This is a genomic window from Caulobacter sp. LjRoot300, from assembly GCF_964253875.1.
Taxonomy (GTDB): Bacteria; Pseudomonadota; Alphaproteobacteria; order Caulobacterales; family Caulobacteraceae; genus Caulobacter.
In genome coordinates, this window is the sequence record NZ_CAXUSA020000004.1 from 168,676 (window position 1) to 275,395 (window position 106,720).

A 106,720-nucleotide genomic window follows, 5' to 3' on the forward strand; every position below is an offset into this window, starting at 1 on the left:
CGAACTGCTCTGTGAGCCAATCGACAGTTGGGGAAGCGCCTTCGCCAGTATCTAGGGGGATTTGGAAGGGCGCGGCCGTGCGTTCAGACCGAAACAGAAGAAAGCCGCTCCCCATCACCTGGTCGAGGTAATGGCGCTCGCCGCCGAGTTCCCAGAGTTCGCCGACGTTGAGTTGGATGTTGGTCATTGCGCAGCCTCCAGCTGGCCGCGGTTCGGGGCGACCAGTTCGACATGGGTTTCGGGGGTGAGTGGTTTGGAGAGGTCCAGACGTACGATCCGTCCGACCATCATCGCCTTGAGCTTGGCCATGCCCGGCAACTGCCCGCCGAGTAATTCAGCAAGCTGGCCAAGGGCACCTGGACCGCGGCGGTCCAACCAGTCCACCGCGCGGAATACGTCCTTTGCGCCGTAGTCCGTCAGGGCCGTTCGCCTCTTCTCGTCAGCCAGATCGCAAAGGGTGACAAGGCGGAGCAGCGACGCTTCGCTCAGGTGATCGCTCCTCAGAGCTTGCACATCCAACTCAACCACAACGCCTCGCCGCCGGTGCCATCGGAACGATCACAACGAGCGCGTTCGCTGGTGTTCTTCGGCCTTGGTGTCCTGGCAGCGACTTGTTTGAATGGCTATGGGAAGGGAGCGCCTGTCGAGCTAATCGTCCCCGAAAACGGCTTTATCAGCCTCAACGTCCCACTTAAGGTTTGGGACTGCGATCTTGGAAGCGTGGCACCGCAGATCGACAAAAATCTTCGCTCGCTGCTCGACGCGCAGGCGGTTCGAGTGTGATAGGGTAGATCGGACACAGGTCATTCATTTTGCTGGCTGTTCACGGTTCTGAAGGTCGTGTTTCTGGAGCGACTTGAGGATCTGTAGGTGGCGCTATGCCCGACATAGCGCTCACGACCTGCGCCACTCTTAACTGGGATTGCGCCAGTTCTAAGTGGTTTCGACAACCGCATGGCGGCCCGGAAGGGACTCGAACCCCTGACCTTCGCTTTAGGAAAGCGCTGCTCTATCCTGCTGAGCTACCGGGCCGCTTTGCGCGCGCCAGGGGTCCATAGCGCAAGTTTCCAGGCATGCGAACCCCGGGCGGACAAAGCGCTGCGGAGGGGATGACGATGGCCTTGCCGCGCGCGCCGAAGACGCTCTAGGTCGTGGTGACGATTTAGGATTCGCAAGGGCGCGCGGTTCTGATTCAACGCTGCTTTTTGGAGGCGGTGTTGGAAGGCGAGGTTCTTCGAGACGATCAGTGGGCGCGGATCGAGCCGTTCGTGCCGGGCGGCCGCAAGGGCAAGCGTGGACCGCGCAGCAATGGCCGGCTGTTTGTGGATGCGCTGTTGTGGATGGCGCGCTCGGGCGGTCGGTGGCGTGATCTGCCGCAACGGTTTGGACCCTACCAGACAGCCAAGCGGCGCTACTACCGCTGGATCGAGATGGGGGTGCTGGCCCGGCTGTTCGAGGCGGTCGCGGCCGAGCCCGACCTGGAATGGGTCATGCTGGACGCCACCGTGATCCGCGCCCACGCCCAAGCCGCCGGCGCGCGGCGAAAAAGGGGGACTGGACGCCCAGGCGCTTGGCCGGTCTCGCGGCGGCTTCGGAACCAAGATCCACGTCTGCGTAGACGCTCGCGGCTTGCCGGTTCGCATCATCCTGGGGCCAGGCCAGCAGAACGACCCAGCAGAACGACATGGCGCCCGCCTGCGACCTGATCGATGGACTGGCCGCCGAATATGTCTTGGCCGACAAGGCCTATGACGCCGATCGGCTCTATCTGAAGATCATCCAACAGGGCGGCGACCCCGTCGTGCCGCCCCGCCGTCATCGAAAGCGACAGCACGCCTACGACACGGCTCTCTACAAGGAGCGCAATCGCGTCGAACGCTTCTTCAGCCGCATCAAGCACTTCCGCCGTATCGCAACCCGATACGACAAGCTGGCGGCCACCTTCATGGGTTTCGTCACTCTGGCAGCCATCATGCTTTGGCTCAAATAGCTAAATCGTCACCGCAGCCTAGAGCATCGCGCCGATCGGCATCGCCGTGGGCGGGCTGGTCGGAGCGCTGTAGCCCGAGGTCGGGGCGGGTCCCCGACATCCCCATCGCCGGCCCGGCGGTGCGGGTCGGGGCGACCGGTTCATGAGCGAGCGCCGGGCCCCGGCCAACCTTCACCGTCGACGGCGTGGCCACCTTGCTGGTGGGCCGCTGGGAGGGCGCGCTGGATCGCGGCCGATTGTCGCGGGAGTTGAACCAGGGTCCCAAGGCCGCGCGCCTTGAAGTCGTTGAGGATCCCCGCGCCGACGGCCCCAGGGACGCGTCCGCGGCGTCGCATGTGACGAGCATTAAGCATAGGCTCCACCTTGCCGCGACCCTGACGGCTGCTAGGGTCGCCCGGGGACATGCGCATGCGGGACAACCAAAAGTGCTAAACGTCGCGAACGCCGAGCGTTCCGAACAGGCGGACCACGCCGCCCTGATCACGCTGGTCGAGACCATCGAGGCGCTGTCGGCCACGCGCACGATCGAGGAGGTCGCCGCGGTGGTGCGTTCGGCCGCTCGGCGGATGTCCGGGGCCGACGGAGTCTGCTTCGTGCTGCGCGACGGCGACCAGTGCTGGTACCTGGACGAGGACGCCATCGGCCCGATGTGGAAGGGCCAGCGCTTCCCGATGACCGCCTGCGTCTCCGGCTGGGCCATGCTGCACGGCCAGACCGTGGTGATCCCCGACATCTACGCCGACGACCGCGTCCCGCACGACTCCTACCGCCCGACCTTCGTCAAGAGCCTGGTGATGACCCCGGTGCGCCCCAAGGACCCGATCGCCGCGATCGGGGCCTACTGGGCGACCGGCCAGACCCCATCGCCGGACACCGTGATCCGGCTGGAGGCGATGGCCCGGGCCACGGCGGCGGCCATCGAGAACGCCCGGCTCTACGCCTCGCTGAACGAGGCGCTGGAGCGGCGCGCCTTCCTGCTGCGCGAGCTGGACCATCGGGTGAAGAACACCCTGGCCTCGGTGCAGTCGATCGCCCGCCAGACCCTGCGCGCCGCCCCCTCGCCGGCCGACTTCACCGAGTCGTTCGAGTCGCGGCTAATGGGCCTGTCGCGGGCCCACGAGCTGCTGACCCGCCAGGCCTGGGGCCGCACCGACCTGCGCGACGTGCTGGAGGCGGCGCTGCAGCCGTTCGGCGGCCTGGCCGACCCGCGCTTCACCGCTCGCGGTCCCGCCATCGCCCTGACGGCCGAGACGGCGGTGGCCCTGCACATGAGCCTGCACGAACTGATGGTCAACGCCGCCAAGCACGGGGCGCTGACCTCGGCCAGCGGCCAGGTCACCGTGGCCTGGCGGGTCGAGGACATCGACGGCGAGGGCGGCCGCGTGCCCAGCCTGGTCCTGGAATGGGTCGAGCGCGGCGGTCCGCCGGTCTTCGTGCCCAAGCGCCAGGGATTCGGCACCAAGCTGCTGGAACGCGGCGTGGCCCGCGACCTGGGCGGCGAGGCCAGGCTGACCTACCAGCCCAAGGGCCTGAGCTACGCCCTGCGCGCGCCGCTGTCGGACCGGATCGCGGCGCAGGCGGCCCCGAGGGCGCCGGCATGACCGCGCCCGCCAACGCTCCGCGCATCATGATCGTCGAGGACGAGGCCCTGGTGGCGCTGATGGTCGAGGACCTGCTGACCGACTTCGGCTGCCAGATCTCGGGCTCGTTCGGGGCGGTCGAGGAGGCCCTGGCCTATCTGAGCGACGCGGCGACGCCGCCGGCCCTGGACGGGGCGGTGCTGGACGTCAATATCGGCGGCACGATGGTCTTCCCGGTCGCCGAGCGCCTGCGGGCGGCCGGCATCCCCTTCGTGTTCGCCACCGGCTACGGCGCCCTGCCCCGCAAGGGGTTCGAGGACGTGGTGGTGCTGAACAAGCCGATCGATCCGGTCCTGCTGGAGGACGCGGTGAAGGGGTTCGGCAAGGCGGCGTGAGCCATGGCCCGCGCACCGGCGTGGGAGGGACCGTCAGTCCCCGCTCGCAGGCACGAACGGATTGAAGAACAGCCGCTCGACCGGCAGCTCGAACAGGGCCGCCAGGCGGTAGGCCAGCGGCAGCGACGGGTCGTACTTGTCGGCCTCGATGGCGTTGATGGTCTGGCGGGACGCGTCCGCCCGCTCGGCCAGGTCGCCCTGGCTCCAGCCGCGCGCCAGGCGCTCCTCGCGCAGCCGGTTCTTCACGCGGCCTTCGACCGGCGCATCGCCCACCAGCCCAGCCAGCAGACGCCGTAGGCCGCGACCTGGGCCAGGAAGACCAGGGCCGCGCCCTGGAACAAGGGGGCTCGGACGCCGCTCGCGGCGATGGTCGCCAGCAGCGCCACGCCGCCGCCGAACGACGCGCCCCAGTACCAGGCGGTCAGGTGGGCGTCGCGCGCCATGTGGTCCAGCCGTCGCCACCAGGGGATCGTGGCCAGCAGGGCCGCCCCTGTCAGGGCGGCGCAGGCCAGCACGATCACGGCCAGGGGCACGCGGCCCTGGCCGGCGACGATGACCACGCCGCTGACCAGCCCCACAGCCAGCGCAGCCAACAGCGCCGCGCCCCCGGCCATCCAGATTCTCTTCTGACGTCGTTCGACAGCCATGCCGGCCTCCTCGCTACCTGTAAAAGAGTTTTGACACACCGTGCCGGGCTGTCAAATTCTTTTTACAGCCTAGGGAAGCCTCGGCCGGCTCCGGCGACTGCCCCTAATAGGCCTTGCCGTCGGTCTTGCGCACCGGCAGTTGGTCCCAGGCGAAATCCACCAGCAGCCGGGCGTTGATGCTGATGCGCGGGTCGTCGAAGTCCGGCTGGCCGCTGTCGAAGCTGGGGAATTCCGAATAGGTCGGGCAGCCGCAGATGGCGCAGTGATGGTGCTGGCCCAGATAGTGGCCCCACTGGTAGGTCGAGACCCGGTCGCGGGCCGTGGTCAGCCGGAACTGGGCCGGCCGGTAATAGGCGTACAGCGCGCCGCGCCGCGAACAGAACGAGCAGTTGCAGTCGGTCAGTTCGGTCGGCGCCCGCGCCACCTCGAACTGGGTGGCGCCGCAGTGGCAGCGAGCCTTCAGGGGCAGGTCGGTCATGGCGCTCTCCATCCTTGGAACAACGCCGGCATCGTGACGCATCGCTGCTGACAGCCTGCTGTCAACAGGGCGACCTCGGGCCGTCGCGCGAGGTCACCCGGCGTCTCCAGTGTGCGAGGGGGCCGATGCTTTCAGCCGCCCTTCGCATATTTCCAGAACCGGCCCTTGCCTTCGGCGATCCAGGCGAGCGCCTCGTCAATCCGCTTGTCGCGCGTGGCTTCGGTCTTCGCCTCAGCGATCCAGACATTGTATTCTTTCTGGAACGACGCCGACTTGCTCTCGAACATGGCCCTGACGGATGGGGAAGCTGCAAGGCGCTCGACGAAGGCAGGGGGCGCAACGACAATCTTGGGCGCGGCGGATGCCTTGCGAGGCGCGACCTTCGCGCCTTGCTCGTTGAGCAGCATGGCCTCGCGGATCCAGGCGATCAGCTCGGCGTCGGCAGGGAGATCCGCGAGACTCGTCAACTTGCCCATGAAGCGTTTTGACGCCGGCAGGTCGATGCTCGCCTTGAGCCGTGGGTCGCTCATCAGCGCGCCTTTCCAGAAGGAAAAGGCGCAATGCGACTTGTAGGCGGCGAAAATGCACATCATCTCGCCCCGGTAGTCAAAATGGGGGATTCCCCATTTTAGGGTTTCGACAGCCTCCGGGCAGGTCGCGCGGATGAGGCCGCGTAGATGCGCCAGAATCGGCTTGGCGAACGCTTCGACGCCTTCGGCGTAGGCGTCGAGCTTGGGTTCTGAACTCGGCAATCTGACTTCGCCTCTCGATCGCGTGGTCTATGGGTGGGTTCAAGGGTCGCGCCTGCACGCCTCGGCGCACTGGCCGCTACTGCGTGGCGGAGGGGTCCATCCACAGAACCTCCCAAACGTTCCCATCGGGGTCTTCGATATGGCGATTGAACATGAAACCAAGATCCTGGGCCGGATTCGGATCGGCGCGGCCGCCCGCGGCCACACCCTTTTCGATCGTGGCGTCCACCGCGTCCCTGCTGTCGGCGGTGAGCGCGATGAGCATCTGACTCTCGCGCCTAGGGTCTCCGATCGGCCGCGCGGTGAACTGTCGATAGTGCTCGTGCGTCAGCAGCATGACCCCAATCGAGTCCGAGAACATCACCGAACTGGCGTCATCGTTCGAGAACTGCGGATTCAACGCGCCCCCGATCGCGACGTAGAAGCGCGTCGCCGCCGGCAGATCGCGCACTGGCAGATTTACGAAAATCATCCTAGCCATTAGCTGATATCGCTCCTCAGGCACGGTACTAGTCGGTCTAGTACCGTGCCTCGGCATATCACGCACGGAACGGAACCGTCTAGTACCGGATTGGGAATGATATGAAGGTTGGTGTCGAGACCCGATCGGCGCGCAAGGAGCGTGACATCGTTCACGCCGCCACCGTGGCGTTCGTCAGCCAGGGCTATGACGGAACGAGCATGGAGGAGATCGCCACCAAGGCCGGCGTCTCCAAACAGACCGTCTACAAACATTTCGTCGACAAGGAGACGCTCTTTGGCGAGGTCATCCGCGCGTCGGCCGCGCAGGCCACCGACGCCTTCGACGCGGTCGCGGCGTTGCTTACCGAGGCGGAATTCAAGACGGGCGGCCTGCGCAAGGTCGCTCGACGCTTCATGACGACGCTGATGGATGAGGACCGGCTGAAACTCCGACGCCTGATCATCGCCAATGCCGATCGAATGCCTCAGCTCGGCCGTGACTGGTACGAAAAAGGCTTCGAACGCATGCTGACCTCGATGGCGACCTGCTTCCAGCAGTTGACCGCCCGACGGCTTCTTCGGACACCGGACCCCTATTTGGCCGCGAGCCACTTCTTTGGAATGTTGCTCTGGATCCCCATGAACGAGGCGATGTTCACGGGTAACAAGACTCCGCGTTCCCAAGCCGAACTGGAACGCCACGCGGACGCGACGGTCGAAACATTCCTCGTCGCGTATGGCGAGCTGGCGAAGCCATCTGCGTGATCGCCCGTGAGCAGGCCGTCGGCGTGCGCCCCGGTCCCGGATCTTCGCGCTGCGCGCTCGTCCGGGATGACAGCCGTTCCGCGGCCGAAAACCTCGTCCTTCGACAAGCTCAGGATGAGGTTTTCTTGCTGCCGGGTCTGTAAATGGTCCTCATCCTGAGCTTGTCGAAGGACGAGGACCACGCACCAGCTTGGAGGCCGCCCCTACGGCGCGGTCACCACCGTTTCCTGGCCGGTGTAGCACACAGTCCGGGCCGGCGGCGTCACGGCCAGGCCCAGGCCGCTCTGGTCGCCGACCCAGACGATGTTGAAGGTCCGCTCGCGCGGCATGCCCGGATAGCTTCCCTTCCGCGCGCCGATCGTCAGCGTCTTTCGCGCCTCGTCCCAGCGCAGGTCGATGGTCGCCCGCCGCCCCTGCCGGTAGCCCTGGCCATCACCCTCGTCGTCATAGAGGGTGAAGGCCCCGTCGGCCCCGCGGTAGACCCGCAGCTCCAGCGGCGCATCGGCGCCCGCCGCCGCGTGCGGGACCACCGGGCCCAGCGGCAGGATCGCGCCGGCCCGCACGTGGAGCGGCAGGACGTCCAGCGGCGTCGCCACCGTCACCGTCGAGCCGCCGGCGTGGCGGCGGCCGGTCCAGAAGTCGTACCAGTCGGCCTTGCCGGGCAGGTAGACGGTCCGGGTCTCGGCCTTGGGCTGGACCACCGGGCTGACCAGCAGGTTCTGTCCGAACAGGTACTGGTCGGGAATCCCGTGGGCCAGCGGGTCGGCGGCGAAGTCCATCTCCAGCGGCCGCATCATCGTGTAGCCCTGGTCGGTGACCCGCCAGGACGTGGCGTAGATGTAGGGCAGCAGGCGGTAGCGCAGCTCGACATAGCGCCGCAGGATCGCTTGCGCCGGTTCGTCGAAGCGCCAGATCTCCTTGGACGGCCCGGTGCCATGCACCCGGAACATCGGGGTGAAGGCGCCGTACTGGAACCAGCGCACGAACAGGTCGCGATAGTTGGCGTCGCCCGGCTCGCCGCCGAAGAAGCCGCCGATGTCGGTGTTCCAGTAGGGGATGCCGCTGGCCACGAAGTTCAGCCCGGCCGGGATCTGCTTGCGGAACACCTCCCAGTCGCCGTGGATGTCGCCCGACCAGGTCACCGCGGCGTTGCGCTGCTGGCCCAGCCACGCCGAGCGGGTCAGCACGAACGGCCGCTTGCCGGGCGCGTCCCTCAGCTGGCCGTCATAGACGCCGGTCGTGTGCATCAGCGGATAGGCGTTGTAGACCTCGGCGCCCGGACCGGCGGCGGTGGTCAGGGCGCGCATCTCGCCCCAGTTTCCGCCCAGCTCGGCCTCGCTGGCGTCCAGCCAGTAGCCGTCGAAGCCGATCGGGGTCATCGATTTGGAGATCTGCGACCAGTAGAGGTCGCGGCCGGCCTTGCCGTAGGGGTCGTACCAGCGGCCGGAGCCTTCCGGATAGACATTGCGGTAGGTCGGCGGGAACAGCACGCCGGCCGCGTCCAGCGCCTTGGTGTTGGCCAGGTCGGCGTCCAGCCGCGGCCAGACCGAGACGATGGCGTGCACGTCCATGGCCCGCAGGTCGGCCAGCATCTTCTTGGGGTCGGGATAGCGGGCGGGGTCGAACTGGTGCGAGCCCCACTGGCCCGGCGCCCAGTACTGCCAGTCCTGGATCACCGCATCGATCGGGATGTTCATCTGGCGATAGCGGCGGGCGATCCCGACCAGCTCGTCCTGCGAGGCGTAGCGCTCGCGCGATTGCCAGAAGCCCCAGGTCCAGCGGGCCATCATCGGCGCCGCGCCGGTCAGGCGGCGATAGCCGGCGATCACCGCGTCGGGCTCCGGACCGGCGATGAAATAGTAGTCGATGTCGCGCGCGGCCTCGGACTGGAACGTCAGGCGGCTCGAGGCCTGGGGCACGCCGACCTCGACCGCCGTCACAGAGGCGTTGTCCCACAGGATCCCGTAGCCCTTGGTCGACCAGATCATGGGCACGGCGACGTCGGTGTTGACCTGCTGCAGCAGCACGCGCCGGCCGTTGCGGCCTATGCCGCCGTCCGAATGCTGGCCCAGGCCGAGGAATTCCTGCGAACCGGCGATCTCGAACGCCTGGTTGGCCGAGAACAGGCCGGCCCCGCCGCTGGCGGACGGCGCCAGGCTGTCGTCGCCGGGCTTGAGGACCTCCTGGGTGTAGAGGGTTCCGGCCGCGTCGCTGAACGAGACCGCGCCGCTGTCGCGGGCGATGGCGACCTTCAGCGCGGGCGTGGTGATCTCGACGCCGGTCGGGGTGTTGGCGACGCTGAACCGCTGGGCCGGCCGGGGCAGGACCACCGCCAGGCTGGTCCGGTCCGGCGCTATCGCGCCGCGGTAGCGCCGGACCCGGACGATGCTGTCGCCCCAGACCTGGACATTGACCGCGCCCTGGGCCGTGCGGACGGTCAGGCCGTCCTCGCCAGGCTGGACGGCGGACGCGGGCGCCTGAGCTTGCGCCGCCTCGGCCATGGGCCATACGGCCAGGGCCAGGCCCACGAGCAGGAGCCGCCAAGGCCGCCTCGCGCCGAACTGTACAGGGGTCATCGGGATCCTTCTCGCGCTTCCTCGCCAACCCGGATCTTCGTCCAGGCCGCTCTTATTAGTCAGACTAATTCAGCAAGGTAGCGGTATCAATCGGCCTCGTGCTGGGCGCGCCCATTCTGTTGCGGAAGCGTTTCCGAGAATTCAAAACGCAAAACGCCCCCGGACCGAAATCCGGGGGCGCTTGGCTTAACTCTGACTATTGCTGTCGGATCGCCTTAGGCGGCGTTCTTGATCAGCGACTTGGTCAGGATGCCGATGGCGGCTTCGCGGTCGATCCGCTCGATGGCGGCGACTTCGCGGGCCATGCGATCCAGGGCCGATTCATAGAGCTGGCGCTCCGAATAGGACTGTTCCGGCTGGTTCTCGGCGCGGTGCAGGTCGCGGACCACCTCGGCGATCGAGATCAGGTCGCCCGAGTTGATCTTGGCTTCGTATTCCTGGGCGCGGCGCGACCACATGGTGCGCTTGACGCGGGCGCGGCCCTTCAGGGTGGTCAGGGCCTGGCTGACGACATTGCCTTCGGCCAGCGGGCGCAGGCCCGCGGTCTTGGCCTTCTTGGTCGGCACGCGCAGGGTCATCTTCTCGTGGTCGAAGGTGATGATGTAGACCTCGAGCGACATCCCGGCCACTTCCTGGGTTTCGACGCCCTGGATGCTGCCCACGCCGTGCGCGGGATAAACGACGTGATCGCCGACCGAGAATTCCAGACCGCTCTTGCTCATTCGTTCGTCCTCAATAAGTTCGGGCCAAGCCCAAAACACCGCGTCTCGAAACCATCCAAAGGGCGTCCCAAACGGCGACAAGGACCCGTCCGCGAAACGTTGCGGGGCCAGTACCGGTCAGGATTTGGAATAGTGCTTAAGTCACCCTTCGCCTTCGATCGGGCGCGCCGGTTTCCCGGCTGACATCGTCCACATGACGGCAGGCGCAAGCAATCGCGACCGTTACGTCGAGAGCGACAATATCATAAAATTCAGCTTGATGAAAGGCTTGCGACCTGTTTAGCCGCCCGGCCAAGCCGATTTGACCGATCTTTCCGGCCATTTCCGGCGAAATTCCGGGATTTCGATCGCCGTCTGGCCCGGGGCGGCGGCATCGCCAGCCATACGCCGGCCGGCGTTCCCTGAGCCGAAGCCCGGGCCGGCCGACTCAGCTGCCCTTGCCGGGCTTTTCGCTGAAATATTTCTCGAACTTGCCGGTTTCGCGTTCGAATTCTTCGCGGTCGGCGGGGGGCGTGCCCTTGACCGTGATGTTCGGCCAGATCTTGGCGTATTCGGAATTGATCCGCAGCCACTTGCCGTCCGGCTCGTCCTCGGTGTCGGGCTTGATGGCGTCGATCGGGCACTCGGGCTCGCAGACGCCGCAGTCGATGCATTCGTCCGGATTGATGGCCAGGAAGTTCTCGCCCTCATAGAAGCAGTCGACCGGGCACACTTCGACGCAGTCCATGAACTTACATTTGATGCAGGCGTCGGTAACGATGTAGGTCATCGAAGGCTCGGTGTCTTCCGGGACTAGCGCGAGAGAGGCCGCGTTTTCGAAGCCAAGGGGCCGCTTGTCAATGCGGCTTGGCTGCGCGGAGGCCCAGGATTTCTCACACCGGCCTCGCCTTGTGGGCCGGACGCCACCTTAAATAGGCGCGGATCCTCGGATACCGCCGTTACGTTACCCTTTCTTATCGAAGCTCGGTCACAACCAAGCCGAGGAAAACAAACAAGAAGTCGACAACCCGACCCATGACGAGAGCCGCCGTGCGCACCCAGGTCTCGATCACGCCGCAGGAGACCAAGGCCCCAGGGGCCCAGATGGACGCCTTCGAGACGTTCGTGCGCCACGCCCCGTTCGCGGCGGCGCTGGTCGACGCCGGCTTCCGCCTGACCGCCGTCAGCCCCGACTGGGCCAGCCACGGCCTGTCGCCCGGCGTCTCGGTCGGCGACGACTTCCGCCGCGCCCTGGTCAGCCCCGAGGACATCGACAGCCTGGAGCGCTGCGTGGCGTTCGGCGAGCCGTTCTCGCGCTACCGCTCGATCTCGGTGGGCGGCGCCGAGCCGCGTATCTGGCGCACCGAATTCGCCGCCACCCTCACAGAGACAGGCCGCACCCTGGCGGTCATCGTCACCGCCCGCGACGTCAGCGGCTACGCCGAGACCGCCCTGAAGGCCGAGCGCGACCAGCAGCGGCTGAGAATGGCCCTGGAGCTCGACGAGCTGATGGTCCGCGAATACGACCTGCGGACCGGCGAGATCTACTGCTCGGGCACCTCGCCCGAACTGGAGAAGTGGTGCCTGTTCAAGAACGACCCGATGGAGATCGTCCACCCCGACGACCATGAGCGGATCGCCGACATGGTCCGGGCCCGCAAGGACGGCGAGGCCCAGGTCTTCGAGTTCCGCCTCAACCGCGACGACGGGGTCGAGACCTGGGTGCGCTCGGTCGGGAAGAAGTTCCTGGGCGCCGACGGCAAGCCAGAACGGCTGGTCAACCTGTTCAAGGACATCACCGACCGCCGCCGGCAGACCGAGGCCGTCGAGAACCTGGCCTTCAAGGACAGCCTGACCGGCCTGCCGAACAGAGCGTATTTCAATCGCAAGTTCCAGGAGGCCGTCGACGCTTCCGAGATCATGGGCGAGTTGTTCGGCCTGATCATGATCGACGTCGATCACTTCAAGGACATCAACGACACCCTGGGCCACGACGCCGGCGACGCCCTGCTCAAGCGGCTGGCCGAGATGCTGCATGCGGCGTTCCGCGCCGGCGACACCGTGGCGCGGCTGGGCGGCGACGAGTTCGCGGTGATCCTGCGCGGTCTGCATTCCGAGGCCGACATGATGCGGCCGGTCAACGCCCTGCAGGACCTGCTGCGCCGGCCGATCGAGCACGGCGGCCGCAGCTTCTCGGTCAGCGCCAGCATCGGGGCGGCCCTGCACGGCGATCCGGACGCCGATCCCAGCCACATGATCAAGAACGCCGACATCGCGCTCTATCGGGCCAAGGACGAGGGCCGCAACCGCAGCGTGGTGTTCGACCCGTCGATGCGCTCGGCCCTGGAACGGCGGATCGAGCTGCTGCGCGACGTGCGCGCGGCGATCACCGCCAAGGAGTTCGTGCTCTACTACCAGCCCGTCGTCGAGATCTCGCGTGATGGGGCGTCCAACAGCGTCAGCGGCTTCGAGGCCCTGATGCGCTGGGACCATCCCGAGCAGGGCGTGCTGACCCCCGACCGCTTCATGGCCGCCTTCGAGGATCAGGACCTGTCGCTGAAGCTGGGCGACCTGGCTTTCGAGACCGCGTTGAAGCAGATGCGCGACTGGCTCGACGCCGGCGTCGAGTTCGGCCGCGTGGCCGTCAACATCTCGGCCGCCCAGTTCCGCAGCGGACGCCTGGCCGAAGAGGTCCAGGATCGGCTCAAGCGCTGGAACGTGCCGTGCGATCGGCTGACCATCGAGGTCACCGAGAACGTCTATATGGGCTGGGGCTCGGACATGGTCAGCGACACCGTCCGCCAGTTGCACCAGGCCGGGGTGATGATCGCGCTCGACGACTTCGGCACCGGCTACGCCAGCCTGGCCAACCTGCGCCAGTTCCCCATCGACCGGCTGAAGATCGACAAGTCCTTCGTCCAGAACGCCGAGGACGCGGCCATCGTCAAGGCGGTGGTCACCCTGGGCTCGTCGATGGGCATGAAGGTCATCGCCGAGGGCGTCGAAGACCAGGCCCAGTTGGACGCCCTGGCCGACTACGGCTGCGACCAGATCCAGGGCTACCACTTCAGCCGGCCGATGCCGGCGGCGCTGGTGCCGGGGTATTTGAAAGGGTTTGGGGTCTAAAAATCCTCCCCCCTTGGGGGAGGTGTCGGCGAAGCCGACGGAGGGGGGAGTGATCGGCAGACGGCCACAACCCGGATCGAGCGTCCTAAAACTCCCCCCACCGATCGCTACGCGATCGCCTCCCCCACAGGGGGAGGACCTCTTTGGCGCCCCCGGCCAGCTGCACGTGATCGCTATTTCATCCGCGAGATCTTGCCGCCCTCGACGATCCACAGCGTGTCCTTGCCGGTCCCGACCACGATCGGCAGGCGGTACATCAGCCCCAGGAAGACATGGGTCTCGAGCGGCGTCGGCGACACGATATGGTTGACGTAGAGCATCGGCGACTTGGCGCCGGGCGGCAGGTCCGGCTTGGCGTTCATTGTCAGGCAACTGGCGGACAGAGCATCGACCCGGTTGACCGTCTGGCCGTCGGCGCTGACCGAGAAGCGATAATGGCCGCCCATCGGGATCACGTCGCGCGCCGGACTGGGGGCCAGCAGCCAGACCAGCCAGCCGTCGCCCTCGACATCCCTGATCACGACGCTGTTGTAGCCTTGGCGGCAGACGCCCGGCAGCTTCTTGATCGCCGTCTGGCGGGCAGCGAAGGCCGCGCGCTCTTCGGCGGTCAGCGACCGGTCGGCCGGCTGGACCACCGCCCCCGCGCCCTTGCGGCCGACCACCACGTCGTAGCCCGCTTCCAGGCCTGAACCGGTGTCGCGCAGGAACCGCACCTTCTCCTCGTCGCCCTGGCCTTCGACGATCCAGCCCTTGAAGCCCGCTCCGTTCAGATCGGGAACCTTGGCCGTCAGGGCGTCGGTGGCCAACCAGGCGGCGCGGTCCTGGCGGTAGATCGCCCCGCCCAGGCGCTCCAGCGTCGGGATGTCGAAGACGCGGATCGGCGGCGGCTTGTCAGCGGCGAAAGCCGGCCCGGTCAGGGCAAGAGCCAAACCCAAGGCCAAGACAAAACGACGGATCATGCGAAGCCCTCCCATTCCGGCGTCCAAGCTAGGGCGTTCATGGGGAACGTCCACCCGAAATGCTCGCGGAAGTGGTGGCCAAGATTCAAAGATCCTCCCCCTTTGGGGGAGGACCGTCACCCCTCCACCGCCTCGTACAACTCCCGCGCTTCCGTCGCCGGGCCGCGCCGTTCGCCGAAGCCCAGCACGCGCACCGAGACGATGCGGCCGCCGATGGCGAACATCAGGGCGTCGCCGACCCGCAGGCCGCGCGAGGGCTTGTCGACGCGGCTCTCGACGCCCGTCCGGGTCAGGCGGATGCGGCCTTCCTCGACGAAGCGGCCGGCCAGGGAGCGGGTCTTGAAGAACCGCGCGCGCCACAGCCAGACGTCGGCGCGGCAGTGGCCGGGGTCCTCGTCGCTCATGAGGCGACCTTGGCGGCCGCGGCCGGCTTGCGGCGGCGCGGCTTTTTCCGTCTCGGCGGCGGCTCGGTCAACCGGGCCAAGGCCGCGAACGGCGAGTCCGGACGCGCCGTGACCTTGGGCTCGGGCCGCTGGGCGCCGCGCCGCTTCCACAGGATCGGGTCGCCCTCCTTGGGGCGGATCGCCGGGGTGTAGTCCAGGGCCCGCAGCACGGCGGCGGCCTCGGCCGGCGTCCAGCCCAGGGTGTCGCGGGCGGCGTCGGTCAGCACCACCCCGCCGGGCCGCTGGCCCTCGCGCAGCAGGGCGTCCAGCCGCTCCAGCATCTCGACCGGGGCCACCGCCTTGCCGACCAGGCGCAGGCCGTTGGCGGCCAGGGCGCGAGCGTCGGGCGGCGGGCTGGGCGCGGCGGCCAGGCGCTCGCTCTCGCCGCGCCAGCCGCCGGGGGTCAGGGCGCGGGCGGTGGCCAGCGCCTCGGGCCGCAGCACCGACGGCAGGAACAGGCTGAACGCCCCGATCCGCACGCCCAGGGCCTTCAGGTTGCGCCGCTCGGCCTGGCTCATGGCCTTCAGGTCGGTGTCGACCGCGCGCTTGTCCAGCACACCGCCGGCCTCGAGCAGCCGGTGGGCCAGGCCGCGCGGCAGGCCCTTCAGCTCGCCGCCGGACAGGGCCCGCTCCAGCTTGCGCAGGCCAGGCAGCTTGCGGTCGACCTCGCCGGCCAGGAAGGCGTCCAGCCGCCGCTCGGCCCGCTCCCGCGCCGCCGCGTCGCCCAGGTCGCCCTGCAGCCGGGCGCGCGGCGCCAGCAGGTTCACGCCCCCTCCTGCAGAGGAGGCGCGCACCGCCCCGGCCGCCTCGCCGTTCCACAGCACCACGCCGTCCGGCGTCAGGGTGAAGGCGCCGTCGGGCTCGGCCGCCAGCTTGCCCAGGCGACGAGCGATCTCGGGGGTGACGGCCCGCTGGGCGGTGTTGCGCAGCGCCTTCTCCTCCAGCGCGCTGCCGCCCTTCTCCTGGACGAAGGTGACGCCGGTCAGCCGGCCGACCACATGGCCCTCGACCGTCACCGCCCCGTCGGCCCCCACCCCGGCCAGCATCGTCTCGCGGTCGCCCAGCTGGCGCATCAGCACGCTGGTGCGCCGGTCGATAAACCGGGCCATCAGCTTCTCGTGCAGGGTGTCGGACAGCCGGTCCTCCAGCGACCGCGTCATGCCCTGCCACTGAACCGGGTTGTGCAGCCAGTCGCCGCGGTTGGCGATGTAGCTGAGGGTACGCACCCCCGACAGCCGGGCGGCCAGGCTGTCGATCTCGCCGTCGGTGCGGTCCAGGGCCTTGAACTGGCCGGCGATCCAGTCTTCCGGCAGGCGCTTGCGGCCGGTGGTCAGGTCGTCGAACAGGGTGCGGACCATGCGCTGGTGGTCGTCGTCGGTGGTCTTGCGGAAGTCCGGCGTCTGGCACACGTCCCACAGCCGGATCAGGGCCGAGCGGTCGGCCTTGCAGCGGGCGACCACGTCCTCCTGCTGGGCCAGCTTGCGCAGGGTGCGCTCGTCCAGCGCCTCTTCCGACAGCGACAGGCCCACGCGATGCGGCGGCTCGGCCAGCGAGCGCAGCAGGCCCTGCAAGGAGCCGAAGTCCAGCCGGGCGTTGCGCCATTCCGCGCCCATCACCGGCTCGAACCGGTGCTCGACCACGCTCTCGACCAGGTCCTCGTCCATCTCCTCGCAGTCGCCGGTCACCCCGAAGGTGCCGTCGCGGGTGTAGCGTCCGGCGCGGCCGGCGATCTGGCCCACCTCCTGCGGATGCAGCCAGCGGGTGCGCTTGCCGTCGAACTTGCGCAGGCCGGCGAACGCCACGTGGTCGACATCCATGTTCAGGCCCATGCCGATGGCGTCGGTGGCCACCAGGAAGTCGACCTCGCCGCTCTGGTAGAGCGCCACCTGGGCGTTGCGGGTGCGGGGGCTCAAGCTGCCCATCACCACCGCCGCCCCACCGCGTTGGCGACGGATCAGCTCGGCGATGGCGTAGACGGCGTCGGTCGAGAAGGCCACCACCGCCGAGCGGCGCGGCAGGCGGGTCAGCTTCTTGGAACCGGAATAGGTCAGGTTGGAAAACCGCTCCCGCGTCACGATCTCGGCGTCGGGCAGCAGGCGGCGCACCAGCGGGGCCATGGTCCCCGCGCCCAGCAGCATGGTCTCGAACCGGCCCCTGGCGTGCAGCAGCCGATGGGTGAAGATGTGACCGCGCTCGGGATCGGCGCACAGCTGGATCTCGTCGACGGCCACGAAATCGACCTCCCGGCCCAGCGGCATGGCCTCGACCGTGCAGACGAAATAGGCCGCGCGCGGCGGGACGATCTTTTCCTCGCCGGTGATCAGGGCCACCGAAGCCTTGCCGCGCAGCTTGACGATCCGGTCGTAGATCTCGCGGGCCAGCAGCCGCAGCGGCAGGCCGATCATCCCCGAGGCGTGGCCCAGCATCCGCTCGACGGCCAGGTGGGTCTTGCCGGTGTTGGTGGGGCCGAGAACCGCCGTGAGCTTGGAAGGGGCCAGGCCTGTCGAACGGTCGCTCATGACTCAAAGGTGGGATGGGAATCGCGGCGGGGCAAGCGGGGTGTGACCGTATAGCCCTCCGATGAGAGAGGACTCTTGAAGGCCCGAAGCGTAGCGTCGACCCACGCGGAGGACGCCATGGACGACAGCCCCTCGATGGCCGTCCTGGGATTTCGGCCCCACACCTACTGGACCGCCGCGGTCGCGCTCGCGGGCCATCCGGATGCGCCGCGAGTCGTCGCGCGACGCCGGATCGTCTTCGCCGCCGGCCTGGAACGCTTCGTCTATCATCAGGCCGCCGCCCTGGAGCCGGCCAAGGCCCACGCCCTGATCGCCGAGGTTCGCGCGGCGACGCAAGCCAACGCGGCGCGTGAGGTCGTCCGCTTCATCGCCGATCTGCGGCGCGACGGTGTCGAGGTCCGCGTGGCCGTCGTCCCGGGCGGGCCGGCGCGGCCTTCGCGAAGCCTTGAGGATATCCTCCGGGCGCATGCCCGAATCCACGCCGCGGAAGGCGACTTCTATCGCGACGTCGTCGCCTCGGCCTGCGCCGGACTGGAGCTGGAGGTTCGCCGCGTGGGCGAGCACGACCTTCCGGGCCTGCTGGGCGAGGCGCTGCGGATCGACGGCCCAACGCTGGAGGCGCGCCTGAAGGCCATGGGCGCCGCGCTCGGCCCGCCCTGGAACGAAGACCACAGGTTGGCGACCCAAGCCGCATGGATCCAGCTCGCCACGACCAGGCCATGACTTGGCCGCCGACGCCTATCGCGCGATCGTCGAGGCCGCCGGTTACTCGCGCCGCAAGATTCTGGACCGCATGATCGCCGCCCAGGCCCTGGCGCCCCGCGCCGCCCTGGTCACCCGCAACGCGGCCGACTTCCAGGACATTCCGGGACTGGTCCTGGTCGCGTGGTGAACTGACGCATCGGGCCGGGACGGCTTGCCGTCGCCCCGGCGAGGCCTATGCTTCCCAGGCTGTCCTTACGTCACCGAACGGAGGCTCGAGCCGTGCAGAATTCCCGATGGAAGGCCGCCAATCCCGAGGTCCAGGCGGCGGTGCTCGACGACAGGATCGCCGCCGTGATGCACGCGATCGAGAAGGTGGACGCTGCCCTGGTCGCCGACGAATATGCGGTGTTCGCCGCCGCCCTGGCGCCCGAGCTGGTGGTCAACAATCCGGTCAACATCGTCGCCTCCAGCGCCGTGGTCCGCCAGCTGAACGCCGACGGCAAGATCAGCTACAGCCAGTACGAACGCCTGATCGAGCACGCCGCCCTGCGCGGCGACATGGTGCTGCTGATGGGCGAGGAGACCGTCGTGCCCAAGGGCCAGAACCCGCTGGCCGGTCAAACCGTCCGCCGCCGCTTCACCGAGCTGTGGCGCCCCGAGGGCGAGCGCTGGCTGCTGACGGCCCGGCAGGCGACGATCGTGCGGTAGGGAGCCGCCGGGCTTTTACCGCGCGCCATGATCAGACCCCATTCGCGCTTTCCTCTCTCCCTGAAAACGGGGGCGAGCATGAAGCATCTTGTCGGGTCGGCGGTTCTGGCGGCTTGGGCTGTGTCCAGCGTGGCGACGGCCCAGGTCCCCGAGGCCATTCCTTCGGCCGTCTACACCGCCCCGGCCCGACTGGTCGAAATCGGCGGCGGTCGCAAGCTGAACCTGTTCTGCCAAGGCCACGGGCCCGTCGTGCTGATGGAGACCGGCTTCAGCGACACCACCATGACCTGGCGCAAGGTCCAGGCCCGAATCGCCGCCTTCGCCACCGCCTGTTCCTACGACCGGGCCGGCCTAGGCTTCAGCGACCCCAGCGACCATCCGTCCGACTTGGTCCACAACGCCGCCGACCTGGAATGGCTGATCAAGGCCGCCGGGCTCGGAAAACCCGTCCTGGTCGGCCATTCGCTGGGCGGGCGCTATGTCAGCTACTACGCGCGCACCCATCCCGGGCAGGTGGCCGGCCTGGTGCTGGTCGATCCCTCGACTTTCGGTCAGCGCGAGAGTTATCTGAAGTTCCTGGGTCCGGACGCCGTCGCCAAGCTGGACGCGAACCGCCTGGAGCAGGTCGCGCGCTACCGGCGTTGCCTGGACCTGGCCAGGGCCGGCCAGCTGGTTCCGGGACGGCCTGGCGACGCCGCCTGCCTGGATGACCCGCCGTTGGAGGATCCCGTCCTGCACGCCGAGACGGACCGCCAGCTGGCCCGCGCCCAGACCCAGGCGGCCACGCTCTCGGAATATCTCGCCTTCCACGGCGAAACGCCGAGCGGCCCAACGTCGGACCAGGCCCAATGGAGCGTCGCGCCATCCTTGGCCGACGCCCCGCCGGTGATCCTGCTCAGGCGCGTCTACGGCAAGCCGGCTTCGGTCAGTCAGGCGGCCTATGACGGGATCGTGACCGACGCGGTCGCCGAGTTCGCCGAACTGGCGCCGGCGCCGAGCGGCCAAGTCCTGACCGTCGCCAACACCGGCCACCAGATCCAGCTCGACCAGCCCCAGGCCGTCATCGACGCGGTGCGCGAGGTGGTGGAGCGGTCGCGGAAGTAGGGCCCGCTCCCAAATCGTTGTCATCCCGGAAGCCTCGCAGAGGCTGTCCGGGACCCCAGGGGACTGGGCTGGGCGCCTTGCGGTTCACCTGGGTCTTGGACAAGCGCTCCGCGCTTTCCGGGATGACAACGGAGAGGGAGAGTAGACAGAAAAAGACAGGACTGGCCCTGCCCTACTTCTCGAACACCACCTTGCCGTCGACCACCGTCAGGACCGTCTCGGCTTTCAGGATCTCGGCCGGGGCCACGGTCATCAGGTCCTTGCTGAACACCGTGACGTCGGCCTTCTTGCCGGCCTCCAGCGTGCCGCGATCCGCCTCCGCGAAGGCGGCGTAGGCCGGGGCCCAGGTCAGCATGCGCAGGGCCTGGTCGCGGCTGACCGCCTCGTCCAGATGCCAGTCGGCGTTGGCGAAGCCGCCCAGGCTGTGGCGATAGACGGCGGCGTAGAACTCGATGCGCGGGTCGCCGACCTCGACCGGCGCGTCCGAGCCGGCGGCGATCACCGCCCCGCTGTCCAGGAAGTCCTTCCAGCGATAGCCCTCGTGCAGCCGGTCCTTGCCCAGGCGCGCGGGGGCGAAATAGAGGTCGCCGATGGCGTGGCTGGGCTGCATCGAGGCGACGACGCCCAGCTTGGCGAAGCGCGGCAGGTCGGTGTCGGCGACGATCTGGGCGTGCTCGATGCGCCAGCGGGCCTTGGTGTCGCCGGCAAGGGCCTCCTCGAACCAGTCCAGCGCCATGCGGTTGCCGCGGTCGCCGATGGCGTGCATGGCCACCTGGGCGCCGACGGCCTTGGCCTGCTTCATCAGCGCCAGGCCCTTGTCGCGCGGGGTCAGCTGCAGGCCCAGCCCCTCGGCGTCGCTGTAGGGCTCCAGCAAGGCCGCGCCGCGCGAGCCCAAGGCGCCGTCCATGTAGAGCTTGATCCCGCGCACCCGGATCAGGCCGGTGGCGTCGGTCGACGGCCCCTTGGCCAGCACCTGGGCCGCGCCGCTGGGATCCATGTAGTTGTCGACGCGCAGGCCGAACCTCTTCTCCGCCGCCAGACTGGTCAGGATCGCCAGGTCGGGGGCCTCGACGCTCATGTTTCCCAGGCCCGTCCAGCCGCGCGAGGCGTAGAGGGCGCCGGCCTTTTCCAGGGCCTGGCGCTTGAGGGCCTCGGACGGCGGCGGGATCACGCCGGCGACCAGGCCCTGGGCGTGGTCGACCAGCAGGCCGTCGGGCGCGCCGTCGGGGCCCTTGAGGATCTGGCCGCCGGCCGGGGCAGGCGTGTCCCCGGTGACCTTGGCCGCCGCCAGGGCGGCGCTGGAGGCGACCACCGCGTGGCCGTCGGCCCGCTCCAGCACGACGATCCGGCCGGGCGCGGCGCGGTCGAGGTCGGCGCGGTTGGGGAAGCGCTTCTCGGGCCAGTGGGTCTCGATCCAGCCCCGTCCGAAGATCGGCCCGTCGGGATGAGCGGCGGCGTAGACCTTTACGGCGGCGACCAGGCTCTCGACCGAGTCGGTGCGGTCCAGGTTGAGGGTCAGCTCGCGCAGGCCGACGCCGGTCAGGTGGGCGTGGGCGTCGACGAAGCCGGGGAAGGCCGCCGCGCCCTTCAGGTCGATGTCGCGCGCGTCCTTGGCCGCCTTGGCCCGAGCCGCGGCCAGGTCGCCGACGAAGGCGATGCGGTCGTCGCGGACCAGCACGGCCTGGGCCGTCGGGGCGGCGGCGACGCCGGTATGGATCGGACCGCCGTGGATCAGCAGGTCGCCGGCGAAGGCAGGCGCCAGGCTGGCGCTGGCCATCAAGGCGGCGAGGGTGAGGATGCGGCGCACAAGGCTCTCCGGGACAGCAAGAAACGGAAATCGTAGGGAGGAACGGCGCAGTTGGAAACAACCCGCGCGTCAACGGTTGTCATCCCGGAAGCCTCGCAGAGGCTGTCCGGGACCCAGGGGACTGGGCTGATGCGGTGCGGTTCACCTGGATCCCGGACAAGCGCTGCGCGCTTTCCGGGATGACAACGGGAGAGAGAAGCACCGATCGGCGACTCCACTCCCCCTCGCCCGCTGCTATATTCCTCGCATGACCCAAGGCTTCGCCCTCTTCGAGACGCCGATCGGACTGTGCGGCCTGGCCTGGGGCGAGCAGGGGCTGGTGGGCGCGCAGCTGCCCGAGGCCGCGCCGGGCGCCGCCTGGGCCCGGCTGCGCCGGCGCTATCCGGACGCGGTCGAGACATCTCCGCCACCGCCCGTCGTCCAGCGGACGATCGAGCGGATCAACGACCTGCTGGCCGGCGGCCGCGACGACCTGACGGACGTCGAACTGGACTTCAGCATCGTCGCCCCGTTCAACCGCCGGGTCTACGAGATCGCCCGCGCCATCCCGCCCGGCGAGACCTCGACCTACGGCCAGATCGCCAAGGTCATGAACGAGCCGGGCGCGGCCCGGGCCATCGGCAAGGCCCTGGGCGAGAACCCCTGGCCGATCATCGTCCCCTGCCACCGCGTTCTGGGCGCCGACGGCAAGAGCGGCGGTTTCTCGGCTCCCGGCGGAGTGGAGACCAAGGCGCGGATGCTGACCATCGAGCGGGCCCGGACCAGCGCCGCGCCGACGCTGTTCGACCTGGAGTTCTCGGTGGCGCCGCAGCGGGGGCGGTAGGCCCCCTCCCAGAGTGGGCTCTCGCATATGAATCTGCTCTGAAAAATCTGAAAAAGAAGCTGTCATCCCGGACAAGCTCGGCGGAGCCGAGCGCCGATCCGGGACCGCCACAAACACAGAGTTCACGCGTCGGTCCCGGATCTTCGCGCTGCGCGCTCGTCCGGGATGACAACCGCTTTTGGCCATATGCGATAGCCCTGCCCAGAGGGGGAGGATCTGCGCGGCGCCGAGATGCTCCCCCTCTGGGGGAGCTGTCGCGGAGCGACTGAGGGGGTTTTTACAGCGCCCTGCCCACCCGCAGCACCAGCTCGCGGATCCACACCGAGCCCGGATCTCTGTGCGCCACCACCGGATGGAACAGGTACTGGCGGTCCTCGCCCGGATCGATCGGCGGCTCGACCCGGACCAGGTCCAGGGGCCCGGTCAGGGCCGCGATCAGCCGGCCCGGCACGAAGGCCACCAGGTCGGAGCGGGCGGTCATCCTCAGAGCCTGCAGGTAGCTGGGCACGGCCAGGGCGATGCCGCGTTCCACGCCGTTCTGGCGCAGGAAGGGCTCGATGGCGTCGTCGCGCTCGCCGGCCCCGACCACGGCCACGTGGCGGGCGGCGGTGAAGCCTTCGACGGTCGAGAGCCTGTCGATGTCCGGATGACCGCGCCGCACGGCCAGGGCGTCGCGATCCGTATAGAGCGTCTGGCGATGGAAGCCGGGATAGGCCTCGCCGGTCCAGGCGACCACCAGGTCGATGGTGCGGGCGAAGTCCGGGGTCAGCACGGCCGGGCCGCGCCAGGGCACGACGTCCAGGCGTAGGCCGGGCGCGGCGGCGGCGACCTGGGCCAGCACCGCCGGCATCAGCAGGTCGACGCACAGGTCGGGCATCATCAGGCGGAAGCGCCGCGTACTGGTCGCCGGGTCGAAGCCCTGGGCCTGAAACAGGCCGCGCACCTGGTCCAGGGCCTGGGCCAGGGGCGCGCGCAGGGCCTGGGCGTGCGGCGTCAGCTCCATCCGCGGCCCCACCCGCACCAGCAACGGGTCGCCGGTCGCCTCGCGCAGGCGGCGCAGGGCATGGCTGACCGCCGGCTGCGACAGGTTCAGGCGTTGCGCCGCCCGCCCGACGCCGGCCTCGGCCAGCAGGGCGTCCAGGGCCAGCAGCAGGTTCAGGTCGAGCCGGGCGAGGTTCATTTGGCGAATATAGATCATCAGCAGCATCGATTGGATGAATGATCATCATCGCCCGATCATCAGGCTCCATCCCCAGCCCGGAGAGCCGCCATGAGCGCGACCGACGACAACAAGCAATTGATGCAGGCGATCTTCGAGGGCCTGGCGCGCGGCGACGCCCGCCTGTTCCTCGACAGCCTGGACGAAGCCACCGTCTGGCGGATGATCGGAACCACGCCCTGGTCGGGCGTCTATGCCGGCAAGGCCGCCATCCGCCGCGACCTGCTGACCCCGCTGTTCGCCCAGTTCGCCGACCAATATCTGAACGTCGCCGACGCGATCATCGCCGAGGGCGACACGGTGGTCGTCGAATGCCGGGGCAAGGTCGCCACCAAGACCGGCCAGCGCTACGACAACACCTATTGCTGGGTCTGCCGGCTGGCGGACGGCAAGATCGTCTCGCTGACCGAATATATGGACACCCAGCTGGTCGCGACGGCCCTGCGGCCGCCCGTCCGATGATGTCGCCAGGCCTGGGAAGCTCGACCGGTTAACGCCGGCTAACCTTCGCCCGAACACGAGCGAAACGAATCATGACCGAATCAGCGACTTGGCCCGATTCAGTGTTTGTTCCCTACCACCTATTGTAGCTTAATTCGCATTAACCACAAACAGGCTTGAGCCCGACCCGTCAGCCCGCCTTGCACTCGGCGCTGACGCGCTTGGCGTCCATCACCCCGGCCAGGGGGAGGCCATTGATCGTTTTCATGCGGACGTTCAGGCGGAAGCTTTCGGGGGTGTAGGTCCCGTTGGCGGTCACCGGGGCGACCCTGCCCTTCTTGTCGGTCCAGGTTCCCTTCAAGGCCACCTTGCCGTCCTGCACCACGCGAGTCTCGTAGTCGCAGGTATATTTGCGGGTGCAGATGCCCTTGGAGAACTGCTCGACGTCGGCCGGCTTGAGGCAGCGGTCCTCGCCGCCGGCCGGGATCGGGCCGATGCGGTAGCTGTACTCCCACTGGCCGGGCAGGATCGTCGCGTGCGCGCCGGCCGCGTCAGCCATCTGGGGGGCCGCGATGGCCGCCACGACGCCCAGGACCAGGGTTCCGGCGATCATGGCGGGGGCGAGCAGGCGCATGCATCAATCTCCTCGTGGACGACACTCTATATAGAGAGCGGCAGATGAACCGCGCTTGAAGGCGATGTTGGGGCACGGATCGTCAGGCGCGGCTTGACTCGGCGAGCCCCCTTCGCCTATATCGCCCGCTCTCGCGCGGCGGTCCGCCCTTCGCGCGCCGAATTCATGTTGCGGAGCCGTCGGCTTCGCCCAAGCCCAAGGTATCCGCCATGTCGCGCCGTTGCGAACTCACCGGGATCGGTCCGATGGTCGGCCACAATGTGAGCCACTCGAACATCAAGACCAAGCGCCGCTTCCTGCCGGCCCTGTCGCCCGCGTCGCTGCAGTCGGACTCGCTGGGTCAGACCTTCAAGCTGCGCATCAGCAACGCGGCCCTGCGCACCCTGGACTTCCGGGGCGGCCTGGACGTGTTCCTGCTGAGCGCCAAGGACGAGCAGCTGTCGCCGCGCGCCTTGAAGATCAAGCGCCAGGTCAAGGCCAAGGCCGCCGCGACCGCCGTCGCCGCCTAAGCATCTTCGGTTTCGACCGACGAAGGCCCGCGAGGTTCGCCTCGCGGGCCTTTTCGCGTTTGGACCCAGGCCGTCGGCCGGCCTTGCCCGCCGCCGGCGAGACGGGTGTTGACACCCATATATATGCATATAAATGTATATGCATGGAAACGCAGATAAATATCTTCCACGCGCTCGGCGACCCCACTCGGCTCCGCATCGTCGAGGCGATGAAGTCGGGCGAATGCGCGGTCGGCGACATCGTCGAGCGCATGGACATCCATCAGTCCGGCGTCTCCCGCCACCTCCGCATCCTGACGGAAGCCGGGGTCGTGCGCATGCGCCCGGACGGCCAGAAACGGCTCTATTCGCTCCGCCAGGAGGCCTTCGACCAGCTCGAGGCCTGGGTGGCCGACTACCGCCGCCATTGGGAGGCCCGCCTGGACCGGTTCGGCGCCGCCCTCGAACGCAACCGGGCGGCGGAAAAGACCGCCGACAAGGAGGACGCCCAGTGAACGACACCACCGCCACCCGCGCCGCGCGCGCCCAGTTCTCGATCCAGCGCACCTACGCCGCCTCGCTCGACGAGGCCTGGGCCCTGTGGACCACCAAGGCCGGCATCGAGTCGTGGTGGGGCCCCGAAGGCTTCGAGGTGACCGTCACCGCTCTGGACCTGCGCCCCGGCGGCGAGCTGACCTATCTGATGACCGCCGTCGCCCCCGAGATGGTGGCGTTCATGGAGCGGTCGGGCATGCCGCTCTCCACCCTGTGCAAGGTCACCTATACCGAGGTTTCCGCCCCGAACCGGCTGGCCTACAAGACCCTGACCGACTTCGTGCCGGGGGTCGAACCCTACGAGGTCGCCACCGTGGTCGAGCTGGCGGCGGCCGGCGGCCGGACCACCCTGACCATCACCTTCGACGCCATGCACGACGACGCCTGGACCGAACGGGCCCGCGCCGGCCACGAGAGCCAGATGCGCAAGCTGGACGCCCTACTGGCGACCCGGGGCAAGGGGGCGGCGTCGTGAGGGCCCCGCTCGCCAGCCTCGGCGCGATCGTGGCGGGGGTCGCCGTCACGGCGCTGACCGCCACCCTCGTGGACATGGCGATGCGCGCCGCCGGCGTCTTCCCCAGCCCGCCCCAGGCGATGTCCGGCCCGCTGTTCGTCCTGGCCGCGGCCTATCGCGCGGTCTTCACCGTCGCCGGCGGCTACGTCACCGCCCGTCTGGCCCCCGACCGGCCCATGCGCCACGCGTGGATCCTGGCCGGGATCGGCCTGGCGGCTGGTCTGGCCGGCATGGCCGCCTACTACGCCGCGGGCGGTGGCCGGCTGGGTCCGGCCTGGTACGCGCTGGCCATCCCGCTGGAAGCGCTCCCCTGCGTCTGGCTGGGGGCCCGGCTCGCCGTCTCGCGGCGCACGCCGGATGCGCGCCTCGCCTAGCGACGTCGCGGTCCACCCCCAAGAAAAAGCCCTCCCCGTCGCCGGGGAGGGCTCTTCGACGCCACTGAAAAGGGGCCGATACGCCGCCCCGTACAAACTTCCTTGAACGCAGAACCCTAGAACAAACCGCGCGATATAGAGATCGCACGGTCTGCTCTAGACTTTTGTTTTCGCATCGCTTTGCGGAAAACCGGCGTCCACTTTTCCGCGCGATGCTCTAGCGGGCGCGGATGGCCGGGTTAGCTTCGTTGTAGGACAGCAGTTCCGGGTTGTTCAGCTTGCTGACGGCGTCGTTGACCGAGGCGCGCACGCACGAGGGATAGAGGTAGGTGGCCAGGCTTTCGCCGCGCACGCTCTGCCAGCAGACGTTCGAGGCGGCCTTGACGATCTCGGCGCGCAGCTCGGCGGGAGCCTTGCCGGCGGTCTTGACGCGGATTTCGGCGGCGCCGGCGGGCGCGGCGGCGAACAGGGCGACGGCCGAGGCGGCCAGGACGATGGAGCGGATCATGGGACGGATTCCAGGACAGCGTTGACTTTCAACCCGTCCGAAATGCGTTTCCCCGCGGCGGCTGGTCCAGGATCTCGCCCGCTCTGTCGCCTTGGCCAAGCTATAACTTGCCCATCGTTACTTATCAACGGTTATATTGCAGCGCGGTCACAAAGCCCCATTGACACGGGGCGTGGCGGAAACCGGGGTGGACCCCGGCCCCGCACCGCCGAAGGCGCGCGGGACCGGGGTCCAAGACGGAGTCTAGTAGCTGGCCTTCAGCAGGCCGCCGGCGCGGAACGCCTGGCGGTCGTAGGCCTTCAGGTTGGGGCTGCCCACCTTCTCGACGGCGTCGCGGGTCACTTCGCGGACGCAGTAGGCGTAGAGATCGTTGGGACGGTCGCCCACGTCCTCCCGGCAGATCGACGAGGCGGCGGCGACGATGTCGGCATGGATGGCGGAGACGGTGCGACCGCGGACCTTGACGTGCTGGTCGGCGGCGACAGCCGACGAAGCGGTGGTCAGGGCCATGGCGCAAGCGGCCAGAACAAACAGAGTCTTCATGATGTTTACTTCCGAAAGGGGGTTGGGGTTCAACCACCTCCCGACGCGTTCCTCTGATGGCCGTCGGGATCTCGCCCGCTCAATCCATCGAAGGTAGCGGTAACATGACAACGTTGTCTATTGAAGTAGAATGTTGAGTTTCAAAAGAAACTACCCCGAGGCGCCAGTTCCTTGGGCATCCGCCGCCCCGTCTGCCCGAACCCCTCTTCGACATCGTCGGCTCGCCCCATTGTACGAAAATCCGCACAGCCCGTGCCGATTGCATCGGGTTATCGAAGCTCGCGGCGGTCGCTAGCTTGCAGCCATCGAACAAGGAAGACGACCATGCACACGATCGATCAGGCGGGAACCTACACGCTCGGTGGCCAGACGGTCAGGCGGCTGGGCTATGGCGCCATGCAGCTGGCTGGACCCGGCGTCTTCGGCCCGCCGCGCGACCGCGACGCGGCGCTGGCGGTCCTGCGCGAGGCGGTGGCGGCCGGGGTCAACCACATCGACACCAGCGACTTCTACGGCCCCCACGTCACCAACCAGATCATCCACGAGGCGCTGGCGCCCTATCCCGACGACCTGGTGATCGTCACCAAGATCGGCGCGGTGCGCGGCGACGACGCCTCCTGGAACCCGGCCTACGGCGCCGACCAGCTGGAGCGCGCCGTGCACGACAACCTGCGCAATCTGGGCCTGGAGGCGCTGGACGTCGTCAATCTGCGGATCATGTTCGACGTCCACGGCCCGGCTGAGGGCTCGATCGCCGCGCCGCTCCAGGTGCTGGCCGGCCTCCAGCGCCAGGGCCTGGTGCGCCACATCGGCCTCAGCAACGTGACCGCGACCCAGGTGGCCGAGGGCCGCGGGATCGCGCAGATCGTCTGCGTGCAGAACCAGTACAACCTCGCGCATCGCGACGACGACGCGCTGATCGACGCCCTGGCGAAGGACGGGATCGCCTATGTGCCGTTCTTCCCGCTGGGCGGCTTCAGTCCGCTGCAGTCGACCGCCTTGTCCGACGTCGCCGCGCGGCTGGACGCCACCCCGATGCAGGTCGCCCTGGCCTGGCTGCTGCGGCGCGCGCCCAACATCCTGCTGATCCCCGGCACCTCGTCGGTCGCCCACCTGCGCGAGAACCTGGCGGCGGCGACGCTGGTCCTGCCGGACGAGGTCATGGCGGACCTGGAAGGGATCGGGCGGGCTTAACTCAACATCACCGTCATCCCGGGCCTTGTGCCCGGGACCCCTGGTTCAGCTGACGGTGAAGCAACCTGGCGCGCCAGCGCGCCACCCTCCCGCACTTGCGGTGGATAGAGGGGTCCCGGGCACAAGGCCCGGGATGACGGTGTTTAGGGCTGTCCCTACCGCCGCCGCACCGGCTTGGCCGGCTTCGGCGGCGCGGGCGGCGGTGGCGGCGGGGCGGTCCAGTCGAAGGCCATCAGCAGGGTTCGCTCCTGCGGGGCGTCGTTGTCGTCCGACAGGATGTAGATCCGCGTCGCGCCGGACGGGCTCCTGCTGAGCGCGATCCCCTCGAAATTGTCGCGGGTGACCGCCCCGTCCAGGGTCAGGGTGGCGGCCAGGTACTGCCGGGCGGCCGGGGCGCGGGGGTCGATCACGAACCGCACCTGGCCGCGCCAGCCGCGGATCGGGTCATAGGCCCGGAACAGGGCGGCGACCGACTGGCCCTCGAAGGCCGCGAAGCTGGTCAGGCCCCAGGTGAAGTCGGGCGGCGACTGCGGCGTCTGGCCGACGCAAGGGGCCGACAGCCGGCACAGCCACACCTCGCCCTCCTCGCCGCCCACCAGATAGGCGTCGGGGCCGGCGATCGGATAGGCGGTCAGGGCCTCCATGCCCTCGTTGTCGGGGAAGGTGGTGCTGGGCTTGTTGACGGCCCGCGGCAGGCCGTAAGTCCCGTCCGGCTGGCGCGGATAGAGCCAGATCCGATGGTCGCGCTCGAAGCTGACCAGGCGATCGCCGTTGGGCAGGATCGCCAGGCCCTCGGCGTCGGCCTTCTCCTTGCCCTGCAGCGGCTGGCCGTCCAGGCCCTTCAGCGGCGACAGCTTGCCGTCGGTCAGGCCGACCAGGCGGCCGGCCTCGTCCAGCTTCAGCCGGGCCTCGAACAGGTCGCCCTCGTCGCCGATCGCCACCAGGCCGCCGTCGGGGCCGAACTTCAGGTCCGACAGGCCGTGCAGGCGCTGGGTGTCGGGACTGCTGATCGCGATCCCGCCGGCATAGACGAAGCGACCGACGGACACGGGAGGCGGATTGGCCGCGCTCAGCGGCACGGGCGTGGCGACCACGCCAATCTCCGGCCCGGCCTTGACCGGGGCCACCGGCAGCACGGCTGGCTGCGGCGGCGCCTTGGCGCACTGACCCAGCGCCACCGAGGCCAGGCCCAGGACGAGAAAGCCGCGCAGTCCGATCACGCGGGAACCTTGCGGGAGGGCTTGGGCGGCCCCTTGGAGATTGGGGGCTGCACGGTCGGCGGGGCGGCCAGAAGGCCCCTGGCCCGCTTGACCGCCTTGGGCTCCTCGTCGAACAGCCCGGCCAACTGGTCGACCAGGGCGCCGCCCAGCTGCTCGACGTCGACGATGGTCACCGCCCGGCGGTAGTAGCGCGTCACGTCGTGGCCGATGCCGACGGCGATCAGCTCGACGGGGCTCCTGGTCTCGATCTCGGCGATCACCTGCCGCAAGTGGCGCTCCAGATAGTGGCCCGAATTGACGCTGAGGGTGGAGTCGTCCACCGGCGCGCCGTCGGAGATCACCATCAGAATGCGGCGGGCTTCGGGCCGGCCGATCAGCCGCTGGTGGGCCCACATCAGGGCCTCGCCGTCGATGTTTTCCTTCAGCAGGCCCTCGCGCATCATCAGGCCCAGGTTCTTGCGGGCCCGGCGCCAGGGCGCGTCGGCGCTCTTGTAGATGATGTGGCGCAGATCGTTCAGCCGGCCGGGCGCGGGCGGCTTGCCGGCCTTGATCCACTCGTCGCGGGCGCTGCCGCCCTTCCAGGCCCGGGTGGTGAAGCCCAGCACCTCGACCTTGACCGCGCAGCGCTCCAGGGTGCGGGCCAGGATGTCGGCGCAGACGGCGGCCACCATGATCGGCCGGCCGCGCATCGAGCCGGAATTGTCGATCAGCAGGGTCACGACGGTGTCGCGGAACTCGACGTCCTCTTCCTGTTTGAATGACAGGGGAGCGGTGGGGTCGATGATCACCCGGGTCAGGCGGGCGACGTCCAGCATCCCCTCCTCCAGGTCGAAGGTCCAGGCGCGATTCTGCTGGGCCAGCAGGCGGCGCTGCAGCTTGTTGGCCAGGCGCGAGACGACGCTGGAGAAGGCCGCCAGCTGCTGGTCCAGATAGGCGCGCAGGCGGGTCAGCTCGTCGGCGTCGCACAGGTCCTCGGCCGGCACCACCTCGTCATAGGCCGTGGTGAACACCTTGTAGGCCGGCTCGCCCGCGCCGCCCTGGCCCTGGTCCGGACGCGCCGGCTTGGCGCCGTCGCCCATCTCCGGGGCTTCCTCGGTGTCCTCCGGGTCGCCGTCTTGCTCGGACTGGACCATCTCCTCGTCGCCGGCCTCGGACTCGCGGTCGGAGGTCTCGGCCTGCTCGGGCTGGGCGCCGTCGGACTGCTCGCCCTCGCCTTCGCCGGAATCGTCCTCGGAGGCCTCGGTGTTCTGGTCCTCGTCGCCCTCGTCCTCGTCGGACTGTTCGGTGGCGTCGGACATCTCCTCGCCCAGGTCCAGGTCGCGCAGAATCTCGCGGGTCACCCGGGCGAAGGCGGCCTGGTCGTCGATGGCGGCGGCCAGGCGGTCAAGATCCTTGCCGGCCCGGGCCTCGATGTCGGCGCGCAGGATGTCGACCAGGGCCTTGGCGCCATCGGGCGGCGCGTCGCCGGTCAGGCGCTCGCGGACCATCAGCGACAGGATCTCGGCCATCGGCGCGGACTGGCGGTCGGTGGCGATGTTGCGGGTCAGGCCCTGCTTTTCCAGGCGGGCCTCGAGGGCGGCGGTCAGGTTGGCGCGCACCCCGCCCAGGGCGTTCGAACCGATGGCTTCCAGCCGCGCCTGCTCGATGGCCTCGAAGGCCGCCTGGCCGTCGGGCGAGCCGGGACGGGCCCGGGCGTGGGCGACGGCGTCGTGGTGGGCCAGGCGCAGGGCCATCTGGTCGGCCAGGCCGCGGATGCGGGAGGCTTCCTTGGGATTCAGGTCGCGCGGCGGATGCGGCAGCACCGCCCGGTTGCCGACCAGGCTGGGGCCCTCGCCGGAGAACACCACCTCCAGGTCGGGGGTCTCGGCGAGCGATCGCGCCGCGTGGGCCAGGGCGCGCTTGAACGGTTCGGTCGGGCTTTCGGGCTTGGAGGCCATGGGGGATGGGTTACCGAGCCAGCGCCCTTAACACAAGACGCCGAAGGGGCGCGGACGGGAACGGGGCGCGCCAAGGCCGCGTTGCCTTCAGCAAGCCCGCGCGCGGACGGGCGCAGCCGTCGAGGAAACCACCATGCTGAAATGGGCCGTCATCCTGGCGATCGTCGCCCTGGTCGCCGGCGCCCTGGGCTTCACCGGTATCGCCGGCGCGGCGGCGGGGATCGCCAAGATCCTGTTCTTCCTGTTCCTGATCGGCTTCATCGTCGTCGCCGTCCTGGGGGTGACGGTGTTCAAGAGCGTGACGAAGTAGCTCACTGCGTCCTTCGAGGCCCGCTGCGCGGGCGCCTCAGGATGAGGAGCTTGGTGCTGAATTCCTCATCCTGAGGTGCTCGGCGCAGCCGAGCCTCGAAGGACGCACCGCGCCTCAACGGCCTACTTCGCCGCCCCATAAGCCTTCGACTGCTCCCCCACCACCGCCACTAGGTCGCCCATGGTCAGGTTGACGTCCACCAGGTGCAGCCCCCAGTCCTTCAGCGGCTGGCCCAGCACCAGCAGGTCGCCGGGGATGTTATCGGCGCGGGGGTCGGCCTTGTCGGGGTGGACCGTGACGGCCAGGTAGTCGAAGCCGCCCTGGCTGACGCACTCGGCCGAGACCAGGCCCGGCAGTTCGACGAACGGCGTCGAGACCGTCGCGTCCTTGGTCCAGACCGTGGCCGGGCGCATGGCCGTGCCCATGATCGTGTGGTCGGCGAAATAGCTGCGCAGCGGCGCCGAGCCGCCGGCCAGGGCCGCGGGGTTGACGCAGGCGGCCTTCATCCCCGGCTCGGCGACCTTGCCGAAGAACTTGCTGCTGGCCGGCGGCGGGCTGTCGGCGCGGAACGAGACATAGGAGATCACGCAGCCGGTCTGGCCGGCCTTGCGACACAAGGGCAGTGAGCCATAGGCGTCCATGGCGGGATCGACGGGCGTGTTCATGCCCAGGATCAGGGCCGAGACCAGCTGCTTCTGCACAGGCTTGCCGTCGATCTCCTCCTTGATCAGCCGCAGCAGGATGCGCGAGCCCTGCGAATGGCCGACCAGCACCACACCGCGACCGTGGTTGTCGCGGGCCAGGTAGTCCCTCCAGGCGGCCAGCACATCGGCATAGGCCAGCTCGCCGTCGCCGTTCGAGGCCTGGCCCATCATCACCTTGCGCAGGGCGGCGATGGTCACCTGGCGGTAGCTGGGGGCGTACAGCCTGCAGACCTGGCCGAAGCGCGCGAACTGCTGGTCAGCCACGGCCTTTTCCGGCAGGTCCGGCGTCATGTCGCTGTTGCCGCCGGGATCGCTGGACACCGTGGGATAGACGTAGAAGCAGTCGATCGGGGCCTCGGGATCGGCCTTGAACGGCTCGATCCGGGTCGAGCCGTCCGCCTGGACCACCGTGGCGGTCTGGTCGGCGGCGCAGGCGTCGGCCCGGCCGGGCCGGCACAGCCAGTTTTCGTCCTGGGCGTAGTCGTTCGGCGTCACCGGACCGGCCGGCGCCGGCTGGGCGCAGGCGGTCGCACCCAGGCCCAGCATGGAGACCAGGCCCAGCGCGACCCACAGCTTGCGTGACATTCCACCCCTCCAACGCGTGTTCGGGCGGAGGATGGCTTGGGACGCGTTGGAAGGGAAGGGCTCGCGGGTGCAGGCGGCTGCGCTGGACGCCCCCTCCGTCACGCTGCGTATCCGCAGCGCGCCACCTCCCCCGCGATGCGGGTGAGGAGCGGCGGTCCTCTCCTCCCCCGTGAAACGGGGGAGGTGGCGGCGAAGTCGACGGAGGGGGCGTCCCGCGGCTAAGCCGGCAGCCACCGGCGCGGGAACTTGTCGCCCAGGGCCCGGGCCTCGCCGGGTCTCAGGCCCAGTTCGCGCATCTTGAAGGCGACGACCTCGCGCAGGGCCTCGACGGGCTCGCGGCCGCCGGACGGGCTGGAGGCGACGGGGCCGGCCTGCATGGCCAGGTCGACCGCCGCCCATTCGGCCTGGGCGCGGTCGGGCTTGCCGACGGCGAAGTAGTGGCGGACGGGCAGCCGCTCGCCGGCCACCTCGACCATCACGCCGACGACCCAGCCTTGAACGATCAGATCGGCGTCGGGGCGCTGGCGGAACATGGGACGGGTGTAGCGATTTCCCGCGACGGCTCAAGCGTCGCCGCAATTGACCATAGCGTCGCCGCAAATCGGCCCGGCGCACCGACGCAACCTTCGGGCGTGGGGCGGGCGGAGACGGATCCATGGTCGTGCGGGGGCGATGGCGAGCGCGGCTGGCGGCCGGCGGGGCGGGCCTGGCGATCAACGTCGGCCTGCTGGCCCTGCTGACCCTGGAGCGCCGGCCGCCGGCGATGGTCGAACCGCCGACGGTGGTGATCGCCCTGGAGCCGCGCCAGGCCCGACCCGAGCCCAAGCCAGAGCGGCGGACCACGCCGACCCCGCGCGCGGGGGCGCCCTCCCCCGCCCGTCCACGACTGCAAACGCCGCCGCCCGGCGTCTCGCCCCTGGTGCTGCCGGCGACTCCGGCCGGACCGGACCTGTCGCGGACCGTGGAGCCCAGGTGGCGGGTAGGCGGGGGCGAGTATCTGGACCCGGCCACCGCCCGCCGAGCCCGCAAGATGTGGGAGGCCGCCGAGGACCGCCGCTACAAGCGCGCGTGTCTGGGCCAATCCAGCGAGCACATGACCGAGGAAGAGAAGTTCGCCTGCTGGGACGCCTGGAGCGGCGGCGGGCCGATGACCGGCCCGGGCGGCCGACGCCCCGGCCGGCCCTCGCCCGGCTTGCCCGTCGATCCGCCGCGGGCCCGCCCTGGAAGTCCTAGCCCAGCACCTGGAACGCCGCCTGGCTGACCAGGCCCAGGGTCAGCCACAGGGCCAGACCCAGAACGATGTAGACGGCCTTGGGGGTACGCCGGTTACGGAAATGGTGGATCTCGTGTCTCGCCATGACCAGCCTCCTGGACGCCTCCTGCGTCCGCGGAGTCAGAAACGAGCTTCGCCGCGCTTTCGCTGCACGGGTTAACGCGACCGTGATCGGTTATCCACAAGCGGGGCGGGAACCGGTGAGCAGGCTCGCCTCGCCAGGACCGAGGCTCAGGCGCGGGGGTCCATCGCCCGCAGCGCCATGGCGCTGTCCACCACCTGCTCCATGCGGACGATCTGGCCGTCCTTGAACGTATAAAGGTGGGCGAAGGTCGCGGTCATGGCCTTGCCGGTGGCGCGGTAGGTGCCCGAATAGACCCCGAAGGCGGCGACGTGCTCGCCGTCCTCGAGATAGGTGTGCGGCTCGGCGCGGTAGTCGATCCATTCGGCAGCCAGGCGCTGGAAGACGTTGGCGGCTATGGCGTCGAAGCCGACATAGGTCCCGGCATAGGGAAAGCCGGCCGCTTCGGTCCAGGACGCGTCGGGCGCGAGCACCGCCCGCAGTCGCTCGCCCTTCTGGGCCGGCGAGGCCTCGTAGGTGCCGCGTATGACGTCCTTGTTGGAGGTCATCTCAGCCCCACTTCATTTCGCCGGTGGCGACCTTGGCGCCGATCTGCAGGGCCACGCCCATGCCGGCGTCCGGATAGCGGGCGGTCATCGCCGCGATCAGGGCGGCGGAGTCCTTGGCCTTGGCCAGTTCCTGCTCGAAGGCCAGCAGATAGTCGCGGGTGTAGGTCAGCGCCGCCGGGCCGGTCGGCGCCGCGAGCGTCATGTGGCCGGGCACGACCACGGCCGGCTTGCGGGCCAGCATGGCGTCCAGCTGCCGGACCCAGGCCGCGCGGGCCTCGGCGCCCGCCGTGTCGGCGGTCCAGACATGGACGCCGGAAAACACCAGCACGCCGCCGAAGATCGCCGAAAGCGACGGCGCCCAGAGGTAGCGGCGATTGGCCAGGCCCTGGACCGGGACGATCTGAATGACCTGGCCGTCGACCGTCAGGTGATCGCCGTCGAAGGCGGTCGGCATGACGATGTCGGCCAGGGTCTTGGGGCCGTTGTCGCCCAGCTGCGGACCCCAGGTGGCCAGCTTCTTCTCGACGCTGGCCTGGATCGCCGCGATGGTGTCCGAGGCGGCCAGCACCTTGGCGTCCGGGAAGGCGGCCTTGATCGGTCCCAGGCTGAAATAGTAGTCCGGGTCGCTCTGGCTGACATAGACGGTCGTCAGCTGGCGGCCCGTGGCCTTGACGGCGTCGGCCAGCGCCCGGCCGTCGGGCAGGGTGAAGCCGCCGTCGATCAGCACGGCCTCCTTGGGGCCCCAGACCAGGACCGGCGCGCGGAAGAAGCCGGTCTCCCCGGCGGGGAAGGCCTTCCAGTCGAGCGTGACGCCGGCGGCCAGGGCGTCGCCTTGGCCGGCGAGGGTTGCGGCGGCGCCGCCTGCGATCATCGTCATCATCAGTCTCCGGGTGGGCATGAGGGGGCTCCTGATCCGCCCGCAGGATGCGCCCGGCCGATTGCGCTGCGAAGGTCGGGAAAATACACTGATCGTATGTCACAGACATACAATCACCGGGACGGCGCCGATCGCGGCCTCAACAATCTCAAGCGCATGGCCTATTTCGCCGAGGTGGTCGAAACCGGCTCGTTCACGGCGGCGGCCGATCGGCTGGGCATCACCAAGGCGGTGGTCAGCCAGCAGGTCGCCAAGCTCGAGCGCGCGTTCGAGACCACCCTGCTGGTCCGCACCACCCGCAGCGTGCGGCCGACCGAGGAGGGCCGCGCCTTCTACGAACGTTGCGCCCGCGTGCTGTCCGAGGCCCAGGAGGCCTTCGACGGTCTCGAGGCCGACGACCGCGCGCCGACCGGCATGCTGCGGCTGACCGCGCCGTTCGACTATGGCGTCGCCGTCGTCGTCCCGGCGATCGCCGAGTTCCACCGGCGGTTTCCCGCCTGCACCGCCGACCTGGTGATCAGCGACCGGACCCTGGATCCGGTCGAAAAGGACATGGAGCTGGCGATCCGGGTCGGCTGGCTGACCGACAGCGCCTTGCGGGCGCGGCGGATCGGATCCTTCCAGCAGATCCTGGTCGCCAGCCCGGCCCTGGCGGCCCGCCTCGGCGACGACGCCGAGCCCGGCCAGGTCGCCGGCCTGCCCTTCGTCGCCAACAGCGTCCTGCGCGACCCGCTGGGCTGGACCTTTTCCAACGGCGAAGGCCAGCAGCGGTCGGTGCGGGTGTCGGCGGCGCTGGCGATCGACGCCACCCTGGGGGTTCTGGAGGCGGTGCGGGCCGGCGTGGGCCTCTCGGTCCTGCCGGACTATGCGGTGCAAGCCGACCTGGCCAGCGGCCGCCTGGCGCGCGTGCTGCCCGCCTGGAGCCTCGAGAGCGGCGGGATCTACGCCGTCACGCCCGCCACCCGCTTTCGGCGCGCCCGGGTCACGGCCTTTCTCGACATCCTGGCCGCGTGGGAGCGGCGTCGGACGCAAGCGCAATAGCCAAAAGAAAAAGGGCGGGACCTTTCGGCCCCGCCCTCCTCATTTCGTTCAGCTTGAGCTGACCGGACTTCTTAGAAGTCCATGTCGCCCATGCCGCCCATGCCGCCGCCGGGAGGACCGCCGGCGCCGCCGCCCTTCTTGGGCGCCTCGACGATGGCGGCTTCGGTGGTGATCAGCAGGCCGGCCACCGAGGCGGCGTCCTGCAGGGCGGTGCGGACCACCTTGGCGGGGTCGATGACGCCGTCGGTGATCAGGTCGACATACTGCTCGGTCTGGGCGTTGAAGCCGAAGGTGGCCGAGTCGCTTTCGAGGACCTTGCCGACCACGATCGAGCCTTCGACGCCGGCGTTCTCGGCGATCTGGCGGATCGGAGCCTGCAGGGCGCGACGGACGATGGCGATGCCGGCGGTCTGGTCGTCATTGTCGCCGACCAGGGTCGCCAGGGCCTTGGAAGCCTTCAGCAGAGCCACGCCGCCGCCGGGGACGATGCCTTCTTCCACGGCCGCGCGGGTCGCGTTCAGGGCGTCGTCGACGCGGTCCTTCTTTTCCTTCACCTCGACTTCGGTCGAGCCGCCGACGCGGATGACCGCCACGCCGCCGGCCAGCTTGGCCAGACGCTCTTGCAGCTTTTCCTTGTCGTAGTCCGAGGTGGTGTCCTCGATCTGCTTCTTGATCTGCGAGATGCGGGCCTCGATGGCCGACTTCTCACCGACGCCGTCCACGATGGTGGTGTCGTCCTTGGTGATCGAGACCTTCTTGGCCTTGCCCAGCATGTCGAGCGAGACGTTCTCGAGCTTGATGCCGAGGTCTTCGCTGACGACCTGGGCGCCGGTCAGGATGGCGATGTCTTCCAGCATGGCCTTGCGGCGATCGCCGAAGCCCGGAGCCTTGACGGCGGCGACGCGCAGGCCGCCACGCAGCTTGTTGACCACCAGGGTGGCCAGGGCTTCGCCCTCGACGTCCTCGGCGATGATCACCAGCGGACGGCCCGACTGGACGACGGCTTCCAGCACCGGCAGCAGCGGCTGCAGCGACGACAGCTTCTTTTCGAACAGCAGGATGAGCGGCTCTTCGAGCTGGACTTCCATCTTGTCGGCGTTGGTGATGAAGTACGGCGACAGGTAGCCGCGGTCGAACTGCATGCCTTCGACGACGTCGAGTTCGGTCTCGGCGGTCTTGGCTTCCTCGACGGTGATGACGCCTTCGTTGCCGACCTTGTCCATGGCCTTGGCGATCATCTCGCCGACGTCCTTGTCACCGTTGGCCGAGATGGTGCCGACCTGGGCGATCTCGTTGTTGGTGGTGACCTTCTTCGACGACGCCTTGATGGAGTCGACGACGACGTGGACGGCCTTGTCGATGCCGCGCTTCAGGTCCATCGGGTTCATGCCGGCGGCGACCGACTTGAGGCCTTCCTGGACGATGGCCTGGGCCAGCACGGTGGCGGTGGTGGTGCCGTCGCCGGCCTTGTCGTTGGTCTTGGACGCGACTTCGCGGATCATCTGCGCGCCGAGGTTCTCGAACTTGTCAGCCAGTTCGATTTCCTTGGCGACCGAGACGCCGTCCTTGGTCGAGCGCGGGGCGCCGAACGACTTTTCGATCACGACGTTGCGGCCCTTGGGGCCCAGGGTCACCTTCACCGCGTTGGCGAGGATGTTGACGCCGCGCAGCATCTTGTCGCGCGCGTCGGAGGAGAAATAGACGTCTTTAGCGGCCATTTGAGAGCCCTTCTAAAAGAGAAACTTGGAGTCGAAAGCGGAGGACAGGTCGGGCTTACGCCTCGACGATGCCCAGGACGTCGCTTTCCTTCATGATCAGCAGATCCTGGCCGTCCACCTTCACTTCGGTGCCGGACCACTTGCCGAACAGGATGCGGTCGCCGGCCTTCACGTCCAGGGCGACGATGTCGCCCTTGTCGTTGCGGGCGCCGGGGCCGACGGCGACGACTTCGCCTTCCTGCGGCTTTTCCTTGGCGGTGTCGGGGATGATGATCCCGCCCTTGGTCTTGGTTTCTTCTTCGACACGCTTCACCAGGACGCGGTCGCCGAGAGGGCGAAATTTCATGACTCGTTCTCCGTCGGGACGGTTTCATTTAAGGTCCGTCGGCAAGCGGGGAGCGTCGCTGTTAGCAGTCGCTCCCATCGAGTGCCAACGCCGGGCAGGAGTTAGGACCGGCGGCGGGGTGAGTCAAGGACGACGGTCGCCGATTTCCTGTGGGCGAACCCGCCCCGGGACCGGCGCCGGTCCGGCGACGGACATAGATAGGGAGGAAGACGGCGGCATGAAGACGATGAACGCCTCGAACCTGGCCCCGGCCCTGGCCCTGATCGGCCTTCTGACCCTTTCGGCCGGGCTGGCCGCCTGCGCCACCGCCGCGCCGCCCGCGCCGCGGGTGGTCACCGAGGCCGACGCCGGCCCGGTCGCGCTGGCGCGCGGCCAGCGCCTGGAGGTGCGGCTGTCGTCGAACGCCGGGACCGGCTACGCGTGGCGGCTGGACCGCGAGGCCTCGCCCCTGGTGCTGGGCGGCGGCTCCAGCCAGGACGTCGCCGCCTCTCCCGGCCTGCCCGGCGGGCGGCTGACCACCGCCTACAGCTACCAGGGGGCCGGTCGCGGCCGGACCGACCTGGTCTTCACCTTCAAGCGCCCCTGGGAGCCGGACAAGCCCGGCGACCGCAAGGCGGTGTTCAAGGTCAGGGTGCGCTGATGATCGACCATGTCAGCCTGACCGTTCGCGACGTCGCCGCGTGCAAGGCGTTCTACGACGCGGTCTTCGCGCCGCTGGACATCGAGATCGTGCACCATGTCAGCGCCGAGGAGAGCGGCACGGTCGCCTATATGGGCTACGGCCCGCGGGCCGACGGCCGAAGCCACCAGGCCGGCAAGCCCAGCTTCTGGATCGCCGGCGCCGAGACGCCGCAGGCGCCGATCAGCGCGGCCCCCATGCACATCGCCTTCGTCGCCGCGACGCGGGCCCAAGTGGACGCCTTCCACGCCGCGGCCCTGGCGGCCGGCGGCGCGGACAACGGGCCTCCCGGGGTTCGGCCGCATTATCACCCCAACTACTATGGAGCCTTCGTGCTCGACCCGGACGGCCGCAATGTCGAGGCCGTCTGCCATGCGCCCGCCTAGAGCATCGCGCGGAAAAGTGGATGCCGGTTTTCCGCGAAAGCGATGCGAAAACAAAAATCTAGAGCAAGCCGTGCGATTCCTGTATCGCGCGGCTTGCTCTAGGGCCCCCGAAAAGCGGTTGGAGACCAGATCGGCGTGACGATTTCGAGCTACGGCCTTGCCCTCGTCCTGGCGATGATCGCCTGCGTGATCGGCGGGGTGCTGGGCGGCCTGACCCTGGTCCGGCCCGGCGCGGTTCTCGGCCTGACCGCCCTGGACGACGACGCCGGCGACGGCGACGAGGCCACGCCCGCCGCGAGCGCCCGGATCGCGGGCAAGACCGAGGGCCGGGCCCTGGGCGGCCTGCTGATCCTGTCGCACGCCGCCGCGGCCCTGTTCCTGGGCTACCAGTCGCATGTCGGGGCGGCCATGGCCTTCGCCCTGGCCATGGCCTGGGCCGGCGCGGCCCTGGGCCGCGCGGTCTCGGCCCTGGTCGACCGGGCGCGCGGCCGCTTCAACCTGGGCAGCCTGGTCTTCGAGGTGATGATCGCCGTCACCCTGTCCCTGCCGTTCTTCAACCCCGGCCGGCTGGTGGTGCTGCGCGGGCACGGGATGCTGGTCTGAGACCTGCCCCGCGAAGGTCCTCCCCCTGTGGGGGAGGCGATCGCGCAGCGATCGGTGGGGGGAGTTCTGGGACCGCCGATTACGATCCTGCTGGCCACAGGCCAATCCCCCCTCCGTCGGCTGCGCCGACACCTCCCCCATGGGGGGAGGACCTGTTAGGCTTCCCCCCATGACCCAACGCCCCCTCCTCCGCCGCGAGATCCTGGTCGGCGCCGGCCTGCTGGCCGCCTTCCCGGCCGCCGCCCAGACGACCCCGGCTCCGGCGCCCAAGCCGCCGGTCTATGTCGCCCTCGACACCCCGCAGGGTCGGATCGTCATCGAGCTGGCCGTGGCCCAGGCGCCGATCACCACCGCCAACTTCCTGCGCTATGTCGACAGGAAGCTCTACGACAAGGCGACCTTCTTCCGGGCCTCGCGGGCGCCGGGAGCGGTGGACTACGGCCTGATCCAGGGCGGGCTGCAGAACGTCGGCGCCCTGCCGCCGGTCGCCCACGAGCCCACCAGCCAGACCGGGCTGAAGCATGTCGACGGAACGGTCTCGATCGCCCGCACCGCGCCGGGCACGGCCACCTCGGACTTCTTCATCTGCATCGGCGACGCGCCCTATTTGGACGCCAATCCGGCCGGAACCGGCGACAACCTCGGCTTCGCCGCCTTCGGCCGCGTGGTCCAGGGGATGGACGTGGCCAAGAAGATCCTGGCCCTGCCGACGCCCGGCAAGGCGATCAATCCGGTGATGAAGGGCCAGATCCTCGACCCGCCGGTGCCGATCACCTCGGCCCGCCGCGTCGCGGCCCCGACGGGACCGGACGTGACGGCCCCGCCGAAGCTCTGAAGCGAGCCCCCACCGGATTGGCGCCCCCCTCCACCGGCCACAGGGCTATCGCCTATAGATTTGCTCTGAAAAAAGCTGTCATCCCGGACAAGCTCGGCGAAGCCGAGCGCCGATCCGGGACCGCCGCAAGCGCCGCGTTCACGCCCCGGTCCCGGATCTTCGCGCTGCGCGCTCGTCCGGGATGACAAACGTTTTTGGCCATATGCGATAGCCCCCCACCGGCCGCGCCGAGCGGACTTTTCGAAGGCCCAGGATGGGGTGAGCGAGGTGTCTCACCTCAACGGCAAATGCAGCTCCGCCGCCGTGCCTTGTTCCGGCGTGTCCAGGAAGAAGCGTTGGCAGTAGATCGGGAAATCGCGCATGTCCTCGCCGCTGGCCGGCAGCCAGTCACGGTAGAGATAGAGGGCGGCGGGCTCCAGATTGTGGGTGTCGCCCGTCACCCGCAGCACCGCGCAGCGCCCGCCGGGGATTTCGCCTTCCCGGACCCCCTCGCCGTCGATTTTCTGGTCGGCGGAGACGCCGACGCACAGGTCCATCCGATAGTCGGCTGGATTGGCGGGCCGCCGCTCGGTGTACCAGATGTTGAAGGTCGAACTGGTCTTGGGCGTCAGTCCAGCCGCCTTGCGCCAGGCGATGAACCGCTCGCGGGTGACGTCGAAGGTCTCCGGGTCGCCCCGGTGCTCGAACATCGCCACGCGGGTCGGCCCCACCTGGCGGATCGTGACCTGGTCGGGGGTGAAGGTCTCTTGCATGATCTTGCTCCTGGCTGCGTTGAGCGGCGAAATGGCCGCAAGCCACGGCTCCCATTCGGGAGATTTCCGGAAACGCGACGGCGACTGCGCGAACCTCTGCCGAAAGGCGCGGGCGAAGGCGTCGGGCGACTCGAAGCCCGCGTCCATGGCGATTTCGGTGACGCTCACCCCCTGCCCGTCGGCCAACTGTTTCGAGGCTCGCTTCATGCGGGCCAGCTGGACATAGTGGTGCAGCGAGATTCCGAAGGTCGCCTTGAACTGCCGATGGAAATGGAATTTCGAGAACGCCGCGACGCCGCTCACCGCCTCCAGATCCAGATCGCCGTCCAGATGCCGGTCGATGTGGTCCAGCACCCTCTGCATCCGGGCATGGTAGTGGTCGAGCGTCGCCGTCATCATTCTCATCCGCTGTGACGATCCTAGCTTGCCGCGCGCGGCCGTCGTGCGCTCGACCGATCTTGCGGTTTGGCGGGCGACGGCGCGACGCTGGTGAGATTGGCCCACCAAGGGGTCGGAAGCGGACGCCGGCTCACCGGTAGCGGTAGAGCTTCACCCGCTGGATCTGGAACGGGTCGGGAGCGAGGCGGATGTGGCGGCCCTGGTGGGTCTGGTCGCCGTTCAGGGTCCGGCCGGGAACCCAGCGACCCTGGGCGTCGAACACGCCCTCGACCGCGCGGTCGATGCCGGCCAGGGCGGGGCCGTTCCCGGCGCCCGCGAAGGTGACGACCAGGCCTCGGCCGGCGATCAGGTACTCTTCCGGACCGATCTGGATGATCAGCCCGCCGTGGGCGGCGGTCTTCTGGTCGGCCTTGGGCGTCCACGGATCCAGGAAACCGACGGTGAACACGTAGTCGCCCAGCGTCTGGACGACCGGCTGGTCCTGCACCGTGCCGTCCTCCAGCACGCGCGGCTTGAAGCCCGCCATTCTCCCCTTGCCCTGGGCCGCCAGGATCGCCGGGGTCAGTTGCCGCAACACGTCATAGGCCTGGGTCATGGCGGCCTCGGCCTTGGGATCGGCGTTCTCCACCTGGAACGGCGAGAAGCCCAACGCGTCCAGCTCGCCGATCGCGTAGAAGGCGTTGGCCGGCGTCTCGGGCGCGCCGACATTGTTGGCCTCGGGGATGAACAGCGCGTTGTCCGGGCGCTTGTAGCGGCCGGCCAGGTCGCTGAAGTTGGGGAAATAGATGTCGGGCGAGATCAGGTCGACGCTGGGCGCGCCGGTCTTCCAGACGTCGATCAGGTGCGGCAGCGGCCCGCCGCTGGGATACTCGCCCGGCGCCTTGCCCGTGCGGTTCAGGGCGACATTGACGTACATCGGCAGCGGATAGGCGGCCTTGCCGGCCCGGGTCACGGCCTCGGCGTAGCGGGCGTAGAACCAGGCGGTGAACACCTCCTGGCCGGCGTCGCCGTCGCCGAACACCTGCGCCCAGGTTCCGGAGGTCTTCGCCCCATGGGCCCGCCACAGGGCGCGCAGCTCGGGCTCGATCGCCTCGCCGCCGGCCGCCAGGCGCCTGAGCAGTTCGGGCGGGACGGGCGCGGCCCAGGCGGCGTTGGCTGCAGGGCCCCATTCGCGGGCCACCGGCAACATGCCGATCTCGTTCTCGACCTGGACCATCAGCACCGTGCCCTGGACGTCGACCGCCTTCAGGTGAGCCAGCAGGGCGGCGTAGGCCCGGGCGTCGGCGTCGCGGGTCTCGGCCGAGAAGGCCGACAGGATCTCCCGGCTGACGCCATTCGCCGCCTTGGCGCGCGGGAAGCGGACGTCGTCGCGCTTCACCCACGACGGGACATAGGTCGACATGCTGTTCTTCCAGGCCCCGAACCACAGCAGCACCAGGCGCATGTCCTGGGCGCGGGCGTCCTTCAGCAGGCCGTCGACGCTGGCGAAGTCGTAGGCCCCCTCCTTCGGCTCGATCAGCTCCCACGAGACCGGCGCCAGCACGGTGTTGAGGTTCATGGCCTTCAGCTTGGGCCAGTACTTGGCCATGTAGGCCGGGCTGGAGGCGCTGGAATTGCCCAGCTCGCCGCCCAGCACCAGCATCGACTTGCCGTCGACCACCAGCCGCCGGGCCGAACCCTGGGCCTCCAGGCGGGGCATGTCGGCGAAGGCGGTTTGGGCGAGCAGCAGCCAAGCCGCCAGAGCCAGTCCGAGAGCCGCGGCGCCCTTCGAGCGCGGCCGGCGCGCTCGGTTCTGGAGACGTCCCTGATCCATACGCTTCCCCGTCTCGGCTCGGCGTCCTGTCGCGCCGTGACCGATGATAGCGCTAACACATCTTACAGGCGGCCTGAAGAGGTCAGACCTCTAGTGTCGTCAGACCGTCAGCGTCCTGAGCAGGACAAGGCCGGTCTCGGTTTCCAGCCGCAGGCGATAGGCGCCGGGCCGCAAGAACAGGACGGCCGAGGCGGCCTCCGGCGCCAGCACCAGCTGGTCGGCCGGGACGGCCTGGTCGGAATCGACCGCATGGACGGCCTGGAGAAGCACCGTCGCCGCTCGCGGTCCGGGCGCGGCCACCTCCACCCGGCGGCGCTCGCGGTCGGCGGCCAGCCAGCCCGGGCGGCCGGCGACGTCGGCCAGGGGCGGATGGAACACGGCCAGGTCGGCCCCCGCCGACACCGCCCCGAACCACCCGTCCGATCCTCGCACCACGATCGAATCGGCGGGCTTGAAACGCTCCAGCACCGCGATCGTCGGCGGCGGGTCGGCGCCATGAGGCCCGAACGAACCGGTGTAGGCCTGGGAGACACATAGGGGGTCGATCCCCGACTTTTCCTTCAGCCGAGCGGCGAACCACGACAGGCCTCGATGGTCGGGGGTCTTGCGCAGGTGGGCGTAGCCGCAATGGACCACCACCCGCGACCCGGGGTTCGGCGCCAGCACGTCGGCGATGAAGTTGTCGGCTTCGGCCGTATCGCGGCGCACCATGGCGGCCAGCTTCTCCTCGCCGCTCACCCGCTGGTCCGCCCGCTGCTCGTACGACGCCAACCGGTAGCCCAGGCCGGCCGCCTCGCGGACCGCCTCGGCATAGACCGGGTCGTGCAGGTAGAAGCCCAGGCTCGGATCCAGGGCGGCGCCGGCCTTGTAGGTCCGCACGGTGGGCGCGCCGGGTTCTCGGCTATTGAGGAAGTCCTCGGCGGCCAGGACGTCGAAGCCCAGCGGCCGCAGGGCCCGCAGCACCCGCGCCAGGAACCCGCGGTGGCGCGAGGCGACATGGGCCTCGTTGAGCATGACGACGCGGCGGTCGCGCGCCGCCTCGACGATGGCGGCCAGCGCGTCCTGGGCCGTCGCGTCGGCCGGCAGGGGCGCTGCGTCCTTGGGTCCGAGGCCGGCCGAGGCCAGGGCCGTGGCCTCATCGCCGATGAAGGAGGCCATCTGCTGCAGGCCCGGATTCTTCGGCGCGGCCTGGATGGCTCGCCAGACGGGCAGGTAGCGGCACTCCAGGAACAGACGGGTCTGGGGGCTCGGCTCCGCCGGGGCCGGCGGAGCCTGCGCCCTGGCCAGGCTGGGAGCCATGCTCGCCGCCGCCAGACCCGTCGCCACGCCCCTGCGCGTCATGTCCATCGCACCGCCCTCCCCGACTGGAGCGACAGCTTCGCCTCAAGATTGCAGACTTACAAGCGTCCTGCGGACCCCTACCGCACCGGGCAGGTCACCCACTGATAGGCTTGGGCCATCACCCCGCCGTCGGCGCGGATCAGCGTCACGCCGCTGGCCTCGCCGCCCGCGTCGCTGACCTCGGCGCAGCCGCCGGAGCGGATCTGGGCCGAATAGCCGTGCTTGCGGTCGGCCTTGTAGGTCCCGTCCGGATTGACCCAGACCGAGGCGTAGGAAAACCGGATCGGGCCGCCGCCATGGACCCGCTCGCCGGGGCGGTAGAACCCGTCCAGCACCAGGGCCTCGGCCTTGGGGATCTTGCGGGCCCGCATCCAGCCGATCACCTCGGTGAAGCAGGCGTCGCCCAGCAGCTGCTCGCCGCGCTCGGCGCAGCCCGGGCGGTTGCCCATGACCACCGGCAGGACCGCGCCATAGGCCTCGTAGGTGGCGACGGGCGGCGGGGCGGGCGGCGCGCCGCAGCCGGCCAGGGCCCGCTCGTGCACCCGATCGCCGGCCTCGACCTCGAAGTCGACCGGGCTGGCCAGGCCGCAGCCGGCCGGGGCGGCGAGGCTGGACTTGTCGAACCAGCGCTTGTCGGCCTTGAAGCCCCCCTTGCCCTTGCGCTTGAGCACATATTGCTCGGTCTCCCTCGCCGCCAGCACCACGCCCGGCGCGACCGGCCGCTTGGCGCCGATCACGTCCAGCTCCTTCAGCTCGGGCCGGAAGGCCAGTTCGGCGATCCCGGCCGCGAAGCAGACGCCGTCGCGCAAGATCGCGTCGGGCGGGCAGTCCGGACGCGGGGCGGCCAGCTGCCGGGGCGCGCCCAGCACCTCGACCGTGGCGGTGGCCGGCCAGCGCTCGCCAGGCTCGTTCTGCCCGATTGGCGGCCGGCGCGGGCCGCCATAGCCGATCGGCGGGACCGGCCCGCCGCAGCTGACGGCCTGGACCTCGCGGGCGACCAGCTGGCCGTCGCGGATGTCGAGCCGGTAGTCGACGCCCCGGCCGATCGCGTAGCAGTCGCGCGGGACCCGCACGGAGGAGCTGGGCAGGGTCACCGGAACGACCCGCGGCCCGCCGCCGGCCAGCGTCACGTCGTACAGGCGGTAGGCCTCGCCGATCGGGCCGGAGATCACCGTCCCGGCCCCGCCGCCGGCGGCCGGGGCGGTCAGGACCCGGCCGGCGGTCGCGCCCCGCGCCTTCATACCCGCCAGCACCGCCTCCAGGCAGGCGCCGTCCGGCAGTTGGGCGGACCGGGCGCAGCGGGCGCTGGGCGTGGCGACCGGCAGGACCGCGCCCAGCACGTCGCGCAGCTCGCCATAGGCCGGCTCGCGGATCAGCCGCATGTCCGAGGTCTGGGCCGAGGCCGCGCCCGCCCCTGCTCCGATCAGGCCGATCGCCAGGAGGAGGCCCAGGCCCCCGTGCTTGATGTCCGCCATCGCCACCCCCGTGGTTGTCCCGGCCAGGATCGCAACCTTGAGCGTGAAAGGCAATGCCGCCACCTGCCGCCATTCTGCTGACATCCGCTGTCAGCAGGCCCCCTAGCCTTCCCGCCCGCGCGGACCTACCTTCCCGGCATGGCCCGATCCTCCGAGACCCCTGCCGGCGGCGTTTCCGACGTCTCCGCCAAGTTCATCCATGATGTCGCCCTGGACGCCGAGGTCGACGCCGCCTCGACGCCCATGCTGTGGACCCCGCACCGCCCCGCGCGGCCGGCGAAGTCCGAGGGCGGCAAGCGGTTCAAGCTGGTCAGCGACTACGAACCGGCCGGCGACCAGCCGACCGCTATCGCCGAGCTCGTCGCGGGCCTGGAAGGCCAGGAAAACGACCAGGTGCTGCTGGGCGTCACCGGCTCGGGCAAGACCTTCACCATGGCCAAGGTCATCGAGGCCACCCAGCGCCCGGCCCTGATCCTGGCCCCCAACAAGACCCTGGCCGCCCAGCTCTACAGCGAGATGAAGAGCTTCTTCCCCGACAACGCGGTCGAGTACTTCGTCAGCTACTACGACTACTACCAGCCGGAAGCCTACGTCCCGCGCACCGACACCTATATCGAGAAGGACAGCTCCATCAACGAGCAGATCGACCGCATGCGCCACTCGGCGACCCGGGCGATCCTGGAGCGCGACGACGTCATCGTGGTGGCCAGCGTCAGCTGCATCTACGGCATCGGCTCGGTCGAGACCTACACGGCCATGACCTTCACCCTGGAGGTCGGCCAGACCATCAACGAAAAGCAGATGATGGCCGACCTGGTCGCCCAGCAGTACAAGCGCAACGACGCCGCCTTCGAGCGCGGCACGTTCCGCCGCCGCGGCGACACCATCGAGATCTTCCCCGCCCACTACGAGGACCGCGCCTGGCGTATCAGCCTGTTCGGCGACGAGGTCGAGGCGATCAGCGAGTTCGACCCGCTGACCGGCAAGAAGACCGGCGACCTGGACAGCATCAAGGTCTACGCCAACAGCCACCACGTCACCCCGCGCCCCACCCTGCGCCAGGCGATCATCTCCATCCGCGCCGAGCTCAAGGAGCGCCTGGCCTGGCTGGAGGCCAACGGCAAGCTGCTGGAGGCCCAGCGCCTGGAGCAGCGGACCAATTTCGACCTGGAGATGATCGAGACCACCGGCTCCTGCGCCGGCATCGAGAACTACAGCCGCTACCTGTCGGGCCGCCGGCCGGGCGAGCCGCCGCCGACCTTCTTCGAATACATCCCCGACAACGCCCTGCTGTTCACCGACGAGAGCCACCAGACGGTCCCGCAGATCGGCGCCATGTACAAGGGCGACCGCAACCGCAAATGGACCCTGGCCGAGTACGGCTTCCGCCTGCCCAGCGCCCTGGACAACCGCCCCCTCAAGTTCGAGGAGTGGGACGCTATGCGGCCGCAGTCGATCCACGTCAGCGCCACACCGGCCAAGTGGGAGCTGGAGCGGGCCGGCGGCGTCTTCGCCGAACAGGTGATCCGCCCCACCGGCCTGATCGACCCGCCGGTCGAGGTCCGCCCGGTCTCCAAGGACGGGGCCAGCCAGGTCGACGACGTGGTCGACGAGATCCGCCAGACCAAGGCCAAGGGCTACCGCACCCTGGTCACCGTCCTGACCAAGAAGATGGCCGAGGACCTGACCGAATACCTGAACGAGCAGGGCATCGCCGTGCGCTACATGCACAGCGACGTCGACACCATGGAGCGGATCGAGATCATCCGCGACCTGCGCCTGGGCCAGTTCGACGTGCTGGTCGGCATCAACCTGCTGCGCGAGGGCCTGGACATCCCCGAATGCGGCCTGGTCGCCATCCTCGACGCCGACAAGGAAGGCTTCCTGCGCTCGGAGACCAGCCTGATCCAGACGATAGGCAGGGCAGCGCGCAACATCGACGGCAAGGTCATCCTCTATGCCGACCGGGTGACCGGCAGCATGGAGCGGGCCATGGACGAGACCGCCCGCCGCCGCGAGAAGCAGCACGCCTACAACCTCGAGCACGGCATCACGCCCGAGAGCGTCAAGCGCGACATCAAGGACATCCTCAACAGCCCCTACGAGCGCGGCGACCGGGTGCTGGTGCCGATCGGCGGCATCGGCGAGGGCAAGGACGCCAAGCCGTTCAGCGGCGACAACTTCAAGGCCGCGCTCAAGGACCTGGAGGCCCGCATGCGCGAGGCCGCCGCCAATCTGGAGTTCGAAACCGCGGCCCGCCTGCGCGACGAGATCAAGCGCATGAAGCTGATGGACCTGGAATTCGCCAACGAGGCCCTGACCGCCCCGGGCGAGGCGGTGGACAAGGCGATGCCCAAGCGGGTGCGGGCGGAGCTAAGGGCGGAGCAGGCGGAGGCGTTTCGGAAGGGGCGGTTGTAGAGGCAGCCCAAAAAAAGAAGAAAAACAAATCATGAACAACTAGCGCTTGCAATGGCGCCGCTTCCCCTCAAGCTAAGCGTGCGAGGGGGACAACGGTCATGCCTAGAAGGCTCTTCCGGCCCCGAAAATCCTAATGTGCTCGCTGGAAAGGCTAGGTGTTTCAGGTCATGTTGCTCAGGATGAATCGCCTCCCCCATCCCATTCCCTACCAAGGCTCAAAGCGTAGCCTGGCGCCACTTATCGCCCCTTATATTCCGCAGGACATCGACACTTGGTATGAGCCATTCGCGGGCTCTGCCGCGATGACCCTATGGGCCGCACACCATGGGATCGCCCGTCGTTATGTCATCAGCGATGTTTTGGCTCCAATTTCTGAGCTATGGCGCACAATCATCACCGATCCCGAAAATACCGCGAAGCAATATCATGATATATGGAGCGGCCAAGCGACTGCAGGAACGGAATATTTCAACAATATTCGTAGCCGATACAATCGGCATAGAGATCCAATAGATCTTCTATATCTCATCTGCCGTTGCGTTAAAAATGCTGTCCGCTTCAGTAAGAAAGGCGACTTCACCCAATCACACGACAAGCGTCGCCTGGGCATGAGGCCCGAAAGAATGCGAGAAGCCATATTTGGAGCAGCCCACATTCTTCAAAATAAGGTCGAAGTCAGATGTGGCGATTGGCTGGACACCACAACGGATAGCAGGATCATCGACTTTGTCTATATGGACCCACCCTATTTAGGGACGACTGTGGGGCGAGACAAGCGATATGCTGAGCAACTTCAGCTGGATCGACTGACAGCAGGCCTGTCCTTACTGAGAGCAAGAGGCGTTCGGTTTGCTTTATCGTATGATGGCATGACGGGCGGTAAAGTCTACGGAGAGGCCTTGCCAGAGCATCTCTCACTAACGCGACTTTTGCTACATGCTGGGAGATCGAGCCAAGCAACGCTTGCTGGTCGCCACGAAGAAACCATTGAAAGCCTATATTTGTCTCCAGGCCTAGCGTCACCATTCGATGGAGTTTTAACGCGGGAGAACCCTCAAGGAATCTTCACCTTCGCTCGAGCGAGCTGAAGCAGATACTCCCCTACAGATAGACCAGAAATACCGGCCAAGCCACGCAAGCGATCATAAACATCCACATCATCACCTTGCCAGACTAGATCTGTGCGGCGAATTTGCTCCGTAGCAATATGTTCATAGTTTTCGGGGAAGGACCAAAAACAAGATTTACAAGTTGACACTACTCGCGCTTCGGGCTGCATATTTGGACAGCTCTCACATGACCACGATTTTGCCCGCTGACTAGATCCGTCGAGGAGCATGAACGCTTCGACGTCATGATCAGATAAACCAGCATCACCACCAATGCGATAAGGTATGCGGTGGTCAATTTGGAGCACTCGCTCGTCAAGCTTCGCGCCGGTTATACAATCAATTGAACCGTAGCGACGGATAAGTTCAGCTTTGAACTTTTTTGGAAACGCGGAGCGACCACCAACTCGTCCTTCCTGGATATCGGCTGCGACACCTAAGGCGTAGACCGCCATGCGCCTGCCAGTACGGGAGGTACCCTTGCCTGTGATGACCGGAATTCCAGCATCCCTTACGTCACCAACAGCACGCGGTGGGTGATTGTAACCGAGGTCGTTGATATCATCGGTGCTGATCCAACCTTTTTCGAGCATGACTCTCAGCACGTCTGCTCCGCGCCTAGACCAACCACTCGCTATGAGCTTTTGCGCCAGATCACGGATCGCGCGGTCTACCTGATTAGCCATGGTTAGCCTTTTCGGAACTGTGAACGTAATTCTCATGCTCAAGGTTAATCCGCGCTTTACACCCGTGCTTCAGCCTCCTTTGAGGACCTTCGGCTACCAGCCTCCGGTAAGGGAGATGCCTCCGCGAGTTGAAGTAGGCTATCTTGCAGGAGGCATCAGGCGCCGGCGGTAAGGCACGGTTGACGGCGCCCTGTCCCTGGAATGTTCTAGGACCGTGAGGAATCGCATGACCACCAATCCGCCGAACGCGAATCTACTAACGGCCGCGGAAGAAGTATTGAGACGGACTAATCGGCCAATGACGTGCCGAGAATTGGCCACAGAATCACTTAAGCTTGGCCTCATCAGAAAACATGGCACCACTCCGGAGAAAACACTATCCACATCCCTCAACAGAAGCATTACCAACAGAGGAATTTCTTCGCCATTTATTAAGGTGCATCGAGGGCTGTATGGGATAAATCCTCTTCACAAGTAAGTACTGATGGAAACAGGGTGGAAACAGAGACATGCACTCTTTTCGCCCTCTCATCCTTTCCCCGCCTCCTTCGCCGCCGCGAACCCCATGTCGATCGTCGCCGCCAGCGTGTTCTTCAGATAGGCCCGCGTGACACCGCCATAGGTGAAGCCCATGCGCCAGACGACGTACTCGTCGCCGAGGGCGGCGTCGGCTGGGAACAGGACGTCGCGCGAGGTGGCGAGGGCCTGGGCGGCCTGCGGGCTGGCGGTCTTCAGCGCGACGTCGATCTCGTACTCGGTGCAGGCCCGATCGGGTCCGTCGCCCTTGCACTGCATGCCCTTCCAGGTGACGGGCAGGCCGTCGGGGACCTCGGCGGTGATCAGCCAGCCGTGCTCTGGGGTCTGCTCTTCGGCCCTGATCCGGGAGCCGGCCTCGATCAGCAGCGTCCTGGCGTCGGCCTAGCGCAGGGCGATCCACACCGTCGGGACCGGGTCGTTGACCATCGGCGTGGACTCCGGCCTCGGCGCGCAGCCCGCCAAGGCCAGGGCCAGCAGCGCCCCGCTTCCGATCCGAACCATCCAACCCCCTCGAAGGGCAGGCGTCTCGCGCCCTGCCCCGCCTTACATCTCTCGTAGGCAGCAGCGTGCCGGTCTGGACAGGTCAGTCAAGGACGGCGCTCCGCGCCGCCGCGTCGCGGCCGGCCTCCGGCCGGTCCTTGAGCAGCCTGCCCAGACCGGCGATCGTCTCGCCGTGAAATGAAAGGCTGGCTCCTCTTCGCGAGGAAGGGCAAACATCGGCGTCATGACGACCAGCCCCGTGCGCCGCTTTCTCGACCGCCTGACCGGGCGCCGCCCCGCGCCAGCGGCGCCCAAGGGCTGGATCTGCGCTGCCTGCGGCCAGACGCATGACAAGCTTCCCGCTGTCGCGTTCTCCGCTCCGCTTGCCTGGGCCCAGGCCACCGAGCAGGAACAGGCCGACGACTTCGACCTGACCACCGACACCTGCATCTGGCGGAACGACGAGGGCGAGCACTACTTCGTGCGCGGCGTGCTGGAGCTACCGCTGACGGATCGCGAGGGCGTGCTGAGCTTTGGCGTGTGGACGAGCCTGAGCCGCGACAGCTTCTTCCGCTACCTGCCGACCTTCGAGGACGAGAACGAGGCCGACCGCGTCGACCTGCCGCCGATGTTCGGCTGGTTCTCCAACAGCCTGCCCGGCTATCCCGAGACCTTGAGCCTGAGGTGCAGCGTTCACGCCCGGACCGGCGCGCTCCGGCCGCTGATCGAGCTCGAGGAGACCGATCACCCGCTGTCGGTCGGCCGACGCCAGGGAATCCCCTTCCGCGAGGCGGTCGCGTACGTCCACGCCCACCTGGACCTCTGACCCCATGATCACCCTCGCCCACACCGACGCCGAGATCTTGGCCACCTTCGACGTTATGGCCCAGCTGCGGCCCCACCTCATCCGCGAGACCTATGTCGCCCGCATCCGCCAGCTGATGGCCAGCGACGGGTTCCGGCTGGCCTATGTGGCGCAGGACGGCGTGGCGCGGGCCGTGGCCGGGTATCGGGTGCTGGACATGCTGTATTGCGGCCGGTTCCTCAGCGTCGACGACCTGGTCGCCGACGCGCGGGTCCGCTCGCAGGGCCACGGCAAGGCGCTGCTGGACTGGCTGAAGGCCGAGGCCCGGCGCGAGGGCTGCGGCCACCTGGAGCTGATCTCCAACGTCGTCCGCGAGGCCGCCCACCGGTTCTATTTCCGCGAGGGCCTGGCCGTGGACGCGTTCCATTTCCGGGTGAAGCTGTAGGGGGCGTGGGCACGCTCTCACGGCGGGACCTTGGCCAGGTTCGCGGGGCGCTCGGCGTGAGTGCGCGTCCCTTTCCATACCCTCAGCGGCCAATCATGTGAGGCGGCGAAGCCGTGGCTATCAGATCCTCCCCCCGTGGGGGAGGTGTCGGCGCAGCCGACGGAGGGGGGAGTGATCGGCAGGCGGCCGCACCCCGGATCGCCGATCCCAAAACTCCCCCCACCGATCGCTGCGCGATCGCCTCCCCCACAGGGGGAGGACCATCGAAAGGCGGTCCGTAGGGGGCGGGCGGCGGCCGCTCGGCCGATGTCCGACAGGACTTCCCGCGCGATCCATGCTAAGCGCGCGCCAACGAAATTCACCGAGAGTTCCATGGCCCTTAAAGTCGCCATCGTCGGCCTGCCCAATGTCGGCAAGTCCACCCTGTTCAACGCCCTGACCCAGACGGCCGCGGCCCAGGCGGCCAACTATCCGTTCTGCACCATCGAGCCCAACACCGGCGACGTGGCCGTGCCCGAGCCGCGCCTGGACGCCCTGGCCAAGGTCGCCGGCTCCAAGGAGATCATCCCGGCCCGGATCACCTTCGTCGACATCGCCGGCCTGGTGCGCGGCGCGTCCAAGGGCGAGGGCCTGGGCAACCAGTTCCTGGCCAATATCCGCGACTGCGACGCGGTGGCCTTCGTCGCCCGCTGCTTCGAGGACGACGACATCACCCACGTCGAGGGCCGCATCGACCCGCTCAGCGACCTCGAGATCATCGAGATGGAGCTGATGCTGGCCGACCTGGAGAGCCTGGAAAAGCGCGTCCCGGCCATCGAGAAGAAGGCCAAGACCGGCGGCGACAAGGAAGCGGCCAACACCCTGCGCCTGATCAACCTGGCCCTGGCCCAGCTGCGCGAAGGCCGCCCGGCCCGCGCCGCCAAGGTCGACCCGGACGACGAGAAGGCCTGGCACATGCTGCAGCTGCTGACCTCGCTGCCGGCCCTCTATGTCTGCAACGTCGAGGAAGCCAGCGCCGACAAGGGCAACAGGTACAGCGACCTGGTGGCCGAACGCGCCGCCAGGGACAACGCCAAGGCCGTGGTCATCTCGGCCCAGATCGAGAGCGAGATCGCGTTGCTCGACGCCGACGAACGCGCCGAGTTCCTCGAGACCCTGGGCCTGGAGGAGCCGGGCCTGAACCGCCTGATCCGCGAGGCCTACAGCCTGCTGGGCCTGCAGACCTATTTCACGGTCGGCCCCAAGGAGGCCCGCGCCTGGACCATCCATGTCGGCGACACCGGCCCGCAGGCGGCCGGCGTGATCCACACCGACTTCGAGAAGGGCTACATCCGCGCCGAGACCATCGCCTTCGACGACTTCGTCAAGCTGGGCGGCGAAAGCGGCGCCAAGGAAGCCGGCAAGATGCGGGCCGAGGGCAAGGACTACATCGTCAAGGACGGCGACGTGATGCACTTCCGGTTCAACGTGTAGAACCACAAGCGGCCGGGCTCATCCCCGGCCGTTTTCGTATCTGGTCTTCCGTTCGAGCGCTTTCCATGACCGACACCGCCACCCTGACCTCCGCCCTCGACGGTTTCGAATTCACCGCCCTCCACGCCCTGCCCGGGGGCGAGCGCAAGGGCGGGATCGTGGTGGTGCAGGAGATCTTCGGGCTGGACTCGTACGTCCAGGCCGACGTGGCCCGCTGGTCGGCCCTGGGCTTCGAGGTGCTGGCGCCGTCGATCTTCGATCGCCGCGTTCCGGGCTACGTGGCCGAGCACGAGCCGGCGGCCTTCGCGGTCGGCGTGGGCCACGTGCAGGCGATCGGGCTGGAGCCGATGCTGTCGGACATCCAGGCCTGCATCGACCATCTGGCCCCGCGCGGGCCGGTGTTCGCGGTCGGCTACTGCCTGGGCGGCTCGCTGGTCTGGCTGGCGGCCAGCAAGCTGAAGGGCCTGGCGGCGGGCGCGGCCTATTACGGCAGCATGATCGCGGCCAACGCCGAGCTTGCGCTGAACGCGCCGGTGCTCGTCCACCTTGGCCGCAAGGACCCCCACATCCCCGCCGACACGGTGAAGGCCAGGCTGGCCAAGACCCACCCGGAAGTTCCGGTCCACGTCTACGAGAACAGCGGCCACGGCTTCAATAACGACGGCCGTCCCGACTCCGACCTCGACGACGCCAGGCTGGCGCGGGAGCGGACGCTGGCGCTGTTCCAGGCGCACGGCGCGGCTTAGGGCTTGCGAAGCGGCCAGGCTCGATACAACCTTGAGCCTAGACAAAGACCTTGGGGGTCCCATGAAGAAGCTCGGCCACCTGTTCATCCTGGCCGCCGCCCTGGCGGCGGTCGCGGGCTCGGCGCAGGCCCAGACGGGGCCGCCCCCGCCAACCCGGCTTTACGGCACCCAGCAGTACAACATGACGGAGTACAGCCTGGTCAACCGGCCGACCGCCCGGCTCGTGCCGCGCGAGCCCGGCAATCCGATGGTAGTCCGGACGGCCGCCAAGGTCGCCGCCGAGCTGCATGCGCCGTGCGAGGTGATCGAGGCCGCGCCGCTCTCGCCCCGTCCCAGCAGCAAACCGGAATACGAGATCGTCTGCAAGGACGCCCTGGGCTGGATCATCAGCATGGGTCCGGACGGCAAGTCGCAGCTGAACGACTGTCTGGCGCTGGACACCGCGGCCCTGGCCGCCGGCAAGGCCTGGCCCAAGGGCATGGTCTGCTCGCTGCCCGGCAACGCCGCCCCCGTCGCGGGGCTCAAGCCGCTGGCCGCCAAGGCCTCGCCAGCCTGCACGGTGGCCAACGGCGCCTATCTGGGCGGCGGCGGCGACCCGCCGATCCGGCGCTACGAGATCGCCTGCAAGGGCGGCGGCGGCTACATCGTCGACGCCCCGGCGCCGGGCTCGACCGCGACCCCGTCGTCGCTGTCCTGCGACGAAGCCAAGGCGGCCGGCGTGGCCTGCACCCTGACCGACAAGAAGCATGGCTGAGGCCGGCGACCGCATCGTCCTGGCCACCGCCGGCGGCGAGGCGGTCTCCGCCTACCACGCTCCGCCCGGCGAGGCGCGGCGGGGCGGGCTGGTGATCCTGCACGCCATCTGGGGCGTCACGCCGCACATCCGCCAGCTCTCCGACACCCTGGCCGAACAGGGCTACGAGGTGATCGCGCCCAGCCTGCTGGACGACGCCGACGCGCCCTTCCCCGCCGCCGACCTCGACCCGCCCAACCTGGACGCCCGCATGACCCTGGGCCTAGCCACCGGGTGGGGCGCGACGATCCTGCCCCGGGTCCAGGCGGCGATCGACAGGCTGTCGGGCGGCGGCAAGGTCTTCGCCATGGGCTTCTGCTTCGGCGGCACCGCCGCCTGGCTGGCCGCGGCCCGCTGCACCGGTCTGACGGCCGTGTCGTGCTTCTACGGCGGCGACATCGCCGCCTATGCCGACGAGCAGCCGAAGGTCCCGACCATCCTGCATTTCGGCCGGACCGACCCGCTGATCCCGATGAGCGACGTCGAGCGGATCGCCGACGCCCATCCCGACCTGCCGGTCTGGCTGTACGACGCCGGCCACGCCTTCGTCGCTCCCAGCGGCCATCACCCCGACAGCGCCGCCTTGGCCATGCTGCGGACGCTGCAACTGTTCCAGCGGGCGGGCGGTTCGCGGGGCGAGGCTTAGGCGATCGCTCTAGGCGGTCGCCCGCCGGCGAAACCTTGGCTAGGATCGCGCCATGCGCCGCCTCGCCCCCCTGCTGTCCCTGAGCCTGCTGGCGGCGCACGGCGGCTCCGCCGTGGCGGGCGAGACCGCCTGCTGGTTCGAGAACGGCGCGGTCGTCGCCCCGGCGGCGATCGGCGGGATCGCCGGCGACTATGTGATCGACCTGTCGGCGCCGCGCACCCTGCTGCACCTGGATGTCGCCCAGGGCGCCGGCTTCACCGCCACGGCCCTGTCCCTGCCCGTGCGCCTGGCGGGCCAAGCCGTCGAGGCCGCGCCGATCGCCGTCCAGAGCCTGGACTATCGCGCCGTCGGCTTCTCGACCCCGATCGTCGGGATGATCGGGGCCGACATCCTGGACCGCTACACCCTGACCCTGGACTTCTCGCCCTGCCGCCTGCGGCTGGAGCCTCCCGGAACGTCGCTGGGCGGCCGGGAGGGCGGCCTGCCCGTGACGATGGTCGGCGGCACGCCGACGATCCTCGCGGCGGCCTCGAATGGCCTCAGGGGCGTCTCCGGGCCGTTCGCCCTGGACACCGCCTCGGCCGGCGGCGTGCGGGCCCGCGGCGCCGCCGACGGACCGCGCCAGAAGCCGGCCGGAACCCTGAGCGGCCTGTCGCTGGCCGGGACCCTGCGCCAGGACCTGCCGGCCGTGGTGGCCGGCGACCTGCCCGAAGGCGTGGTCGGGGCGATCGGCGTCCAGGTGCTGGCCGCCTATCGCCTGCGGCTGGATCCCAAGGCCCTGCGCCTGTGGCTGACGCCCGTGCCGGCCGCTCGCTAGGCAGGCAAAGAAAAAGGGCCCGGCGTCGCCGCCGGGCCCTCGATCTTTACGGATCCGCGTGTCGCGATCAGTGCGACTCGTTCTTCCAGACCTTGCGGTAGCTGGCGTAGAGCAGGCCCGCGAACAGCACCAGATAGAGCAGCACGGCGAAGCCGGTCTGCTTGCGCTCTTCCAGCTTGGGCTCGGCGGCCCACATCAGGAAGGCCGAGACGTCCTTGGCTTCCTGGTCCAGCGTCGACGGCGTGCCGTCGTCGAAGGTCACCTGGCCGGCCTTCAGCGGCGGGGCCATGGCGATGAAGCCGCCCGGGGGCACGTGCTTGTGGTCGCCCGACCAATAGGAGGTCAGGTCGCCCGTCATGTACTGGTTGTAGTGCTGGGTGGCGTCCATCTTCAGGCCGGGCGGCGGGGCCGCGTAGCCGGTGACGATGGAGTAGACGTGGGCCGGCCCCTCTTCGCGGGCCTTGGCCAGCAGCGACATGTCCGGCGGCAGGGCGCCGCCGTTGCTGGCGCGGGCAGCCGCCTCGTTCGGGAACGGCGCGGGGAAGCGGTCGGCCGGGGTGGCCGGACGCTTGATCGTGTCGCCGGTCTCGTTGTCGATGTCGGCGACCTCGTAGTCCTTGGCGATCGCCTTGACGTACGGGTTGTCGTTCGAGTTCGGGTACTTCTTGTCGTAGAACGGGGCGCCCTTGTCGCCGAGATTGCGGAAGCTGACCAGGCTCATCGAGTGGCAGGCCGAGCAGACCTCGCGATAGACCTTGTAGCCGCGCTGCAGCTGGGCCTGGTCGAACCGGCCGAACGGACCTTCGAACGACCAGTGGACGTCCTTGGCCGGCAGGGCGCCGTGGGCCGCCAGGGCCGGGCCGGCGACGCCGGCCGTCAGGAGACCCGCGACCGCTGCGATGACGGAGAGTTTGCGCAGCATCGGGATCAGCCCTTCATTTCAGGCGCGGCGGTCGCTTCGGCCGGCGCGGCGGCCGGGTGCGACAGGGCGGGAGAGGCGATGGAGTCCGGCACCGGCAGGGTCTTTTCCGACAGCGGCAGGAACGGCATCACGAACACAAAGAACGCGAAATAGTAGACGGCGGCCACACGGCTGAGCCACACGAAGCTGTTCAGATCCGAGCCACCCAGGGGGAACGTGGTCAGGCCCGGGATCACCGGATCGTCCGGCAGCTTGGCGCCGCAGACGCCCAGGATGCAGCACGCCGCGACGAAGATGAAGAAGTGGATCCTCGCCGTCGGGCGATAGCGCATGGAGCGCACCTTCGAGCGGTCCAGCCACGGCAGGGCGAACAGGCAGGCGATGGCGCCGAACATGGCCAGCACGCCCATCAGCTTGTCCGGCACGGCGCGCAGGATCGCGTAGAACGGCAGGAAGTACCATTCCGGCACGATGTGCGACGGCGTCACCAGCGGGTTGGCCGGGATGTAGTTGTCGGCGTGGCCCAGGGCGTTGGGCATGAAGAACACGAAGAAGGCGAACAGGATCAGGAAGACGCTGACCGCGAACGCGTCCTTCACCGTCGCGTACGGGGTGAAGGGCAGGACGTCGGCCTTCGACTTGGGCTCGACGCCGGTCGGGTTGTTCTGGCCCACCACGTGCAGCGCCCAGATGTGCAGGATCACCACGCCGGCGATCATGAAGGGCAGCAGGTAGTGCAGCGAGAAGAAGCGGTTCAGGGTGGGGTTGTCGACCGCGAAGCCGCCCCACAGCCAGGTGGTGATGCTCTCGCCGACCAGCGGCAGGGCCCCGAACAGGTTGGTGATCACGACCGCGCCGTGGAACGACATCTGGCCCCAGGGCAGGACGTAGCCCATGAAGGCGGTGGCCATCATCAGCAGGTAGATCACGCAGCCCAGCAGCCACAGCACTTCGCGCGGCGCCTTGTAGGAGCCGTAGTAGAGGCCGCGGAGCATGTGGATGTAGACGGCGATGAAGAACATCGACGCGCCGTTGGCGTGCATGTAGCGGATCAGCCAGCCGTAGTTCACGTCGCGCATGATGTGCTCGACGCTGGCGAAGGCGTGGTCGGCGCTCGGGGTGTAGTGCATCACCAGGATGATGCCGGTGATCAGCTGCGAGGCCAGGCACAGCGACAGGATGGCCCCGAAGGTCCACCAGTAGTTCAGGTTACGCGGCGTGGGGTAATCGACGAAGCTGTCGTAGCCCAGGCGCACGATCGGCAGACGGGCGTCGAGCCAGCGCTCGATACCGGTCTTGGGTTCGTAGGTCGAATGTCCGCTCATCTCGCTTAACCGATCTTGACCTTGGTGTCGGACAGGAAGGCGTATTCCGGAACCACCAGGTTCTTGGGCGCGGGGCCCTTACGGATACGGCCCGAGGTGTCGTAGACCGAGCCGTGGCACGGGCAGAACCAGCCGCCGTACTCGCCGCCGCCGAAGGTCGGGACGCAGCCGAGGTGGGTGCAGTTGCCGCCGACGATCAGCCACTGGGACTTGCCCGGCTTCACCCGCGCCGAATCCTTTTCGGGATCCTTCATCGAGGCGCTGTCGTCCGCGACCGCCTTGGCGATCTCGGCCTTGGTGCGGTTGCGCACGAACAGCGGCTTGCCGCGCCACTTGACGACGACCTGCTGGCCCTCGGGCACCTTGGTCACGTCGAACTCGATCGACGCCAGGGCCCGCGTGTCGGCGGCGGGGTTCATCTGGTCGATGAAAGGCCACGCGATCGCGGCTGCGCCGCCGGCGGCGACCGCCATCGTTGCGATGTAGATGAAATCCCGGCGGCTGGGGTCTTCCCCATGCGCCGGATCAGTTTTTGCGCCCACGGCGGTGTCGGCCACCCAAGTCACCCTTCGATGCCGCCGCGCCGCCAAAGACGGCCCGGCCTGGAGAAACGCCTGTCGGCGCATACTGTCTGGACCCGCGAACGGGTCTTCGCCACAACAGGCAAAAGCGGATCGTCCTATCGGACGCGCGGACGAAGTCCGCAAGCCCTTTCGATTCGCAGCAAATGCCCCTGTTGGCTCTATGGTGGTTCGCTTAGAATGCGGCTCGCGCTTTTTCAACCCGGCATTCCTCAGAACGTGGGCGCGGCCATTCGCCTGGGCGCCTGCCTGGGCGTGGGGCTGGACGTCATCGAGCCCTGCAGTTTCCCTTTGGACGACAAGAGCTTGAAGCGCGCGGCCCTCGACTACGGGCCGTTGACCCACATGGTCCGCCACGCCTCGTGGGAGGCGTTCCTGGCCGCGCCGGAGCGCCGCGAAGGCCGGCTGCTGCTGTTCACCACCAAGGCGACCGCGCCGTTCCACAAGTTCGACTTTCAGGCAGGCGACACCCTGTTGTTCGGCAACGAGAGCCACGGGGCGCCACCGGAGGTTCACGCGGCGGCCTTCACGCGCCTGACGATCCCGCTGCGCCCGGAAGCGCGGTCGATGAACCTGGCGACGACGGCGGCCATGGCCCTGGGCGAAGCGCTGCGGCAGACGGACGGGTTTCCCGGGGGATAAATCCTCCCTTCCCTCCCCCTTGTGGGGAGGGTGGCCCGCGCAGCGGGTCGGGTGGGGCTTGATGAGCCAAACGCCCTGCACCGATCCCCCACCCGTCGGCTTCGCCGCCACCCTCCCCGCAAGGGGGAGGGACAACGCGCCCGACCTTACGCGCTCCTGCGTATTTGCGCCGAACCCGCCAAACGCCTAATCGGCTTGCCATGACGAACGCCCTCGACCTCGACCAGAAGAAAGCCGCCGCCCGCGCCTGGTTCGAAAGCCTGCGTGACCAGATCTGCGCGGAATTCGAGCGCCTGGAGGACGAGGCCCCCGCCGCGCTCTACGCCGGAGAGCCCGGGCGGTTCGTCCGCAAGCCCTGGGACCGCGAGGCCGGCGGCGGCGGCGTCATGTCGATGATGCACGGCCGGCTGTTCGAGAAGGTCGGCGTCCACGTCTCGACCGTGTTCGGGACCTTCACGCCTGAGATGGCCAAGTCCATGCCCGGCGCCGACGAGGACCCGCGGTTCTTCGCCACCGGCGTCAGCCTGATCGCCCACATGCGCAGCCCACGCGTGCCGGCCGTGCACATGAACACCCGCTTCATCGCCACCACCAAGAGCTGGTTCGGCGGCGGCGGCGACCTGACGCCCCTGCTCGGCTACCAGCGCCGGCAGGACTTTCCCGACGCCATCGACTTCCACGCCGCCTACCAGCGCGCCTGCGACGCCCACGATCCGGCCTGGCACGCTAAGTACAAGGCCTGGTGCGACGAGTATTTCTTCCTGCCCCACCGTAACGAGCCGCGCGGGATTGGCGGCATCTTTTACGACCACCACGACAGCGGCGACTGGGCCCGCGACTTCGCGTTCACGCAGGACGTCGGCAAGGCGTTCCTGGACATCTACCCCACCCTTGTCCGCCGCCGGATGGGCGAGGCCTGGACGGCCGAGGAGCGCGAGCAGCAGTTGGTGCAGCGCGGCCGCTATGTGGAGTTCAACCTGCTCTACGACCGCGGCACGATGTTCGGCCTGAAGACCGGGGGCAATGTCGAGTCGATCCTCAGCTCGATGCCGCCCGAGGTGAAATGGCCGTAGGGTCGGACTGGGGACAGGCGCATGCGCCTGTCCCCGACCGCGATCAGGCCTTCGGGCACTTCGCCCCGGTGTCGATCCAGGCCTTCACCAGTTCCCCGAACTGGGCCTGTGTCCCCGGCGCGGGGACCCGGCCGTCGCCCGGGCTCCAGGCCCAGCCGACCAGGTGATCCTCCGCCATGTGGTGGTGCAGTTCGGCCAGCGAACGCCCGCCGTTGCGGGCCGGGTCCTTGATCTGGGCGCAGATCGCCCCCAGCGACTTGCCCTGCCAGGCCATTTCGGCGGGCGCCAGGGCCCATTTCGGATCGCCGGGGATCGACTCGATGTCCTGGCCCCAGGTCTGGACGTTGGCCGGGCCGTGGCAGGCGGCGCACGGCAGGCCGACCGGTCCGTGACCGCTCTGGCCGCCGACCATCGGCGGATCGTGCGGGTGGCGGTCGTCGCCCTGGGTGGGGGCGCGCTGGACCGGGTGGCAGTTCATGCAGCGCGGACTTTCGATCACCTTGCCGGCCTCGGTGAACAGGGCGACCGAGCGGACGGCCGGGTCCTTGATCGAGGCGAAATCGGCCGGACTCTTGAGCGTCTCAGTCGGGGCCGGGGCGGCGGGCCCCGGCGCGGCCGCCCAGACGGACGGCATCAGGCCGGCGACGGTCGCCACGCAGCCGGCGGTCAGCAGGACGGTGACGACTCTCATCTGTCGGGCCTCCGCGTTTCAGGCGAAACGGCCGGGTCGCGGCGAAGGTTGCCGGATTTCAGGCGTGCTGGGCCAGAAAGTCCGCGATCCAGGCGCCCACCCTCGCCCGGTCGTTGGCCTGGTCCAGGCTGGCGACGGCCGCGTCGGCCTGGGCGTCGGTGAAGCGGCCGCCGCGCCGGGCCTCGATCAGGGCCCGCGCATAGGCCGGGTCGAACTCGGGGTGGAATTGCATCGAGATGGCCGGCCGGTCGTCATAGACCAGGATCCCGGCCGGGGTGAAGGCGCTGCCGGCCACGGCGCGGGCGCCCGGCGGCAGGGCGACCACCTGGTCCTGGTGCGACGCCGGGACGGCGACCGTTCCGTCGGTATCCATCCAGGACTGCGGTTCGGCCACCTCATAGCTGTGCAGGCCCAGGCCCCAGCCCTTGTCGGACTTCACCACCTTGCCGCCAAAGGCCTCGGCCATGACCTGATGGCCGAAACAGACGCCGACCAGCGGCTGGCCGCGAACCTCCACGAGAAAGGCCTTCAGCGGCGCGATCCACGGCAGGTCGTCATAGACCCCGGCCGACGAGCCGGTGACGACATAGGCGTCGCACTCGGCCGGATCGGCGGGCAACGCGCCGGCCTGGACGTCGTAGACGACGTAGTCGTGGCCGGGGCCGAGCAAGTCCTGGAACATGGTGGTGTAGCGGCCGAATTCGGGCAGCAACGCCTCGGGCGGTTCGCCGGTCTCGAGCAGGCCGATCTTCATGGACGGGTCTCTGGGCGTATTGGACGATGACCGCATTTGTGAGCGGGCGCGACCGAGTTCAAGGTGAAGTCGCGCACCCAAATCCCTCTCTCTTTGAGAGAGGGAGGGGCCCGCCGCCGCAGGCGGTGGGAGGGTGAGAGGTTTCACCGTCAACCGGCAAATCCAGAGCCCTCAAGCATCTCAAAAGCGCCCCAAACCTACACTCTCGACACCGCCGCCGAGGCGCTGCCTTCGTCAAAGTTTCGTTCTGAGAGATTGTAACCTCTCACCCTCCCACCGCTTCGCGGCGGGCCCCTCCCTCTCTCTATGAGAGAGGGAAATCCTAGAACACCATCCCCTGGACCACCGCCTTCAGCCGTTCGATGATCGAGAACCGGTCCTCGATAAAGTCCTGGTCGATCCACCAGAGTTCGACCTCGCGCATCACCTGGCCGACCAGCGGGCCCTTGGGGACGCCGGCCTTGAGGACATCTTCGCCGGTCAGGGGGAAGGCGGGCGGCGTCCAGCTCTCGCCCAGGGCCAGCAGGCCGCGCCATTGCGGGGTGGCGGCCGACCGGTCCGAGGCGGCCCAGGCCAGCTTGACCCGGTCGCTGAAGGCCTTCAGGCCCAGGGCGTAGACGACCCGGCGGGTCTCGCGCGGGCTCATCCAGCTGACCAGGCGCGGCGACTGGGCGACCGCCTGGACCAGCCGCTCCTTCTGGGCGTTGGACAGCCGCAGGTCGTCGGCCACCTGCTCGGCGACCTGGGGATCCTCGGGGATCAGGGCGGCCAGGCGCAGCTCGGGATCGTTCTCGAACAGCTGCTCGCTCTCGATCGTGATCAGTCCCTCGAGCCGGGCCAGGGATTTCACGACCGGCAGGATCGCGGACAGCACGCCGGTGGCCGCCATCAGCCGCAGGGCGGGCCGCGGATCGTCGGCCGCCAGCAGCTTCAACAGCTCCTTCTGGATGCGCTCGGCGGCCAGGGTCTCGATCCCGTCCTTCAGCGCCTGGCAGGCGGCCAGCGCCTCGTGGTCGGCCTCGCCTCGGCCGTACCAGGCGTGGAAGCGGAAGAACCGCGGGATGCGCAGATAGTCCTCGCGGATCCGGGTCATCGCGTCGCCGACGAACACCACCCGCCCCTGGCGCGCGTCGTTCAGGCCCTCGCCGGTCGGGTCGTAGAGCCGGCCCAGCAGGTCGGCATAGAGGGCGTTGAAGCGGAAGTCGCGGCGCTGGGCGTCCTCGCTCCAGTCCTGGGTGAACGCCACCACCGCCCGGCGGCCGTCGGTCGAGACGTCGCGGCGCAGGGTGGTGATCTCGTAGGGACGGCCGCCCGACAGGGCCGTGACCGTGCCGTGGTCGACGCCGGTGGGGATGGACCGCAGGCGCGCCGCCGCCAGCGCCTCGATCACCTCCTCCGGGGTCAGAATGGTGGCGATGTCGATGTCGTCGATGGGCTTGCCCATCAGGGTGTTGCGCACGCAGCCGCCCACGAACCGCGCGCAGCCGGAGCCGCCCCGCGCCTCGAGCGCGGCGATCACGGCCTGGGTCTCCGGCAGCGCCATCCAGGGCGCCGCGCCCATCGTCTCGGTGTTCACCCAACGCCCCCAAGTCACGACACGCCCCACACGCGGGGGCCGGCATTTCAAACGATTATTTCAAACCGGCAAGTCCGGATGGCCGGTGACGGAACGTCACGCGGCGGCCTCCTCGCCGTGCAGCCGCTCGTACAACGCCCGCAGCATGCCCGCCGTCGCGCCCCAGATGAACCGCTCGTTCCACGGCATGGCGTAGAAGAACCGCCGCTCGCCGTCCGGCAGGTCGCGGTGCTGGCGCTGGTGGTTGCCCGGGTTCATCAGGAAGGCGAACGGCGTCTCGAACACGTCGGCCACCTCGTCCGGGCTGGCCTCGAAGGTGGCGGCCGGATCGATGAAACCGACCACCGGCGTGACATGGAAGCCGGTCACCGTGCGGTAGCCGTGCAGCAGGCCGGCCAGGGTGACGAAGGCCGGGTCGAGGTTCACCTCTTCCTGGGCCTCGCGCAGGGCGGTCTCCCACGGGGTCTCGCCGGGATCGCAGCGGCCGCCGGGAAAGGCGATCTGGCCGGTGTGGCTGCGCAGGGTGTCGGACCGGCGCGTCAGCAGCACGGTCATGCCCTCGTCGTGCTCGACCAGGCCGACCAGCACCGCGGCCGGCCGCAGGGCGTGGGGATTGTCGGGCAGGACGTGGGGGTTGAGATCGAAGTCCGAGCGGGCCGCGTCCAGGCTGGGATCATAGGCGCTGATCGGATCCAGCTTGCTGGCGATCCAGACCCGGCGCTCGTCGCGGGTCAGGGTCACGGCCGGTGCGCCCCCGCTGGGGCGATCGGGAACCAGGCGCCGTTCGAGGCCACGCCCAGGCGCGGCCCTTCCGGCGTGTCGCGCTCGACGGCCAGTTCGGCCAGTTCGTAGAACACCGGCCGGGCGATCAGCGCCTCCAGGCCGCGGCGCACGTGCAGATAGGGCCGGGGCTCGCCGGTCGCTGCGTCGGTCTCGACCCGGACGGCGTTGTCCGGCCCGGCCTCGACCACGTCGCCGACATTGGTCTCGAAGCGCAAGATACCGCCCACCTGGTCCACGCGAGTGGCGATAAAAGGCGCGTCCTCGACCTCGATCTTCAGCTTCTCGACCGGCGTGACCAGGTGATAGCCGTCCGGATCCAGCCGCAGCACGGTCGAGAACAGCCGCACCAGCGCCTCGCGACCGATCGGCGTGCCCTCGTGGAACCAGACCCCGTCCTTGCGGATGCGGATGTCGATCTCGCCGCAATGCTCCGGATGCCACAGGTGGACGGGCGGCAGGCCGCGTTGACCCGTGCTCTTGGCCGCGGCGGTGACGCCGGCCAGGCCAGAAGGTGTGGGATCCGCAGTCATGGGGTTCAGGTAGGGCAAGCCGGCCCTGGGCTCAAGGCTCGCCAGCCCTCCCCCTGTGGGGGAGGCGATCGCGCAGCGATCGGTGGGGGGCGTTTTACGATCCTCGATCCGGGTTGTGGCCGCCTGCCGATCACTCCCCCCACCGTCGATCTTCGATCGACACCTCCCCCACAGGGGGAGGATCTTCAGGGAATCCCGATCGGCCCCACCAACCCGGCGTCCCCGCCCTCGACCAGGGCCTTGACCAGCACCCGGCGCTGGTCGGCCGGGCCGGGCATGGTCGCCCGGGCGGCGGGCTCGGCCGCGAAGCCGATGCGGCCGAAATAGGGGGCGTCGCCGACCAGCAGCACGGCCGGCCAGCCGGCTTTGGCGGCCGCCGCGCAGGCGGCCTCGACCAGGGCCTGGCCCAGGCCGTGCTTGCGCTCGTCGGCGTCGACGGCCAGGGGGCCGAGGAAGGCGACGGCCTTGTCGCCCACCCTCACCGGCCACAGCCGCACGCTGCCGATCACCCTTCCATCATGCAGGGCCACGAACGAGCAGTCGTCCAGCTTGCGGTTGCCCTCGCGCAGGCGCTCGGACGACTTGGCGAACCGGCCGGGGCCGAAGGCGCGGTCGACCAGCACCTCGACGGCGCGGGCGTGCTCGGGCCGCTCGATCAGGATGGACGGCGGGACAGGCGAAGGGACGACGGCGGAAGACGACATGGGCGCTAAACGATCCGGAACACGAAAAGGGGACATAGCCCCGGATCGTGACGCGGCCGAGACGGCCGCCTCCGGGGCGTTAGATGCGGACTCCGGTCCGCGCGGCGCAGGTTCGTCGCAGGCGTCGCATGGCGGCGCGTCCTTCCGTTGGAGGGCGCGAAATAGGGCCTGGGGCGCATGGCGTCAATGAAATCAACGGTCGCATCAAACAAACGCGATTGCGGCGACGCTCGCCCGGAGACATGGTCCGCCGCGATGACCGACCTCCCCCCCGACCTCGACTCCGTCCCTTCGGCCCTCGAAGCGCCAAAGCAGGAGGGGGACACCTCCATGCGCGCCCTGCTGCGCCAGACCGACTTCCTGTTCTTCTGGACCGCCCGCTTCGTCGCCACCCTGGCCGTGCAGATCCAGGCGGTGACAATCGGCTGGCAGGTCTACACCCTGGCCCGCGAAACCGGCCATGACGAGGGCCAGGGCGCCTTCCTGCTGGGCATGGTGGGCCTGGCCCAGTTCATTCCGCTGTTCTTCCTGGCCCTGACCGCGGGCGAAACCGCCGACCGGCATGACCGCAAGGCGATCATGACCGCCGCGATCGGCGTCGACATCCTGTGCGCCGGCGGCCTGGGTCTGCTGGCCTGGTCGGGACACACGGCCCTGTGGCCGATCTTCGCCATCGCCGTGCTGTTCGGGGCCGGGCGCGCCTTCCTGTCGCCGGCCTCCAGCGCCATGGGCCCGATGCTGGTGCCGCGCCCGCTGCTGCCGCGCGCCATCGCCTGGAATTCGCTGTCCTGGCAGAGCGCCTCGATCATCGGCCCCGCCCTCGGCGGCCTGCTGTGCGCGATCTCGCCGGCCACGGCGTTCGGGGCCTCGGCCGGCCTGTTCCTGCTGGGTGGCCTGTGCCTGCTGGGCATCCGCCAGTCGACCAAGCCGGTGGTGCAGCCCGGCTCGCGCTGGACGCTGATCAAGGAGGGCCTGGTCTATACCTGGCGCAACAAGATCGTCTTCGGCTCGATCTCGCTGGACCTGTTCGCGGTGCTGCTGGGCGGGGCCACGGCCCTGCTGCCGGTGTTCGCCCGCGACGTGCTGCATGTCGGGGCCGAGGGCTTCGGCGTCCTGCGCGCCGCCCCGGCCGTGGGCGCGACCCTGGTGGCGGTCGTCCTGGCCAGCCATCAGATCCGCCGCCGCGCGGGCCTGCTGATGTTCGGCGCCGTGGCGGTGTTCGGCGCCGCGACGGTGGTGTTCGGCCTGTCGCAGTGGATGTGGCTGTCGGTGGCCGCCCTGGCGGTGCTGGGCGGGGCCGACATGGTCTCGGTCTATATCCGCCAGACCCTGGTGCAGCTGGTCACCCCCGACCCGATGCGCGGCCGGGTCGCCGCCGTCTCGGGCCTGTTCATCAGCGCCTCCAACGAGCTGGGCGAGTTCGAGAGCGGCGTCGCGGCCCGGTTCCTGGGCCCGGTCGGCGCGGCGATCTTCGGCGGCGTCGGGGCGCTGGTGGTGACCGGGGCCTGGGCGAAGATGTTCCCGGACCTGCGAAAGGCGGACCGGCTGGAATAGGGGCCGTGCGCTGGACGGGGACAGGCACATGTGCCTGTCCCCAGCCGCAGTCTCGACTATAGCCCCGCCAGTTTCCGCAACGCCTCGCCGGTCATCCGGCGCACGATCCACTCGTCCATCGCCGCCGCGCCCAGGCTGTCGTAGAAGGCGATCGACGGGGCGTTCCAGTCGAGCACGGCCCATTCCAGCCGGCCCAGCTTCTCGTCGACGCAACGCCTGGCCAGGTTGGCCAGCAGCGCCTTGCCCGCGCCCGAGCCCCGCGCCTCGGGCCGCACGAACAGGTCCTCCAGATAGATCCCGTGCCGGCCGACGAAGGTCGAGAAGTTGTAGAACCACAGGGCGAACCCCACCGGCCGGCCGTCGATCTCGGCGATGTCGCAGAAGGCCTTGGGATTATCGCCGAACAGCGCCACCGTGATGTCGTCCCGCGTCGCCCGCACGTCGTCCAGCAGCTTCTCGTAGGCGGCCAGGTCGCGGATGAACCGCAGGATCAGATCACCGTCGGCGGCGACGGCGGGACGAACCGAGACTTGGGTGGTGACGGGCATATGGCGGTCTCTTCGGACTATCTGGACTTCGTGCTGGAACAGCTGGCGCCGGTCGGGCCGCTGACCTCGCGCCGGATGTTCGGCGGAGTCGGGCTCTACGCCCAAGGCCTGTTCTTCGCCCTGGTCGACGACGACACCCTTTACCTGAAGGGCGACGAGACCCTGCGCGCCGATTTCGAGGCGGCCGGCAGCACCCAGTTCGCCCCGTTCGGCATGAGCCCGATGGCCTACTGGACCGCCCCGGCCGAGGCCCTGGACGATCCCGACCTGATGGTGGACTGGGCGCGCCGCTCGATCGCCGTGGCGGCGGCGCGGAAGGCGCGCGGGTAGGCTGGCTATCGCGCGCCCTTCGCATCGGACATCCGCAGCAGAAGCTCAACCAGCGGCTTGTTGACGTAATAGTTGTTGCGGCCTTGGCTGTGTTTTTCCAGCAACCCGGCGGCCGCCAGTTCGTCCAGGTAGCTGGCGGCCGTCTGCCGGACGACGCCCAGTTCCTTCAGGACGAAATCAATGCGCGTGTACGGGTGGCGGAAAAGGTTGTTGAGCAGGTCTTGCGAATAGATTCGCGTGTGGTTGGTTCGAAGGAGCCGTTTGTATTCGGCCATGAGCTCGCCCACGCCCTGGACCAGTTCCAGGGTCTGCCGAGCAGTCTCCGCCACGGCCCGCAGCATGTAGAGCAGCCATTCCTCCCACTGACCGCTATCTCGCACGGTCTGCAGCAGGCGATAGTATTCGGCCTTGTGCGCGTTGATGTAGCGGCTGAGGTACAGGATCGGGATATCGAGCAAACCGACCTTGGTCAGGTAGAGGACGTTCAGAATGCGCCCGATCCGGCCATTGCCGTCCGGAAACGGGTGGATGCTCTCGAACTGATGATGGATCAGAGCCATCTTGATCAGCGGGTCCAGGTCGCTGGCGACTTCATCGTTGAGGAAGCGCTCCAACGCCGTCATGTGCGTGATGATCGCGGCGCGATCCTGCGGCGGCACATAGACGATCTCGCCCGAGACGTCGTTGCGCAGCGCCGTTCCCGGCGTCGCCCGGAACTCGCCCGTGGTGCGCTTGAGCACCTGAAACATTTCGATGATCGTATTGTTGGTGAGCAGGCCCTGGTTTTCGGCGAGCCTATCGTAGCCGCGCTTCAACGCGTCGCGATAAAGCGCGACTTCCTTGGCCGGCCCGCCATCAGGGCCGTCCGGAAACAGCGTCGCCTGGAACATTTCGTCCTGGGTCGTGACGATGTTCTCGATTTCGGAACTCGCCCGCGCCTCCTGGAGCGACAGCGTGTCGATCAAGATGCCCTGGTTTGGGATGGCCGTGGCCCGCCCCTTCAACTCCGCCAAGTAACGGTGAGCCCGCGCGGCTTCACGAAGCACCGCCACGGTTTCGAGATCCGCCGCCGGCGGCAGGGCGGGAATGGCGTAGGCCGGCTTTAACATGCCGCCCCCTCATGTTAAAGGATCGCGTTTTCTTTAACATGAGAAGCGAGACATGTAAAAAAGTTCGCTGTTTGCGAACTTGAGCCTATCCGATCACCACTCCCGGCGGCGGGACGCTGTCCTCGGGCACGAAGAAGTCCGGCATCAGGGTGGCGGTGGGGTCGACGCGGTACCGGTCGAAGTCGCGCACGCCCTCGGCGTAGAGGAACGTGTCGTCGATCACGAACTGGCCGGTGAACTCGCGCGCGGGCTTGAGGAACATGGCGTGGGCCGCGTCGGCCATGATCTCGACCGTGCGGCAGTGCTTGAGGCCCTCCTCGCCGGTCAGGGCGAACTGGATGGCGGCGGTGGCGACGGCGGTGCGCGGCCACAGGGCGTTGCAGGCCACGCCGTCGGACCGGAACTCCTCGGCCAGGCCCAGCATGCACAGGCTCATATTGTACTTGGCCATGGAGTAGGCCACGTGCGGCGCGAACCAGCGGGGTTTGATGTCCAGCGGCGGCGACAGCGCCAGGATGTGCGGGTTGGCCGCCTTCTTCAGGTGCGGCAGACAGATCTTCGAGGTCAGGAACGTGCCGCGTCCGTTGATCTGGTGCATCAGGTCGTAGCGCTTCATGTCGGTCGACAGGGTGCCGGTCAGCGAGATCGCCGAGGCGTTGTTCACGCAGATATCGATGCCGCCGAAGGTCTCGACCGCCTTGTCGACAGCGGCCTGGACGCTGGCTTCCTCGCGCACGTCGACCACCAGCGGCAGGGCCTTGCCGCCGGCCGCCTCGATCTCTTCAGCGGCGGTGTAGATGGTGCCGGGCAGCTTGGGATGCGGGTCGGCGGTCTTGGCGGCGATGACGATGTTGGCGCCGTCGCGGGCCGCGCGCAGGGCGATGGCCAGGCCGATGCCGCGCGAGGCGCCGGTGATGAACAGGGTCTTGCCAGCTAGGGACATCGATCAGGCTCCTGGAATTCCACCCACACTATAGGCCCGCCAAGTTCAGGAGACCTTCGAGAAATCCGGCGCGCGACGCTCGGCGAAGGCCATGAAGGCTTCGCGCGCCTCGGCGGTCTGCAGGCGCTGGCCGAACAGCTCGCCCTCCTTGTCCATCAGGGCCGAGATCGCCTCGGCGTCGCGCATCAGCGATTTGGTCGTCGTCAGGGCGCCCAGCGGACGCTTGGCCAGCTGGTCGGCGGCGGCGCGGGCCTTGGCGCGCAGGTCTTCCACCGGCACGCAGGCGTTGGCGATGCCCCAGGCCGCGGCCGTCTCGCCGCTGACCGCCTCGCCCAGGGCGAACATGGCGTAGGCGCGGGCGTGGCCGATGCGGGCCGGCAGCAACAGGCTGGAGGCGGCCTCCGGCACCAGCGCCAGGTTGACGAACGGCACGGTGAGCCTGGCGTCGGGACTGGTGAACACCAGGTCGCAATGCAGCAGCATGGTCGTGCCCACGCCCACGGCCTGGCCCTGGACGGCGGCGACCAGCGGCCGGGTCGCCTTGGCCAGGGTCTTGAGGAACCGCATCACGTGGCGCTCGCCGGTGAAGGCGCCGGTGGCCTGGGCGGCGAAGTCCTGCAGGTCGTTGCCGGCGCTGAAGCTGTCGCCGTCGGCCTGGAACACCACCACCCGCACGGCCGGGTCGTTCTCGGCCTTTTCCAGGCTGTCGGCCAACACGCCGTACATGGCGTTGGAGAGGGCGTTCTTCTTGTCCGGCCGCGCCAGGGTGATGGTCATCACGCCGGCGTCGATCTCGACCTTAACCTGGTCGCTCATGCGGGGTCTCCTTTGGGGAACTTGGTTTGCAGGCTGGCCAGCCAGCGCGACACCACGGCGATCTCGTCGTCCGTGAAGCCGGCGGTCAGGTGGGCGTTGAGGCCTTCGACGCCGGCCTTGGCGTCCTCGCGGGCCTCGCGCCCCTTGTCGGTGAGATAGAGGCGCAGGGCGCGGCCGTCCTTGGGGTCGGGCCGGCGCTCGACCAGCTCGGCGCGGACCATGCGGTCGACCAGGCCGGTCATGGCCGAGGGCGCCAGGTCCAGGGCCTCGGCGGCCTCGCCGATCAGGGCGCCGTCCTTCTGGCCCAGCACGAACAGGGCCCCGGACTGGGCGGCGGTCAGTCCGCCCTTGGCCGCCATCTTGGCCTCGACATAGCGCTGCACCCGGCGGTGGGCGACATTGAGCAGGAACACCAGGCGGCGGTCGGGAGGCGTGGTCATGGCGTGAGATTATAGTTCGCGCGCGAAACATCAAACGAATGTTTCGACCGTTCGGAGAAATCATTCAACCAATTGGTTGACTCTCGGCGGGCAGCATCGCACATTCAACCACATGGTTGAATTATTCACCCCCCAGCTGGACAGCGTCTTCCACGCCCTCGGCGACGCCACCCGCCGCCGGATGCTGCGCGAACTGGCCAACGGCGAGCGAACGGTGGGCCAGCTGGCCGAGCCGTTCTCGATCTCGCTGGCCGCGGCCTCCAAGCACATCAAGGCCCTGGAAAGCGCCGGCCTGATCCAGCGCGAGGTCCGCGGCCGCACGCACCTGTGCCGCCTCGACCCGGGCCCGCTGGCCACGGCTCACGAGTGGCTGAACTTCTACGAACACTTCTGGACCAGTCGTCTGGACGTGCTCGACCGGCTCCTTCGCGAGGAGGACGCCCGCAACACCCCGCCCCCGAAACAAGGAGACGACCAATGAGCGACCTCGCGACCCTTTCCGCCTATGGCGAAGTGATCGAGCCCCTGACCCTGAAGATCCAGCGCCTGCTGCCCGGTCCCGTCGACCGCGTCTGGGCCTATCTCACCCAGAGCGATCTGCGCCGCCAGTGGCTGGCGGCCGGCCAGATGGAGATGAAATCCGGCGCGCCGTTCGAGCTGGTCTGGCGCAACGACGAACTGAGCGACCCGCCCGGCACGCGGCCGGACGGCTTCGGCGCCGAGCACCGTCTGGAAAGCCGGATCCTGGCGCTGGAGCCCAACCGCAGGCTGGCCTTCACCTGGAACCAGGGCGAGGTCTCGTTCGAGCTGGAGCCGGCCGGCGACAAGGTGCTGCTGACGGTCATCCACCGCCGCCTGCCCGACCAGGCCCAGCTGCTGAACGTCAGCGCCGGCTGGCACGCCCACCTCGACGTGCTGGTCACCAGGATCAGCGGCAAGCCGCAGACGGCGTCGTTCTGGGACGGCTGGAGCAAGCTCAAGGCCGAGTACGAAAAGCGGCTGTCGGCTTGAGATCGGCCGGGGACAGGCGCTTGCGCCTGTCCCCGATCTAGTCCGCCGCCCGATACCAGCTCACCCCCTCGGCGTCCGCCTCGCGCGTCGCCAGGCCGCGGCCGATCAGGCAGTTGAGATGGGCCAGGGCCTCGCCCGTGGCCATGCCCAGCAGGTCCGGGCCGATCGGCCGGGCGAACAGCGCCCCGAACACGTCGACCGCCCGCTTGGGCTCGGCCAGCTTTCCGGCCAACCGCCCCAGCCCGCGCTCGTGGCCCGAGATCAGGCCGTCGATGCGGGCGTGCAGCCCCCGGAACGGATCGTTGTGGGCCGGCAGCACCAGCACAGTGTCAGGCACGACAGCCTTCACCTTGGCCAGCGAGGTCAGCCAGTCGCTCAGCGGATCGGCGTCCGGCTCGGTCGGGAACACCGAGACGTTGGACGAGATCCTGGGCAGCACCTGGTCGCCGGAGATCAGCACGCCCAGCGCCTCGCACCACAGGCAGGCGTGGTCGGGCGAGTGGCCCTGGCCCGTCACCACCCGCCAGTCGTGGTCGCCGATGCGGAACACCTCGCCGTCGGTCATGCGGCGATAGCTGTCGGGCAGCTGGTAGATCGCCTTGCCGAAGCCGCCGAACCGGGCCTTGTAGTTCTCGATCGCCTCCTCGTCCCAGCCGGCGGCGCGGAAGAACCGCACCCCGTCCTCGGGGGCCTCGCGGCCGGTGTCGGCCACCAGCATCCGGCACTGGAAATATTCCAGCCGGGTCATCCACAGGCGGACGTCGAACTTGCGGGCGATCCAGCCGGCCAGGCCCACATGATCCGGATGCAGATGGGTGACGATCACCCGGGTGACGGGCCGCCCGCCCAGGGCTCCGGCGAAGGCCGCGCGCCAGGCCTGCGAGGTCTCCTTGGTCTGCAGGCCGGTGTCGACCACCGCCCAGCCCTCGCCGTCGGCGATCGCCCAGACATTGATGAAGCCCAGCGAGCCGCCCAGCGGCTGGCGCAGCCACAGCACCCCCGGCGCGACCTCGACGGCCTGGCCCGACCCCGTCTCCGGCGCCGTCTCGAACGGATAGACCAGCCGCGGCCTGTGCGTCCTTTCGGCCGGTTGGGGCGCGTCTTCCTCGATCCCGTCGCGCATCTACGTCCTCCGGTCGCGACCATCGTCATGATTGCGCCCCCGTCGGACGACATCTTGACCCTCGATGCAAGCGGGCCTTAAGTCCGCCGCGAGGAATTTACCCCAGGAGACGTACCCCATGAGGCCCATCGCGATCGGCTTGACGGCCGCCCTCGCGCTCGCCGCGCTCGTTCCCGCCACCGTGATCTCGGCGGCCAAGGACAAGGACAAGCCGGCCGCCGTCGACGCCAAGGCCCGTGAAGCGGGGATGAAGGGCGCGCCCGATGTCGCTAAGGCCGCCGGGATCTCGTGCACGGTCACCGACGCCCGCCTGATCGGCAACGACAAGAAGACCAGCACCGACTATTACGAAGTCGCCTGCCAGCAGGGCCTGGGTTTCGCGCTGCTGGCCAAGAAGGACGCCGCGCCCCAGGCCTACAGCTGCCTGGAGACCGCCCAGCCGGGCGCCGACGGCAAGCCCAGCGCCCTGGCCTGCGTGCTGCCCGCCAACGCCGACCCCAAGACCGGCCTGGCGCCGTACCTGGCCAAGGCCAACACGCCCTGCGACATCCAGAACGCCCGCGCCATCGGGGCCGGCGCCAAGAACGCCTATTTCGAAGTCGCCTGTAAGGGCGGCGCCGGCTACATCGTCCAGACCTCGGCCCCGATCAATGTCGACCAGGACGTCACGGTCAACAGCTGCCTGCTCTACGAGGAAGGCGGCAATGTCAGCTGCAAGCTGACCGACAAGGCCACCCAGCTGGCCGTGGTCGACCAGCTGAACGCCGCCTCGGGCAAGAACTGCGCGATCAAGGACAAGCGCTACATTCTCAGCACCAAGACCGACAACTATTTCGAAGTCGCCTGCCAGGACGGCAAGGGCTACGTGCTGCAGCAGGCCGCGGCCGGCGGCGCGCTGGTCAAGGCCATCGACTGCGCCCAGGCCGGCTTCGTCGGCGGCGGCTGCACCCTGAGCGACGCCGTGGCCGCCCAGACCGAGCAGGCCGGCCTCTACAGCAAGCTGGCGGCCAAGGCCGGCTTCGACTGCAAGGTCGAGAAATACGGCATGCTGCCCAGCAACGATCCCCGCAAGGAGATCGTCGAGATGAAGTGCTCCAACCGTCCGGACGGCGGGATCGGCATCTTCACCGGGACCAGCAACACCGTCTACGATTGCGTGACCTCGGAAATGAACGGCTACCGCTGCAGCTTCACCAAGCCGGACGCCGCCTTCCCCCGCCTGACGGCCGACCTGAAGGGCCTGGGCAAGGGCAGCTGCACCGTCTCCGGTTCGCGCATCATCGGCCAGACCGCGACCCAGGGCTTCGTCGAGGTCGCCTGTTCGGACGGCCTGCCGGGCTGGGTGATGGCCTATCCGCTGAACCAGACCACGCCGAAGCCGGCCGAACTGCTCTCGTGCCTGCAGGCCAAGGGCGTGGGCGGCGGCTGCAAGCTGCCGACCAACCAGACCAAGAGCTGATCGGCTCTCAAGCCTGAAACAGCAAGCCCGCCGGGAGCGATCCCGGCGGGCTTTTTTGTTGCTGTTGAAGCCAAGGGCCTCAAATCCGTTGTCATCCCGGAAAGCGCGGAGCGCTTGTCCGGGACCCAGGTGAACCGCAACGCGTCAGCCCAGTCCCTGGGTCCCGGACAGCCTCTGCGAGGCTTCCGGGATGACAACGGTGGAGGTTCGAACGCCCTGGCCGAAAGCCTCTAAAAGCCAGCCCCGACCTTCTCCAGGCCCGTGGCCATCTGCTTCAGGCGCTTGTCCAGCTCGGCCATCGTGCGGTTCAGGGCGCCTTCGTCATCGCGCCAGACCTGCAGGGTGCGGCCCCAGACCGCCGACATCGCGGCCAGCCGGGCCGGTGTGGCGTCGAGGCCGGCGGCTTCCAGGATGGCCCGGGCGGTCCTGGGAAAGCGCAGGGCCGAGACCACCACGCTCTCGGACCGGCTGATGGCGATCAGGGCGGCGCGGTGCGGCTCCATCGCCTCGGTCCGGGCCATGGCCGCGTCGAACAGGCGGTCGTGCGGCGTGGCGTCGTCGGCCGAGGCCGTCGCCAGGGCGGCGCGGTCGAAGCGGGCGGCCAGGTGGTCCAGCACCGCGCCCTTGCCGTCGGCGCGGGCGTAGAGCTCGGCGAACGGGATCTCGGCCTTCAGGGCGATGTCGCGCAGGCTGATCTGCGTCCACGGCCGGTCGGCCGCCAGGGCGAGCGCGGCGGCGGCAGCGCGGTCGAGGATGTCTTCGGCGACGGTCATGATTGTTGAGATGGCTTCTTCGCAAGGTCCTGACAAGAACCCTCTCCCAAGGGGAGAGGGAGGGGCCCGCCGCGAAGCGGTGGGAGGGTGAGGGGGTAAACCGCCAGACGGCGTGCCGGCAGGGCGTTCGGGCAAAACGGCGAAGGTGTAATCCCTCACCCTCCCAAGCTTCGCTTGGGCCCCTCCCTCTCCCGCTGGGAGAGGGTTCTTTCTACCCCCCCAGTTCCACCGACCGCTTCACCGCCGCCTCCAGCGCGCGCGGCAGCAGGTCCCCGAAGCCGCCCTCGCCCATCAGCACGGCCAGGGCCGCCGCCGTGGTGCCGCCGGGCGAGGTGACCTGCCGCCGCAGCTCGGCGGGGTCCTCGCCGCCCTGGCCCAGCAGGGCCGCGGCCCCGACGATGGTGGCCCGCGCCAGTTGGGCCGAGGCGGCCGGATCCAGGCCCTGGCCGGCGCCCGCCGCCTCCAGCGCCTCGATGAAGGCGTAGAGATAGGCCGGGGCCGAGCCGGACACGGCGGTGGCGGCGTGCATCTGCTCCTCGTCGTCGAGGTCCACCGTGGTGGCGACCGGGTCGAGCAGGGCGTGGGCCCGCGCCCTGGCCTGGTCGGTGTCGGCATGGATGGAGGCCGTGCCCAGGCCGATGGCGACGGCGGTGGTCGGCATCACCCGGGCCACCGCGCGACCGCCGAACGCGGCGGCGATATCGGCGGCGCGCACCCCGGCGGCGATCGAGACGATCACCGCGTCGGACGCCAGGTGCGGGACGACGTCGGCCACGGCCTCGCGCCAGATCTGCGGTTTGACGGCCAGCAGCACGGTCTTGGCGGCGGCCAGCGCTTCCAGCGGCGGATTGACGCTCGCGCCCGGGAAGGCGGCGGGGTCGGCGTTGGGGTCGCGGATGATCAGGTCGCCGGCGGCGAACGCCCCGGCCTTGGCCCAGCCCGCGACCAGGGCCCCGCCCATGCGCCCGGCGCCGAGAAGAAGGATGGGGGTCATCATGGTCAGCTCCGCTAAACTGGAGCGGCCTGCCTAGCAGGTCAGGCTCCAGGGAGCGAGCCGGGGACATGCCCTCGCGGCGTGTCCCCAGTCCAGATCGGTGCGTCGGTTGGGGACACGCCGCAAGGGCATGTCCCCAGTCCTAAGCCTGGCCGACGGTTTCGAACATGCAGGCGGCCATGGCCTCGTCCGGGGTCTTGGCGCCGTGCAGCAGGAAGTCGAAGGCGGGGTAGAAGCGATCGGCGGCCTCGACGGCGGCGTCGATCATCGAGGCGGCCTGGGCCATGGTCGGGCGCTCGCCGGCCGGCAGGGCCAGAGCGTGGCGGAACACCACCTCGCCGTCCTCGGTCCAGACCTCGAAATGGCCCAGCCAGACGCGCTGGTTGATCATCGACAGCAGTTCGTAGGCGCTGGGGCGCTTGGTCTTGGCGGCGCGCAGGTCCAGCGACAGGCACAGCTGCAGGCAGTCGGCCTCGGGCCGCCAGGCGAACCACAGCTCGTAGTCCTTCCAATCGCCGGTCAGGGCGAAGGCCAGGTCGCCGTCCTCGGTGCGGTCGAACGTCAGGTTCTCCGCCGCCAGCACGTGCTCCACCACCTCCAGCGGATCCATCGCCAGCAGGACGTCGTCTTCTTCCGGTTGGGTGTCCATTAGACCCTTTGACCCCCGGGGAGAGACGGGTCGTGGGACCCGACCAAATCACCCACTGCGAGGACTCTAATCTGCTTCGCGGGCGGCGTCACAACCGCCTTCACGTCGAACGGGAACGAAACTCGCCTATTCGGTCGCGTTGTCGCTACCAGGATTGGCCTTCCTGGCCGGGGTTTTCTTGGCCTTCAGCGCCGCGACTTCCTCGCGAAGCGCCGCCACCTCGGCCTTCAAGGCTTCGAAATCGTCGCGCCGGATCAGGTCGAACTCGGCGGCCAGACGGTCGGCCTGGGCCCGCATCGCGGTCTTGGCTTCCTCGCCGGCCGTCTGGGCGATGCCCATGGCCGCCTGGGTCAGCTTGGCGAATTCGTCGAGGAAGGGGTTTTGGCTGTGCATCGAAATTCCCAAAGCCCGGCGGGGCGCGGCGCGGTTCGTCGCGGGTCTTATATGGGAAAGGAAGGATGAAAGCGAAGTGGGAACGCGGTCCAACCCTTTCGCTCCGCGAAAGGGCTGTTTTCTAACGATTAGAGCGCGATGGCCGCCGAAACCGGCTTCCACTTTCGGCTATCGCGCTCTACGCCTGCGACCACTTGTCCGTCCGGAGCGCTCGCGGCGTGATCTTCCCCGACATCGATCCCATCATCCATATCGGCCCCTGGGCCCTGCAATGGGGGCCGCTGGCCCTGCGCTGGTACGCCCTGGCCTATGTCGCCGGCATCCTGCTGGGCTGGCAGTACGCGATCCGGCTGGTCCGCGACGCCAGGCTGTGGGGCGGGCAGAAGCCCACAGCCACCTCGGTGCAGATCGACGACCTGGTGCTGTGGATCACCCTGGGCATCATCCTGGGCGGGCGCATCGGCTACATCCTGTTCTATATGCTGGTGAACGCCGACCAGCGGGCCAGCCTGGCCGAGAACCCGCTGGCGGTGTTCAAGATCTGGGAGGGCGGCATGTCCTTCCACGGCGGTTTCCTGGGCGTGTGCGCGGCGGTCGCCCTGTTCGCCCGCCAGCAGAAGATCGACATTCTCCGACTGGGCGACCTGGTCGCGCCGGTCGTGCCCATCGGCCTGTTCTTCGGCCGCTGCGCCAACTTCATCAATGGCGAGCTCTGGGGTCGGGTCACCGACCACCCGTTCGGCATGGTGTTCTGCAACGACACCATCCGCGCCGCCAACCGCGGCGCCTGCCCGGCCGGCGAGCTGCCGCGCCATCCCAGCCAGCTGTACGAGGCCGCGCTGGAAGGCGTGCTGCTGTTCCTGATCCTGAACTTCGCGGTCTATCGCCTGAAGTGGCTGCAGCGCCGGGGCGCGCTCGTGGCGACCTTCCTGATCTGCTACGGCCTGTTCCGGGCCTTGCTGGAGAACGTCCGCAACCCCGACCACGGCATGCCCGCCTTCCCGTTCGGCCTGACCATGGGGATGATCCTGTCGATCCCGATGCTGCTGGTCGGCGCGGCGCTGCTGTGGCGGGCCCTGCGCGAGCCGGTTCCGGCCGCCGTCGCGGACGATCATGAGCCTGCTTGACCGCCTGCGGGCCCAGATCGCCCAGGACGGCCCGATCAGCGTCGCCGAGTACTTCACCCGCTGCCTGCACGACCCGCGCGACGGCTATTACGCGACGAGACCGGCGCTGGGTGAAGGCGGCGATTTCCTCACCGCGCCGGGCGTCAGCCAGATGTTCGGCGAGCTGATCGGCCTGTGGATCCTGGAAACCTGGACCCTTATGGGCCGGCCCGCGCCGGTGCGGCTGGTCGAGATCGGCCCGGGCGACGGGACGCTGATCTCCGATATCCTGCGCGCCGCGCGCCTGCTGCCCGCGTTCCTGGCGGCCGCCGACCTGTGGCTGGTCGAGGTGTCGCCGCCGCTGCGCGAGGCTCAGGCCGCCAAGCTGGCGAACGCGCCCGTGACGCCGCGCTGGGCCGACCGCCTGGAGGCCGTGCCGGCCGGCGCGCCGCTGATCCTGGTGGCCAACGAGGTGCTGGACTGCCTGCCCGCCCGTCAGTTCGTGCGGACGGAGGACGGCTGGGCTGAGCGGATGGTGGGGCTGGACGAGGCGGGAAACCTGGCGTTCGGGCTGAAACCCTTAGGTCCTCCCCCTGTGGGGGAGGCGGCCCGAAAGGGCCGGTGGGGGGAGCAGACCCACCTCGGCCAACGCCCCCCACCGTCGCCTTCGGCGACACCTCCCCCACAGGGGGAGGATTTGGAACCCGGAACCGTCGTGGAATCTTCCCCCGCCCAGGCCGCCCTCGGCTCGGAGATCGGCCACCGCGTCGCCCGCGACGGCGGCGCGGCGCTGCTGATCGACTATGGCCGAGACCTTCCGGGACCGGGCGACACGCTGCAGGCGCTGAAGGCGCACCGGAAGGTCTCGCCGCTGGCCGAGCCCGGCCAGGCCGACCTGACCGTCTGGGCCGACTTTCCCGCCGTGCTGGCCGCCGCCGCCGAGGCCGGCGCCGCGACGGGACCCATCCTGTCCCAGGGCGCGTTCCTCCAAGGTCTGGGCATCGAGCAACGCGCCCAGGCCCTGGCCTCGGCCCAATCCTCGGCCAATCAGGCCGACCAGACCGACAAGCTGGCCAGGCAGCTTGATCGCCTGACCGGCGCGGCGCAGATGGGTGAACTGTTCAAGGTGGTCTGCCTGTCCGCCCCCGGCCTTTCCCCCCCGCTTTTCGAGGGCTCCCGACCATGACCGACCTGCCCATCGTCCAGTCGCCGCTGCTGGCCGCCGCCGCCGGGGTCAGGCACGCCTTCTTCACGCGCCAGGGCGGGGTGTCGACCGGGCTCTATGCCAGCCTCAACGTCGGTCGCGGCAGCCAGGACGAGCCCGCCGACGTCGCCGAGAACCGCGCCCGGGCCGCCGCCTGGTTCGGGGCCGCCCCCGAAGACCTCAACACCTGTTTCCAGATCCACTCGACCATCGCCATCGTCGCCGACGGCTCGTGGGGCGACGTGCGGCCGCAAGGCGACGCGGTGGTGACCAAGACCCCCGGCGTGGTCTGCGGCGCCCTGCACGCCGACTGCGCGCCGGTGCTGATCGCCGATCCCGTCGCCCGCGTCGTGGCCGCCGCCCACGCCGGCTGGCGCGGGGCGCTGGACGGCGTCGTCCAGGCCGCGGTCGACCAGATGACGGCCCTGGGGGCCCAGCCGTCCCGCATGGTCGCCGCGGTCGGCCCCTGCATCGGGCCCAAGTCCTACGAGGTGGGCCTGGAGTTCCTGCACCGCTTCGAGGCCGACAGCCCCGGATCCGGCCGATTCTTTTCGCCCGGCGCGGCCGACGACAAGCGCCTGTTCGACCTGCCGGCCTTCGTCCTGGACCGCCTGGCGACGGCGGGCGTGGGCCAGAGCGAGTGGATCGGTCGCGACACGCGCGCCGAGCCGGAGCTGTTCTTTTCGAACCGCAGGGCCTTCCTGGCCAGGGAGTCCGACTACGGACGGCTTCTCTCGGCGATCGCGCTCGAAGCGTGAGCATGTCGAATAACCCGAATCAATCGAGACTCGGGGTTGTTCCCGCGCCCGGGACTGCTAGAAGCCCCCGCAACGGCGACACCCCCTCCCGAGACCAAACCATGAAGCTGCTGTCCGGCAATTCGAACCGCACCCTGGCCCAGTCCATCGCGGAATATCTCGACATGCCGCTGACCCGCGCCCAGGTGCGCCGGTTCGCCGACCTCGAGGTCTTCGTCACGATCGACGAGAACGTGCGGGGCGAGGACGTGTTCGTTATCCAGTCGACCAGCTATCCGGCCAACGACAACCTGATGGAGCTGCTGATCTGCATCGACGCCCTCAAGCGCGCGTCGGGCAAGCGGATCACGGCCGTGCTGCCCTATTTCGGCTACGCCCGCCAGGACCGCAAAACCGGCGGCCGCACGCCGATCTCGGCCAAGCTGGTGGCCAACCTGATCACCCGCTCGGGCGCCGACCGCGTGCTGACGATGGATCTGCACGCCGGCCAGATCCAGGGCTTCTTCGACATCCCGACCGACAACCTGCTGCCCTCGCGCCTGCTCGCCGACGACATCCACAAGCGCTACAAGATGGGCGACGACCTGATGGTCGTCTCGCCGGACGTCGGCGGGGTGGTGCGGGCCCGCGCCCTGGCCAAGCGCCTGAACGACGCCGACCTGGCCATCGTCGACAAGCGCCGCTCGGCCCCCGGCGAGAGCGAGGTGATGAACATCATCGGCGAGGTGAAGGACCGTCGCTGCATCCTGTTCGACGACATCGTCGATTCGGCCGGCACCCTGTGCAACGCCGCCGCCGCCCTGATGGCGCACGGGGCCACGTCGGTCTCGGCCTATGTCACCCACGGGGTGCTGTCGGGCGCGGCCGCCGAGCGGGTGGCCAATTCTGTGCTGACCGAGCTGGTGGTCACCGACTCGATCGAGGCTTCCGACACGGTCAAGGCCTGTCCCAAGATCCGCTACGTGTCCTGCGCGCCGCTGATCGGCGAGGCTATCCGCCGGATCGCCAACGAGGAATCGGTCTCCAAGCTGTTCGACTGAGGACGCTCCACGAACCGGCCTCGCAGGGGGCGGAAACGCAACCTTGACGGTTGAGCTTGTCAAGACGTGGTTAACGGACTGACTGTCACAATATCGCCCGCGCGCCAGTGATAAGGCGGGCGCCTTATGTCATTGGGGATGTTCTCGGCATGCTTTCCACCACGCGTACGCGCGCCGCGCTGACGGCCATCGCCGTGGTCGCCGCCACCTTGCTGGCCAGCTGCGAGACGCCGCCCCCGCCGCCGCCGCCCCTGGTCGCCGCCCCGCCCGCCCCGCCGCCGATCACCCTGTCCTCCAGCATCGTCGAGAAGGCCAGCGCCTTCCGCGGCTACATGCAGCGGGCCGGCGCCATCGGCGCCACCTTCGAGAACGGCGACCAGATCCAGGCCTCGCTGAAGGTCGGCGTCGGCTACGAGCCCAAGCAGTTCCTGTCGGGCGCCACCGCCTATGCCGCCGTCCTGGCCCTGCAGGACCCGACCTACGTGGCCTCGGTGCGCGCGTTCGCCACCGATCCCACTCAGCGCCAGTCGATCATCAACCAGCTCGTCGCCGATCCCGCCTACGCCGTCGGCTTCAAGGGCAGCGACACCGCCGCCGGCCGGATCATCGACACGCTCGGCGCCAGCGGCCTGCAGCTCTACACCGCCGGCAAGGCCGTGAAGCAGGCCGCCTACGACGTCCAGCGCGCGAAGTGGTCGACCCTGCCGGTCCTCGATCGCGACGGCCGCCTGGCCTACGCCAAGACCATGTCGGCGACGCCCGGCCTGGCCGACAGCGCCGACGTCGCGGCCCTGCAGCAGGCCTCGATGGGCGGCGTGCCCCTGGTGCCCGCGCCGCCCGCCGATCCCGCCGCCGCCACCGTTACGGTCTCCGGCCCCCGTTCGGCCCCGCCGCCCTACAAGCCGCTGGTGATCCGCGGCCTGGCCGTGGCCGCCCTGGCGGCCCTGGGCTACGCCGGCGACGACAAGCTGCCCCTGATCGAGGCCGTAATGGCCGAGCCGGCCAGCGCCATGTGCCTGAACATGGCCAAGCTGAACCTCTACCAGTGCCTGGCCGTCGCCAAGCCGCACTATGAGGACGTGTTCTGCCTGGGCCAGCACATCATGATCGACACCGGCATGTGCGTGCTCAAGGCTTCGGGCGCCGCCCTGCCCTACGAGCCGCCGCCCCCGCCCAAACCGGAGCCGGTGGTGACCAAGAAGAAGCCCGTCGCCAAGAAGAAGGCGTCGGCGAAGAAGAAGAGCTAACCGGCTCCGCCCCTTCCCTTTCGACGCACTCCAGGCGGCCGCCCGTTGCATCGGGCGGCCGCCGCGTGTATGGAGCGCGACCCAAAAACGTCGACCGGGCGAGGCAATCCAGTCTTGTGCGGCGGCTTCGCATTTCGAGAGCATGGGGCTCTCTAGAGAGACAAGACATGGCCGAGATCATTCTCAACGTCGAAATCCGCGACCGCGCCGGCACCGGCGGCTCGCGCGAAACCCGCCGCCAGGGCAAGATCCCCGGCGTGCTGTACGGCGGCCCCAACGCCCCGGTGAACATCGCCGTCAAGGGCAACGAATTCCGCAAGGCGCTCTACACCGGCAAGCTGCTGGGCCACCTGGTGACCCTGCAACACGGCGACGACAAGCAGTCGGTCATCGCCAAGGCCGTGCAGTTCCATCCCGTCACCGACGAGCCGATGCACTTCGACCTGTACCGCGTCGACGAGCACCAGCTGATCAAGATCGAAGTGCCGGTGCACTTCAAGAACCACGACATCTCGGTCGGCCTGAAGAAGGGCGGCACGCTGGAAGTCATCCGCCACGTGGTCGAGCTGGCCTGCCCGGCCGACAAGATCCCCGAAGAGCTGGTCATCGACCTGGCCTCGCACGACATCGGTGACACCATCCGCATCTCGGAAGTGAAGCTGCCGGAAGGCGTGCGCCCCGCCCAGGACCGCGACTTCGTGATCGCCAACCTGAAGGCCTCGGCCGCTTCGCAATCGGGCGAAGGCGACACGACGACCGCCGAAGCCTAAGGGCTTTTCGGTCGGGTCTCCGATCCGATATCCAGAACGGGCGGGCTTCGCGGCCCGCCCGTTTTTCGTTTAGCGGCGCCGCTGTCGACCAAGGCCCTGCGTCCTTCGAGGCCCGCTTCGCGGGCGCCTCAGGATGAGGAGCCCGGTGGACGCGGAATGACATTCCTCTTCCTGAGGCGCCTTGCGCAGCGAGGCCTCGAAGGACGCACGGAGCCTCAGCGATGCTGATCCTCGCCGGCCTCGGCAATCCCGAGCCGAAATACGAGAAGAACCGGCACAATGTCGGGTTCATGGCCGTCGACGCCCTGGCCCGCAAATGGGGCACGGCGCCGTGGCGCTCGCGCTTCCAGGGCCTGGCCTGCGAAGGGCAGGTCTCGACCCCGAACGGGCCGGTCAAGCTGCTGCTGCTCAAGCCCAGGACCTTCTACAACGAGAGCGGCCGCGCCGTGGGCGAGGCGATGAAGTTCTTCAAGCTCGCGCCCAGCGACGTGATCGTCTTCCACGACGAGATCGACATGGCCCCCGGCCGCTTCCGGATGAAGGCCGGCGGCGGGGCGGCGGGCAACAACGGCGTGCGCTCGATCACCAGCCAGATCGGCGACGGCTTCCGGCGCGGCCGCATCGGGGTGGGCCATCCGGGCCACAAGGACGCGGTCATGCACTATGTGCTGGGCGACTTCCACAAGGTCGAGCACCTGTGGCTGGACCCGATGCTGGACGCCCTGGCCGACGCCCTGCCGTTCGCCGCGGCCGGCGACGACGAGCGCTACCAGGCCGAGGTGCTGCGCCTGGCCCCCGCCCCCAAGGCCGACCCCAAGAAGGCCGCGCGCCAGGCCGAGTAGGTCACGGCCGATTGACGGCGCCGACTCCAGCCCACACATAACCAGCCTTGACCTGGCCAACGCCAAGCTTGGAGCCCTTACCTTCGATGATCCTGCTGGGCCTGTCGCTGCTGTTCTCGATCGCCCTGTGCGTCCATGTGGTCCGCACGGGCCAGCAGATGTACTGGCTGATGATCATCCTGCTGTTCCAGCCGCTGGGCGGGCTGGTCTATCTGATCGCCATCGTCGCGCCGGAGTTCCTGGGCGGCGCCAAGGCCCAGAAGGCCCGGCAGGCCGCGCGGCAGGTTCTCGACCCGCAACGGGAATATCGCGAGGCTGGCCAGGCGGTCGACGACACGCCCACCGTCGCCAACCGGGCCCGCCTGGCCGCGGCCGCCTCGGGGCTGGGCAAGCACGCCGAAGCCGAGCGCCTGTACGCCGAGGCCCTGCAGGGCATGTACGCCGACGACCCGCAGCTGCTGCTGGGCCGCGCCAACGCCCTGATCGAGCTGGACCGCGCCGCCGAGGCCCTGCCGCTGCTGGAGGGCCTGAGCGCCCAGTCGCCGGCCGCCCGCACGCCGAACGTCGCCCTGGCCATGGGCCGCGCCTATCACGCCCTGGGCCGCCCGTCCGAGGCCGACACCGCCCTGCGCTGGGCCGCCGCCCATCTGCCCGGCTTCGAGGGCATGGCCCGCTATGCGGTGTTCCTGGCGCAGACCGGGCGCAAGGACGAGGCCCGCGAGGCCCTGGCCGAGATCGACAAGCGCCTGGCCAAGACCCACTCGCACTTCCGCAAGGAAGCCCGCGGCTGGCGGGACCTGGCGGCGACGGCGGTGGGATGAACGGGCGTGACCGCTAAGCGCGCTCGCGCCCGTCGCCGATCAGCAGGTGGCCCAGCCAGCTGACGACGCCGATCACGATCGACCCGAAGATCCCGGCCCATAGACCGTCGACCACGAAGCCCTTCAGCATCAGGCCGACTAGACCCAGCATCGCGGCGTTCACCACCAGCAGGAACAGGCCCAGCGTCACCACGGTCAGCGGCAGGGTCAGCACGACGACCACCGGCCTTACGATGGCGTTGACCACGCCCAGCAGCACCGCGGCGACCAGCAGGCTGGTCCAGCCGCCGGACACGGCGATACCCGGCACGATCCTCGACGCCAGCCACAGGCCCAGGGCGGCGATCAGGGCGCGGACGATGAAGCGCGTCACGAGAGGCCTCTCAGGCATAGGGCGCCGCCATTAGAGGCGCAGGGATCCCGTCCCGGCAAGGCCCCGCTCCGCCGAGATCGCCAGAACGCCCCGCCCGTCCGGTCCAGACCTTCCGTCGTGTCGGTCTGACATTTTTGGCTTGAAGTTTTGAGAATGAACGTTCATTCTCACTTTTGAAGCGCCAATACCCGAGTCCGGGTGTCGGACATTACAAATACGTTATCGACCTTACCTAAGCCGCAACGCCTTCCTATCTGACCCATTCTGGTGGGGATGATGGCGCGCGGTTGACGGGCGGATCCGCACCAAGGGGATAGTTTCTATGGCCGTGAATTCACTATCGGTGATGTCGCCGGACGGCGGCCTGTCGCGTTACCTCACCGAAATCCGCAAGTTCCCGATGCTGGCCAAGGACGAGGAGTTCATGCTCGCCCAGCGCTGGAAAGAGCATCAGGACAGCGAAGCCGCCCACAAGATGGTCACCAGCCACCTGCGTCTCGTGGCCAAGATCGCCATGGGCTATCGCGGATACGGCCTGCCGATCGGCGAGGTGATCTCCGAGGGCAATGTGGGCCTGATGCAGGCCGTCAAGAAGTTCGAGCCCGACAAGGGCTTCCGCCTGGCCACCTACGCCATGTGGTGGATCCGCGCCTCGATCCAGGAATATATCCTGCGCTCGTGGTCGCTGGTGAAGATGGGCACGACCGCCGCGCAGAAGAAGCTGTTCTTCAACCTGCGCAAGGCCAAGAGCCAGATCGAGGCCTTCCAGGACGGCGACCTGCGTCCCGAGCAGGTCAGCGCCATCGCCACCAAGCTGGGCGTGCTGGACAGCGAGGTCATCTCGATGAACCGCCGTCTGGGCGGTCCCGACGCCTCGCTGAACGCGCCGCTGCGCGCCGACGGCGAGAGCGAGTGGCAGGACTGGCTGGCCGACGACGACCAGGTCTCCCAGGAGACCGCCGTCGCGGAGAGCCAGGAAAAGTCCATGCGGATGAGCCTGCTCGAGGAAGCGATGGTCGAACTGACCGACCGCGAGCGCCACATCCTGACCGAGCGGCGCCTGAAGGACGAGCCGACCACCCTGGAAGACCTGGCCTCGCAATACGGCGTCAGCCGCGAGCGGGTCCGCCAGATCGAGGTCCGGGCCTTCGAGAAGCTGCAGAAGTCGATGCGCGAAGCCGCCATCGCCAAGAACATGGTCGAAGTCTGAGAAGGCCCGGACCTGAAGGCTAGATGCTCCCCCTCTGGGGGAGCTGTCGGCGCAGCCGACTGAGGGGGCTTCGCGGCGTCGGCCGCGCTGCCCCCTCCGGCCCTCTGGGCCACCTGCCCCAAAGGGGGAGGATCGTCGTATAGGGTCGCCATGACCGATCCCCTTCCCCAACTGATCCTGCTGCCCGGGCTGCTGAACGACGCCGAGCTCTGGCGCGACCAGGTCAGCGGCCTGGCCGACGTCGCCCGCTGCCAGGTGCCCGACCTGACGCACGGCGAGAGCCTGCGCCAGCTGGCCGAGCAGGTGTTGGCCGACGCCGAGCCGACCTTCGCCCTGGCCGGCTTCTCCATGGGCGGCTACGTGGCCCAGGAGATCGCCCGGATCGCGCCCGAGCGTATCGCGCGCCTGGCCCTGATCGACACCGCGATCCGCGCCGACACGCCCCAGCGCGCCGCCCAGCGCCGCGCCGTCAACGCCGCGGCCAGCCACGAGGGCGCGTTCCTCGGCGTCGCCGACCGGCTGATGGCCAGCTATGTCGACGCCTCGCGCCTGGACGACAAGGACCTGACCGGCCGCATCCAGGCCATGACCCAGCGCCTGGGCCGAGAGGTCTTCCTGCGCCAGAACGGCCTGGCGCGCGAGGACGGCGCGGCCGCCCTGCGGGCCCTGCGCTGTCCCATCGTCATCATCTGCGGCGAGCACGACGCGATCACCCCGCTGGCCGGCCAGCACGAGATGGCCCACGCCATCGGCTGCTCGCACATGGTGATCATCCCGAACGCCGGCCACATGACGCCGATGGAGGCGCCCGAGGCGGTCAACGCCGCCCTGCGCCGCTGGCTGGCGCGCGAGGGACGCTGAGACTCAAAGCCCCAGCGCCGCCTTCACCGCCCGCCAGTCCACCAGCTTGAAGTTCTGCCGCACGCGCGCCGTGGACGGAGCCTCGCCGTCCACATCGACGTCGTCCTGCATGACGACCAATCCCTCGGCGTAGGGCCCGACGGCTCCGCCGATCGCCGCGACGCCGTCGGTGCCCGTCACCCCATCGACGCCCTTGGCGGCCACCACCGAGAAGCGCCCGGCATAGGCCGGCTGGGCGCCGTCCACGCGCCAGACGGCGAAGGCGCTGTCGCCCTGGCTGGAGGCGATCAGCCAGGTCTTCTGGCCCTCGCGCAGCAAGGTCAGACCCTCGACGTCGGGCTGCAGCATGGCCGAGGGGGCGCCGGCCACCAGGACGCGCGCCGCGCCCTTGGCGGGATCCAGGTCGTAGCGCCAGATCCCCTTGGCCTCCTCGCCGATGTAGAGCACGCCCTTGGTGTCATCGACGACGCAGCCTTCGGTCTGGCTGCCGACGGCGAAGCGCTGCTCCTCGGTCGCCGCCGGCTTGCCGTCGGCCCCGACGGCGACGCGGAGCTGCCGCACCTGGCCGTCCGTGCCGTTGACGATGACGATGAAGCCGTCGCCGCGCCGGCCCATGCACAGGCCGTAGGGCTCGGCCAGGTCCAGCGGCGCCAGGCCCCAGGGCTCGACCTTCAGGGTGGCCGGATCCATCAGGTAGAGCGCCGCGCCGATTCGGCCGCGATCGCTGGCCGCGACCAGCACGCGCTCACCGTTGGCCGTGGCCAATCCGCCACGCAGGTCGACATTGTTCAGCCTGCCGTCCGGGATGAAGCCGGTGACCGCCCCGCTCAGGTCGTAGGTGTACAGACCAGCCTGCTTGTCGGTGCCGAAGATCACGACCCGCGACGGATCCTTGGGGTCGACCCAGATCTCGGGGTCGTCGGCCGCATCCGCACGTTGTGTCGCCACCGATTGGGTCTCGCCGGCCGCTGGGACCGGCGTTCCGACGCCGACCAGGATCTTGCCGGAGTCCGAGCGGGCCTCCGGATCGAACGCCGCGCAACCCGCCAGCAGGAGAGATATTCCCACTGATGTCACAAAACTGAAACGAAACCGTCGAAGAAACATCACTGGCCCCAAGATCTTGGCGAATTTATGCCCCGCCGCGTGAAATCACGTGCGAACGGCCGCGTCAACGGCCGCGCCGATGATCGGGGATACTCACCATGACCAAGACGGCACTGTTTACCCTGGCCGCGCTCGCGCCCTTGGCCCTGGCCTCCGCGTCCTACGCCGCCGACGCCGATGCGCCGATCGCCACGGCCGCCGAAGCGCCGGCCACCGCGTCCGAACTGGTCGTCCAGGCCCAGATCGCCTACCGCAACCGCACCGACCAGGCCGCGCCCGTCCTGAACTACGACCTCGACTACTTCCAGCGCTTCGAGCCGCTGACCGCCGGCGACGCGCTCAAGCGCGTGCCCAGCGTCGCCTTCCTGTCGGACGTGCTGGAATCGGACGGCGTGCGTCTGCGCGGCCTCGACCCGGCCTACACCCAGATCCTGATCAACGGCGAGAAGGTGCCAGGCTCCGGCTCGGGCTCCGGCGCGTTCGGCTCGGGCGCCGACTCGGCGTTCTTCGTCGACCGCATCCCGGCCGAGCTGATCGAGCGCATCGAGATCGTCCGCAGCGCCTCGGCCAACCGCAGCGGCGACGCCGTGGCCGGCGCGATCAACATCGTGCTGCGCGACGCCTACGCCCTGGACGGCGGCTTCGTCCGGGCCGGCGCCCTGATGTTCGACGACAAACGCATCCGCGAGACCGTCGGCGGCGTTTGGGGCGGCCAGGTCGGACCGGGCCGACTGCTGGTCGGCGCCAACCTGCAGGGCCGCCGCAACCCCAAGAACAAGCTCAGCCTGCGCTATGGCGAGCCGGGCGCGCCGATCGACAACAGCGAACTCCAGACGGACGTGCGCAACGGCACCGACTATTCATTCAACGCCAGCTACCAGACCCCGTTGGCCGGCGGCGACCTGGACCTGAGCGGCTTCTATGTCCACACCGACCGCTACCAGAACGAGGACTCGATCGAGTACAACAAGGACATCCGCGACAACGCCAACCTGTCGACCCTGAACGACAACGACGTCGACATCGAACAGGACAGCTACTCGGTCAACGGCAAGTACAGCCACGACATGTTCGGCGGCAAGACCAGCGTGAAGCTGGGCTACGCCTCGTTCAAGGACAAGGAAGCCGAGTTCGAGGACGAGACCGAATACCTGCGCGACGCTGCGCCCTATCCGGACGGGGACCGCATCACCCGTGACAAGTCCAGGACCGACCTGGAAGACACCGAGTTCTCGGCCAAGCTCGAGCACAAGCGCGACCTGACCGACGGCGTGCGGCTGCAGTTCGGCCTTCAGTACGAGAAGAAGCAGCGCGACCTGCTGGTCACCGAGGTTCCGCGCAACCGCTACAACCTGCCCAGCGCCGCCCCGCCGGCCTTTAAGCCCTATGCGGCGATCGACGGCGGCGACGCCGCGTTCGAACAGACCCGCCTGGACCCCTACGTGATGCTGGACGGCAAGTCGGGTGCGCTGAAGTGGGAAGCCGGCCTGCGCTACGAGACCACCGACGTCACCCTGCGGGACCGCACGGTCCCCTCGACCACCGATACCGACTACAAGGTCCTGCTGCCCTCGGCCTCGCTGCGCTACAACCTGACCACCGAGGATCAGGTCTATGTGTCGGGCGCGCGCACCATTCGCCGCCCCAGTTTCGACTACCTGTCGCCGGCCCTGCTGACCGCCGAGCTGGGCGACAACGACTTCATCGGCAATCCGCGGCTGAAGCCGGAAACCGCCTGGGGCCTGGACGCCGGCTACGAGCGGCGGATGGGCAAGCAGGGCGTGGCCGGGGTCAACGTCTTCTACCGCAAGGTCAAGGACCTGATCGAGCTGACCAACACCGGCGAGGAAGGCGACGAGGGCCCCGGCACGTTCGTCTATTCCGCCCGCAACACCGGCGACGGCAAGGTCTGGGGGATCGAGTTCGACCTGTCGACGCCGCTGACGGTGATCGGGCTGGAGAACACCGGCGTGTTCCTGAACTACTCGTGGCTGGACAGCGACGTGAACGACGAGTTCGGCTCGCGCAAGTTCAACAGCCAGTCGGACTACGTGCTGAACGTCGGCTTCATCCAGGACCTGCCGACCTGGGGCGCCTCGTTCGGGGCCAGCTACCGCAAGCAGGGCGAAGCCTATAGCCGCGTGGTCGGCGAGGAGGTCACCACCACCTATGGCGGCGACCTGGAGATCTTCCTCGAAAAGCGGATCGGCAAGGACCTGACGATCCGCCTGACCGGCTCCAACCTGCTGGACGCCAACAAGAAGGAAAGCTTCAACAAGTTCAACACCATCGAGGACCAGAACGACCGCAATTTCGATGAGTACGAACTGGAGCGCGAGAACGCCGGTCCGGTGTTCCAACTGATCGCCCGCCTGGCCTTCTAGGCGGGTTACGGGATCCAGAACGACGAAGGGCGGCGTCCGCGGACGCCGCCCTTTTCGTGGCCGGTCGACGAGCGGCCGGTCAGGCCGCGCCGCGGCCGCCGTTGTCGTCCTCGACCAGGAAGCCCATCAGCCCGTCGATGCGCTTGACCAGTTCGGTGCGGGCCATGCCGCCGGCCGTGCAGGCCTCCAGGGCGGTGGCGGCCTCGACCAGGCGGGCGTCCTTGATAGCTTCGCCGACCTTCTTCAGCTCGACCGCCTGGGCGGTCAGGGCGCGCCGGGCCTGGGCCGGGTCGCTGTCCAGGGCCTGGGCGGCCGACCTGACGATCCGCAGGGCCTGGGACAAGCGCGCGGCGGGCGCGTCGCTGGCGTCGGCCTTGCGCTTGCGCGGGCCCTTGTATTCGGCCGAGTTGAAGCGACGGCGGTCGGGCCCGACATATTGCACGGCCTCGACCCAGTCGCGCGGCTTCAAGGTCACGGCCTCGAGCCGACGCTCCAGGTCCTTGATCGTGAACGGCTTGCGCATGAACTCGTGGATGCCCGCGTCGCGGGCCCCGAAGATCGCCTCGGCCGTGGCCTCGGCGGTGCACATGATGATCGGGTTCTCGCGGCAGGCCAGGTCGCTGCGGCGGATCTTGCGGGCCAGGGCCTGGCCGTCGCAGCCGCTGGAGGCGTGCTCGACGAACACCAGCATCGGGTCCACCGTGCGGGCCATGCCCCAGCCGGCCTCGATCGAAGGGGCGTGGAAGATCTGGACATTGCCGACATGGCGCAACTGGTCGGCGAGCAGGCGCACGGCCGCGGTGTTCGGGTCGACGATCAGCACGCGCTGCATCTTCGCCGCGATACGCTGCAAGGTGCGGATATTGCCGTCGAACACGTGACCCGGAAGCTCCAACAATGACTCGCGCGCAGACTAGCCGAGCGATGGTAAAAATCCGCTTAGTCTTCGCCCGTTGCGACAGAAAGTCCCGGATTCAGGCCGCCAGGCTGGCGCTCAGGCCCGCGTCGAAGTCCTGCAGCAGGTCGATCGCGTCCTCGATGTCGGCGACCAGGGGCGCGCCGGCCGGAAAGCGGTAGCGCCAGAAGCTGGCGATGTGGGCGACCACCCCGACCTTCTCGCCCAGCGACAGGAACATGTCCGGGGCGCGCAGCAGGAATTCTCGGAACGCCTGGGGTCGGCCGTTGTCGATCAGGTCGTCGAACGCCCGGTCGTACACATCCAGGGCCCGCATGATCGCCTGGCGTTCGACCAGTATGCCGCGGCGCAGGCGCTTGCGGGTGTCGTCCAGGAAGCGCTGGGTGGCCACGTCGCGATTGCCGGTGATCGTCAGCCGCATGATCTCGCCGCCCACGGTGTCCAGCTCGGCCCACAGCCGGGTCAGCATCCACTTGTAGTAGAGGAAGCCCTTCCAGCTGAAGACGCCCTCCTTGAAGCTCTCGCCGTCCATGACCAGGGTCTCGCGCAGCGGCTCCAGCCGCTCGTCGACGTCGGTCGACAGCAGGGCCTCGACCAGGCGGGCGGCGTAGGCGCCCGGCACGGCGCGGCCGGCGTCGCGATAGGCCAGGTCGATCAGCAGCGAGATCTGGGCCGAGACGAAGCTCTGCATCTGCTCCATGTCGGCGGACGACAGGGCGAAGTAGCTGGAGGCCACCGACAGGCCGTGGCGGCGCAGGTGCTCGCGCAGCAGGAACGGGTCCAGCGACGGCAGCTGGTCGATCAGGCGCAGGGTCGCCAGGTCGCGCGCCATGTCGCTGTGTTCGTTGCAGGCCTCGCGCAGCAGGTCCACCCAGCCGCGCTGGCCGACGAAGAACGACTGGCCGCCCAGGCCCAGGTCGCTGCGCTCGAACGGGATGATGATCTTGGTGGCGTTGGGGCGGATCTCGTCGAACAGGAAGACGTCGTCGACCCGCAGGCGGTGCTTGACCACCAGGGCCGTGTTGAGGACGCGGTTGCGGAACAGCGGCGCCTCGCCGTGTTCGGGCCGGTGGCCGCTGCGAGCCTCAATGGCCAGCAGGTTCAGGACGCGGCTGGTCGAGGCCTCGCGGTCAAGCGCCCGCAGGCTGCGCGTCAGGCGATCGGCCTTGTTGGCGGACTTCATCAGGCGACGCGCAACGGCCAATGACGGCGAACCTCCGCGGGGAAGCCGCCGTCATAAACCTTGGCCTGCTAAGCAATCGCTAACTGGACCTTGGAATGGCGTGGGGACAGGCGCATGCGCCTGTCCCCGACATCAGCCCTGGAACGGGTCGCGCATCAGGATGGTGTCGTCGCGCTCGGGGCTGGTCGACAGCAGGGCGACGGGGGCGCCGATCAGCTCCTCGACGCGGCGCACATACTTGATGGCGTTGGCGTTGAGGTCCTTGAACGAGCGGGCGCCGGCTGTGCTTTCGCTCCAGCCTTCCAGCTCCTCGTAGATCGGCTGGGCGGCCTTCTGGTCGCGCATGCCGGCCGGCAGGTAGTCGACCACCTTGTCGCCGATGCGATAGCCGACGCAGATCTTCAGGGTCTTGAGGCCATCCAGCACGTCCAGCTTGGTCAGGGCCACGCCGTGGATGCCGTTGATGGCCACCGACTGGCGCACCAGCACCGCGTCGAACCAGCCGCAGCGGCGGGCCCGGCCGGTGTTGACCCCGACCTCGCGGCCGACGGTCGACAGGTGCTTGCCCACCTCGTCGTCCAGCTCGGCCGCGAACGGGCCCTCGCCCACGCGGGTGGTGTAGGCCTTGACGATGCCCAGCACGTAGCCGGTCGCCGAGGGACCCATGCCCGAACCCGCCGAGGCCTGGCCGGCCACCGTGTTGGACGAAGTGACAAACGGATAGGTGCCGTGGTCGACGTCCAGAAGAGCCCCTTGCGCCCCCTCGAACAGGATCCTGCGGCCGTCCTTGTAGGCCTTGTCCAGCAGGCGCCAGGCCGGCTGAGCGTAGGCCAGCACCCGGGGCGCGAGTTCCATCAAGGCGTCGAACAGCTCGGTCGCGTCGGCTTCCGGCAATCCAAGCCCCCGGCGCAGCGCGCCGTGGTGAGCCAGGAGCCGCTCGATCTTCGGCTTCAGGGCTTCCGGATCGGCCAGATCGGCGACGCGGATGGCGCGGCGGCCGACCTTGTCCTCATAGGCCGGGCCGATGCCGCGGCCGGTGGTGCCGATCTTCTGGGTCGAGGCGGCCTCTCGGGCCTGGTCCAGGTCCTTGTGCAGCGGCAGGATCAGGCAGGCGTTGTCGGCCAGCACCAGCAGCTCGGGCGTGATCGCCACGCCCTGCTCGGCGATCTTGTCGATCTCGGTCAGCAGGTGCCAGGGATCGACGACCACGCCATTCCCAATGACGGAGAGCTTGCCCTGCACGACGCCCGACGGCAGCAGGGCCAGCTTGTAGACCTTGCCGTCGACCACCAGGGTGTGGCCGGCGTTGTGGCCGCCCTGGAATCGCACCACGACATCGGCCCGGTTGGACAGCCAGTCGACGATCTTGCCCTTGCCCTCGTCGCCCCACTGGGCGCCGACAACGGTCACATTGGCCATGTTCAGATATGCCTTATCACCTGCCGAAAAGCGCCCGCGGCCCTTCGACAGGACTCGGCGGCGGACGTTTCATCTGTTGTGATCGGCGTGACGGCCCGCCAGAAGGGGGCCACCCGGTTCAGAACTTGTAGACCAGCCGGACCCCGGCGTCGTCAAGCCCCTGGTTCTTGCCCTGGTGGAAGATCTGGCCGTTCGACAGGTGGGTGTAGCTGAGCTCGGCCGACCAGCTGTCGTTGAGATCGTAGCCCAGGGCCAATTCCGGCTCGAACAGCACCTTCGAGCCGAAGTCGATGCGGTGATAATAGAGGTAGGTGCGGCGGGCCCGCTCCTCGTCGCTGATGTTCGGGGCGTTGGCCGGCGGCAGCTGGGTCTCGCCGTCCGTATAGGCCAGGCCCATGCCTGGGCGCAGGTAGAAGCCCCCCGGCTGGCCCAGTTCGATCCGCCAGTCGAAGCCCGCGGCCACGAAGTTGGAGGTGTTCTCGCTGTTGATCGAGACCATGGCGTGAACCTGCGGCTTGCCCAGCCAGCGCAGGTTCTCAAGGCGGCTGGTGCGGTAGCCGAGGTGGACGTCGACCCCGTCCTCGCGGCCGGCGGCGCCCAGGCCGACGGCGTCGCCGATGAAGGTCACGTCGTGCTTGTAGACGCCGACGAAGGCTTCGCCGGCCAGTGCCGGCGCGGCGACGGCCACGGCGGCGCAGGCCGCGGCGGCGAACAGAGCTTTCTTCACGATGTATTCCCCAGCGGTCTTGACGGTCCTCTTATGGCTTGAACGGCGCCGCTCGCAAAGGGTTTCGGCGACGCTTGCCGGACGATAGACCTAGGCGCCATGACCATCGCCTTTTCCGACATCAAAGCCGCCGCCGCCCGCCTCGAAGGCCAGGCCGTTCGCACCCCGCTGATCGAGAGCCCGGCGCTGAACCGGCGGCTCGGCGGCCGGGTGCTGATCAAGCCCGAAACCCTGCAGCGGGCCGGGGCCTTCAAGTTCCGCGGCGCCTACAACCGCCTGTCCCAGTTGAACGACGACGAGCGGCGGCGGGGGGTGGTGGCGTTCTCGTCGGGCAACCACGCCCAGGGCGTGGCCCTGGCGGCCCAGTTGCTGGGCTGCCCGGCCCTGATCGTCATGCCGAGCGACTCCCCGGCGGTGAAGGTCGAGGGCACGCGCGGCTTCGGGGCCGAGATCCGCTTCTACGACCGCTTCACCGAGGACCGCGTCGCCATTGCCGACCAGATCGCCGCCGAGCGGGGTTGCGTGGTCGTGCCGTCCTATGACGACCCGCACATCATCGCCGGCCAGGGCACGGTGGGGCTTGAGATCGTCGAGCAGGCCCGCGAGCGGGGCGTGACGCTGGACAAGGTGCTCAGCCCCGTCGGCGGCGGCGGGCTGATCGCCGGCGTCTCGACGGCGATCAAGGCGCTGTCGCCGGCCACGCAGGTCTGGGGCGCCGAGCCGGCCGGCTTCGACGAGACCCGCCGCTCCCTGGCCTCCGGCCAGCGGGAGACCATCGATCCGGACGCCCGGTCGATCTGCGACGCCCTGCTGACCCCGATCCCGGGCGAGCTGACCTGGCCGATCAACAGCCGGACCCTGACGGGGATCATCGCTGTCACCGACGCCGAGGTCGCCGAGGCCATGCGCTACGCCTTCGCGGTGCTGAAGCTGGTGGTCGAGCCCGGCGGCTGCGTGGCGCTTGCGGCCGCCCTGGCCGGCAAGGTCGACCTGAACGGCGCCAGCGCGGCCATCGTCTGCTCGGGCGGCAATGTGGACCCGGCGCTGTATGCGCGGGTGCTGGGCGGGGACATTTGACGCCGTGCGTCCTTCGAGGCTCGGCTGCGCCTCGCACCTCAGGATGAGGAAATCAGTACAAAGCTCCTCATCCTGAGGCGCCCGCGCAGCGGGCCTCGAAGGACGCACAGCGCGCCCCCTAGCCGCCGCTCGCCACTCCCGTTAGGGTCCGCGCCAACGATCAAGATCTCCTCCAAAGAGTGCCGATGATGAAACGCCTGCTGCTCGCGACCGCCCTGATCGCCGCTCCCATGCTGGCTCACGCGGCGGACGCGCCCAAGATCGACCCCGCCCGATTGTCGGCCCACATCAAGGTGCTGTCGTCCGACGACTTCGAGGGCCGCGGCCCGGCCACGGCCGGCGAGACCAAGTCGGTCGACTATATCGTCGGCCAGATGAAGGCCATCGGCCTGGAGCCGGCCGGCGATCCGAAGGCGGACGGAAGCCGCGCCTGGACCCAGGACGTGCCGCTGGCCAAGTTCGACATCAAGGGCCCGGTCGCGGCCCAGTTCACGGTCGGCGGCAAGGCCGTCCCCCTGGCCCAGGGCGAGCAGATCGCCATCCGCGCGGCCATGACCAATGTCGACAGCGTCGCCATCAAGGACGCGCCGATCGTCTTCGTCGGCTACGGCGTCAAGGCGCCGGAACGAAACTGGGACGACTTCAAGGGTCTGGACCTGAAGGGCAAGATCCTGGTCGTGCTGATCAACGACCCCGACTTCGAGACGGGATCCGGCGACTTCGGCGGCAAGGCCATGACCTATTACGGCCGCTGGACCTACAAGTTCGAGGAGGCCGCCCGCCAGGGCGCGGCGGGCGTGCTGATCGTCCACGAGACCGCCCCGGCCTCCTACGGCTGGGCGACGGTCAAGAACTCCAACACCAACACCATGTTCGACATCGTCCGCAAGGACCCGGCCAAGAGCCACCCGGCTCTCGAATCCTGGATCCAGCGCGACGTGGCCGTCGACCTGTTCAAGGCCGCCGGCCTGGATTTCGACGCCCTGAAGACCCAGGCCCAGAGCCGCGACTTCAAGCTGGTGGAGCTGAAGGGCGCGACCTTCTCGGCGAACTACGCCGTCGACCACGCGGTGATCGTCTCCAAGAACATCGCCGGCCGGATCAAGGGCACGGCCCGTCCCGACGAGACGGTGATCTACAGCGCCCACTGGGACCACCTGGGCGTCGGCCAGCCGGACGCCAGGGGCGACAGGATCTACAACGGCGCGATCGACAACGCCGACGGGATCGCCGCCATCCTGGAACTGGCCCGCGCCTTCAAGAGCCAGCCGGCCCCGCGGCGCTCGATCCTGTTCCTGGCCGTCACAGCCGAGGAACGCGGCCTGCTGGGCTCGGAATACTATGCGGCCAACCCGCTGTTCCCGCTGTCCAAGACCGTCGGTGACTTGAACATCGACGCCCTGTCGGCCGCCGGTCCGGCCAAGGACATCACCACCTCGGGCGACGGCAAGGTCGACCTGCAGGACCTTCTGGTCGCCAAGGCCAAGGCCCACGGCCGCTACTTCACGCCCGACCCCTCGCCCCAGGCCGGACACTTCTACCGCTCGGACCACTTCCCGTTCGCCAAGCGCGGCGTGCCGGCCATCTCGGTCGGCTCGGGCGAGGACCTGGTCAACGGCGGCAAGGAAGCCGGCCAGAAGGCGGAAGAGGACTACACTGCCAACCGCTACCACCAGCCGGCCGACGAGTGGCGCGCCGACTGGGACCTGAGCGGCCAGGCCCAGGACATCGGCCTGTTCTACGAGATCGGCGCCGACCTCGCCAATTCGACGGCTTGGCCGCAATGGCAGGCGGGCTCGGAGTTCAAGGCGCTGCGGGACCAGACGAAGGGCGACCGGAAGTAGCCAATTCCTATCGTTGTCATCCCGGAAGCGCGTAGCGCTGTCCGGGATCCAGGGAAACCGCAACCTCTTCGCCCAGTCCCCTGGGTCCCGGACAGCCTCTGCGAGGCTTCCGGGATGACAACGATTTATGCTTATCCAAGAGCGCTCACCCTCACCGGGTTGAGCGAGGTGCCTGAATGACAGCCTCCGTCTTCGACCTGTTCAAGTTGGGCGTCGGCCCGTCGAGCAGCCACACCATGGGACCGATGACGGCCGCGGGGCTGTTCGTCGGCCGGCTGCGCGACGCCGGCAGGCTGCCCGACGTCGCGCGGGTCGAGACCCGGCTCTACGCCTCCCTGGCCCTGACCGGGCGCGGCCACGCCACCGACCGGGCGGTGATCCTGGGCCTGATGGGCTTCGTGCCCGCCGAGCTGGATCCCGACGTCGGCGAGGCGGCCCTGCTGGAGACCAAGGCGACCCAGTCGCTGCTGCTGGGCGGCCAGATCGACATCGTTTTCGACGAAGAGCGCGACATCGTCTGGGCGGGCCACGAGCGCCTGCCGCAACATCCCAACGGCCTGACCTTCACCGCCTACGACGCCGCCGGCGCCGTGCTGGCCGAGCGCACCTATTTCTCGATCGGCGGCGGCTTCGTGCGCGACGAGAGCGAGATGGGCCGCAACACCCCGCCGGACGAGGGTCCACTGGTCCCCCACCCGTTCGAGAGCGGCGCCGACCTGCTGCAACGCGCCGCCGACGCCGGCCTGTCGATCGCCGGGGTGATGGGCGCCAACGAGCTGGCGCGGATGGACGCGGCCGAGCTCGACGCCGGCCTCGACAGGATCTTCGCGGCCATGGAGGCCTGCATCGACCGTGGCATGCGCGAGACCGGCACCCTGCCCGGCGGCCTGGCCGTCAAGCGCCGGGCCCGCCAGATCCACCAGACCATCCAGGGCCGCATGGAGCGCCAGATCAGCGATCCCCTGGCGGCCATGGACTATGTCAACCTGTGGGCCATGGCGGTCAACGAGGAGAACGCCGCCGGCGGCCGGGTGGTCACCGCTCCGACCAACGGCGCGGCCGGCCTGATCCCGGCGGTGCTGCGTTTCTACCACCGCTTCCACCAGGGCACGCCGCAGGGGGTGCGGGTGTTCCTGCTGACGGCGGCGGCGATCGGCGCGCTCTACAAGCGCAACGCCTCGATCAGCGGGGCCGAGGTCGGCTGCCAGGGCGAGGTCGGGGTGGCCTGCTCGATGGCGGCGGCGGGCCTGTGCGCGGCGCTGGGCGGGACCAACGACCAGATCGAGAACGCCGCCGAGATCGGCATGGAGCACAATCTGGGCCTGACCTGCGACCCGATCGGCGGCCTGGTGCAGATCCCCTGCATCGAGCGCAACGCCATGGGGGCGATCAAGGCCATCGACGCCGCGCGGCTGGCGCTGCTGGGCGACGGCCAGCACTCGGTGTCGCTGGACAAGGTGATCGCCACCATGAAGCGCACCGGCGAGGACATGAGCGAGATCTACAAGGAGACCTCGCTGGGCGGATTGGCGGTGGGGCTGTCGGTGAACCGGGTGGAGTGCTGAGGGGTTGGACACAGCCAGGCCCTCCCCCTGTGGGGGAGGCGGCCGAAGGCCGGTGGGGGGAGTTTTAGGGTCGACGATCCAAGACCCCGCTGCCTGCCTATAACTCCCCCCACCGTCGGCTGCGCCGACACCTCCCCCACAGGGGGAGGATCTGAAATCCCTCTTGCCGAAGATCCAAACCCTGACCTAGGGTGCGCCCCGAGAACAGGAAGGGAACACTTGCATGCCCGGAACCATTCGCGCCGGCATCGGCGGCTGGACGTACGAGCCCTGGCGGGGCGGGCCCTTCTATCCCGACGATCTCAAGCAGAAGGACGAGCTGAAGTACGCCAGCCGGCACGTCACCAGCATCGAGATCAACGGCACCTACTATTCCACCTTCAAGCCCAACAGCTGGCAGAAGTGGCGCGACGAGACGCCCGACGACTTCGTGTTCTCGGTCAAGGCCAGCCGGTTCTGCACCAACCGCCGCGTGCTGTCCGAGAACAACGACTCGATGGAGAAATTCCTGGCCCAGGGGCTGGAGGAGCTGGGCCCGAAGCTGGGCCCCATCAACTGGCAGTTCATGGCCACCAAGAAGTTCGACCCGGTCGACTTCGAGGGCTTCCTGAAGCTGCTGCCCAGGGAGATCGGCGGCCGGCCGGCCCGCCACGCGCTGGAGGTTCGCAGCCCGACCTTCGCCACCCAGCAGTTCTACGACCTGGCCGCCCAGTACGGCGCGGCCATCGTCTACGCCGTCGACGACGAGGAGCCGACGTGGCCCTGCATCGACGCGCCGACCGCCGACTTCACCTATGCCCGCCTGATGTCCAGCAAGCCCGACGAGCCCACCGGTATGACCTCGGACGAGCTGGACGCCATCGCCAAGCAGACGCGCGCCTGGGCCCAGCGCGGCGACGTCTTCGCCTATTTCATCGCCGGGGCGAAGGTTCGTAATCCCGCCGCGGCCATGGCGCTGATCGAGAAGCTGAAATAGGGCCCTGCCAGAAACAGGGGACACACACTCACCCAAAGGCCTCGGCCGACCTGGCAGGGCCTCGGCATGAGTGTGTGTCCCCTCCTTCCGTGGCCTTCGCCGGGTTCTCCAGACACCCCAGCCCTCGCAGGCTCGCCGCCACCGCCGCGTCCAGCGGGGTGTGCGGAACCTCGCCCAGGAACGTCCGGAGCTTGCGGTCGTCCAGCGCCAGCGGCTCGCGCCACAGGTAGCGCATCTCGGCCATCTCGTGGAACAGCGGCACGACCGGCGACAGGGCCGCGACCAGCCACCAGGGAAAGCCCATGACCGGCAACCGGGGCTGGTTCGTCACCCGCCGCACCGAAGCCGCCATCTCGCCCCAGGCCAGGTGATGGCCGCCGAAGTGGAAGACCTCGAAGGCCGCGAGGCGATCGGCCTGGTCCAGCAGCCGGGCCATGGTCTCGGCCAGGTCGGGCAGATAGGCCCAGGCGTGGGCGAGGCCTCGGGTGGAGGGCTCGGTCACCGACTTCAGCGCCGCGCCCGGCTTGATCACGGCCTGGCCGAACCAGTTGTTGCCGGCGTGCGGGCCGAAGAAGTCGCCGGCCCGGACGATCAGCACCGGCGCGCCCTGCGCCGAGGCGGCCTTCAACCGTCGCTCCATCTCGACCCGGATCTTGCCCTTGCGCGTGGTCGGGGCCTGAGGCGCGGTCTCGTCGATCCGCGGGAAGGTCTCGACGCCGAAATTATACACCGTGCCCGGCAGCAGGATCCGCGCCCCCTCGGCCTTGGCGGCGGCGATGGTGCTGTCCAGCATCGGCAGGACCAGCTTGCCCCAGTTACGGTAGCCGGGCGGGTTGGCGGCGTGGACGATCAGCTGGACGCCCCGGGCGGCGCGGGCGACGTCGGCGGCGACCATGGCGTCGCCCTCGATCCAGTCGATCCCCGCCCCCTTTGCGGTTTTTGGGGCCGGCTGGGCGCGGCGGGTCAGGGCGCGGACGGTCCAGCCGTGGCGGGCCAGGGCCGAAGCGGCTTCGCCGCCGATGCCGCCGGTCGCGCCGATCACCAGGGCGGTGCGTTGCTGGGTCGTGGTCATGTCGCTCTCTCCATCGGTTGTGAGGACAAGATCGGCCACGACAGCCCAAACGAGAATTGACGAACTGTCTTGATCTGCCATGCATGAATGCATGAGTGAGCCGGACTGGAGCCTGTACCGCGCCTTCCTGGCGGTGATGACCGAGGGCAGCCTGTCGGCCGCCGCCCGCGCCCTGGGCCTGACCCAGCCGACCCTGGGCCGCCAGGTGGCCGAACTGGAGCGCGCCCTGGGCGTGGCCCTGTTCACCCGCTCGCCCCAGGGCCTGAAACCCACCGACGCCGCGCTGGACCTGCGGCCCCACGCCCAGGCCATGGCCGGGGCGGCCAGCGCCCTGGTCCGCGCCGCGTCCGGGGCCGGCGACACGGCCCGCGGCGTGGTGCGCCTGACCGCCAGCGAGATCATCGGCGCCGAGGTGCTGCCACCGATCCTGGCCGACTTCCGCCCGCTGCATCCGGCCGTGTCCCTCGAGCTGTCGCTGGACAACCAGCAGCAGGACCTGCTGCGCGGCGCGGCCGACATCGCCGTGCGCATGGTCCGCCCCACCCAGGAGGCTCTGGTCGCCCGCCGGCTGGCGGACACCCATCTGGGGCTCTACGCCCACCGCCGCTATGTGGAGGTCCAGGGGGCCCCCGCCACCCTCGACGCCCTGCCCGACCATGCGGTGATCGGCTTCGACAAGGGCACGCCGTTCCTGCGCGGCCTGGTCCAGCGCGTGCCGCTGCCGCCCCAGGGCTTCGCCTTCCGGGCCGACAGCGACCTGGCCCAGCTGGCCGCCGTGCGAGCGGGCTTCGGCATCGGCTTCATTCAGCACGGGGTGGCTCGCCGCGACCCCGACCTGGTCCCGGTCTGCCCCGGCCAGATCGGCTTCGACCTGCCCGTCTGGCTGGTCATGCACGAGGACCTGCGCGCGACGTTGCGGATGCGGGCGATGTTCGACCACCTGGCCGAGGGGCTGGACGCGTTCCTGGCGACGTCGCAGCCGTGAGCGCGCTGGGGACAGGCGCATGCGCCTGTCCCCATTGAAAGCGCGGCCCTAAAAAACGTGGTTAACCGAACCTCAACGCGGTCCTGCTAGAACCCCTCCCCATGCGCCGCGTCCTCGCCTGCCTGCTGATCCTCGCCGCCCTGGCCGGCTCGGCCACGGCCCAGACGGCCAAGCCGACGCGCGTCGTTCCCGCCGCCCCCAGCAGGGCGCCGCCACAGGACGACACCCCCGCCCTGCCGCCGCCGCTGATCCCGCTGACCGGCGCCGCCCAGGCCCGCGATCCGGACCAGTGCCGGTCGTCCTGCAACCGCACCTACTTCTTCTGCCGGGCCAACGGCGACGACGACAGCTGCCCGACCCAGTGGATGCAGTGCAAGTCGCGCTGCACGGCCACCTATTCGCCGCGACTGCTCGGCAACTGAGCGCGGCCGCCCAAGGCGGTTTGACGGCTGGCATAACGCTGATACGCTCACCTGAACAACGATAAGTCAGGGAGGGGGCGATGACCTCCGCTACGCCATCCGCACGGCTTCCCAAGGCCTGCATCATCGGCGCGGGCTGCAGCGGCTTCACCACCGCCAAACGGCTGAAGGACGCCGGCGTCCCCTATGACTGCTTCGA

At 68.9% G+C, this 106,720-nt stretch carries 115 protein-coding genes, 1 tRNA gene and 5 pseudogenes (2 of these 121 running past the window's edge); 60 read left to right on the plus strand and 61 right to left on the minus strand.

Features of this window, described 5'->3' with window-relative positions; genetic code table 11:
* Both ACSQ2G_RS15125 and ACSQ2G_RS15130 read right to left on the minus strand, forming a co-directional pair.
* Positions 1–187, minus strand: the 5' end (the start) of a protein-coding gene (locus ACSQ2G_RS15125; protein WP_436032220.1) for a hypothetical protein. The gene continues 1,634 nt to the left of window position 1, outside the view; only the first 187 of its 1,821 coding nucleotides appear in the window; its start codon is at positions 185–187; its stop codon lies beyond the left edge, outside the window.
* Entirely contained in the window at positions 184–513 is a 330-nt protein-coding gene (locus ACSQ2G_RS15130) for a hypothetical protein (protein WP_436032222.1), read from the minus strand. Before ACSQ2G_RS15130 ends, ACSQ2G_RS15125 begins: the two co-directional genes overlap by 4 nt.
* On the opposite strand from ACSQ2G_RS15130, the gene ACSQ2G_RS15135 reads away from it, so the two are divergent.
* On the plus strand, positions 508–783 hold the full coding sequence (locus ACSQ2G_RS15135) for a hypothetical protein (RefSeq protein WP_436032224.1): 276 nt from the start codon (positions 508–510) through the stop codon (positions 781–783). The two genes, ACSQ2G_RS15130 and ACSQ2G_RS15135, sit on opposite strands and share 6 nt — an antisense overlap.
* Before the next feature lie 172 nt (positions 784–955).
* Here ACSQ2G_RS15135 and ACSQ2G_RS15140 read toward each other — a convergent pair.
* Positions 956–1,032, minus strand: a tRNA-Arg gene (locus ACSQ2G_RS15140).
* Positions 1,033–1,214: 182 nt separating this feature from the next.
* Between ACSQ2G_RS15140 and ACSQ2G_RS15145 the strand changes: the two are divergent.
* The 3 genes and pseudogenes from ACSQ2G_RS15145 (at position 1,215) to ACSQ2G_RS15155 (ending at position 3,965) form a co-directional block, all read left to right on the plus strand.
* Positions 1,215–1,990: pseudogene (locus ACSQ2G_RS15145) on the plus strand (IS5 family transposase).
* A gap of 425 nt (positions 1,991–2,415) precedes the next feature.
* Entirely contained in the window at positions 2,416–3,591 is a 1,176-nt protein-coding gene (locus tag ACSQ2G_RS15150; protein ID WP_436032226.1) for a sensor histidine kinase, read from the plus strand.
* A complete protein-coding gene (locus ACSQ2G_RS15155; RefSeq protein WP_436032228.1) occupies positions 3,588–3,965 on the plus strand; it encodes a response regulator in 378 nt (125 codons plus the stop codon). The genes ACSQ2G_RS15150 and ACSQ2G_RS15155 overlap by 4 nt, the downstream gene beginning before the upstream one ends.
* A 33-nt stretch (positions 3,966–3,998) precedes the next feature.
* On the opposite strand, the gene ACSQ2G_RS15160 is transcribed toward ACSQ2G_RS15155, so the two are convergent.
* From ACSQ2G_RS15160 to ACSQ2G_RS15180, 5 genes are all read right to left on the minus strand, one after another.
* A complete protein-coding gene (locus ACSQ2G_RS15160) occupies positions 3,999–4,211 on the minus strand; it encodes a helix-turn-helix transcriptional regulator (protein WP_436032230.1) in 213 nt (70 codons plus the stop codon).
* Complete coding sequence (locus tag ACSQ2G_RS15165) at positions 4,208–4,612, minus strand: hypothetical protein (RefSeq protein ID WP_436032232.1); 405 nt, start codon at positions 4,610–4,612, stop codon at positions 4,208–4,210. The genes ACSQ2G_RS15160 and ACSQ2G_RS15165 overlap by 4 nt, the downstream gene beginning before the upstream one ends.
* Before the next feature lie 103 nt (positions 4,613–4,715).
* Positions 4,716–5,090: a GFA family protein gene (locus ACSQ2G_RS15170; protein WP_436032234.1), complete on the minus strand. Its 375-nt coding sequence runs from the start codon at positions 5,088–5,090 to the stop codon at positions 4,716–4,718.
* 131 nt (positions 5,091–5,221) lie between these two features.
* Positions 5,222–5,842 (minus strand): DUF1801 domain-containing protein, encoded by a 621-nt coding sequence (locus tag ACSQ2G_RS15175; RefSeq protein ID WP_436032236.1) that lies wholly within the window; start codon positions 5,840–5,842, stop codon positions 5,222–5,224.
* Positions 5,843–5,918: 76 nt separating this feature from the next.
* The gene (locus ACSQ2G_RS15180) at positions 5,919–6,323 is read right to left on the minus strand and encodes a VOC family protein (RefSeq protein ID WP_436032238.1); all 405 of its coding nucleotides are present in this window, start codon (positions 6,321–6,323) and stop codon (positions 5,919–5,921) included.
* Between the two features lie 101 nt (positions 6,324–6,424).
* Between ACSQ2G_RS15180 and ACSQ2G_RS15185 the strand changes: the two genes are divergently transcribed.
* Positions 6,425–7,069, plus strand: coding sequence for a TetR/AcrR family transcriptional regulator (locus tag ACSQ2G_RS15185; RefSeq protein ID WP_436032240.1), 645 nt, complete (start codon positions 6,425–6,427; stop codon positions 7,067–7,069).
* Between the two features lie 203 nt (positions 7,070–7,272).
* Here the strand turns inward: ACSQ2G_RS15185 and ACSQ2G_RS15190 are convergent, their stop codons facing one another.
* The 3 genes from ACSQ2G_RS15190 to fdxA all read right to left on the minus strand — a co-directional run bounded on the left by ACSQ2G_RS15190 (position 7,273) and on the right by fdxA (position 11,136).
* Positions 7,273–9,645, minus strand: coding sequence for a TIM-barrel domain-containing protein (locus ACSQ2G_RS15190; protein WP_436032242.1), 2,373 nt, complete (start codon positions 9,643–9,645; stop codon positions 7,273–7,275).
* Positions 9,646–9,860: 215 nt separating this feature from the next.
* On the minus strand, positions 9,861–10,367 hold the full coding sequence (locus ACSQ2G_RS15195; protein ID WP_028038239.1) for a CarD family transcriptional regulator: 507 nt from the start codon (positions 10,365–10,367) through the stop codon (positions 9,861–9,863).
* Between the two features lie 427 nt (positions 10,368–10,794).
* Positions 10,795–11,136 (minus strand): ferredoxin FdxA, encoded by a 342-nt coding sequence (gene fdxA / locus ACSQ2G_RS15200; RefSeq protein ID WP_029908209.1) that lies wholly within the window; start codon positions 11,134–11,136, stop codon positions 10,795–10,797.
* Between the two features lie 245 nt (positions 11,137–11,381).
* Between fdxA and ACSQ2G_RS15205 the strand changes: the two genes are divergently transcribed.
* Positions 11,382–13,472, plus strand: coding sequence for a putative bifunctional diguanylate cyclase/phosphodiesterase (locus tag ACSQ2G_RS15205; protein WP_436032245.1), 2,091 nt, complete (start codon positions 11,382–11,384; stop codon positions 13,470–13,472).
* A 173-nt stretch (positions 13,473–13,645) separates the two neighbouring features.
* On the opposite strand, the gene ACSQ2G_RS15210 is transcribed toward ACSQ2G_RS15205, so the two are convergent.
* The 3 genes from ACSQ2G_RS15210 to ACSQ2G_RS15220 form a co-directional block, all read right to left on the minus strand.
* Positions 13,646–14,431: a hypothetical protein gene (locus ACSQ2G_RS15210; protein WP_436032247.1), complete on the minus strand. Its 786-nt coding sequence runs from the start codon at positions 14,429–14,431 to the stop codon at positions 13,646–13,648.
* A 116-nt stretch (positions 14,432–14,547) separates the two neighbouring features.
* On the minus strand, positions 14,548–14,835 hold the full coding sequence (locus tag ACSQ2G_RS15215) for an RNA-binding S4 domain-containing protein (protein WP_028038235.1): 288 nt from the start codon (positions 14,833–14,835) through the stop codon (positions 14,548–14,550).
* Positions 14,832–17,393, minus strand: a complete 2,562-nt coding sequence (locus tag ACSQ2G_RS15220; RefSeq protein ID WP_436032250.1) for a helicase-related protein — start codon at positions 17,391–17,393, stop codon at positions 14,832–14,834. The genes ACSQ2G_RS15215 and ACSQ2G_RS15220 overlap by 4 nt, the downstream gene beginning before the upstream one ends.
* A gap of 117 nt (positions 17,394–17,510) precedes the next feature.
* Between ACSQ2G_RS15220 and ACSQ2G_RS15225 the strand changes: the two genes are divergently transcribed.
* The 4 genes and pseudogenes from ACSQ2G_RS15225 to ACSQ2G_RS15240 all read left to right on the plus strand — a co-directional run bounded on the left by ACSQ2G_RS15225 (position 17,511) and on the right by ACSQ2G_RS15240 (position 19,910).
* Positions 17,511–18,116, plus strand: a complete 606-nt coding sequence (locus ACSQ2G_RS15225) for a hypothetical protein (protein WP_436032252.1) — start codon at positions 17,511–17,513, stop codon at positions 18,114–18,116.
* Positions 18,117–18,120: 4 nt separating this feature from the next.
* Positions 18,121–18,285, plus strand: a pseudogene (locus ACSQ2G_RS15230) (VapC toxin family PIN domain ribonuclease); the annotation flags it as partial.
* 92 nt (positions 18,286–18,377) lie between these two features.
* A complete protein-coding gene (locus ACSQ2G_RS15235) occupies positions 18,378–18,806 on the plus strand; it encodes a nuclear transport factor 2 family protein (protein ID WP_436032254.1) in 429 nt (142 codons plus the stop codon).
* 78 nt (positions 18,807–18,884) lie between these two features.
* Positions 18,885–19,910 (plus strand): alpha/beta fold hydrolase, encoded by a 1,026-nt coding sequence (locus ACSQ2G_RS15240; RefSeq protein ID WP_436032256.1) that lies wholly within the window; start codon positions 18,885–18,887, stop codon positions 19,908–19,910.
* A gap of 172 nt (positions 19,911–20,082) precedes the next feature.
* On the opposite strand, the gene ACSQ2G_RS15245 is transcribed toward ACSQ2G_RS15240, so the two are convergent.
* Positions 20,083–21,687 (minus strand): amidohydrolase, encoded by a 1,605-nt coding sequence (locus tag ACSQ2G_RS15245; RefSeq protein ID WP_436032886.1) that lies wholly within the window; start codon positions 21,685–21,687, stop codon positions 20,083–20,085.
* Between the two features lie 277 nt (positions 21,688–21,964).
* Here ACSQ2G_RS15245 and ACSQ2G_RS15250 point away from each other — a divergent pair, with 277 nt between their 5' ends.
* Entirely contained in the window at positions 21,965–22,540 is a 576-nt protein-coding gene (locus tag ACSQ2G_RS15250; protein WP_436032258.1) for a methylated-DNA--[protein]-cysteine S-methyltransferase, read from the plus strand.
* A gap of 277 nt (positions 22,541–22,817) precedes the next feature.
* Here ACSQ2G_RS15250 and ACSQ2G_RS15255 read toward each other — a convergent pair whose 3' ends face one another.
* Positions 22,818–23,738 carry a LysR family transcriptional regulator gene (locus ACSQ2G_RS15255; RefSeq protein ID WP_436032260.1) on the minus strand — a complete coding sequence of 307 codons (921 nt, stop codon included), beginning with the start codon at positions 23,736–23,738 and terminating at the stop codon, positions 22,818–22,820.
* Between the two features lie 72 nt (positions 23,739–23,810).
* On the opposite strand from ACSQ2G_RS15255, the gene ACSQ2G_RS15260 reads away from it, so the two are divergent.
* Positions 23,811–24,221, plus strand: a complete 411-nt coding sequence (locus tag ACSQ2G_RS15260; RefSeq protein ID WP_436032262.1) for a nuclear transport factor 2 family protein — start codon at positions 23,811–23,813, stop codon at positions 24,219–24,221.
* Positions 24,222–24,390: 169 nt separating this feature from the next.
* On the opposite strand, the gene ACSQ2G_RS15265 is transcribed toward ACSQ2G_RS15260, so the two are convergent.
* Positions 24,391–24,834, minus strand: coding sequence for a DUF3617 domain-containing protein (locus ACSQ2G_RS15265; RefSeq protein WP_436032264.1), 444 nt, complete (start codon positions 24,832–24,834; stop codon positions 24,391–24,393).
* Between the two features lie 209 nt (positions 24,835–25,043).
* Here ACSQ2G_RS15265 and rpmB point away from each other — a divergent pair, with 209 nt between their 5' ends.
* The 4 genes from rpmB (at position 25,044) to ACSQ2G_RS15285 (ending at position 26,765) form a co-directional block, all read left to right on the plus strand.
* Complete coding sequence (gene rpmB / locus ACSQ2G_RS15270; protein ID WP_310081001.1) at positions 25,044–25,343, plus strand: 50S ribosomal protein L28; 300 nt, start codon at positions 25,044–25,046, stop codon at positions 25,341–25,343.
* A 143-nt stretch (positions 25,344–25,486) separates the two neighbouring features.
* The gene (locus ACSQ2G_RS15275) at positions 25,487–25,837 is read left to right on the plus strand and encodes a metalloregulator ArsR/SmtB family transcription factor (RefSeq protein WP_028038227.1); all 351 of its coding nucleotides are present in this window, start codon (positions 25,487–25,489) and stop codon (positions 25,835–25,837) included.
* Positions 25,834–26,352, plus strand: coding sequence for an SRPBCC family protein (locus tag ACSQ2G_RS15280; protein ID WP_436032267.1), 519 nt, complete (start codon positions 25,834–25,836; stop codon positions 26,350–26,352). The genes ACSQ2G_RS15275 and ACSQ2G_RS15280 overlap by 4 nt, the downstream gene beginning before the upstream one ends.
* The gene (locus ACSQ2G_RS15285; protein ID WP_436032269.1) at positions 26,349–26,765 is read left to right on the plus strand and encodes a hypothetical protein; all 417 of its coding nucleotides are present in this window, start codon (positions 26,349–26,351) and stop codon (positions 26,763–26,765) included. The genes ACSQ2G_RS15280 and ACSQ2G_RS15285 overlap by 4 nt, the downstream gene beginning before the upstream one ends.
* A 217-nt stretch (positions 26,766–26,982) precedes the next feature.
* On the opposite strand, the gene ACSQ2G_RS15290 is transcribed toward ACSQ2G_RS15285, so the two are convergent.
* Positions 26,983–27,273 carry a hypothetical protein gene (locus ACSQ2G_RS15290; RefSeq protein WP_310081006.1) on the minus strand — a complete coding sequence of 97 codons (291 nt, stop codon included), beginning with the start codon at positions 27,271–27,273 and terminating at the stop codon, positions 26,983–26,985.
* A gap of 243 nt (positions 27,274–27,516) precedes the next feature.
* The gene (locus ACSQ2G_RS15295; RefSeq protein WP_310081008.1) at positions 27,517–27,816 is read right to left on the minus strand and encodes a hypothetical protein; all 300 of its coding nucleotides are present in this window, start codon (positions 27,814–27,816) and stop codon (positions 27,517–27,519) included.
* A gap of 324 nt (positions 27,817–28,140) precedes the next feature.
* On the opposite strand from ACSQ2G_RS15295, the gene ACSQ2G_RS15300 reads away from it, so the two are divergent.
* Positions 28,141–29,010 (plus strand): aldo/keto reductase family oxidoreductase, encoded by an 870-nt coding sequence (locus tag ACSQ2G_RS15300; protein ID WP_436032271.1) that lies wholly within the window; start codon positions 28,141–28,143, stop codon positions 29,008–29,010.
* Positions 29,011–29,165: 155 nt separating this feature from the next.
* On the opposite strand, the gene ACSQ2G_RS15305 is transcribed toward ACSQ2G_RS15300, so the two are convergent.
* Positions 29,166–30,230 (minus strand): esterase-like activity of phytase family protein, encoded by a 1,065-nt coding sequence (locus tag ACSQ2G_RS15305; RefSeq protein ID WP_436032273.1) that lies wholly within the window; start codon positions 30,228–30,230, stop codon positions 29,166–29,168.
* A complete protein-coding gene (gene cobT, locus ACSQ2G_RS15310) occupies positions 30,227–32,167 on the minus strand; it encodes a cobaltochelatase subunit CobT (RefSeq protein ID WP_436032274.1) in 1,941 nt (646 codons plus the stop codon). The genes ACSQ2G_RS15305 and cobT overlap by 4 nt, the downstream gene beginning before the upstream one ends.
* 133 nt (positions 32,168–32,300) lie before the next feature.
* Between cobT and ACSQ2G_RS15315 the strand changes: the two genes are divergently transcribed.
* Complete coding sequence (locus tag ACSQ2G_RS15315) at positions 32,301–32,477, plus strand: DUF1328 domain-containing protein (RefSeq protein WP_436032276.1); 177 nt, start codon at positions 32,301–32,303, stop codon at positions 32,475–32,477.
* A gap of 5 nt (positions 32,478–32,482) precedes the next feature.
* Here ACSQ2G_RS15315 and ACSQ2G_RS15320 read toward each other — a convergent pair.
* From ACSQ2G_RS15320 to ACSQ2G_RS15330, 3 genes and pseudogenes are all read right to left on the minus strand, one after another.
* Positions 32,483–32,595: pseudogene (locus ACSQ2G_RS15320) on the minus strand (hypothetical protein); the annotation flags it as partial.
* A gap of 4 nt (positions 32,596–32,599) precedes the next feature.
* On the minus strand, positions 32,600–33,766 hold the full coding sequence (locus ACSQ2G_RS15325; RefSeq protein ID WP_436032278.1) for a DUF3089 domain-containing protein: 1,167 nt from the start codon (positions 33,764–33,766) through the stop codon (positions 32,600–32,602).
* 218 nt (positions 33,767–33,984) lie between these two features.
* The gene (locus ACSQ2G_RS15330) at positions 33,985–34,299 is read right to left on the minus strand and encodes a hypothetical protein (protein WP_310081015.1); all 315 of its coding nucleotides are present in this window, start codon (positions 34,297–34,299) and stop codon (positions 33,985–33,987) included.
* A 122-nt stretch (positions 34,300–34,421) separates the two neighbouring features.
* Between ACSQ2G_RS15330 and ACSQ2G_RS15335 the strand changes: the two genes are divergently transcribed.
* Positions 34,422–35,027, plus strand: coding sequence for a hypothetical protein (locus ACSQ2G_RS15335; protein ID WP_436032280.1), 606 nt, complete (start codon positions 34,422–34,424; stop codon positions 35,025–35,027).
* On the opposite strand, the gene ACSQ2G_RS15340 is transcribed toward ACSQ2G_RS15335, so the two are convergent.
* The 3 genes from ACSQ2G_RS15340 to ACSQ2G_RS15350 all read right to left on the minus strand — a co-directional run bounded on the left by ACSQ2G_RS15340 (position 34,996) and on the right by ACSQ2G_RS15350 (position 36,546).
* A complete protein-coding gene (locus ACSQ2G_RS15340) occupies positions 34,996–35,124 on the minus strand; it encodes a hypothetical protein (protein ID WP_243692269.1) in 129 nt (42 codons plus the stop codon). The two genes, ACSQ2G_RS15335 and ACSQ2G_RS15340, sit on opposite strands and share 32 nt — an antisense overlap.
* 146 nt (positions 35,125–35,270) lie before the next feature.
* The gene (locus tag ACSQ2G_RS15345) at positions 35,271–35,669 is read right to left on the minus strand and encodes a nuclear transport factor 2 family protein (protein WP_436032282.1); all 399 of its coding nucleotides are present in this window, start codon (positions 35,667–35,669) and stop codon (positions 35,271–35,273) included.
* Position 35,670: 1 nt separating this feature from the next.
* Positions 35,671–36,546, minus strand: coding sequence for an MBL fold metallo-hydrolase (locus ACSQ2G_RS15350; protein WP_436032284.1), 876 nt, complete (start codon positions 36,544–36,546; stop codon positions 35,671–35,673).
* A gap of 96 nt (positions 36,547–36,642) precedes the next feature.
* Here ACSQ2G_RS15350 and ACSQ2G_RS15355 point away from each other — a divergent pair, with 96 nt between their 5' ends.
* Positions 36,643–37,587, plus strand: coding sequence for a LysR family transcriptional regulator (locus ACSQ2G_RS15355; RefSeq protein WP_436032286.1), 945 nt, complete (start codon positions 36,643–36,645; stop codon positions 37,585–37,587).
* Between the two features lie 71 nt (positions 37,588–37,658).
* On the opposite strand, the gene groL is transcribed toward ACSQ2G_RS15355, so the two are convergent.
* Both groL and groES read right to left on the minus strand, forming a co-directional pair.
* Positions 37,659–39,305, minus strand: a complete 1,647-nt coding sequence (groL, locus tag ACSQ2G_RS15360) for a chaperonin GroEL (RefSeq protein WP_310081020.1) — start codon at positions 39,303–39,305, stop codon at positions 37,659–37,661.
* Positions 39,306–39,360: 55 nt separating this feature from the next.
* On the minus strand, positions 39,361–39,651 hold the full coding sequence (gene groES, locus ACSQ2G_RS15365; protein ID WP_028037871.1) for a co-chaperone GroES: 291 nt from the start codon (positions 39,649–39,651) through the stop codon (positions 39,361–39,363).
* Between the two features lie 217 nt (positions 39,652–39,868).
* Between groES and ACSQ2G_RS15370 the strand changes: the two genes are divergently transcribed.
* The 4 genes from ACSQ2G_RS15370 (at position 39,869) to ACSQ2G_RS15385 (ending at position 42,154) form a co-directional block, all read left to right on the plus strand.
* Positions 39,869–40,291, plus strand: a complete 423-nt coding sequence (locus ACSQ2G_RS15370) for a protease inhibitor I42 family protein (RefSeq protein ID WP_436032288.1) — start codon at positions 39,869–39,871, stop codon at positions 40,289–40,291.
* Entirely contained in the window at positions 40,291–40,716 is a 426-nt protein-coding gene (locus ACSQ2G_RS15375) for a VOC family protein (protein ID WP_436032290.1), read from the plus strand. Before ACSQ2G_RS15370 ends, ACSQ2G_RS15375 begins: the two co-directional genes overlap by 1 nt.
* A gap of 141 nt (positions 40,717–40,857) precedes the next feature.
* On the plus strand, positions 40,858–41,319 hold the full coding sequence (locus ACSQ2G_RS15380; RefSeq protein WP_436032888.1) for a DUF4345 family protein: 462 nt from the start codon (positions 40,858–40,860) through the stop codon (positions 41,317–41,319).
* A 169-nt stretch (positions 41,320–41,488) separates the two neighbouring features.
* Positions 41,489–42,154 (plus strand): peptidylprolyl isomerase, encoded by a 666-nt coding sequence (locus ACSQ2G_RS15385; RefSeq protein ID WP_436032292.1) that lies wholly within the window; start codon positions 41,489–41,491, stop codon positions 42,152–42,154.
* 272 nt (positions 42,155–42,426) lie between these two features.
* Here the strand turns inward: ACSQ2G_RS15385 and ACSQ2G_RS15390 are convergent, their stop codons facing one another.
* From ACSQ2G_RS15390 to ACSQ2G_RS15405, 4 genes are all read right to left on the minus strand, one after another.
* Positions 42,427–43,302 (minus strand): AraC family transcriptional regulator, encoded by an 876-nt coding sequence (locus tag ACSQ2G_RS15390; protein WP_436032294.1) that lies wholly within the window; start codon positions 43,300–43,302, stop codon positions 42,427–42,429.
* Between the two features lie 133 nt (positions 43,303–43,435).
* Complete coding sequence (locus ACSQ2G_RS15395) at positions 43,436–45,118, minus strand: DUF5597 domain-containing protein (protein WP_436032296.1); 1,683 nt, start codon at positions 45,116–45,118, stop codon at positions 43,436–43,438.
* 99 nt (positions 45,119–45,217) lie between these two features.
* Entirely contained in the window at positions 45,218–46,465 is a 1,248-nt protein-coding gene (locus tag ACSQ2G_RS15400) for a hypothetical protein (protein WP_436032298.1), read from the minus strand.
* 71 nt (positions 46,466–46,536) lie between these two features.
* On the minus strand, positions 46,537–47,997 hold the full coding sequence (locus ACSQ2G_RS15405) for a hypothetical protein (protein WP_436032300.1): 1,461 nt from the start codon (positions 47,995–47,997) through the stop codon (positions 46,537–46,539).
* A 75-nt stretch (positions 47,998–48,072) separates the two neighbouring features.
* Here ACSQ2G_RS15405 and uvrB point away from each other — a divergent pair, with 75 nt between their 5' ends.
* Together uvrB and ACSQ2G_RS15415 are read left to right on the plus strand one after the other, a co-directional pair.
* Entirely contained in the window at positions 48,073–50,352 is a 2,280-nt protein-coding gene (uvrB, locus tag ACSQ2G_RS15410) for an excinuclease ABC subunit UvrB (RefSeq protein WP_436032302.1), read from the plus strand.
* Positions 50,353–50,507: 155 nt separating this feature from the next.
* Positions 50,508–51,440, plus strand: a complete 933-nt coding sequence (locus tag ACSQ2G_RS15415; protein WP_436032304.1) for a DNA adenine methylase — start codon at positions 50,508–50,510, stop codon at positions 51,438–51,440.
* On the opposite strand, the gene ACSQ2G_RS15420 is transcribed toward ACSQ2G_RS15415, so the two are convergent.
* Positions 51,407–52,147 carry a hypothetical protein gene (locus ACSQ2G_RS15420; protein ID WP_436032306.1) on the minus strand — a complete coding sequence of 247 codons (741 nt, stop codon included), beginning with the start codon at positions 52,145–52,147 and terminating at the stop codon, positions 51,407–51,409. The two genes, ACSQ2G_RS15415 and ACSQ2G_RS15420, sit on opposite strands and share 34 nt — an antisense overlap.
* 226 nt (positions 52,148–52,373) lie before the next feature.
* On the opposite strand from ACSQ2G_RS15420, the gene ACSQ2G_RS15425 reads away from it, so the two are divergent.
* Positions 52,374–52,625, plus strand: coding sequence for a winged helix-turn-helix domain-containing protein (locus ACSQ2G_RS15425; RefSeq protein ID WP_436032308.1), 252 nt, complete (start codon positions 52,374–52,376; stop codon positions 52,623–52,625).
* 50 nt (positions 52,626–52,675) lie between these two features.
* On the opposite strand, the gene ACSQ2G_RS15430 is transcribed toward ACSQ2G_RS15425, so the two are convergent.
* On the minus strand, positions 52,676–52,942 hold the full coding sequence (locus ACSQ2G_RS15430) for a hypothetical protein (protein WP_436032310.1): 267 nt from the start codon (positions 52,940–52,942) through the stop codon (positions 52,676–52,678).
* A 466-nt stretch (positions 52,943–53,408) separates the two neighbouring features.
* Between ACSQ2G_RS15430 and ACSQ2G_RS15435 the strand changes: the two genes are divergently transcribed.
* From ACSQ2G_RS15435 to ACSQ2G_RS15465, 7 genes are all read left to right on the plus strand, one after another.
* Complete coding sequence (locus ACSQ2G_RS15435) at positions 53,409–53,990, plus strand: DUF2199 domain-containing protein (protein ID WP_436032312.1); 582 nt, start codon at positions 53,409–53,411, stop codon at positions 53,988–53,990.
* A 4-nt stretch (positions 53,991–53,994) separates the two neighbouring features.
* Positions 53,995–54,414 carry a GNAT family N-acetyltransferase gene (locus tag ACSQ2G_RS15440; protein WP_436032313.1) on the plus strand — a complete coding sequence of 140 codons (420 nt, stop codon included), beginning with the start codon at positions 53,995–53,997 and terminating at the stop codon, positions 54,412–54,414.
* Positions 54,415–54,786: 372 nt separating this feature from the next.
* Positions 54,787–55,887, plus strand: coding sequence for a redox-regulated ATPase YchF (gene ychF / locus ACSQ2G_RS15445; protein WP_436032315.1), 1,101 nt, complete (start codon positions 54,787–54,789; stop codon positions 55,885–55,887).
* 65 nt (positions 55,888–55,952) lie between these two features.
* Positions 55,953–56,633 carry a dienelactone hydrolase family protein gene (locus ACSQ2G_RS15450; protein ID WP_436032317.1) on the plus strand — a complete coding sequence of 227 codons (681 nt, stop codon included), beginning with the start codon at positions 55,953–55,955 and terminating at the stop codon, positions 56,631–56,633.
* A 61-nt stretch (positions 56,634–56,694) separates the two neighbouring features.
* The gene (locus tag ACSQ2G_RS15455; protein WP_436032319.1) at positions 56,695–57,387 is read left to right on the plus strand and encodes a hypothetical protein; all 693 of its coding nucleotides are present in this window, start codon (positions 56,695–56,697) and stop codon (positions 57,385–57,387) included.
* Entirely contained in the window at positions 57,380–58,072 is a 693-nt protein-coding gene (locus ACSQ2G_RS15460; RefSeq protein WP_436032321.1) for a dienelactone hydrolase family protein, read from the plus strand. The genes ACSQ2G_RS15455 and ACSQ2G_RS15460 overlap by 8 nt, the downstream gene beginning before the upstream one ends.
* Before the next feature lie 52 nt (positions 58,073–58,124).
* Positions 58,125–58,889: a hypothetical protein gene (locus ACSQ2G_RS15465; protein ID WP_436032323.1), complete on the plus strand. Its 765-nt coding sequence runs from the start codon at positions 58,125–58,127 to the stop codon at positions 58,887–58,889.
* A gap of 67 nt (positions 58,890–58,956) precedes the next feature.
* Here ACSQ2G_RS15465 and ACSQ2G_RS15470 read toward each other — a convergent pair whose 3' ends face one another.
* From ACSQ2G_RS15470 to petA, 3 genes are read right to left on the minus strand one after another with little or no spacing between them, the layout of a single operon-like run.
* Positions 58,957–59,811: a cytochrome c1 gene (locus ACSQ2G_RS15470; protein ID WP_436032324.1), complete on the minus strand. Its 855-nt coding sequence runs from the start codon at positions 59,809–59,811 to the stop codon at positions 58,957–58,959.
* A 5-nt stretch (positions 59,812–59,816) separates the two neighbouring features.
* The gene (locus tag ACSQ2G_RS15475; RefSeq protein ID WP_436032325.1) at positions 59,817–61,136 is read right to left on the minus strand and encodes a cytochrome b; all 1,320 of its coding nucleotides are present in this window, start codon (positions 61,134–61,136) and stop codon (positions 59,817–59,819) included.
* 5 nt (positions 61,137–61,141) lie between these two features.
* Entirely contained in the window at positions 61,142–61,693 is a 552-nt protein-coding gene (petA, locus tag ACSQ2G_RS15480) for a ubiquinol-cytochrome c reductase iron-sulfur subunit (protein ID WP_310085661.1), read from the minus strand.
* Between the two features lie 204 nt (positions 61,694–61,897).
* Here petA and ACSQ2G_RS15485 point away from each other — a divergent pair, with 204 nt between their 5' ends.
* Both ACSQ2G_RS15485 and hemF read left to right on the plus strand, forming a co-directional pair.
* Positions 61,898–62,359 carry a tRNA (cytidine(34)-2'-O)-methyltransferase gene (locus ACSQ2G_RS15485; RefSeq protein ID WP_436032327.1) on the plus strand — a complete coding sequence of 154 codons (462 nt, stop codon included), beginning with the start codon at positions 61,898–61,900 and terminating at the stop codon, positions 62,357–62,359.
* 200 nt (positions 62,360–62,559) lie between these two features.
* A complete protein-coding gene (gene hemF / locus ACSQ2G_RS15490; RefSeq protein ID WP_436032329.1) occupies positions 62,560–63,432 on the plus strand; it encodes an oxygen-dependent coproporphyrinogen oxidase in 873 nt (290 codons plus the stop codon).
* Between the two features lie 43 nt (positions 63,433–63,475).
* Here hemF and ACSQ2G_RS15495 read toward each other — a convergent pair whose 3' ends face one another.
* The 6 genes from ACSQ2G_RS15495 to ACSQ2G_RS15520 form a co-directional block, all read right to left on the minus strand.
* Complete coding sequence (locus ACSQ2G_RS15495) at positions 63,476–64,123, minus strand: Isoquinoline 1-oxidoreductase subunit (RefSeq protein ID WP_436032331.1); 648 nt, start codon at positions 64,121–64,123, stop codon at positions 63,476–63,478.
* Positions 64,124–64,181: 58 nt separating this feature from the next.
* Positions 64,182–64,877, minus strand: coding sequence for a glutamine amidotransferase-related protein (locus tag ACSQ2G_RS15500; protein ID WP_436032333.1), 696 nt, complete (start codon positions 64,875–64,877; stop codon positions 64,182–64,184).
* 322 nt (positions 64,878–65,199) lie between these two features.
* A complete protein-coding gene (locus tag ACSQ2G_RS15505) occupies positions 65,200–66,438 on the minus strand; it encodes a CCA tRNA nucleotidyltransferase (protein WP_436032890.1) in 1,239 nt (412 codons plus the stop codon).
* Between the two features lie 111 nt (positions 66,439–66,549).
* Positions 66,550–67,188, minus strand: a complete 639-nt coding sequence (locus ACSQ2G_RS15510; protein WP_436032892.1) for a CoA pyrophosphatase — start codon at positions 67,186–67,188, stop codon at positions 66,550–66,552.
* Positions 67,189–67,190: 2 nt separating this feature from the next.
* Positions 67,191–67,766: a DUF1285 domain-containing protein gene (locus ACSQ2G_RS15515; protein WP_436032335.1), complete on the minus strand. Its 576-nt coding sequence runs from the start codon at positions 67,764–67,766 to the stop codon at positions 67,191–67,193.
* A 185-nt stretch (positions 67,767–67,951) separates the two neighbouring features.
* On the minus strand, positions 67,952–68,470 hold the full coding sequence (locus tag ACSQ2G_RS15520; RefSeq protein WP_436032337.1) for a GNAT family N-acetyltransferase: 519 nt from the start codon (positions 68,468–68,470) through the stop codon (positions 67,952–67,954).
* A gap of 255 nt (positions 68,471–68,725) precedes the next feature.
* On the opposite strand from ACSQ2G_RS15520, the gene ACSQ2G_RS15525 reads away from it, so the two are divergent.
* Positions 68,726–70,024, plus strand: a complete 1,299-nt coding sequence (locus ACSQ2G_RS15525; protein ID WP_436032339.1) for an MFS transporter — start codon at positions 68,726–68,728, stop codon at positions 70,022–70,024.
* Between the two features lie 56 nt (positions 70,025–70,080).
* Here the strand turns inward: ACSQ2G_RS15525 and ACSQ2G_RS15530 are convergent, their stop codons facing one another.
* The gene (locus ACSQ2G_RS15530) at positions 70,081–70,572 is read right to left on the minus strand and encodes an N-acetyltransferase family protein (RefSeq protein ID WP_436032340.1); all 492 of its coding nucleotides are present in this window, start codon (positions 70,570–70,572) and stop codon (positions 70,081–70,083) included.
* On the opposite strand from ACSQ2G_RS15530, the gene ACSQ2G_RS15535 reads away from it, so the two are divergent.
* Positions 70,573–70,902, plus strand: coding sequence for a TfoX/Sxy family protein (locus ACSQ2G_RS15535; protein WP_436032342.1), 330 nt, complete (start codon positions 70,573–70,575; stop codon positions 70,900–70,902). It begins immediately after the preceding gene.
* 5 nt (positions 70,903–70,907) lie between these two features.
* Here ACSQ2G_RS15535 and ACSQ2G_RS15540 read toward each other — a convergent pair whose 3' ends face one another.
* The 4 genes from ACSQ2G_RS15540 to ACSQ2G_RS15555 form a co-directional block, all read right to left on the minus strand.
* Positions 70,908–72,011 carry a Fic family protein gene (locus ACSQ2G_RS15540; RefSeq protein WP_436032344.1) on the minus strand — a complete coding sequence of 368 codons (1,104 nt, stop codon included), beginning with the start codon at positions 72,009–72,011 and terminating at the stop codon, positions 70,908–70,910.
* A gap of 85 nt (positions 72,012–72,096) precedes the next feature.
* Complete coding sequence (locus ACSQ2G_RS15545) at positions 72,097–72,954, minus strand: SDR family oxidoreductase (protein WP_436032346.1); 858 nt, start codon at positions 72,952–72,954, stop codon at positions 72,097–72,099.
* Positions 72,955–72,999: 45 nt separating this feature from the next.
* A complete protein-coding gene (locus ACSQ2G_RS15550) occupies positions 73,000–73,770 on the minus strand; it encodes an enoyl-CoA hydratase (protein ID WP_436032347.1) in 771 nt (256 codons plus the stop codon).
* Entirely contained in the window at positions 73,767–74,210 is a 444-nt protein-coding gene (locus ACSQ2G_RS15555) for a MarR family winged helix-turn-helix transcriptional regulator (RefSeq protein ID WP_436032349.1), read from the minus strand. Before ACSQ2G_RS15555 ends, ACSQ2G_RS15550 begins: the two co-directional genes overlap by 4 nt.
* A gap of 112 nt (positions 74,211–74,322) precedes the next feature.
* Between ACSQ2G_RS15555 and ACSQ2G_RS15560 the strand changes: the two genes are divergently transcribed.
* Positions 74,323–74,691 carry an ArsR/SmtB family transcription factor gene (locus ACSQ2G_RS15560; RefSeq protein WP_436032351.1) on the plus strand — a complete coding sequence of 123 codons (369 nt, stop codon included), beginning with the start codon at positions 74,323–74,325 and terminating at the stop codon, positions 74,689–74,691.
* On the plus strand, positions 74,688–75,221 hold the full coding sequence (locus ACSQ2G_RS15565; RefSeq protein WP_436032353.1) for an SRPBCC family protein: 534 nt from the start codon (positions 74,688–74,690) through the stop codon (positions 75,219–75,221). The genes ACSQ2G_RS15560 and ACSQ2G_RS15565 overlap by 4 nt, the downstream gene beginning before the upstream one ends.
* 37 nt (positions 75,222–75,258) lie before the next feature.
* Here the strand turns inward: ACSQ2G_RS15565 and ACSQ2G_RS15570 are convergent, their stop codons facing one another.
* Positions 75,259–76,344, minus strand: coding sequence for an MBL fold metallo-hydrolase (locus tag ACSQ2G_RS15570; protein ID WP_436032355.1), 1,086 nt, complete (start codon positions 76,342–76,344; stop codon positions 75,259–75,261).
* Positions 76,345–76,462: 118 nt separating this feature from the next.
* Here ACSQ2G_RS15570 and ACSQ2G_RS15575 point away from each other — a divergent pair, with 118 nt between their 5' ends.
* On the plus strand, positions 76,463–77,803 hold the full coding sequence (locus tag ACSQ2G_RS15575) for a hypothetical protein (RefSeq protein WP_436032356.1): 1,341 nt from the start codon (positions 76,463–76,465) through the stop codon (positions 77,801–77,803).
* Between the two features lie 230 nt (positions 77,804–78,033).
* On the opposite strand, the gene ACSQ2G_RS15580 is transcribed toward ACSQ2G_RS15575, so the two are convergent.
* The 4 genes from ACSQ2G_RS15580 to ACSQ2G_RS15595 all read right to left on the minus strand — a co-directional run bounded on the left by ACSQ2G_RS15580 (position 78,034) and on the right by ACSQ2G_RS15595 (position 80,612).
* Positions 78,034–78,576 carry a TetR family transcriptional regulator gene (locus tag ACSQ2G_RS15580; protein WP_436032358.1) on the minus strand — a complete coding sequence of 181 codons (543 nt, stop codon included), beginning with the start codon at positions 78,574–78,576 and terminating at the stop codon, positions 78,034–78,036.
* A gap of 211 nt (positions 78,577–78,787) precedes the next feature.
* Positions 78,788–79,570 carry a pyrroline-5-carboxylate reductase gene (gene proC / locus ACSQ2G_RS15585; protein WP_436032894.1) on the minus strand — a complete coding sequence of 261 codons (783 nt, stop codon included), beginning with the start codon at positions 79,568–79,570 and terminating at the stop codon, positions 78,788–78,790.
* 142 nt (positions 79,571–79,712) lie between these two features.
* Entirely contained in the window at positions 79,713–80,219 is a 507-nt protein-coding gene (locus ACSQ2G_RS15590; RefSeq protein ID WP_436032360.1) for a YbjN domain-containing protein, read from the minus strand.
* Between the two features lie 126 nt (positions 80,220–80,345).
* Positions 80,346–80,612 (minus strand): accessory factor UbiK family protein, encoded by a 267-nt coding sequence (locus tag ACSQ2G_RS15595; protein WP_436032362.1) that lies wholly within the window; start codon positions 80,610–80,612, stop codon positions 80,346–80,348.
* A gap of 218 nt (positions 80,613–80,830) precedes the next feature.
* Between ACSQ2G_RS15595 and lgt the strand changes: the two genes are divergently transcribed.
* The 8 genes from lgt to ACSQ2G_RS15635 all read left to right on the plus strand — a co-directional run bounded on the left by lgt (position 80,831) and on the right by ACSQ2G_RS15635 (position 88,400).
* A complete protein-coding gene (lgt, locus tag ACSQ2G_RS15600) occupies positions 80,831–81,739 on the plus strand; it encodes a prolipoprotein diacylglyceryl transferase (RefSeq protein ID WP_436032363.1) in 909 nt (302 codons plus the stop codon).
* Positions 81,726–82,904 (plus strand): class I SAM-dependent methyltransferase, encoded by a 1,179-nt coding sequence (locus ACSQ2G_RS15605; protein WP_436032365.1) that lies wholly within the window; start codon positions 81,726–81,728, stop codon positions 82,902–82,904. Before lgt ends, ACSQ2G_RS15605 begins: the two co-directional genes overlap by 14 nt.
* A complete protein-coding gene (gene pgeF, locus ACSQ2G_RS15610) occupies positions 82,901–83,680 on the plus strand; it encodes a peptidoglycan editing factor PgeF (protein ID WP_436032367.1) in 780 nt (259 codons plus the stop codon). The genes ACSQ2G_RS15605 and pgeF overlap by 4 nt, the downstream gene beginning before the upstream one ends.
* A gap of 101 nt (positions 83,681–83,781) precedes the next feature.
* Positions 83,782–84,720 (plus strand): ribose-phosphate pyrophosphokinase, encoded by a 939-nt coding sequence (locus tag ACSQ2G_RS15615; protein WP_436032369.1) that lies wholly within the window; start codon positions 83,782–83,784, stop codon positions 84,718–84,720.
* 149 nt (positions 84,721–84,869) lie between these two features.
* The gene (locus ACSQ2G_RS15620; protein ID WP_436032371.1) at positions 84,870–85,967 is read left to right on the plus strand and encodes a hypothetical protein; all 1,098 of its coding nucleotides are present in this window, start codon (positions 84,870–84,872) and stop codon (positions 85,965–85,967) included.
* A 167-nt stretch (positions 85,968–86,134) separates the two neighbouring features.
* Positions 86,135–86,737 carry a 50S ribosomal protein L25/general stress protein Ctc gene (locus ACSQ2G_RS15625; RefSeq protein WP_436032373.1) on the plus strand — a complete coding sequence of 201 codons (603 nt, stop codon included), beginning with the start codon at positions 86,135–86,137 and terminating at the stop codon, positions 86,735–86,737.
* A 221-nt stretch (positions 86,738–86,958) separates the two neighbouring features.
* The gene (gene pth / locus ACSQ2G_RS15630) at positions 86,959–87,579 is read left to right on the plus strand and encodes an aminoacyl-tRNA hydrolase (protein WP_436032374.1); all 621 of its coding nucleotides are present in this window, start codon (positions 86,959–86,961) and stop codon (positions 87,577–87,579) included.
* A gap of 86 nt (positions 87,580–87,665) precedes the next feature.
* A complete protein-coding gene (locus ACSQ2G_RS15635) occupies positions 87,666–88,400 on the plus strand; it encodes a tetratricopeptide repeat protein (protein WP_436032376.1) in 735 nt (244 codons plus the stop codon).
* 13 nt (positions 88,401–88,413) lie between these two features.
* On the opposite strand, the gene ACSQ2G_RS15640 is transcribed toward ACSQ2G_RS15635, so the two are convergent.
* Complete coding sequence (locus ACSQ2G_RS15640) at positions 88,414–88,773, minus strand: phage holin family protein (protein ID WP_436032378.1); 360 nt, start codon at positions 88,771–88,773, stop codon at positions 88,414–88,416.
* Between the two features lie 313 nt (positions 88,774–89,086).
* Between ACSQ2G_RS15640 and rpoH the strand changes: the two genes are divergently transcribed.
* Together rpoH and ACSQ2G_RS15650 are read left to right on the plus strand one after the other, a co-directional pair.
* Positions 89,087–89,983 (plus strand): RNA polymerase sigma factor RpoH, encoded by an 897-nt coding sequence (gene rpoH, locus ACSQ2G_RS15645; protein WP_436032896.1) that lies wholly within the window; start codon positions 89,087–89,089, stop codon positions 89,981–89,983.
* A 150-nt stretch (positions 89,984–90,133) separates the two neighbouring features.
* Complete coding sequence (locus ACSQ2G_RS15650) at positions 90,134–90,844, plus strand: alpha/beta fold hydrolase (protein ID WP_436032380.1); 711 nt, start codon at positions 90,134–90,136, stop codon at positions 90,842–90,844.
* A 3-nt stretch (positions 90,845–90,847) separates the two neighbouring features.
* Here ACSQ2G_RS15650 and ACSQ2G_RS15655 read toward each other — a convergent pair whose 3' ends face one another.
* Positions 90,848–91,912, minus strand: coding sequence for a phytase (locus tag ACSQ2G_RS15655; RefSeq protein ID WP_436032382.1), 1,065 nt, complete (start codon positions 91,910–91,912; stop codon positions 90,848–90,850).
* Between the two features lie 137 nt (positions 91,913–92,049).
* Between ACSQ2G_RS15655 and ACSQ2G_RS15660 the strand changes: the two genes are divergently transcribed.
* Entirely contained in the window at positions 92,050–94,335 is a 2,286-nt protein-coding gene (locus ACSQ2G_RS15660; RefSeq protein ID WP_436032384.1) for a TonB-dependent receptor plug domain-containing protein, read from the plus strand.
* A gap of 79 nt (positions 94,336–94,414) precedes the next feature.
* On the opposite strand, the gene ACSQ2G_RS15665 is transcribed toward ACSQ2G_RS15660, so the two are convergent.
* The 4 genes from ACSQ2G_RS15665 to ACSQ2G_RS15680 all read right to left on the minus strand — a co-directional run bounded on the left by ACSQ2G_RS15665 (position 94,415) and on the right by ACSQ2G_RS15680 (position 98,583).
* On the minus strand, positions 94,415–95,212 hold the full coding sequence (locus ACSQ2G_RS15665; protein ID WP_436032897.1) for a response regulator: 798 nt from the start codon (positions 95,210–95,212) through the stop codon (positions 94,415–94,417).
* Positions 95,213–95,309: 97 nt separating this feature from the next.
* A complete protein-coding gene (locus ACSQ2G_RS15670) occupies positions 95,310–96,434 on the minus strand; it encodes a hypothetical protein (RefSeq protein ID WP_436032386.1) in 1,125 nt (374 codons plus the stop codon).
* A gap of 132 nt (positions 96,435–96,566) precedes the next feature.
* On the minus strand, positions 96,567–97,853 hold the full coding sequence (locus tag ACSQ2G_RS15675; protein ID WP_436032387.1) for an adenylosuccinate synthase: 1,287 nt from the start codon (positions 97,851–97,853) through the stop codon (positions 96,567–96,569).
* 118 nt (positions 97,854–97,971) lie between these two features.
* The gene (locus ACSQ2G_RS15680) at positions 97,972–98,583 is read right to left on the minus strand and encodes an acyloxyacyl hydrolase (RefSeq protein WP_436032898.1); all 612 of its coding nucleotides are present in this window, start codon (positions 98,581–98,583) and stop codon (positions 97,972–97,974) included.
* 96 nt (positions 98,584–98,679) lie between these two features.
* On the opposite strand from ACSQ2G_RS15680, the gene ACSQ2G_RS15685 reads away from it, so the two are divergent.
* The 5 genes and pseudogenes from ACSQ2G_RS15685 (at position 98,680) to ACSQ2G_RS15705 (ending at position 104,042) form a co-directional block, all read left to right on the plus strand.
* Positions 98,680–99,657 (plus strand): threonine ammonia-lyase, encoded by a 978-nt coding sequence (locus tag ACSQ2G_RS15685; protein ID WP_436032389.1) that lies wholly within the window; start codon positions 98,680–98,682, stop codon positions 99,655–99,657.
* A gap of 24 nt (positions 99,658–99,681) precedes the next feature.
* A pseudogene (locus tag ACSQ2G_RS15690) lies at positions 99,682–99,779 on the plus strand (hypothetical protein).
* A 66-nt stretch (positions 99,780–99,845) separates the two neighbouring features.
* On the plus strand, positions 99,846–101,501 hold the full coding sequence (locus ACSQ2G_RS15695) for a M28 family metallopeptidase (RefSeq protein WP_436032391.1): 1,656 nt from the start codon (positions 99,846–99,848) through the stop codon (positions 101,499–101,501).
* 176 nt (positions 101,502–101,677) lie between these two features.
* The gene (locus ACSQ2G_RS15700) at positions 101,678–103,066 is read left to right on the plus strand and encodes an L-serine ammonia-lyase (RefSeq protein WP_436032393.1); all 1,389 of its coding nucleotides are present in this window, start codon (positions 101,678–101,680) and stop codon (positions 103,064–103,066) included.
* A 156-nt stretch (positions 103,067–103,222) separates the two neighbouring features.
* Positions 103,223–104,042, plus strand: a pseudogene (locus tag ACSQ2G_RS15705) (DUF72 domain-containing protein).
* Between the two features lie 28 nt (positions 104,043–104,070).
* Here the strand turns inward: ACSQ2G_RS15705 and ACSQ2G_RS15710 are convergent.
* The gene (locus ACSQ2G_RS15710) at positions 104,071–105,114 is read right to left on the minus strand and encodes an NAD-dependent epimerase/dehydratase family protein (protein WP_436032394.1); all 1,044 of its coding nucleotides are present in this window, start codon (positions 105,112–105,114) and stop codon (positions 104,071–104,073) included.
* A gap of 91 nt (positions 105,115–105,205) precedes the next feature.
* Between ACSQ2G_RS15710 and ACSQ2G_RS15715 the strand changes: the two genes are divergently transcribed.
* From ACSQ2G_RS15715 to ACSQ2G_RS15725, 3 genes are all read left to right on the plus strand, one after another.
* Positions 105,206–106,099 carry a LysR family transcriptional regulator gene (locus tag ACSQ2G_RS15715; protein WP_436032395.1) on the plus strand — a complete coding sequence of 298 codons (894 nt, stop codon included), beginning with the start codon at positions 105,206–105,208 and terminating at the stop codon, positions 106,097–106,099.
* 101 nt (positions 106,100–106,200) lie between these two features.
* The gene (locus ACSQ2G_RS15720; protein WP_436032396.1) at positions 106,201–106,521 is read left to right on the plus strand and encodes a hypothetical protein; all 321 of its coding nucleotides are present in this window, start codon (positions 106,201–106,203) and stop codon (positions 106,519–106,521) included.
* 80 nt (positions 106,522–106,601) lie between these two features.
* Positions 106,602–106,720 carry the beginning of a flavin-containing monooxygenase gene (locus ACSQ2G_RS15725; RefSeq protein WP_436032398.1) on the plus strand. The gene runs 1,276 nt beyond the window's last position, so the window shows 119 of its 1,395 coding nt (coding positions 1–119); it begins with the start codon at positions 106,602–106,604; its stop codon lies off the right edge, out of view.

What these genes read in the sequence shown, in the direction of transcription:
- ACSQ2G_RS15155 (WP_436032228.1), top strand. Translation starts at nt 3,588, where the DNA reads ATGACCGCGCCCGCCAACGCTCCGCGCATCATGATCGTCGAGGACGAG.
- ACSQ2G_RS15165 (WP_436032232.1), bottom strand. Translation starts at nt 4,612, where the DNA reads ATGGCTGTCGAACGACGTCAGAAGAGAATCTGGATGGCCGGGGGCGCG.
- ACSQ2G_RS15170 (WP_436032234.1), bottom strand. Translation starts at nt 5,090, where the DNA reads ATGACCGACCTGCCCCTGAAGGCTCGCTGCCACTGCGGCGCCACCCAG.
- ACSQ2G_RS15180 (WP_436032238.1), bottom strand. Translation starts at nt 6,323, where the DNA reads ATGGCTAGGATGATTTTCGTAAATCTGCCAGTGCGCGATCTGCCGGCG.
- ACSQ2G_RS15185 (WP_436032240.1), top strand. Translation starts at nt 6,425, where the DNA reads ATGAAGGTTGGTGTCGAGACCCGATCGGCGCGCAAGGAGCGTGACATC.
- ACSQ2G_RS15190 (WP_436032242.1), bottom strand. Translation starts at nt 9,645, where the DNA reads ATGACCCCTGTACAGTTCGGCGCGAGGCGGCCTTGGCGGCTCCTGCTC.
- ACSQ2G_RS15195 (WP_028038239.1), bottom strand. Translation starts at nt 10,367, where the DNA reads ATGAGCAAGAGCGGTCTGGAATTCTCGGTCGGCGATCACGTCGTTTAT.
- fdxA (WP_029908209.1), bottom strand. Translation starts at nt 11,136, where the DNA reads ATGACCTACATCGTTACCGACGCCTGCATCAAATGTAAGTTCATGGAC.
- ACSQ2G_RS15205 (WP_436032245.1), top strand. Translation starts at nt 11,382, where the DNA reads ATGACGAGAGCCGCCGTGCGCACCCAGGTCTCGATCACGCCGCAGGAG.
- ACSQ2G_RS15210 (WP_436032247.1), bottom strand. Translation starts at nt 14,431, where the DNA reads ATGATCCGTCGTTTTGTCTTGGCCTTGGGTTTGGCTCTTGCCCTGACC.
- ACSQ2G_RS15215 (WP_028038235.1), bottom strand. Translation starts at nt 14,835, where the DNA reads ATGAGCGACGAGGACCCCGGCCACTGCCGCGCCGACGTCTGGCTGTGG.
- ACSQ2G_RS15220 (WP_436032250.1), bottom strand. Translation starts at nt 17,393, where the DNA reads ATGAGCGACCGTTCGACAGGCCTGGCCCCTTCCAAGCTCACGGCGGTT.
- ACSQ2G_RS15225 (WP_436032252.1), top strand. Translation starts at nt 17,511, where the DNA reads ATGGACGACAGCCCCTCGATGGCCGTCCTGGGATTTCGGCCCCACACC.
- ACSQ2G_RS15240 (WP_436032256.1), top strand. Translation starts at nt 18,885, where the DNA reads ATGAAGCATCTTGTCGGGTCGGCGGTTCTGGCGGCTTGGGCTGTGTCC.
- ACSQ2G_RS15245 (WP_436032886.1), bottom strand. Translation starts at nt 21,687, where the DNA reads ATGGCCAGCGCCAGCCTGGCGCCTGCCTTCGCCGGCGACCTGCTGATC.
- ACSQ2G_RS15250 (WP_436032258.1), top strand. Translation starts at nt 21,965, where the DNA reads ATGACCCAAGGCTTCGCCCTCTTCGAGACGCCGATCGGACTGTGCGGC.
- ACSQ2G_RS15255 (WP_436032260.1), bottom strand. Translation starts at nt 23,738, where the DNA reads ATGATCTATATTCGCCAAATGAACCTCGCCCGGCTCGACCTGAACCTG.
- ACSQ2G_RS15260 (WP_436032262.1), top strand. Translation starts at nt 23,811, where the DNA reads ATGAGCGCGACCGACGACAACAAGCAATTGATGCAGGCGATCTTCGAG.
- ACSQ2G_RS15265 (WP_436032264.1), bottom strand. Translation starts at nt 24,834, where the DNA reads ATGCGCCTGCTCGCCCCCGCCATGATCGCCGGAACCCTGGTCCTGGGC.
- rpmB (WP_310081001.1), top strand. Translation starts at nt 25,044, where the DNA reads ATGTCGCGCCGTTGCGAACTCACCGGGATCGGTCCGATGGTCGGCCAC.
- ACSQ2G_RS15275 (WP_028038227.1), top strand. Translation starts at nt 25,487, where the DNA reads ATGGAAACGCAGATAAATATCTTCCACGCGCTCGGCGACCCCACTCGG.
- ACSQ2G_RS15290 (WP_310081006.1), bottom strand. Translation starts at nt 27,273, where the DNA reads ATGATCCGCTCCATCGTCCTGGCCGCCTCGGCCGTCGCCCTGTTCGCC.
- ACSQ2G_RS15295 (WP_310081008.1), bottom strand. Translation starts at nt 27,816, where the DNA reads ATGAAGACTCTGTTTGTTCTGGCCGCTTGCGCCATGGCCCTGACCACC.
- ACSQ2G_RS15300 (WP_436032271.1), top strand. Translation starts at nt 28,141, where the DNA reads ATGCACACGATCGATCAGGCGGGAACCTACACGCTCGGTGGCCAGACG.
- cobT (WP_436032274.1), bottom strand. Translation starts at nt 32,167, where the DNA reads ATGGCCTCCAAGCCCGAAAGCCCGACCGAACCGTTCAAGCGCGCCCTG.
- ACSQ2G_RS15315 (WP_436032276.1), top strand. Translation starts at nt 32,301, where the DNA reads ATGCTGAAATGGGCCGTCATCCTGGCGATCGTCGCCCTGGTCGCCGGC.
- ACSQ2G_RS15325 (WP_436032278.1), bottom strand. Translation starts at nt 33,766, where the DNA reads ATGTCACGCAAGCTGTGGGTCGCGCTGGGCCTGGTCTCCATGCTGGGC.
- ACSQ2G_RS15330 (WP_310081015.1), bottom strand. Translation starts at nt 34,299, where the DNA reads ATGTTCCGCCAGCGCCCCGACGCCGATCTGATCGTTCAAGGCTGGGTC.
- ACSQ2G_RS15335 (WP_436032280.1), top strand. Translation starts at nt 34,422, where the DNA reads ATGGTCGTGCGGGGGCGATGGCGAGCGCGGCTGGCGGCCGGCGGGGCG.
- ACSQ2G_RS15340 (WP_243692269.1), bottom strand. Translation starts at nt 35,124, where the DNA reads ATGGCGAGACACGAGATCCACCATTTCCGTAACCGGCGTACCCCCAAG.
- ACSQ2G_RS15345 (WP_436032282.1), bottom strand. Translation starts at nt 35,669, where the DNA reads ATGACCTCCAACAAGGACGTCATACGCGGCACCTACGAGGCCTCGCCG.
- ACSQ2G_RS15350 (WP_436032284.1), bottom strand. Translation starts at nt 36,546, where the DNA reads ATGACGATGATCGCAGGCGGCGCCGCCGCAACCCTCGCCGGCCAAGGC.
- ACSQ2G_RS15355 (WP_436032286.1), top strand. Translation starts at nt 36,643, where the DNA reads ATGTCACAGACATACAATCACCGGGACGGCGCCGATCGCGGCCTCAAC.
- groL (WP_310081020.1), bottom strand. Translation starts at nt 39,305, where the DNA reads ATGGCCGCTAAAGACGTCTATTTCTCCTCCGACGCGCGCGACAAGATG.
- groES (WP_028037871.1), bottom strand. Translation starts at nt 39,651, where the DNA reads ATGAAATTTCGCCCTCTCGGCGACCGCGTCCTGGTGAAGCGTGTCGAA.
- ACSQ2G_RS15370 (WP_436032288.1), top strand. Translation starts at nt 39,869, where the DNA reads ATGAAGACGATGAACGCCTCGAACCTGGCCCCGGCCCTGGCCCTGATC.
- ACSQ2G_RS15375 (WP_436032290.1), top strand. Translation starts at nt 40,291, where the DNA reads ATGATCGACCATGTCAGCCTGACCGTTCGCGACGTCGCCGCGTGCAAG.
- ACSQ2G_RS15385 (WP_436032292.1), top strand. Translation starts at nt 41,489, where the DNA reads ATGACCCAACGCCCCCTCCTCCGCCGCGAGATCCTGGTCGGCGCCGGC.
- ACSQ2G_RS15390 (WP_436032294.1), bottom strand. Translation starts at nt 43,302, where the DNA reads ATGACGGCGACGCTCGACCACTACCATGCCCGGATGCAGAGGGTGCTG.
- ACSQ2G_RS15395 (WP_436032296.1), bottom strand. Translation starts at nt 45,118, where the DNA reads ATGGATCAGGGACGTCTCCAGAACCGAGCGCGCCGGCCGCGCTCGAAG.
- ACSQ2G_RS15400 (WP_436032298.1), bottom strand. Translation starts at nt 46,465, where the DNA reads ATGGACATGACGCGCAGGGGCGTGGCGACGGGTCTGGCGGCGGCGAGC.
- uvrB (WP_436032302.1), top strand. Translation starts at nt 48,073, where the DNA reads ATGGCCCGATCCTCCGAGACCCCTGCCGGCGGCGTTTCCGACGTCTCC.
- ACSQ2G_RS15420 (WP_436032306.1), bottom strand. Translation starts at nt 52,147, where the DNA reads ATGGCTAATCAGGTAGACCGCGCGATCCGTGATCTGGCGCAAAAGCTC.
- ACSQ2G_RS15425 (WP_436032308.1), top strand. Translation starts at nt 52,374, where the DNA reads ATGACCACCAATCCGCCGAACGCGAATCTACTAACGGCCGCGGAAGAA.
- ACSQ2G_RS15430 (WP_436032310.1), bottom strand. Translation starts at nt 52,942, where the DNA reads ATGCAGTGCAAGGGCGACGGACCCGATCGGGCCTGCACCGAGTACGAG.
- ACSQ2G_RS15435 (WP_436032312.1), top strand. Translation starts at nt 53,409, where the DNA reads ATGACGACCAGCCCCGTGCGCCGCTTTCTCGACCGCCTGACCGGGCGC.
- ACSQ2G_RS15440 (WP_436032313.1), top strand. Translation starts at nt 53,995, where the DNA reads ATGATCACCCTCGCCCACACCGACGCCGAGATCTTGGCCACCTTCGAC.
- ychF (WP_436032315.1), top strand. Translation starts at nt 54,787, where the DNA reads ATGGCCCTTAAAGTCGCCATCGTCGGCCTGCCCAATGTCGGCAAGTCC.
- ACSQ2G_RS15450 (WP_436032317.1), top strand. Translation starts at nt 55,953, where the DNA reads ATGACCGACACCGCCACCCTGACCTCCGCCCTCGACGGTTTCGAATTC.
- ACSQ2G_RS15455 (WP_436032319.1), top strand. Translation starts at nt 56,695, where the DNA reads ATGAAGAAGCTCGGCCACCTGTTCATCCTGGCCGCCGCCCTGGCGGCG.
- ACSQ2G_RS15460 (WP_436032321.1), top strand. Translation starts at nt 57,380, where the DNA reads ATGGCTGAGGCCGGCGACCGCATCGTCCTGGCCACCGCCGGCGGCGAG.
- ACSQ2G_RS15465 (WP_436032323.1), top strand. Translation starts at nt 58,125, where the DNA reads ATGCGCCGCCTCGCCCCCCTGCTGTCCCTGAGCCTGCTGGCGGCGCAC.
- ACSQ2G_RS15470 (WP_436032324.1), bottom strand. Translation starts at nt 59,811, where the DNA reads ATGCTGCGCAAACTCTCCGTCATCGCAGCGGTCGCGGGTCTCCTGACG.
- ACSQ2G_RS15475 (WP_436032325.1), bottom strand. Translation starts at nt 61,136, where the DNA reads ATGAGCGGACATTCGACCTACGAACCCAAGACCGGTATCGAGCGCTGG.
- ACSQ2G_RS15485 (WP_436032327.1), top strand. Translation starts at nt 61,898, where the DNA reads ATGCGGCTCGCGCTTTTTCAACCCGGCATTCCTCAGAACGTGGGCGCG.
- hemF (WP_436032329.1), top strand. Translation starts at nt 62,560, where the DNA reads ATGACGAACGCCCTCGACCTCGACCAGAAGAAAGCCGCCGCCCGCGCC.
- ACSQ2G_RS15495 (WP_436032331.1), bottom strand. Translation starts at nt 64,123, where the DNA reads ATGAGAGTCGTCACCGTCCTGCTGACCGCCGGCTGCGTGGCGACCGTC.
- ACSQ2G_RS15500 (WP_436032333.1), bottom strand. Translation starts at nt 64,877, where the DNA reads ATGAAGATCGGCCTGCTCGAGACCGGCGAACCGCCCGAGGCGTTGCTG.
- ACSQ2G_RS15505 (WP_436032890.1), bottom strand. Translation starts at nt 66,438, where the DNA reads ATGGGCGCGGCGCCCTGGATGGCGCTGCCGGAGACCCAGGCCGTGATC.
- ACSQ2G_RS15515 (WP_436032335.1), bottom strand. Translation starts at nt 67,766, where the DNA reads ATGACTGCGGATCCCACACCTTCTGGCCTGGCCGGCGTCACCGCCGCG.
- ACSQ2G_RS15520 (WP_436032337.1), bottom strand. Translation starts at nt 68,470, where the DNA reads ATGTCGTCTTCCGCCGTCGTCCCTTCGCCTGTCCCGCCGTCCATCCTG.
- ACSQ2G_RS15525 (WP_436032339.1), top strand. Translation starts at nt 68,726, where the DNA reads ATGACCGACCTCCCCCCCGACCTCGACTCCGTCCCTTCGGCCCTCGAA.
- ACSQ2G_RS15530 (WP_436032340.1), bottom strand. Translation starts at nt 70,572, where the DNA reads ATGCCCGTCACCACCCAAGTCTCGGTTCGTCCCGCCGTCGCCGCCGAC.
- ACSQ2G_RS15535 (WP_436032342.1), top strand. Translation starts at nt 70,573, where the DNA reads ATGGCGGTCTCTTCGGACTATCTGGACTTCGTGCTGGAACAGCTGGCG.
- ACSQ2G_RS15540 (WP_436032344.1), bottom strand. Translation starts at nt 72,011, where the DNA reads ATGTTAAAGCCGGCCTACGCCATTCCCGCCCTGCCGCCGGCGGCGGAT.
- ACSQ2G_RS15545 (WP_436032346.1), bottom strand. Translation starts at nt 72,954, where the DNA reads ATGTCCCTAGCTGGCAAGACCCTGTTCATCACCGGCGCCTCGCGCGGC.
- ACSQ2G_RS15550 (WP_436032347.1), bottom strand. Translation starts at nt 73,770, where the DNA reads ATGAGCGACCAGGTTAAGGTCGAGATCGACGCCGGCGTGATGACCATC.
- ACSQ2G_RS15555 (WP_436032349.1), bottom strand. Translation starts at nt 74,210, where the DNA reads ATGACCACGCCTCCCGACCGCCGCCTGGTGTTCCTGCTCAATGTCGCC.
- ACSQ2G_RS15560 (WP_436032351.1), top strand. Translation starts at nt 74,323, where the DNA reads ATGGTTGAATTATTCACCCCCCAGCTGGACAGCGTCTTCCACGCCCTC.
- ACSQ2G_RS15565 (WP_436032353.1), top strand. Translation starts at nt 74,688, where the DNA reads ATGAGCGACCTCGCGACCCTTTCCGCCTATGGCGAAGTGATCGAGCCC.
- ACSQ2G_RS15570 (WP_436032355.1), bottom strand. Translation starts at nt 76,344, where the DNA reads ATGCGCGACGGGATCGAGGAAGACGCGCCCCAACCGGCCGAAAGGACG.
- ACSQ2G_RS15575 (WP_436032356.1), top strand. Translation starts at nt 76,463, where the DNA reads ATGAGGCCCATCGCGATCGGCTTGACGGCCGCCCTCGCGCTCGCCGCG.
- ACSQ2G_RS15580 (WP_436032358.1), bottom strand. Translation starts at nt 78,576, where the DNA reads ATGACCGTCGCCGAAGACATCCTCGACCGCGCTGCCGCCGCCGCGCTC.
- proC (WP_436032894.1), bottom strand. Translation starts at nt 79,570, where the DNA reads ATGACCCCCATCCTTCTTCTCGGCGCCGGGCGCATGGGCGGGGCCCTG.
- ACSQ2G_RS15590 (WP_436032360.1), bottom strand. Translation starts at nt 80,219, where the DNA reads ATGGACACCCAACCGGAAGAAGACGACGTCCTGCTGGCGATGGATCCG.
- ACSQ2G_RS15595 (WP_436032362.1), bottom strand. Translation starts at nt 80,612, where the DNA reads ATGCACAGCCAAAACCCCTTCCTCGACGAATTCGCCAAGCTGACCCAG.
- ACSQ2G_RS15605 (WP_436032365.1), top strand. Translation starts at nt 81,726, where the DNA reads ATGAGCCTGCTTGACCGCCTGCGGGCCCAGATCGCCCAGGACGGCCCG.
- pgeF (WP_436032367.1), top strand. Translation starts at nt 82,901, where the DNA reads ATGACCGACCTGCCCATCGTCCAGTCGCCGCTGCTGGCCGCCGCCGCC.
- ACSQ2G_RS15615 (WP_436032369.1), top strand. Translation starts at nt 83,782, where the DNA reads ATGAAGCTGCTGTCCGGCAATTCGAACCGCACCCTGGCCCAGTCCATC.
- ACSQ2G_RS15620 (WP_436032371.1), top strand. Translation starts at nt 84,870, where the DNA reads ATGCTTTCCACCACGCGTACGCGCGCCGCGCTGACGGCCATCGCCGTG.
- ACSQ2G_RS15625 (WP_436032373.1), top strand. Translation starts at nt 86,135, where the DNA reads ATGGCCGAGATCATTCTCAACGTCGAAATCCGCGACCGCGCCGGCACC.
- pth (WP_436032374.1), top strand. Translation starts at nt 86,959, where the DNA reads ATGCTGATCCTCGCCGGCCTCGGCAATCCCGAGCCGAAATACGAGAAG.
- ACSQ2G_RS15635 (WP_436032376.1), top strand. Translation starts at nt 87,666, where the DNA reads ATGATCCTGCTGGGCCTGTCGCTGCTGTTCTCGATCGCCCTGTGCGTC.
- ACSQ2G_RS15650 (WP_436032380.1), top strand. Translation starts at nt 90,134, where the DNA reads ATGACCGATCCCCTTCCCCAACTGATCCTGCTGCCCGGGCTGCTGAAC.
- ACSQ2G_RS15660 (WP_436032384.1), top strand. Translation starts at nt 92,050, where the DNA reads ATGACCAAGACGGCACTGTTTACCCTGGCCGCGCTCGCGCCCTTGGCC.
- ACSQ2G_RS15670 (WP_436032386.1), bottom strand. Translation starts at nt 96,434, where the DNA reads ATGAAGTCCGCCAACAAGGCCGATCGCCTGACGCGCAGCCTGCGGGCG.
- ACSQ2G_RS15675 (WP_436032387.1), bottom strand. Translation starts at nt 97,853, where the DNA reads ATGGCCAATGTGACCGTTGTCGGCGCCCAGTGGGGCGACGAGGGCAAG.
- ACSQ2G_RS15685 (WP_436032389.1), top strand. Translation starts at nt 98,680, where the DNA reads ATGACCATCGCCTTTTCCGACATCAAAGCCGCCGCCGCCCGCCTCGAA.
- ACSQ2G_RS15695 (WP_436032391.1), top strand. Translation starts at nt 99,846, where the DNA reads ATGAAACGCCTGCTGCTCGCGACCGCCCTGATCGCCGCTCCCATGCTG.
- ACSQ2G_RS15700 (WP_436032393.1), top strand. Translation starts at nt 101,678, where the DNA reads ATGACAGCCTCCGTCTTCGACCTGTTCAAGTTGGGCGTCGGCCCGTCG.
- ACSQ2G_RS15710 (WP_436032394.1), bottom strand. Translation starts at nt 105,114, where the DNA reads ATGACCACGACCCAGCAACGCACCGCCCTGGTGATCGGCGCGACCGGC.
- ACSQ2G_RS15715 (WP_436032395.1), top strand. Translation starts at nt 105,206, where the DNA reads ATGAGTGAGCCGGACTGGAGCCTGTACCGCGCCTTCCTGGCGGTGATG.
- ACSQ2G_RS15720 (WP_436032396.1), top strand. Translation starts at nt 106,201, where the DNA reads ATGCGCCGCGTCCTCGCCTGCCTGCTGATCCTCGCCGCCCTGGCCGGC.